Origin of the sequence: Flavobacterium sp. SORGH_AS_0622 (assembly GCF_030818825.1) — a bacterium.
In the GTDB taxonomy this organism is placed as follows: Bacteria; Bacteroidota; Bacteroidia; order Flavobacteriales; family Flavobacteriaceae; genus Flavobacterium.
Genome location: NZ_JAUTAX010000001.1, coordinates 1,268,773 through 1,384,115, shown reverse-complemented (window position 1 = coordinate 1,384,115; position 115,343 = coordinate 1,268,773). Strand labels below are relative to the sequence as shown.

Below are 115,343 nucleotides of genomic sequence, written 5' to 3'. Positions count from 1 at the left end.
TGGTGCGCCATCAAAGATCATATCGAGGATGTCAAAGAGAATTTGAAACCAATAAATTTAATTAGAAATACTGTTGAAGAAATTAACGAAACAGTTGGTTTTAAAAGTCACATGGCACAGTCTGCAATTAGTATTGGAATTGGATATCTGGCAAAAAGATTCATCGTCGGAAAAGGCGATTCAATGTTCAAAGGAGTATTGGGATCACTTGTACAGCTTATCGTAACCAATCTGGTTTCTAAACCACATCACGATCACGAATCAGACGAATTTTCAAGTGAAACTTCAGAAGAAGAATCATCACAATATGAACCATCCAGAGAGTAATTGTCAAACTTAAATTTTATATTATGGAAAAGTTAAGCGAAATAGTATTAAAAAATGGTGTATACGTTTACTCTAATCTATATAAATGTTTTGAATATACGAGAGTATTTCTAGGTATCTAACTTTCATCATACGCTTATTGGGGAAAGCGGTTGATGAAGATAAGACCTTCACTATATTTTTAGAGGTTCTGAGGTGCTAAGATTCTAAGTTAAAAGGTTTTTTATTTTCGATAAATCGAAATTTTGTAAAGTCTTTTTATAACAATAGGAATTTAAATCTCAACCTTAACAAAAGAGACTGTTTACATTAGTAAGCAGTCTCTTTTACTTTATAGAATGAGCCAACGAAAAAAGCGTTGACAATATTCAAAACAAAAAAATTGAAGTTTAATAAATTTTAAATTTATTAACTTCAAAATAAAAAAAGCCGAACAAAGTTCGGCTTAAATTTTATATATAAGTTCAAGAAAAAACCTCTGAACCTTTGTACCTCTGCAACTTTGAACCTGAAGAAAAAAAACCTCAGAACCTTAGCCCCTCAGAACCTCAGAACCTTCAAAAATTAAAATACCTCCGAAGCCTCTTTCAATTTCTCCATATTGTTAACCAATTGAAGCTCGGCAACAATTTTCTGAATATCACCATTCATGATGTTTCCTAAATCGTAAAGTGTCAAACCAACTCTGTGATCGGTTACACGACCTTGAGCATAGTTATAGGTACGAATTTTAGCAGAACGGTCACCAGAACTTACCTGAGAAGTACGTTTTGTAGCATCTTCAGCTTCTTTTTTCGCCAATTCCATTTCGTACAAACGAGAACGTAAAACCGTTAACGCTTTATCTTTATTTTTATGCTGCGATTTCTGATCCTGACATTGCGCCACCAATCCGGTTGGAATGTGCGTTAAACGTACAGCCGATTTCGTAGTATTTACCGATTGTCCTCCAGGTCCAGACGAACAGAAGAAATCTACACGAACATCGTTCATATCGATCTGTACATCAAACTCTTCTGCTTCTGGTAAAACCATAACAGTAGCCGCAGATGTATGCACACGACCCTGTGTTTCTGTCTGCGGTACACGCTGTACACGGTGAACACCGGCTTCAAACTTCAAAGTACCGTAAACATCCTCTCCCGAAACCTCAAAAATAACCTCTTTGAAACCTCCAGAAGTACCTTCGTTCATATCCACAACAGATGTTCTCCATCCTTGTGCTTCACAATATTTAGTATACATTCTAAACAAATCCCCAGCAAAAATACTCGCTTCGTCCCCACCCGTTCCGGCGCGGATCTCCACCATAACGTTTTTAGCATCTTCAGGATCTTTAGGAATAAGCATAAATTTGATTTCCTCCTCCAATTCTGGCAGACGTTCTTTTGCTTCATCCAATTGCATTTTGGCCATTTCCACCATTTCAGCATCGCTTCCGTCCGCAATAATTTCGTTTGCTTCCTCGATGTTTGCTAAAACTATGATGTACTCTTCTCTCTTTTCAACAAGCGCTTTAATACCCTTATATTCTTGGTTAAGCTGCTTATAACGTTTTTGATCAGAAATAACATCCGGCTGAATAATCAAATCCGAAATCTCATCAAAACGCTGCTTTACATATTGAAGTCTATCTAACATTTTCTTTTCCTTTATTTGGACTGCAAAATTACAAAATTTTTATCGAAAATTCTAGAATTGATTTTTTGTGTTTTTTGAGGGAGATTTTGATAATTTTTTGTTTCCTAAAATTGGGGGTTTATACGTGGTTATGGATTTAATTTTTATACGATTTTTGATTAAAAACTTCAGAATAAAAATAAAACAAGATTTACCACTATCAAATAATATTGTAAGTAAAATTTACGGTTTTCCGTAAGGTTAGTAATTATAAAAATTATATGTTTGAATCTTTATTTTATTTATTCTCAGATAGAATTTGAATAACTTTAATAAGTTAGAGATATGAATGAATTTTACAATCAATTTGAACTACATTATTACTTTTCAGATAATTCTCACGGTTTCGATGCAATTATTCGAAATGAATGTGAAAAGGAATTGCTATTGCTGTTTGAAGAAATAATTAATGATCTTGATATCAAAATAGCAATTGAAGCAAAGCCACCTCAAAATGGCGGTTTTATAGAAATATGGGAATTTATTGGTACAAATAAAGAGACAATTACATTGATTGTTTCTATCATTACCTTAATATTATCGAGAATACCTGTTCAAAATAGAAAACTTACTAAACTTCAAATCGAAAATCTTGAATTAGATAATCAACTTAAAAGAGAAGAATTAAAAAAATTAGGTATTAAAAACGTTGACAAAATCGATGAAAATCTACTAAAAAAAATTACTGATTTTTTAATTAAAAACTATAAGATATTTTGGCGACGTTCAAATTTCTTCAAAAAAATAACTCAATATAAAAGAATTAACAAAATAACAGTAAATAAACTTTTGAATTATCATCCTTCATCAGAAATCAAAACTTTAAGATTGGGTGATTTTGAACAATTCATCCTTTTTGATGAAAATATTCCTGACATTGTAGATCAAACTGAAATAATTGATCTAATCTCCTCAGCATTAAAACAAGGAAAATTTAAATGGAAAGGTTTTTTAAATAGCCAAATTATTGATTTTGAAATGCAAGATGAAAACTTTAAACAGCACGTATTTCATGGAGATATAAAGCATACAAATAAAGTGCGTCTAAAGGTAAAACTTAATTTTTCAAGAAAAATAGATGAAACAGGAAGAATTAAAATAACTAGATATTATGTTACTAATGTTTTAAATTATTACATTGACAATATTGAATATGAAGTGTAAAATATATTTATAGTAATAAGATAAGATTAATTATGGAAAAAGAAAAAAACTCAACAAATGAAGCTATAGATGTTTGCAACGATAAAATTAGCACTCATAGATTACAAGCAAGTAAATTTTTAGCAATTATAATTATTCTTTCCACGTTATTTATAGCCTCTGAAGCAGCAAAAATTTATTACGAAACGGCACAGTCAAAATATCTTACTGACCTTTATTCAAAATATTATTTTACCAATGAAAAACTCAAAGATATATATGGCTACAAAAATGAAAAAATGAGAACAAAACAAGATACATTAGATGAAATTAAAAAAATGGCATATTTAAAGCTTGATCAAACAAATGAATCGATTAAAGAATTAAAAGAAAAAATTGAATTATCAAAAAAGGGATTTGACAGCTATATAATTTACGGAATATTTATATTAATTTTTAGTATAGTAACGTCTTTTTACAGGTTTCATCAAAAAGAAATTTCAAAGCATGAACATTATCTAATTGGTTTTCATCGAATAAGAATTGCTGCCAATAATTCTAAAAACAAGTTTGAAACAGAGGTTCGTACAGAATTAACTAGAGATGCATTTTCATATGAAACGCATAAAGCTATATTTTCCAAAGAAAAGAAAATTGAAAGCCCAATACCTGGTCACCCAACTTCAGATATAAGTGTAATGTTAATAAATAAAATTTTTGAAGCTATTGAAATCAAAGCAAAAAAATCATAAGTCTACGAAGTGTTTTTATCAGATAGCGCGGATTTACAATGCATGCCTGCAAAAGTATGAAACTTTGTAATTCAAATACAAACCAGACAAATCTTTGTTAGCAAAGATTACAAATCTGCGCTAACAGATATTAGATGGAAGTTGTGGAGAATCAGAAAATAAGATTCCATTTAATTGCAAACTTTTTGTAATAAATATTAGAAACAATCGAGGGTCGAAATAAAAATTTACAATATGACTAAATACGATAGGAAAAGAAGAGAAGCTAATTTTTTAATAATAACAACTTTATTAATTCTTCTCTTAAAATATATTTTCGGTGGACAATTTCCAATAAGATATGGTGAAATTATTTATTTAATAGCTATTGCAGGATTGCTGTTTTTCTTATTTATTTTGACAAGAGGAAGATATAGCAATATGTCTACTTTTTTCATTCTTACATTTTTATTGATTGGGCTCCTTCCTTATTTTCATTATCTAAACTATTCTTATAATAAGGAAAACTATAGTTTCAATAATGAATATTTACACAAAAATATCCATAGCTACAAAGACGAACTTAAAAAATACAAAGATTCTGTCTTTATTTCAGAACTAAAATTCAAACTTTATAATAGAAAGCTTAACCTTTTACTTGAAAACAAGAAGCAGAAAATAAGTGATTACACTTTTGTTGTAAAATCAATTTCAGAAAAAGGAGCTGCCACACCTAACCAAGGACCTATTGGAAGACCAAATGATAGAGGGAATTTGGAAAAAGAAGTTGATATATTCAAAATCGATAAAAAAATCATCACTTTAAAATTAGGAACAGGAAATTTAATTGATGGAATAGATCAATATATAAAAGAAATCAATTTGTTGAATACCAAAATTCAAAATCCAAAACAATTTATACCCTATAATGACATATGGTTGGATTCAGTTACAGGTTTCGTTTTTGGTTTTATAAAACCTTTATCTAAGCTTTCACAGATAATTAGGTTACTGCAATTAATAAATGCTTATTTTTTGTTTCATATGATTTCTAGCTGGCTTAAAATATCTAAAAAATTAAATATATCAGAAATAGATAATAAAATCCCAGCTCCGTAAAGTTTCCTAGTAACCACTGCGCGAATGTCTCCGACTTCGCGACCGTTACAATATTCGTTTTTGTATTATCTAAGAAATATAATAAGCTAATAAAACAACTTTAAATCCAAATTCTATGAAAACAAACACTTTGATTTTATCCGTTTTAGTTTTAACTTTTGCAATTAGTTGTAAACAATCTTCAGAAGAAAAAACAATTTATACACTATCTACACAAAACAAAAGTGTAAGTGTAATTGATATTTCCGATAACCAGAACTCTTCAGAACTTGCCTCAAGAGAATGGGAGTTGCCACAAAAATTAAAAGAAGAATGGAAAAATGCTAAAGAAATAAAATATACCGACACTTTGCACTTTGAGCAAATAAAGGATATTCTTCTAGTTGATTATACTGTTATATCAAAAGATTCATCAAATTTTATTTTCAAAAAAGTAAAAGTTACTGCACCAAATGCAAGCCAAAACTATAGTTTTTCAAGTGAAATTTCTCAACAACATAATCATGGTAATAAATCCGCTTTTGATATGTTTATTACGGTTTCAATTTTTGCTACGTCAAAACCTAGAAACAATCAAGGAACGGAAATGTTTGGAAAGAGTTATGTTATTATAGCAAAAAATGGCGTTGTAAAACCATTGTAAATTGATAATAAATACTACAAATTCGCATCATCAAAGCAAAATCAAAATTAAGTAATAACAATTTTCTAAAAATGACAGATCCTAAACCTAAAAAGAAAAATTGGCTCAAAATTTTTATAGAGAACCTACTTGATTTTATTTTAATGGGAAAATAAAAAAATGCGCAAAAGTCTAAAAAACTCTTGCGCTTTTTATACCAATCAAACCCCAACCTTATAAACCTCATCCAACAACTCCATTTCTTCGTCTGGAAATAGCTGCAAAGCAATTTCAAGAAGAGTCATTACATTAATATCATTGTCTTTTGTAAAACTCGACAAAGTTTTTGCTTCTGGATTAAGCAAAATAATACTGGCTTTTAGCAAATCTGAAACCATTAGATTTAATTCGTTATAAGAAGATACTTTTAGCGGTATCGTAAACGAATTGTTTTCTTTAGGCTCTGGTTTTAGTTTGACGAAATATCTTCCTTTATTTATTAATTCTAATAATTCTTCGGCTCTTTCTTTGTTTTGCGCTTCCATGATTTTTAGTTGTTTTTTTTGTTTTTCTTTGAAACGAAATTAGAAAGAATAGATTATTATTACGTGATCGTAAACAATCGAGTGTATACAACCGATTATTTTATCAAAAATCTACAAACTTTTATAAATCTACAATCGTAGAAGAAATACCTTATATTTGTTTTTGTATATATTTTTTAGACTCAGCCAAATATCATTTTCACAACCTATAATTTCATGCAAACAAGACTACTATTTTTTACTTCAATTTTAATTTTAATCTATGGATGCAATGCCGATATAAATGACAAAGACAAAAGAAATGAAAATTGGGCATATTGGATTGATTCAAAAACAGGCAAAGCATCTTGGGTTCCGCTTAAAGATGTAACTACAGTTAAAGACGGCAACTATACTTCTTTCTATTCTTCGGGATCGATTTACGAAAAAGGAAAACTGAAGAATGGTAAAAATATAGATACAATTTATTGGTACGATCAAAATGAGAAACTGATACATCTTACATTCATTAAATCCAACGTTTATACTCAATACTACAAATACAACGGACCTTATATTTCTTATTTTCAGAATGGAAATGTTTTTGAAAAAGGAATAATAGAAAATCACAAATTCAAAGATGATTGGACAAGATATTATCTAAACGGTCAAATTGAGTGGTCTACAAATCTCAAAAACGGAACAGGCACAAAGCTTTGGTACTTTGAAGATGGGCAAATGTCTCACTCAACCGATTATGTCAATGGCAAAATAGATGGTCTAAACAAGAGTTGGCATAGTAATGGCCAAATTAAAGAAATCTCCAATTGGAAAAACGGAATCCAAAATGGCTTATACGAATCATTTTTTCCAGATGGTAAACCAGAATCAAAAACCAATTGGCTAAATAATAGAGTCGACGGAAAAAGTGAATGGTGGTATCAAAGTGGGCAGAAAAAAAATATAATCTTTTATAAATCCGATCTTATGGATGGTTATAACAAACAATGGTACCCTAACGGAAAATTGCATGTTGAAGGAAATTTTATCTTAGGAAAAAAAAACGGAAAAGTTGCTCGATATTATGAAAACGGCAATATTCAAGCTGAAGGATTTTTTAAAGACGACAAGGAAGATGGCATTTTTAAATGGTACGATAAAAATGGGCAAATTAAAAACAAAATTGTTTATGCCAATGGAATTGTTATTGATACACTTCAATAATATTAGGCTTTTTAAAAATAAATCTAATAATTTCCCACTACGGGTGCGAGCGTCCCGCTCGTGAACGCAATCAAAATCAATTGCTAAGTTTTATAGATTACTAACCAGTCAATAAAATTAAATGAAACTACTTCCCATTTTATTTTTTATTTTTCTTTTCAACTTTTCGTATTCGCAAGGCATTGACTTTAAAGCTGAAAAAGAAATTATCAAGCAAACGCTTAGTCAATATCTGGACACTAATCCAAATTCAATGGTTAGTTTTATTAAAGATGGAAAAGGTTACAAACTTGCTGCTTTTGGGCTCGAAATGGGAATTGCCATGGAGGAAGATTCACAAAAAAAAGAAGAAAAAAAAAGGATTTAGAGCATTTGAATTACTTTTCTGATTCTATTTCAAATGTTCTAAAAACAAAAAAAATTAAAGTGTTTGTTAGCGATACTTTATTTGCGTATAAGTATATACCTGCTGCGAACAACTTACAGAATGAAACCGATTGGAAACAAAACTATCAATACTTACTTGCTGATTTCAAGTACAATGAATTGGCAAGAATGGACACGATTATTGGTGAAGAATATATTGATCTGATTAAAAAGCAAGTGCATTATAAAGGTGAAAACAAAACATTTGCAAGAGGCGAGTTAGACCATTCTTATTATAAATATGAAAAAGAAAACCTTAGTTCTAAAGATCAATCCAGTATTCGAGGTTCCAAATTATATAGATTGGTTTTAAATGACAATAATACTAAAGGCTGCTATTTATTTTCTTTCTACTGCAGTCAAAATAGGATTTGCAGAAGTTTTATATTCATTAAAAAAGAAAACAATAAATGGGTGTATGTAGACGAATATCCCTCTTGGATTGTAGATGAATCATAAATACTTTAGGCTAGTGAAGTAGAAACTTTCTATATTTCGAAAAATACAACTACTTTACAAGTTCAAAAATAACCTTTGTACAATCTTAAAAATAAAACTAATCTCAAAAAAAACCAGAAAAAGGTTGCTTCAAACAACATTAAAAAATGTAGCTTTGAATGTTTGATTACTAAAAATTAAATCATGGAAAATTTCGACTGGACCTCTTTCACCAAAAAAATAGCCGTTAAAGCTAAAATCAGTGATATTTATAACGCCTGGACAAAGGCTGAGGAACTTGAAAAATGGTTTCTCGAAAAAGTGTCTTTTTTTGATAGTAATCAAGAGCTGATAAGTAAAGACCAAAACGTTTCTGAAGGCAATACCTATGAATGGCTTTGGTATTTATATGATGATGCAATGAAAGGAAAAATCACTGCTGCAAACGGAAAAGATCAACTGCAGTTTACATTTGAAGGAACTTGTCTTGTAGATGTAAAATTGAGCGAAAGCAATGGTTACACGATAGTAGAACTTCGTCATCATAATATTCCAACAGATGATTCTTCGAAACAATATATAAGATTGGGCTGTTCCAATGGCTGGCATTTTTATCTCATCAATCTTAAATCGGTTTACGAAGGTGGTTTGGATTTACGCAATAAAGATGAGAATTTGAATCCGATGATAAATAATTAAGCTGAATAATATTTCAAAATTGATTTTTGTGAATCGGAAAAATTATAAAAAAACATCCCAAAAAGAAATCTCTTTTTAGGATGCTGCTGACTTAAAACGTAAACGGATATTAAACCTCCTCTTCTACTTTTAAAATTTCTAATTTTAAATTGCCTTTTTTTGGCAGTCTTTGAAAACAAACATAAATCATAAAACTTAGTGCCTTCGCGCCTTTGGGGCAAACCAAAAAAAAGTCCTAACTTCGCTCTTCAATAAGAAAAGAAAGAATGAAGGTCTGTATTGCTGAGAAACCAAGTGTAGCACGAGAAATCGCATCCGTTTTGGGCGCCAATACCAAACACGACGGATATTATGAAGGAAACGGTTATGCCGTAACCTACACTTTTGGGCATTTATGTACCTTAAAAGAACCCAACGATTACAAACCACACTGGAAAAGCTGGGATTTAAACAATCTACCAATGCTTCCTGAAAAATTTGAAACCAAAGTGGTTCAGAATTCGGGAATCCAAAAGCAGTTTAAAATCATTAAAAGTCTTTTCGACAAAGCCGAATTGGTTATCAACTGCGGGGATGCCGGGCAGGAAGGAGAATTGATTCAGCGGTGGGTAATGAATGAAGCAAATTATAAAGGCGAAATAAAACGTCTTTGGATTTCGTCACTTACAACCGAAGCTATAAAAGAAGGTTTCGACAACTTAAAACCTTCTGAAAACTACGATAATTTATTTTATGCCGGATTCTCCAGAGCGATTGGCGACTGGCTTCTGGGAATGAATGCCACGCGTTTGTATACCGTAAAACACGGCGGTTACAAACAAGTTTTGTCTATCGGGCGCGTGCAAACGCCAACATTGGCAATGGTTGTGGAAAGATTTAAAGAAATCGAAAACTTCAAACCGCAGCCGTATTGGGAATTACAGACTTTATACAGAGAAACACTTTTCAGTTATGAAGAGGGTCGTTTTCTAAACAAAGAAGACGGTGAAGTTCTGGCTGAAAAAGTCAAAGAAAGTGATTTTGAAATTGTTTCTGTTGACAAAAAAAACGGAAACGAATATGCGCCAAAGTTATTTGACTTGACTGGTTTACAAGTTTACTGCAATCAGAAATTTGGATTTTCGGCAGAGGAAACGCTTAAAATTGCGCAGACTTTGTACGAGCAGAAAGCCATAACGTATCCGAGGGTTGATACGACTTTTCTTCCGGGCGACATTTATCCGAAAGTACCTGGTATTCTGCAAAAACTAACGCATTACGCACCTTTAACAGAACCGCTTTTAGGAAAGAAAATTAAAAAATCCCCAAAGGTTTTTAACGATAAAAAAGTAACCGATCACCACGCAATTATTCCAACTGGAATTGAAATTAATCTGCCGTATAATCAGCAGCAGGTTTATGATATTATCACCAAACGTTTTATTGCTGTTTTTTATGACGATTGTTTAGTTGCAAATACCACAGTTATCGGAAAAGCTGCGGATGTGACTTTTAAAGCCACTGGAAAAGAAATCTTGAAAAAAGGTTTCCGTGTGGTTTTTGAAGATCCGAATGCGAAAGAAAAAGAACCCGATTTACTGCCGAGTTTTGTTGTGGGCGAAAAAGGCCCGCACGAACCTTCTTTCCTTCAAAAAGAAACCAAACCGCCTAATCATTTTACCGAGGCAACTTTACTGCGTGCCATGGAAACCGCAGGAAAACAAGTCGATGACGAAGATTTACGCGAATTGATGAAAGAAAACGGAATCGGTCGTCCGTCAACGCGTGCGAATATTATCGAAACGCTTTTTAAACGTCAATACATTGTCCGCAATAAAAAACAAGTTTTACCGACTGTAACTGGAATCCAGTTGATTGACACAATTCAGAATGAATTGATCAAATCGGCTGAACTTACGGGTTCTTGGGAAAAACAGTTGAAAGATATTGAGAAAGGAACTTTTACAGCCTCAGCGTTTATAAAAAACATGAAACGCATGGTTGAAGCTTTGGTTTATGAAGTAAGAAGTGAAACAAAACATGCCAATATTTCTCATGCGGCAACGGTACAAAAACCAGTTGTAAAAGCAGAAAAAAAGAAAGCCGCAGGGATTTTAGCCGAAACCTGTCCGAAATGCCAAAAAGGAAATTTCATAAAAGGAAAATCGGCTTTTGGATGCAGCGAATATAAATCGGGCTGTGATTTTGTATTGCCGTATGTTTTTGCCGATAAAAAAATAACAGAAAGTCAGTATTTACGATTGATTCAGAAAGGTTCAACTGTAAATATAAAAGGCTTTAAAACCGAGGCTGGAACGGTTGAAGGTTTAATTCGTTTTGAAGAAAATTACAAACTGAAATTAGAACCTAAAAAAACAGCTCCAAAGACTGCAGCCACTCCAACATCGGATTCTCTAATATGTCCGAAATGTAAAAAAGGAACAATCTTAAAAGGAAAAACCGCTTACGGATGCGCAGCATACAAATCAGGCTGCGATTTTAAAGTAACTTTTGATGAAGTTCGAGCTAAACTAAAAGATCAAAAGCCTACGAAAGAGTTGGTTTATTCGATTTTAGAGGAAAGCGTTTAATTTTTTTTTAGCCACAGATTAAAAGGATTAAAACGATTTTTTTTTTGAACTGTGCTTTTTGCCGCGAATTACACTAATTTTCACTAATTTTTTTTTCACGCAGATTTAATCTGATAATAACAGATTTAATAATTCAAAAAATATGCTGGAGAAAAATCACTTTTAATCCTTTTAATCTGTGGCAAAGTAAACAATTCCAATTTTAAAAATAATTCGTGAAAATTAGTGTAATTCGTGGCAGCTTTAAAATCCGCTTTAATTATGCGGGAGAAAAATCATTTCAATCCTTTTAATCTGTGGCAAAGTAAACAATTCCAATTTCAAAAATAATTCGTGAAAATTAGTGTAATTCGTGGCAACAAAATTTTTCATACTTTAGTACAATCAAAACCTTATAAATTATGTTTCAGAAAATTACTCTTATTACACTTATAATAGCTTTTGTTTCCTGCCAGAAAAAAGAAACCGTTGAGAAAGACAAAATCAAAATAGCAGATTGGTTAATTGGAAATTGGGAAAACACAACTCCTGACGGTGTATTATCTGAAAATTGGCAAAAATTAAACGACAGTACTTTCAGCGCATCTTCTTATTTCATAAAAGGAAAAGATACTCTACATTTTGAAACTATTGTTTTAGCGCAATTAGGAGAAACTTTAACGTATAAAGCAACCGTAAAAGGACAACAATAACGATCAGCCTGTTTTCTTCCCTTCTACTTCAGAGTCAGAAAAACAATTGGTTTTCGAAAATCCGAAACACGATTATCCTCAAAAAATCACTTATACAAAAGGCCCAAATAATACTTTAACAGCTGAGATTTCTGGAAAATTGAATGGGAAGCCTAGTTCTGAGAAGTTTGTTATGACGAAGAAGTAATTTTACGCACTGACTTATTAGAATTTTAGAAGTAAAAACGTTTAAATCCAAAATATTAATTTGATTGATTAAAACAAAAATCATAATGTATCATGAAACTAAACAGCATTTTATTTCCATTAATAGTAGTTTTAGGAATTTTCTCTTCCTGCAAAAAAGAAACCAAAACAGAAGCTCCTATAAAAACCTACCCTAAACTTGCAAAAGCAGAATGGTTTATTGGAGAATGGGGAAATAAATCGGCTGAAGGTGAACTTACCGAACGCTGGAAAAAAGAAAATGATTCAGTTTATCTAGGCGAATCTTATTTTGTGGTGGGGCAAAACGACACTGTTTTTGCAGAGCATGTTCGTTTAGTAGAAGCGAATGGTAAACTGGCTTATATTGTAACGGTTCCTGGACAAAATAAGGAATTACCGGTAAGTTTCGAAATGACCTCAGCAACAGAAAATCAAATAACTTTTGAAAACCCTAAACATGATTTTCCTAATAAAATTATTTATAATCTCGTAGAAAAAGATTCATTAATTGCAGAAATTTCAGGGCTAAAAAACGGCAAACCCAATACCGAAAGATTCGTTATGAAGAAACGCTGAAAACTTAGAACCTCAGTACCTCAGTACCTTAGCACCTTAAAAAAACCTACTCATTCTCCCCAATTTTATTCACCATAAAAATCATCAAAATACCTAAAAGCGCCATAATCAAAAACGCCCATTTCATACTTAGATATTCAGAGATAAAACCAACCATTGGCGGAACCAATAAAAAACCAAGATAACCAATTGTAGATATAGAAGTTAAGGCAGAACCACTGCTTAATTTAGATGATCTTCCTGCAATACTAAATACTAACGGAACAACGCAGGAAACCCCAAATCCGATTAAAACGTAGCCAAAAATAGTTGGATATGCATACGGAAGGACAAAACAGATTCCGAAACCTATTGTAATTAATATACCGCTGTACATGAGGATTTTTTTAGTTCCAAATTTCATTACCCCATAATCACCAAATATACGTCCTAAGGTTACTGCAGATGCGAAAAATACAAATGCTGCACTGGTTAATTTTGGAGAAGCTTTTAAGATGTTTTCGAAGTAAATTCCGCTCCAATCGTACATCGTATTTTCGCAAGCCATGGAAACAAAACAAATTAAGGCGAATTTAATTAAGTTTTTTTCGGGCATAGAAAAGAACTTCTTTTTAACTGGTACGGGTTCATTATGAATACTCATTGGATAAAAACAAGCCGTCAGCGCCAGCATGAAAACACTCACTCCTAATAAATGATGCGATGGCGCAATTTTCTGTGTCACCATTACATATCCTAAACCAGCTCCAGAAAAAACGGCAATACTCCAAACCGCATGAAAACGAGTAATAATAGATTTTGGATATAATTTCTGTACTTCAAGCGATTGCGCATTAATCGATAAATTGAAGATATTACGCGAAGCTCCAAAAATCAAAAGCACTATAACCAGCTGCCATACAAATGCAACTAAACCTGGTAAAGACAATACAATATTGAACATGATAGCTCCTAAAAGCATAATGTAACGGCTGCTGTATTTATTTAAAAGTTTTCCTGTAAATGGCATCGTCAGCATTAAACCAATCGGAAAAGCAAATAAAACTGCTCCAAATTGTGCTTCAGATAAATGCAATTGTGCTTGTATGTGTGGAATTCTTGAGACCCAAGAAGAATATCCAAAACCAGAAAGAAAAAAGAAAACAGTATTAGCTATACGGTATCCTCTTGGTGTATTTTGAATTTTTTTGAAGAAAGATAAAATCATGAAGTCATTTTTCAGACTGCAAAATTAAGGCTTTTCAAACAAATTATTGGTTGTTTTAGCTTTAATAAATACATACAATTTTCAGCTTTTATTTTAAAAAAATTAAAGACTTTTCTTCGCTTTAAAACTTATTGCATTAAAAAACTAAAATGAACTTCAATATTATTTGTTAAAAAAACAATAATCTCTACATTTGCACTGTTTTTATTTATTCTAAATAAAATTTAATTACAAACCAATTTTAAAAACCAATGAAATATTTTAATCCGAAGACATCACGTTTTCTATTGGCAATTAGTTTTGTCTTTTCATTCTTTATCATGTCTGCCCAGCAAAATGGAAAAGTTAAAGGCACCATCACAACTTCAGATGGTGAACAGGCAGCGGGAGTCAATATCATCTTAAAAAACTCAAAATACTGGACCGTTTCTGATGAAAATGGAAACTTTGAATTCAACAGAGTAAAGCCAGGCAGCTATATTTTACAAGTGTCCTTAACAGGTTATGAAACTTCAGAAAGAGAAGTAATCGTTTCAGAAAGTGAAACCGCAACTGTGGATTTGCAGTTAAAAGTTTCAAATAAAGAACTTAAAGAAGTTGTGGTAAATAGTAAAAAAAGCATTTTATCTAAAAAAACAGATTATGTTGCCAGAATGCCATTGACAAATCTTGAGAACCCACAGGTTTACAGTGTTATTCAGAAAGAACTTTTACAGGAACAAATTGCTGTAGATATTAAAAGCGCAGTTCAAAATTCGCCTGGTGTTGTTTCTATCAGCTTTCCTTCTGGAGGCGTTGGGGTAATTTTTAGAGGTTTTTCTACAGGAGTTAATGCAAGAAACGGAATGGAAACAGCTTCCGGCCGTTCTTCTGTTGATCTTGGTAACGTAGAGCGTATCGAAATCATGAAAGGGCCTTCTGGAACTTTATTTGGTTCATCTGTTTCTTCATTTGGAGGGGTTGTAAATCTGGTTACAAAAAAACCGTTTGAAACTACAGCTGCCGAAGTATCTTACACAACAGGAAGTTTCAATTTAAACCGTCTTACAGCAGATGTGAATACGCCGCTAAATCAAGATAAAACAGTTCTATTCAGAATTAATCTTGCTGTAAATAGAGAGAAGAGTTTTCTGGATTATGGTTTTAACAATACTCTCCTTTTTGCACCGACTCTTACTTATAAAGCTTCTGACAAACTGACTTTTAACTTTGATGCAGAACTTTATAACGTTAACAATACAAGACGTACTTACAATACGTATGCTGCAACTTCTGGAATTACCAATCCGAACGATTTGAAAATCGATTATAAAAAATCGATGTTTCATGATGATAACGATGCGAAATCAACTGCAACCAAATTTTTCGCTCAGGCCGAATATGAAATATCAGAGAACTGGAAATCTACAACGGTTTTTTCATTTGTAGGAGAAGATGTGGAGCGCAGTTATCAGAGTTATGCTGTTTGGAGTTCTCCAACACAAACAGCAAGAAGAGTTGGTTTGTGGGGACCAATTTTTAATAACTATACCAACATTCAAGAAAATATCAACGGAAAATTTTCTACAGGAAGTATCAAACATAAATTCTTAACTGGTGTAAACTACCGCCTTTACAGCTCTAATTTCTCAGGTGGATCTACTTTTACGCTTGACAATATAGATGTAACAGCTCCTTTCTCACCAATTAGAAGAAAAGCAGTAGATGCAGGCCTTGTATTAACAACGTCACCAGTTGCAGATCAAAAAACTTTTAGTGTTTATGCCTGCGATGTAGTAAATTTTACAGACAAACTTTCTGTAATGTTGAGCTTACGTTTGGATAATTTTGAACGTGCGAAAGTAGGAACTGTAGAGGGTTACAGCCAGACTGCTCTTTCTCCAAAATTAGGATTAGTGTATGAAGTTGTAAAAGATCAAGTTTCTGTATTTGGAAATTATATGAACGGTTTCCAAAACATGCAGCCGGTCACCCAGCCAGATGCTACACAATTAGTTTTAGATCCGATTTATGCGGTTCAGTATGAAGGAGGAATTAAGGCTGATGCATTCAACAAAAAATTAAGCGGATCTGTAAGCTATTACAACATTACGATTGATAATGCTACAAGAACTGATGCTGCCGGTTTTACTGTACAAGATGGTAAGCAAGTTAGTAAAGGTGTAGATTTTGAATTAATGGCTACTCCATTTAATGGATTAAGTATTGTTTCGGGTTATGCTTACAATGATAACCGAATTGTAAAAGCTTCTGTTGCCGCAATTGAAGGAAATAAAGCAACATCTTCTCCAGAAAATGTAGTTAACTTTTGGACAACTTATACTTTTCAAAATAAATTAAAAGGTTTAGGACTTGGTGCGGGTGCTAACTATGTTGACAAAAATTATTTTACAGCCGAAAACACGTTTTATATGCCATCTTATACTGTTTACAATGCAACAGTATATTACGAAAAACCGTCATGGAGATTAGGTTTAAAGTTTAATAATTTAACCAATAAAAAATACTGGGATTTCTGGGGTTCATCGCAGGCACCAACCAGTATATTGGCAAATTTAACAGTCAAATTTTAAAAACCTGATATACTAAACCAGCGCCTCAATTTTTTGAATTGAGGCGCTTTTTAATTATAATCTTTTCAGAATATCTCATCTGGCATTTAAAAAAACTCATTCTTAAATTCATGGCTTAGCTTATCTGGTCTAATTGACCTAGAAAAATTCGTTTGAGTTTAAACAAGAATAATATTTACGACTAAAGATTATTTCAATGGGATTCTAGTTTTTTTATGATTTTTTATTTTTAATTATTCTAAATAAGAGTTATGTTTGTAAAAAATATCATTCTAATAATTTTAAACTTGATCTTATGAAATCAAATACTTTAAAAACATTAACCTTTTTATTCCTAATGTTATTCGCAGCACCACAAATATTTGCTCACGCACTTTGGATCGAAACTAAAGCAACTGGAACAAAAGGAAAAGCTCAGGAAATCTCTGTTTACTTTGGAGAATTCTCTGATAATGACATTACAAAAGCAGATAAATGGTTTTCGGATTTAAAGGATTTCACTTTGATAGTAATTTCACCTTCAAAAAAAGAAACTAAACTTACTTCTAAAGCTTTGGACAATAAATATCAAGCATTCTTTACACCAGACGAAGATGGAGTTTATACTATTGTAATGCAGCATACAGTAAAAGATGTTTATGGTACAATGAAGTTAGATTACAATTCAAGTGCAACTGTGGTAGTTGGAAACAAAGCTTCAGGAAACTATGCGACAGCAAACAAAAATCAAATTGGTTTATTTTCTGAAAATGCTGACGTTGCTAAAAAGAATGAAAAAGTAACTGGATTTGCTATCTATGATGGTGCCTCTGCAAAAGAAACAAAAATTAAAGTAATCGCTCCAAACGGATGGGAGAAAGAATTATGGACAAATGATAAAGGAGAATTCTCTTTTACACCTATCTGGTCTGGAAATTACATGGTAGAATATGCTCATACTGAAAAAGCTTCTGGAGATCATAATGGGAAAAAATACGACGAAATCTGGAAAATGGCTACTTACCAAATTACAGTAAAATAATTCTAGAAAAATTCATTCTTAGATTAATTTCAATTCAAGAAACCTTGCTTAACGGCGAGGTTTTTTTGTGTTTATAATTCGATTAATACAAAATTAAAACATCATTATAAAACTCTTAAGCTAATCTTAAGAAAAAAATAAGCAAAATTTAAGCAAGAAAATCACTTCTTAATTTCTTGTTAAAGATGCTGTCTCTTTATATTTGCACTCTATAATTTTTATTGAATCTAAATAAATACCATGAAATATAATTTACTGTTAGCACTAGGATTATTGAGTTTTGCCTCTTACGGTCAAGATTATTCAAGTAACGAAACGACTTCTTCAATAACTGATACTGTAAAAAATAAAAAAGGACAAATTTTAAATGAAGTTGTAGTTACTAAAAACAAGGAACCAAAACCTGTAACAGCAGTGCGCTCAGGATTAAAACCAATGGATAATCCGCAATCAATACAAGTTATAGGATCTGAAGTTATCGAACAGCAGCAAGCCATCAGATTAAGTGAGGTTTTAAAAAATGCTAATGGTGTCTACGTTGGTTCTGCGCGTGGAGGTGCACAAGAATCTTTTTTCTCTAGAGGTTATGACATGTCTGCCAACAATATGTTTAAAAACGGATTTCGCTATAATGCAGGTTCTATTCCAGATGTTTCTGGTTTAGACAAAGTAGAATTTCTTAAAGGAGGTTCTGCCCTATTATTTGGAAATGTAGCTCCTGGAGGAATCTTAAATCTGGTAACAAAAACGCCTCAATTTAAAAGTGGAGGAGAAATCTCAATGCAAATAGGAAGCTATGCATATTACAAACCAGCATTTGATTTTTATGGAGGTTTAACGAAATCAATCGCATTTAGAATTAATGGTTCTTACGAAAACTCAGAAAGCTTTAGAGATGTTGTAAAAAACGAACGTTTATATATTAATCCATCGTTGCTTTTTGTTATTAATCCAAAAACACAAATTACAGTTCAGGGAGATTATTTAAGTGCAGACTGGACTCCAGATTTTGGAACTGGAATTATTGGTACCAAAATTCTTGATTTACCTCGAAATGCTTTCTACGGATCGCTTTGGTCGAATGGTACAACTAAATCTGCCAGCGCTTCTGTATTATTAAATCATGATTTCAATAAAAACTGGAAGCTTAACTTCAACAGTTCTTTTCAGTCTTATGACAGGGCTTCAAAATCTACAGCGCAATTATCTACAATAAAAGATAACGGAGACTGGACAAGACCATTAGTTCAAAATGAAAATTTAGAACAAATTTTAGGAGATCAGTTAAGTCTTCAAGGGAACTTTAGTACTGGATCTGTAAAGCATCAAATATTTACAGGTGCAGACTGGGAAAACTCTTTTGCTACAGCTTATACTTTTGCGTTTAATCCTGCAAATTATGACACTATCAATCTTTTCAATTTTGATCCGTCAACGCAAAGAAATGATATACCTGACGCGAGAGCAACTCAAATTGCAAAAACAGAAACCAATCGTTTTGGTATTTACCTCCAAGATTTGATTTCAATTACTGAAAAATTTAAAGTATTAGCGGGTGTGCGCTGGTCATGGCAGGAAGCTGAAGTTACTACTTACAAAGAAACTGCGGTTTCAGGAGTACAGACAGTTCGTCCAGAAAATGCAGTCCCAACTGTTGGTGCAAAAAAATTAGATAATGCATTTTCTCCAAAATTTGGTTTGATATACCAGCCAAGAAAAGACGTTTCAATATTCGGAAGTTATTCAACTTCGTTTACTCCAAATACAGGAACAACAGCTGATTTAAAACCAATTGAACCATCTATTATTGACCAATTTGAAGCTGGTATTAAAACCGATTTCTTAAAGGGATTATTAAGCACAAATGTTACTGTTTATCAAATCGTAAACAGCAATCTAGCCCAAACAGCTGAATTTAAAGCTGATGGAAGTTTAAACACTGATACAAACGTAAAAGTTTTAAGCGGTGAAACTAAAAGTAAAGGAGTTGAAATTGATGTTACAGCAAGGCCCGTTGAAGGTTTAAGTATTATTGCCGGTTATAGCTATAACGATATGCGTTATTCTAAAACATCTGGTTTAAATGGAAGTTTTATAGAAGGCGATCGTTTGGTTAGAACTCCTGCCAATACGGCAAACTTAAGCTTTTTTTACACAGTACAAGATGGTTTCTTTAAAGGAGTATCTTTAGGAGCTGTTGGAAATTACATTGGCGACCGTTTAGGTGGATGGAATGACCAACACAGTACTGATACTACCAAATATCCTGATGGTATTTACCATAGAGAAATACCTTTAGAAGGGTATGTTACAATTGATGCTTCTGTGGGATATACTTGGAACAAGTTCTCTATTCTTTGCAAATTATCGAATATTACAAACGAATTAAATTATACCGTTCACGAAAATTACAGTGTCAATCCTATTGCGCCGCGTCAGATAATGACTAGTTTACGTTATAAATTCTAAAATTTTTGAATTAGATTTCTCTTTTTGAGTTTTCGAGAATTTAGACCTCATCTTACAAAAGGTGAGGTTTTTTATTTTGTTAAAAATGTGTCTTTATTTATAAGTACTTTTGTCATCAAATACCATTTAAATTTAAAATTCATATATGTCAGATTCCACCAAAAACCAATTAAAGAAAAGTTTAGGCCTTAGTTTTAACATTGCCGTATTAATTGGAGGAACAATCGGCGTTGGAATTTTACGAACTCCAGGGACAATCGCAGAAATGCTTAATAATTACTGGCTCATAATCGCTTCATGGCTTTTTGGCGGTTTTTATGTTTTGCTTGGCGCTAATTCTTACGCAGAACTGGCTACAATGTTACCAAAAGCCGGAGGATCTTATAATTATATTAAAAGAGCTTTTGGCGAATATGCAGGTTTTCTATCCGGCTGGTTTGATTATATAACAAATGTTATTCCGCCTGCATTTTATTGCATCGTAATCAGTGAATATCTTATCATTTTATTTCCAGCATTGGCTAGTTATTCAACAGTAATAGCGATTTCACTTTTGACTGCTTTTGTATTAATTCATTTAAGTGGCGTCAAAAACGGAAGTGTTATACAACAGATTACCAGTTTTTTAAAAGTGATTTGTTTTGTGGCTTTAGTCGTAGCTTGTTTCATGTATTCTGGTGTTGAAGTGCCAGCGATTCAAACAGACAGCAGCTTCTTTCAAATCGGATTAATCTTTGGATTTTTTAAATCATTACAACTTATTATCGGAACTTATAATGGCTGGAACAGCGCTTGTTTTTTTGCCGAAGAAAATGATGATCCAAGTAAAAATATTCCGAAGTCACTATATAGTGGAGTTTTACTCGTTATGGCAATTTATGTTTTGGTAAATGCTGCATTTTTCCACGTACTGCCAATCGAAACTTTAGCCAAATCAAATCTCGCGGCGGCCGATGTGGCTAAAATTCTTTTTGGAGAAAATGGCGCTGTAATCGTTACTGTAATTTCTATCTTTTCACTAATTAGTATTTTGAATGCTTTTATGATGATTCCGCCCCGAATTCTTTACGGATTAAGCCGTGACGGATTTTTTATCGAAAAAGGAACACAAATCAATAAAGGAGGAACTCCAATTGTTGCATTGTTAGTTTCATCTTTCGTAAGTTTATTTTTGATCTGCATCGGTTCTTTTGAAGTGCTGTTTTCATTTGCTGCTTTTATCTCGATTATCGTTTGGGGACTCGCCTACTTTTCTCTTTTAAAACTAAGAACATCAGAGCCCAATTTGCCAAGACCTTACCGCTCATTTTGGTATCCGTGGACAACGATAATTGCTATTGTAGCTTCTATTGCTTTGTTAGTGGGATTCATTTACAGTGATCCTAAAAGTTTTATAATTATTATCGGAATTACGATTATTTCTTATCCTTTATTTTTGGTTTTGAGAAAAACTAAAAAGGGTTAATTTGAAATTTTCAAACGTCCCGAAGGGACGATACGATTATGAATTTATTTTTTTTTACCGATGAAATGTTCCCACGGAACATATATTGAATCCTTAGATATTCCGATGAAACAGTAGTACTTTAGTCTTCTTTCTGCCAATTATTACTCTGTTCTATCGGAACATTTCGTCGGTAGAAAAAGGTTAAACAAAACGTATTTACGTTCCGTAGGAACGTCTGATTATTTTAATTATTTATATTTAAACCTTTTAAGAAGTTGTAACTTTTTTTTTAAATTTACCCAAAAAATAAAAAAGTGGGACATTACCTACAAGCATTCATCTGCACAAAAACTGATTCAGAAAATTTTGCTAAAAGTTTTAAAAATGCTATTAGTATTTCTCTTGGTCAAGGAATTGCTCTTATTCCAATGACAGAGGAATTATTTGATGAAATTAATAATTCTCAAACCTCATGTTTTATCAAAAATTTTAAATTTATCAACGAAAACATAGAAGAAATTATCCTAAAAATAATTGAAAATAAAAAGCTCGCTTACGTTGAATCAGAATATTTTGGTAGTACTGGAAGCCAAAAAGCAATTATTTGGAACCAAAAGAATAGAGAACAAGTTTTAGTATTGGGAAAAGACAATATTAATAATGTTCTTAAATATTTTGGTGTGATAGCCGATGAAGGAATAGATGAATTCCAAACATTAGGTTTTCATAATAATAGAAGTACACAGAAATGGATAGAAAATACCTTAAAACAAAACCCGACAGGTTTTTGAAATCTGTCGGGTCCCTCAATAAAATATACTGTTATCTCCTTGCTTTAAAATATTCTTCTAAACTTTCACATCCCGATAAATCTGAAGTGAATTCAGGAAATTGTTTTTTAACTCGTTTTGAACTAGAATATTCATTCTTTTCAGCATAATCCATCATTCGCAAACAAAGTGCCTTGAATTTATCTGTTTTGGCATTTTGATAAGCTAATTTATAATTTGCGATAGCTTTACTTCTACTTCTATATTCAATGTCATCAATATAGGATTCATTATTGTATTTTTCCCAATATGATCTACTCGAATAACGGCGCATCATCCAAGAATTCCCATAATCTGTCATATTGTAATAGCAGTTTGCAATTAAAAAATAGTAATAATCCCGATCTTTTGTTTTTGGATTATTTGCCAAATTGGTATATTTAATCAAATGCTCAGTTATAGAAAGTTTGGTTACAAAATATTTTTCTTGATGCTGAATGAAGTTTTTTGTATGCTTAAAATCATAAAAAGGATTTTGATCAAAAAGATAATACTCATCATATCTTCCTCTTTCCCAACCATTATAATTATCCTGCCAGTATTTTTCAGGTAATTCTTTGAAAGTGGTTAAAGCCTTATTTAATTGATCTTCCCGAATATATTTTGTTCCCAATAAATCTTTGAGATAATCTTTATCACGAAAAAGCTTAGCATAGATTTTCTTTTCAAAATCAGTTGTATTGTTCTCTTCTATTTTATTTACTATTTTTTGAAGATCATTTGCCGAATAAACAAAATCTAAATAATCAAAATAGGTATAAAATTCTTCTAGATTTCCAGAAGTTTTAATTCTGTTAGAGCGCCATTCCACATTATCATAATGATAACGATAATTATCTTGTTCATTACTAATCAGAGATATTAAAGCTAATCCATCTTCAATATTCCCTCTAAATTCTAATTCGCGCCCTAAAGCAAAAATAAAACGCTCATCATCTTTATATTTTAAAATAATATCTTCTATTTGAGGTTTTATAACAGCATTTCCATTTTCCTGATTAGCTGTAATGCAGAGTGCCTTTATTTTTTCAATTTCTTCTGTTATTTTCTCTTTTGGATATTCTTTTTCAAAAGATTCAATGTGCCTTAAACAAGAAGAATAATCCTTAGATATAAACTGCAAATTAATCTGAATCGCTTTCCAAACTAAGGGATTTTGAGTTTTATTGATTTCAACCGAATTTATGAAATCCAAAACTTCTTTTGCATACAATCTGTCTTTTTCAGAACGTTTTCTTAAAGTTTCAGTTGTTATTTTATCACCCTCATTGATCCACCAAGATGATCCAAATTCAGTGGAAGGCGAATAATTAGAGTAATATGGAGTATAAACCCAATCTTCAATCTTATTAGCTTCTCGTAAAAGCAGAAAATCCAGAATTTCAGATTTTGGATTATTTATATAAATCTTTTTTAAATAATTAAGGTTTTTATCTACTTTCTGTACAGAAGCATAGGCATATATATTTGCTATTTCTTCTTTGCTTTTGGCATATTTTAAAGCTTCCTTAACTTCAAAATCAAAAAAATAATAACTTGCATATCTTTTCTCAGCAGAATTTGCCATCAAATTAACTACATCAATTATTTTTCCTGGATCTGAATTTCTCATTGTATAAAAAAACAGGCTCCAATAATAGAGATAATCTTTTTGTTTATTTCTGAAATTTGATTCAAATACGGATTCTAACTTCTCGCTTCTTAGTGAATAATAGGCAAGCCGAATTGCTAAAAAAGCATACTTACGCTTAAAATATTGGTTTTGTTCTTTTTGTATAATGTGAATTATTTTATCTAATAACGCACTTCCATCATGATCCAAAAATTCATTTCGTTCCCAAACGTCTTCTTCATAAGGATTTATTTCGCTGTTTTTAGCTATTTTTAAATAAGCAATAGCCTCTTTTTTATTGTTTTCATATAAATACCTGATAAATTCGTTATTACTTTTTGGATTAATATCTGTAAATGATAAATTGAAATTAAAATCCTCTATTTCATTTATTGAAACTTTTTTATTGGTATAATTATACCAATCTATAATATTAGCATCAATTGCTTTATTACTATTTTTTTCATCGTAATTATATCCCAAAATATTAGCATTATAATAAAATGCTCCGAATCCGGAAAATTTAAAATACTCTGGTTTAAGAATAGAATACCGAATGTCCTCGCCATACGGAGAATAACCGCAAGCAAAGCTCTTGAAAAAGCTACTTACTAAAAGAGCTGTAAAAACTAGAAATTTCTGCATTGCTGTATTTTTTAAAAGTACTTTCGCCTAAATCAAATAATGAAATTGTGGTGTTTTTACCCAGCTCAACATTATTTTTTATAATTGAAATTGCCTCCATTATTTTTTTTGAATCTACTTCTTCACATTTTATCTGGTCACCAATTCTAAAATAATTCTTATCACTATAAGAAGTATCTTTTGTTACTTCATACCACATTGGCTTAACTTCTTTGGTAAATGTTTTCATATCGGCAGAATTTATATTCAGCAAGCCAGAAAAACGATCATTTTGATACCATTGTGTCCAATAAAAAACAGGTAATGCTACATCCAAATGTAATGGATAACTTCTTCTTTTATTTAAATATGACTTTAATTCATCCAGATCTAAAATGGAATTTTTTGTTTTGTTTTCTAATGGTTTTATTAAGTTGTAACACATAAGCATTGCTTTATCTACTGGTGGAACTCCCATAATATCTGGATATTTATAAGGATAAAGACGAAGTGTACAACTTATTTGTTTTTTTGAGAGTTCTTTAATCTTTTTCAGCAAATAAAAATACTTGTCTTTAGTTGATTTTGTCCAATCGCAATCAATTTGAATTTCATCATATTCAAAAATTACCTTTTCTTGACTATTGTAATATGATTCCTTATGATATTTATCAATTAGAAAAACAATATTATCTGCAAGCTTATCAAGCGATCTTTCATCATTATATTGAAATATCTCATTTCTTATAAAAACAGTCGGCACAATATTTAGAGAATCCAGATTACGAAACATATATTCATTTGGTGAATTTTTTTGATAAGGAAAATTACCCATTGACTCATTATAATCGACTTCAAATAATTTATAGTATATTTTTTTTACCTTTAATTTATTGATCCCTTTAACAGATTCATCATCAAAATACGAACTACTTTTCCAGTAGTAAAAGGCCCTTTCAACATTTTCAATCTTATTTTCTTTATTCGAACAAGACCAAAATACGATTGAAATAAAAAGAAGTAAAATACTGTTTTTCATTATAAATGAGAATAAAATTAAAGAGATAAGTTGTACTTAAAATTATAGATTTTTAATATACTTATATTTAAAAATCATAAACTATTTATCAAACGAAAAAGTAATACATTTATTACAAATAAAAAACCCGACAAATTTTAAAAATTTATCGGGTTTTTATTTGTATACCTAACAGGTTTTAGAAACCTGTAAGGATAGCCATTTCTTATTTCAAGCCAGCAATACTTTGCTCGATTGTAGCAATTTTTGCTAAAGCATCTGCTTCTTTTTGTTTTTCGTTAGCTAAAACTTTCTCTGGCGCTCCGGCAACAAATTTTTCGTTGGATAATTTTGCCTGAACCGATTTTAAGAAACCTTGCGTATAAACCAACTCTGCAGTTAGTTTTGCAATTTCTGCTTCAACATCAATATTTCCTGAAATCGGGATGAAATATTCGTTTGATTTTACACGGAAAGATAATGCCCCGTCAACTTTTGCAGTAACATATTCGAAAGCAGAAACGTTTCCTAATTTCGTCACAATTGAATCAAAATGCGTTGTCAGGTTCTCGCTGTTAATTGCTTTTAATTCGATTGCATCTTTAAACGGAATATTTTTATCTTTTCTGATCGTTCTAATTCCAGAAATTACTTCTGTAATATTATCAAAATCAGTAATTAAATCTGCATTGAATGGTTTTAATTCTGGCCAAGTCGAAACAATTAAAGCTTCTTCTGGAGTTCTATCTGCAATAAACTGCCAAATTTCCTCTGTTAAGAAAGGCATAAATGGGTGAAGCAATTTCAAGTTGCTTTCTAACATTTCGATTGCTTTATCAAACGTTGCTTTATCAATTGGCTGTTGATACGCCGGTTTGATCATCTCTAAAAACCAAGAACAGAAATCATCCCAAACCAATTTATAAATCGCCATAAGAGAATCTGAAATTCTGTATTTCTCAAAATTATCCTCGATATCAACTAAAGTCTGTTGTAACTTCGCTTCGTACCATTCGATTGCTACTTTTGATGATTCAGGCTGAGCGATAGTTTCTGAAACTTCCCATCCTTTAATCAATTTGAAGGCATTCCAAATTTTGTTTGAGAATGCTTTTCCTTGATTACATAATTCTTCATCAAACATAATGTCGTTTCCTGCAGAAGCGCTTAAAAGCAATCCTACACGAACACCGTCAGCTCCGAATTTATCGATCAAGTCTAAAGGATCAGGAGAATTTCCTAATGATTTAGACATTTTACGACGTTGTTTATCACGAACTAAACCAGTCAAATATACATTTGTAAATGGTTTTTCGCCTGCATATTCATAACCTGCAATGATCATTCTCGCAACCCAGAAAAATAAAATATCCGGACCTGTAACCAAGTCATTTGTTGGATAGTAATATTTAAAATCTTCACTTTCCGGATCCATAATTCCACCGAAAACTGACATCGGCCATAACCAAGAGGAGAACCAAGTATCTAAGGCATCAACATCTTGTTTTAAGTCAGATGTTGTAAGTGAGTTGTTAGATGTTTTTTCTTTAGCTAATGCTAAAGCATCTTCGATATTTTCAGCCACTACAAAATCTTCTTTTCCGTCTCCGTAATAATAAGCCGGGATTTGTTGTCCCCACCATAATTGACGAGAAATGTTCCAATCGCGTATGTTGTTTAACCAATGCGCGTATGTGTTTTCAAAACGTTTTGGGTGCAATTTAATATCACCATCAACTAAAACAGATTTAATTGCCGGTTTTACCAAATCTTCCATTTTCAAAAACCATTGGTCTGATAATCTTGGTTCGATTACCGCTTTTGTTCTTTCAGAAGTTCCTACTTTATTCAAGTGGATTTCTGTTTTTGCTAAAGCTCCAATTTCTTCTAATTCTTTTGCAATTTCAGTACGAACCACAAAACGGTCTTTTCCTTGATAATGCAATCCGAAACTATTTAATGTCGCATCTTCATTAAAAATATCAACGATTTCTAGATTGTGTTTTTCACCCAGCGTTTTATCGTTCATATCATGAGCAGGCGTTACTTTTAAACATCCTGTTCCGAATTCTACATCTACATATTCGTCTTCAATAATTGGAATTACTCTGCCACAAATTGGAACGATTGCTTTTTTACCTTTTAAATGTGTAAAACGCTCATCGTTCGGGTTGATGCAAATTGCAGTATCTCCGAAGATAGTCTCTGGACGTGTTGTTGCAATCGTCAAGAAATCTTCTGAACCTTCAATTTTATATTTTAAGAAAAATAATTTTCCTTGTTGTTCTTCGTAAATAACTTCTTCGTCTGACAAAGTTGTTTTAGCTTCTGGATCCCAGTTAACCATTCGATAACCTCTATAAATTAATCCTTTGTTGTATAAATCAACAAACGATTTAATTACAGATGCAGACATATCTGGATCCATAGTAAATTTAGTACGTTCCCAATCGCATGAGGCACCTAATTTTTTAAGCTGCTCCAAAATTGTTCCGCCGTATTTATCTGTCCATTCCCAAGCATGTTTTAGGAATTCTTCACGCGTTAAATCATTTTTATTGATTCCTTCTGCTTTTAATTTAGCCACAACTTTTGCTTCAGTTGCAATAGATGCGTGATCCGTTCCTGGAACCCAGCAGGCATTGAAACCTTTAAGTCTTGCTCTACGAATTAATACATCCTGAATTGTATTGTTCAGCATATGTCCCATGTGAAGGACTCCAGTGACGTTTGGCGGCGGAATTACAATTGTATAAGGTGTTCTATGATCTGGTTCTGAATGAAAATAATTGTTTTTCATCCAGTAATCATACCATTTGTTCTCGATCGTCTTAGCGTCAAATTGTGCTGGAATTGTCATTTATTAGGTTGTTTATTCGTTTAACTGTTTAATCGTTTATTTGGCTAACTGTTTAATTGTTAATTGGTCTTCGGATCAATTATTAATCCTCATTCGATTAAACGAATTAACGATTAAACAATTAAACACCAAAATTGGTTCAATTTTTGTAATTATAACTGAGAGCAAAAGTAAATAATTAAGTACACTATAAAAAGAGAAATAATAATTTGTGTGTTAATTAAAAGAATGTATATTTACTTACAATTAAAAACTAATTTCATATGAAAAATGCAGCCACTTTTATTGCAGTTTTATTGTTTAGTGCAATAAGTTATGCACAAAACGGCCCAAAAATTGAATTTGCAGCCCCTGACAATACAATTGATTATGGAAAAATTTCTAAAGGTGATAATGGGCTTCGCTCTTTTGAATTTACAAATACAGGAGATGCTCCTTTATTAATTACTGGTGCAGAATCAACAGTAAGTTCAATTATAGTAACAAAACCTTCGGCAGCAATTATGCCGGGTAAAAAAGGAAAAATCGATGTAAAATACAACATGGCTTCTGGACCAATTCGTAAAACAATTACTGTTGAAACTAATGCAGTAAATTATCCTGACGGAAGGGTCGCCCTTAAAATTAAAGGTGAAGTTCAATAAAATTTAAATCTAATAAATAATAAAGCCGTTTCTTTAATAAGGAACGGCTTTTTTTATTATAAATCTTGTCATTTCGACGAAGGAGAAATCAAAAAATTGTGTAATTACTTTGATATTATTTTTTCTCAGCACATTCTGCACTATCAAATTTATATTTTACGCGTTCAAAATCGATTGGTTTGTCTTTTACTAAATAGGTAACACCCATTGTGGTCTGCATTGTTCCGTTTCCTAAAATAAGTTGTTTGTCACGTTTTAAAAGTGCCATTGGATTTTTGAAAATTTTGTCCTTAGTGGCTGCTTCTTTAAAAGTATAATCTATAAACAAAGTATCTCCGTGAAATTCTCCTGCAACCTCACCAGTTCTTACTGTTACAGGCGCAACTTTCATTATCATGTTACCCGATACTTTTCCGTTTTTTAAATTATTTAATTTTAAATCGACTGTATCCTTTTCGTATATCGCTCTATAACATTCAGTACTTACAATCTTTTCTCCATCAGCTTTTGCTGCTTCGGCTTCTTTTTGTTTTTCTTCATTTTTACAACTTTGTAATCCAATACAGATTACAAGCATACAAGGCAAAATTAGGTTTTTCATATTTTAAATATTTTGTTTCGAGGTTATTCCATAAAATTAAATAAAAAAGAAATCAACAGAAAGTATTTTGCAAAAATTTCAGTAAAAAAACAAAACCCGACAGATTTAAAAAAACCTGTCGGGCTGTATGATTTCTTTATAAAATGCTTACAAATTCTTAATTACAAATTCAGACCTTCTGTTTAATTCGTGTTCTTCCTCAGAACAAGATTCGTCTGTTTTACATTTTACAATTGGCACAGATTCTCCGTAACCTTTTGCAGAAACTCTCTTGGCATCAATTCCAGATTGAATTATAAATTCTCGTGTAGAATTGGCTCTTTTTTGAGATAGATCTTCATTGAATTTGGCATTTCCGCGAGAGTCTGTATGTGATCCAATCTCGATTACCATTCCTGGATATTTCTTCATTAAATCGACAACTCGCCCTAAAACAACTTTTGATTCTTTACGAATGTACCACATATTGTAATCAAAATAAATCGGATCGGTTTTGATGATTAATCGGTCTTTATCGCGTACAACATCTTTTTCTGTCGCTAAAATTTCTTTTACTTTTTCCTGCTTTTTAACTTCTGCGGCGGCTATTGCAACTTCTTTGGCTTTTTTCTCTTTTTGTTTTAATTCTATTGTAGCAAGTTCAGCTTTTTTCTTGTTTTCTTCTTCGATAATGATTTCCTGTTTTCTCTTGTTTTCTGCAATTTGTTTTTCTTCCTGCTTAATGGCTTCTAAAGATTTTAATGCTAAAGATGCATCGCTTACAGCATCTCTAGTTTTTCCTAAAGTCAACGATTTAGACTCATTAGTATACTTCTCCTTAAAAGCCGAAACTTTATAAGAAGCTTCGCAGGCCACTGTAAAACTGAATTTTCCGTCGGCTGCAGTTGTTATTGTATTTAAAGTTTTATTCTCTGCATCTTGTAAAATTACCGTTGCATTTTCTAAAGCCAATTTCGTATCAACATCTGTAATTATTCCTGTGATAAATTGTTTACAATCTTCTACAATTAAATCTTTAATTTCTTTGAATTGATAAATATCGTCACTTCCCTTTCCTCCTTCTCTATTCGATGCAAAAAAGCCTTCTTTGGTATTGGAATCAATATTAAATGCAAAATCATCTAGATTTGAATTTAACGGCAAACCAATATTAACTGGTTTTGAATATTCATTTCCATTTATTTCAGAAACAAAAACATCTAAAGATCCGTAACCTAAATGTCCATCTGAAGAAAAATAAAGTTTATTGTCTGCAGATGCAAAAGGAAATTGTTCTCTTTTATCTGTATTTACTAATGGACCTAAATTCTTTGGATTATCGAATGCTCCTTTATTTACATTTACAGAATAAATATCAAACGAACCTAGAGAACCCGGCATATCAGAAGCAAAATACAATACTTTTTCGTCGGCACTTAAAGCTGGATGTTCAACAGAATAGTTCGGACTATTGAAAGGAAGCGATGTAATATTGGTCCATTTCCCGTTCACTAATTCAGCTTTAAAAATCTGAAGATTAGAGATTTTTTTGTCGTCTTTCTTTTTCTTTCCGTTTTTAGAATTGTTTCGGGTAAAATACATTGTTTTACCATCTTTGGTAAAAACAGCATTTGATTCGTGCATTCCTGTTTTTAATTCTTTAGCAAAATAGTGTACAATAGAATCCGACGCATTAATATTTTTTAACGGAATGGTAACTAAATTCAAATAGGTTTCATTGTCCCATTTGTATTTTTTATCAAACCAGCCCGGCTTTAATTTGACTCCTGCAAAAACAAGATTCTCTTTATATTTTACGGCTCCAAATTCAGAGTTGGGAGTATTTATGGGCAAGTTTTTAATCTCGAAACGCTTTCCTATTGCGGTAACATTTTCTAATGTTTTAAGCTCTTTTTCGAAATTAATAATGTCTTCTGCATTAGTAGATTTAGAATAATATTCTTTTAAGGCTGCATTGGCATCATCAGCACTATTGGTTGCTTTTAGAGTTTGCGCATATCTAAAATAATAAGCTCTATCTAAATTATTACCATAATTATTAATTAGTAGACGATAATAGCGCTGTGCTTTTACCAAGTCGTTGGTATAGAAATAAGAATCGGCTAGATTTTTTATTACTTCTTGCGAAGGTTTTTCGTCAGCTAATTTTTGGTATAAAACAATTGCTTCGCTGTAATACGTTTTATCAAAAAATCGTTTTGCACGAGCTAATTCCTGATCTTGGGCATTTATAAACTGTATTGAAAATACGAATATAATAACGAGTAGTTTTTTCATATTTTTCATTTTAAAAGAATCTTGGTGATTTATCAAATCCTTTTCCTAGTAAATCTAAATCGAATAACAGCATAATTTCGTGCGTTCCTGAATTAAACTGACCGAAGTTTGTAAGTGTATAATCGTAAGCATAACCCACTCTTAGTGTTGGTGTAACATTTATATTGAACAGTGCACTTACCGAATCGTCAATTCTATAAGCTGCACCAAATTCAAACTTTTCGTTGTACAAAACATTTGCTGTAACATCTAAAGTTATTGGTGAACCTTTTACAAATTTGGACATAAATGCCGGTTTTAATTTCAACACATCATTGAGCTGAAAAACATAACCTGCCGTTAAAAAAGTGTGTATTTCTTCAGAACCAAAAGCATTTACTCCTGATTTTTCTTCGATATATTTAGATTTTAGCAAATTAGGAACAGATAATCCAACATACAAATTGTCTCTAAAATAGTAAGCTCCAACTCCAATATTGGGTTTAGTGGCATTTATGTTTTCTGAAAAAGCAAAATCAGTTTGCGGGTCTGTGAAACGAAAACCGTTAAAATTACTTTGCATAGATGAAAATCCAGCTTTTAAACCTAGTGAAAGTTTATTTTGTCCGCCTAATTTTAAGACATATGCAAAATCAGCGTAGACATTATTTTCTTTTTTGGCACCATCTCCAATATCATCTGAGATGAATGAGATTCCTGCTTCTATTTTATCTGTAATAGCAGTGTGTCCGAAAAATGTAAAAGTTTTTGGAGCTCCAACTGCACCAACCCATTGTGTTCTATATAGTCCGCCAAAATTCATCATTGCGGGAACTCCTGTTGCATACGCTGGATTTATCACACTCATATTATACATATAATGTGTATATTCTGGATCCTGCTGTGCAGAAACTGATAAGTAGAAAAGGAAATTTATAAAGAGTAGTATTTTTTTCATTTGAAAATTATATTAGAAATATAAAAAGAGATTTATCGATTTAAATAAAGACGGCCTTGCTGCGGCGGTTTATTATCTTTATTAAAATGAAGCACATAAAAATAAACTCCGTTGGGTGCAACTCCGCCAGCGATACCGCTCTTTTCATAGTTCATTCCGTCCCAGGCTGGTTTATTTTTATCTCCTTTATACATTCCGTTTCCGTATCTATTATAAATTTCAAGTGTGTAATTTGGGTATAAGAATTCAATATCTTTTATCACAAATGAGTCGTTTGTGCCATCTCCATTTGGAGAAAATCCATCGGGAACAAAAAAGTCATTTGGGACATTATTGCATTCTGTTAATGTGACTGTGACTTCAATATATTCTGAAGAGAAACAGTCTGTACTTGGAAAATTAAATCCATAATATCTGCCTTGTTCAATCAGATGAGTTGTACTAGATAATAAATTTCCATTATTCGGAGCATCATACCAAACCACACTTGAAGGAACATTGGTATTATTGGATAAATCTGAAATCGTTGGATTATTTAATCCGCAGAAGTTTTGCCCATCTGAATTTAATACTGGAGCAGGTGAATCGTTTATGGTAACTACAACCGTGGCAGCTTCTGAAGTACATCCCGCGGGCGAAGTTTCTCTTACATAATAATTACCAGATTCTAAAATCAAAGTACCTGCCAATGGCGTGGTTGATGTTGCTGAATTGTACCATTTATATTGATTTCCGTTGGGAACTAAATTAGCAACCGCAGCTTCATCAACTTTACAAAAAGATTGAGGATTTACTGTTGGCGGAACTGGTATTGGGTTGATAATAAAACTGTCTAAAACATTAGTTAAGTTAATATCACAACCAGTAATATCGTTCTTTAAATTTGTTAATGAAATAATTGTTGAACCTGTATTTAAAAGTAAACCTGCAGGAATCTGAAATTCTGCTTTTCCGTTAACAGCCGTCAAAGTAATTGTTTCTGAAGCAATATTATCTCCAAGAAGCATATAATTAATTGTAATATTAGTTAGATTTCCTAATCCCGAAATTGTTGCTGAAACGGGATCATTTAAACAATGATCGCTTACTGCTACACTAACTGTCGCAGCATTTGGAAGCGGATTTATAATTAAATTCCCTCTTACATTTGCTGTATTGGTACAAGTAGTAACGGTATTGGTGATATTAGTTATTACTATAGATGAAGCGCCGCTGTTTCTATTTAAGTTTCCTGGAATTACAAAATTTGCTTCTCCCCCAGATACTGTTATATTCCGTGTCTGCCCTAATGCAAAATTATCTCCTGTAACATTGTATACAATATTATAATTGCCATCTGGCAGTAAAGCTGCATTTTTTAAATAAGCCAAAGCATCTTTATTTTGGCATGTTGGATCAAGCGTCAACACTGCACCATCTAAGCGTGGAATTGGATGAACTTCAAGAACATCAGATAAATTATTGACAATATTTACACAGGCTCTTTTACTTGTAGTTGCTACAATATTGGTAATAGTCAGCGTAAATTTACCTACTTGTCTAAAGTAAGAAGACGAAACTGGAAAATTAAGAACTCCATTCACAAAACTAGAAGTAATCGTTTGACTTCCTCCGTTTGGTCCAGATACATTAAAAGTTAGTTCGTATTGTCCGTTTGGAATAGGCTGAGCCCCTTGTGTCAATGTTGCAGAGTAAACCGCTGTTGGAATTTCTGGTTCACATATATCTTTAACGACATCAACTTTTGCTCCTGTAAAATCAAGTCTTTTTTCTATCGTTACCTTAACAGCTGCAGTTTTATCTGGGCAAACTTTATTATTTGGAGTAGCATAAACGGTATAGTTAAACTGATATTCTCCTGGTCCGCGTGCATTGTATAAATCCTCTAAATTCACATTATGATCTGTTGGAGAAGTAATTCCAGGACCGCTCCATTCACCGCCACCGTCTTGACCAGAAAGTCTAGTATTTAAATCTAAGTCTGTATAATTTGAAATCTCCGAATCAGCACAAATTAATAAGTCGCTCGGAGTTCCTTCTTTTGGTGCTCTAACAACAGTTATAATTACTGTAGAAGAAGGCGAATCTGTCGAACAAGCAAGCACAGGCGGAACGGTATAAGTATATTGATAAGCTCCTTTTTTATCAGTTATCGGGATAGATGATTCTGGTAAAGGCTGTCCGCTGCTGTCTGTCCAAACTCCATTAGTGTGCGGAGCCATAACGGTACCATTGAAAGCGGTAAAGAGATTAAAAAAATTTTCGTCGCTACACACGGTTGCATAAGGAGCTGGTACACCAGCATACGCGCCAATTCTTATCGTGATCTTAGCGGTTCTGTTGGTACATCCTGCTGTAACTGGGGCAGTATAAGTGTATACATAAGTACCTCCACTGCTTATAACTTGAGCATTCAGCGTTCCATTTACTGCGTCTAATCCTCGAGGGTTAGTATTTGCAGTCCATGTCCCTCCTGGCACTGGAGTTCCTCCTAATAAAGAAAACAAAGAAATATTTTGATTTACTGGATCTGCAATAGTAGTACATAAATCTAATTGTGCATCAGATCCTGCACATTGTGCAGCAACTTTTGTGGGTAAAACCAATAAACAAGTAAAAACAAATAGTATTTGTAAGAAATTAAAGTAGTTTTTGGCCATAGATTAAATTTTTGTTAAACATAATAAAATATCTAGGCAAAAATCTAATTTTAACAAACATTTTTTCACAAAAAATAAAAATTTCTTTAAAATAATTTTATAAAAACCAATTTTACTTAACGTTAAGTTATTCTTTGTCAATTTTAAAGTTCATCTTCTAATTTGAATCTGAATTTGAGTACTACACTATTTCTTTCTATTTCTAAATTTATCCAAATATCATCTTCAGATTTTAAAAGATTGTTTATCTGCTGTAAACTGTATCTGTATGGCTGCGTATTATTTATGCTTATTATGATATCACCTTTGCGTAAACCACATTTTTCTGCAGCTGAGTTCTTGCGCACATTCACTATTTCATAAACCGGCTTAAGGGCAAATTTGTATTTAAAATTGTTATTATTCTTGTCTTTTTCCTGTAATTCATCAATGGTCGAGGCCACTTGTACAGTTTCAAGATGAACGGTCTCCTGTACCCACTGCAAGCCGTTATGCTGAACCGTAATCCCACTTTTATTATAAGTAAACGGTTCGTTAAATTTGCTGTTTTTCTTTAAGTATAACTTTTTCTCTTTATAATCCAGAACAACCGTAAAACGCTTCAGAACCTCTCCTCCAACAGAACCAATACGTCCTGGAACCATCTTCACATTTCGGATGGAAACTGAATCGGGAAATGAAACAATTGGTTTTTTAAAATCAAATTCATCAATCGAAAATTTATCGATTTTAGCGCGATGTCCTTCAATATCACCGCTGAAGCCTTTTCCTAAGAAATCGGGAAAATTTTTGTCTGGAAGCCTGATTGTATTATTCTCAAAAATCCAGAAAGCATCACTATTTCCAATATCAATTAAAAGCTTTGCCGGAATTTCAACATTATTTACAGTAGCTGTAGTTAGAATATAAGGTTTTGATCTTTCTATAGTTATCGGGATTTGTTTGAATTTCTTATCCAATTTGTCCTGAAATTTATTATTTCTGGTATAAACTATAATTTTCTTTTTTTGATAATTAATTTCAACTACATTATTTCGGAAGAATTTATGACCAATGATTCCGTTAACAGGGATTCCGATATGAGAAGATAAATTGAAACTTTGATCCAAAATAATAAAAACCATATGGTCGTCTGATCTTAAACCATGTGTTTCTAAAATATTTTTTGTTGATTTTAAACCCTCAATTTCTTCTTCACTTCCAAGACCCCTAAGTTTTATTTTTTCGACATTATTAAAGCTTACTTCCTGCTTGTCTTCCATACTGAACAAAATAGTTTCTTCTACACCCGAATCCAATAGAAAATTTAGTTCTACTCCGTTTACTTTAATGGGAATAAAAATAAGATTATTAATCAATTTAAAAGGGACTGTAGCCTTTGCTGCATTGTTTTGTAATAAAAAATCGCCTTGTCCGAAAAGCAAAAAAGGTAAGAATAACCCAAAAAACAATACTATATATTTTTTCATTGGCAATATTTTATTATAAAATTAGTAAATATATTTATTATTGTTACATTTTTGCAAGTACCCTTATTGTTTACGTTAAATTCGAAAAAAAAATGCAAATTTGCACTTCAATAATTTATACTCATGCCTACAATTTCACACAAGGGAAGAAACATGCCCGAATCTCCGATACGTAAGCTTGCTCCTTTTGCAGATCTAGCAAAGAAAAAAGGACACAAGGTGTATCACTTAAACATTGGTCAACCGGATATCAAGACACCGGAAGTGGCCATCGAGGCGGTAAAAAATATTGATTTAACTCTTATAGAATACAGTCCGTCTGCCGGATATGAAAGCTATAGAAAAAAATTAGCAGAATTTTACCAGCGCCAAAATGTAAACGTTAACACAGAAGACATCATTGTAACTACTGGTGGTTCTGAAGCCTTACTATTTGCACTGGCCACAATAACAGATCCTGGAGATGAAATTATTATCCCAGAACCTTTTTATGCTAATTATCACGCATTTGCATCGTCTACGAGCGCAACTGTAGTACCACTTGTTTCTACTATTGAAACTGCATTTGCTTTACCAAGTATAGACGAAGTTGAAAAATTAATAACACCCAAAACAAAAGCCATTCTGATTTGCAACCCTGGAAATCCGACTGGATATTTATATTCTGAAGCTGAAATTAAGCAATTGGCTGGTTTGATTAAAAAACACGACTTGTACTTAATTGCTGATGAAGTGTATCGTGAATTTTTATACGACGGAGATGATGTACATTTTTCTGTAATGAATTTAGAAGATGTACAGCAAAACGTAATTATGGTCGATTCTGTTTCTAAACGTTACAGTATGTGCGGGGCAAGAATTGGCTGTTTGGTTACTAAAAACAAAGATGTTTTAGCAACTGTAATGAAATTTGCTCAGGCACGTTTGAGTCCGCCTACAATTGAACAGATTGCCTGCGAAGCTGCTATTGATACGCCTCAAAGTTATTTTGATGAAGTAATTGCTGAATATAAAGAACGCCGCAACACGCTAATTGCCGAATTAAATAAAATTGAAGGAGTTATTGTAACAAAACCAAAAGGTGCTTTTTATTGTATTGCTGAGCTTCCAATAAAAGATTCTGATGACTTTGCACAATGGCTTTTAGAAAGCTATAATTTAAACGGCGAAACTGTAATGATTGCTCCTGCCAAAGGTTTTTATTCAACTCCTGGCATGGGATTAAATCAAGTGAGAATTGCGTATGTATTGAATAAGCAAGATTTAATTACTGCAGTAAATATTTTAAAAGAGGCTTTATTGGTTTATAATAAGCGGTAATAGTTCTAATAACAATTTTAAAATCTGTTTTAGCATTACGTTAAAACAGATTTTTTTGTTAAGTATATGAAATTTCATAAAACAAATTGTTCAATTTTTTTTGAGCAAATAAAATTTATGTTAAATTAGCTACAAAAAAATCAGACTGTGTGTATTAAGAAAATAATTTTCTTTGTTACTTTTTTACTTTTTCCTTTGAAATATAGTGCTCAGTATTGCTCAGCATCAAATTTTTATTGCAATACGATTTTATATAATAAATTTAAAATTAAAAGTATAGATCATTACAGATTAGAAATTGATCATGCGATTTCACTACTAATAAAGAAAAAGGATATTATTGATCAAGAACTTAATAGAAAAGAAAGAGTAGAAATTCTTGCTATAGCTTTTCCTGAAATTATCCGATACAACTCTTTTTCTGATTACATTGAAACCTCCTCAAATAGAATCTTATATATTAATAAAGGAAAAAAGGTCTCAGACTTTTCAATTGGTTATTTTCAAATGAAACCATCTTTTATTGAAGATCTAGAAAATTATGTTATTCATAATACAAATTTAGAAGATTGCAATATGATTCTAATTAAAAAGAAAACAGAAAAAGAAATTCGAAAAGAAAGAATAGATAGACTTGAAAGCTTTCAATGGCAAATAAGATATCTCAAAGTATTTTGGCATGTGGCTGAATTAAAGTTTAAAAATTTAAACTTTAAAAACAAACAGGAAAAAATTAGATTTTTTGCCACTGCGTATAATTATGGATTTACAAAACCTGAAAACGAAATAGAAAATTATCAAGCTATAAAAGCATTCCCGTATGGCGAAAGAATTAACACTATAAAATTTAAATTTGCTGACTTTTCACTTGATTTTATAAATACATATTCTTCATTTTTTAACTAGATAACTAACCAAAACGTGAAAATTAACAAATTATTTCTTTTTTTATTGCTTTTATTTACAACATACTCCTGTCAGGTAGAGGAAATTGGTCAGCAACCAAGAGAAATAAATTCCATAGAAACATCATTAAAAATTAACTCCGCTTTTCTAACTCACAAACTCAGTGATAAAAAAATGAAACCAATTTGGAAATCTGCCATCACATTTGAAAACATTGATGCTGTAGAGGTTAATTTTACTATAGATAAAAAATACTATAAACCATTATCAAAAAATGGTGAAATTGCTGGACGACAACGCTTACTTCTGACCTTAGAAAAAGGAGTAATAAAAGAAACAATTATTGAGTATAGACCATCTAATAATTTCACAGGAGATATTAAAGATATCAATAGTGGTAATTTTAAAAAACAACATTTTGAGGGCGAAATAGCGTTAAAAAGTCCAAAGAGTGACTATTCTATTGTATGGATCGTCAATAGAGAAATAATTGAAAAGAAATTAATTGAAACTAAAAATAAAACAATTAAAAAAACTAGTAAATCAGCTGGATATGAATCTTGTCAATGGAATACTGTAACTTACTGGCTTTGTGTAGGTTCAGGAGTAGAAGAATCGTGCTTTAACACTACTGAAGATTTATATCAATGCGAATGGATTGAGGATCAACCAACAAATCCTGATACTCCTCCAACAACTGACCCTTATGATTGCTCTTTAGGTAATTGGCCATGGTGTGGCGGAAATGACGATCCTGGTAGCGATGGCGGAGGGCCTAACACTACCAATATTGAAGACAAAATTAATGGAACTAACCTTGATCCCTGTTCAAAAGACATCTTAGATAAATTAAAAAATGCAACAGTTTGTGATATAAAAAAAATAATTGAAAGACTTGACAACCATAATTCTAAATATAATCTCGATATGAAATCGGAAATTGCTCCAAGTGGAAAACCAGCACAAACAATTAAGAATTCAGTTAATAATTACACAACTTATATTAGCACTAATTACGAAGACAAGACTAAATTATTTATTGCGGCATCGATGCTTCATGAAACAGTTCATGCATATTTTATGAGCCTTTTCGATGATTACTACAATTCAAGTACACCAAATCCAAATGCCTATAATGACTTTTCATATCTATTTAATTATTATGTGACATTAAATCGGCCTACCTCTATAGATCCAGCGGATATTCATCATCAGCAAATGGCAACAGATTATGTAGATGCTATTGCCCGTGCTTTACAAGAATTTCAGACAGGTATTGTTGTTCCTGAAACTTCAAATCCTCAACAAATTTATACTGACCTAGCATGGGGAGGTTTAAGCGAAACTCCCGTTTTTTTAGCAAGTTTTCCAAACGCCAATGATCGTCAAAGAATTCTAAACAGATATGAAGCCGAACAAAGAAACCTCACTATCGGAGAGGGAAGCCCTAACACTCAATCACCTATAAGTCAACCATGTAATTAATTCGATATGAAAAAGTTTTTTTTTATTTTATTAACTATTTTATTTCTTTCTTGTTCAACAAAAAAACAACAAACTACAAAGCCTTTTATCGAAAATAATTTAACCGAAATAAGAAGCAATATCGTTAATGATTTTTTAGATTTTGAATTAAAAACGGATCGTTATACAGCATATAAAAATTATGATTATATAATAATTAAAGAAGCTTTAAAAAAACGAAAATCTATTCTTGCATATGAATTCTCCTATAATGAATTTTATAAAAGAGAAAGAAACCGAAATTATTGGATATTAGATAGTATTCAAATTCAAAATATAAAATCTGATTTAGCGAACGAAGAAATTTACATTTGGAAAGGAAGTGATTTTAAAAAAATAAAAGTTAATCTACTTAACTACGAGGAATTAAAAGCAATAATTAAACTTAACGATTATTCCAAGATAGAAAAAAAATTAATTATTTATTTATCTACTCCATTAATCATTGACAAAGATAATGCATTAATAAGTTTTGAAATAGGAAATGGCAGTTTGGGTTTTAATTCTATAACTCATTTTACAGTTCTAATGAAAAACAAAAATGAAAAATGGGTAAAAGATGCTTATTTTGAAGATGGTGTTTTTAATTAAGTTCTTTCTTTCAAAAGTTTTAAAATTGATTAACCTTCAAAAAGACAATAACCCTTTCGTTATTGTCTTTTGTGTTTTAAATTAGAACATTATAACTGTTAATTTAGATTATATCCAAAAAGGAACAATTAAATCGTAAAAACCATAGAAAAGGTTTCCTATTTATTAATTATCTTTACCGCCTTAAAAAGATATACCCATTATAATAGTAGTTTTTAATGATAAATAACGAAGATTTTTTAGACGAAATAGGTGACAGTCATTTCAGCAGTAATGCCAAAAACCCTTTAAGAGAAGATGCTTTTGACTTAACTGATGAGGAAAAAATAGAAAAAATAAAAAAAGATGTCGAAAACATTCTACAAACTCTTGGAATGGATTTGACAGACGACAGCATTAAAGGAACTCCAAATCGAGTTGCAAAGATGTTTGTAAAAGAGATTTTTGGAGGTCTTAATCCTGCAAAACAGCCAAAAGCTTCTACTTTTGACAACAATTACAAATACGGTGAAATGTTAGTAGAAAAAAACATTACTGTTTATTCTACCTGCGAACACCATTTACTTCCAATTATCGGACGCGCTCACGTGGCTTACATCTCAAGCGGAAGAGTTATTGGTCTCTCTAAAATGAATCGTATTGTTGAATATTATGCTAAAAGACCTCAGGTTCAAGAGCGTTTAACAATGCAGATTGTTCAAGAACTTCAAAAAGCTTTAGGAACAGAAGATGTTGCCTGCGTTATCGATGCAAAACATCTTTGTGTAAATTCACGCGGAATCAAAGATATCGAAAGCAGTACTGTAACTTCTGAATTCGGAGGAAAATTCAAAGACCCTCAAACGAAGAGAGAATTTTTAGATTATATAAAACTAGACACTCAGTTCTAATTTTATACAATAATTCTATTATATTTATGGTCTAGCCCTGATAGAAGCGGCATCCTTTTGTGGTGGGGTTCACCACAAAAGATATAGCGAATAGCAGGATTAGCTACTAAAAAACATCAATAAACAATTATGCCGTTATACAATACACAACCGCTGAAAATATACAATTCGCTTTCTGGCGAAAAAGAAGATTTCAAACCAATCCATGAAGGAAACGTTGGAATGTATGTTTGTGGTCCTACGGTATATAGCAATGTTCACCTAGGTAACGTGAGAACTTTTATGTCTTTCGACGTAATCTTCAGATATTTTCTGCATTTAGATTATAAAGTTCGCTACGTTAGAAACATTACCGATGTTGGGCATATCGTAGATGATGTCGATGAAGGTGAAGATAAAATTGCAAAAAAAGCCCGTTTAGAACAATTAGAACCAATGGAGGTTGTACAGCGCTATACTGTAGATTTCCATAACATTCTAAAAGCTTTTAACTTTTTACCGCCAAGTATTGAGCCTACAGCGACGGGACATATTATTGAACAGATTGAAATCATCAAAAAAATTATTGATAAAGGTATTGGTTATGTTGCCAACGGATCGGTATATTTTGATGTTGTAAAATACAATGAAACCAATAATTACGGCATTCTAAGCGGTAGAAATATCGATGATATGCTGGCAAACACGAGAGATCTCGACGGACAATCTGACAAAAGAAATCCACAGGATTTTGCACTTTGGAAGAAAGCAGAACCAGAACATATCATGAGGTGGCCTTCGCCTTGGAGTGATGGTTTTCCAGGCTGGCATCTTGAATGTACTGCTATGAGTACTAAATATCTTGGAAATCATTTTGATATTCACGGAGGTGGAATGGATTTAAAATTTCCTCACCACGAATGTGAAATTGCCCAAAATGAAGCTTGTACTGGCCAATCTCCTGTAAATTACTGGATGCATGCTAATATGCTGACTTTAAACGGAAAGAAAATGGCTAAATCGACTGGAAATAATATTTTACCAGGCGAAATTCTTAGCGGAGAAAATAACATTCTAAGCAAACCATTTTCTGCTTCTGTAACTCGTTTTTTCATGCTTCAGGCACATTACAGAAGTATTTTAGATTTTTCTGATGATGCGATTGTTGCTGCAGAAAAAGGATATAAAAGATTGATGGAAGCAGTAGATGCTTTACCAAATATTACTGCAGGAAACACAAGTTCTATAGATTTTGCAGCATGGAAACAGCTTTGCTATGACGCAATGAATGACGATTTCAATACACCAATTTTAATCGCTCAGTTGTTTGAGGCCGTTCGTTATATCAACTTATTAAAAGACGGTAAAGAAACTATTTCTGCAAATGATTTAGCAGATTTTACAACCGCTGTAAATGCTTTTGTATTTGATGTTCTAGGACTTAGCGATGAGAAAAGTGCTGAAGGAGACAATGATAAATTAGAAGGAGTAGTTAATATGCTTATCGGAATGAGAAATCAGGCGAGAGCAGATAAAAACTTTGCCCTTTCTGACCAGATTAGAGATCAATTAATTGCTTTAGGAATACAACTAAAAGACGGAAAAGAAGGAACGTCATTTAGCATTCAATAAAGAAATTAAAACTTTGGATGTAACAAAATTCTTTTAAAGACAACAAATAGAAGTCTGGAAAAACTAGACAATAAGTATTGATAAAATGTTATCCAAAATTCTAATATATCCATTTGTACTCTTGGTTCGTTTTTATCAAACGGCAATTTCTCCGTTTACACCGGCGTCCTGCAGATTTGAGCCTACTTGTTCGACTTATATGATCCAAGCTTTGCAGACTCATGGATTATTCTACGGCGGATTTTTAGGAGTAAAACGTATTTTAAGCTGTCATCCTTGGGGAAGAAGCGGTTACGATCCTGTACCAGAAAAGAAATGCAGTCATAAACATTAACCTTTTATAAAACGGTACTTTACATTAAATATTTATTTTTACAATATATAAAACATTTTACATGACACACGCCTTAAATTTTGTTTGGAATCCCTCAGAAGGAATCAATTTAGGATTTTTTATGATTCGCTATTACAGCTTAATGTTTGTAATTGCTTTTCTTTTAGGATGGTTCTTAATGAAAAAGATTTTCGAAAGAGAAAACGAATCACTAGAAAAATTAGATTCATTATTTGTTTGGACTGTTCTTGCAACTTTAATTGGTGCGCGTTTAGGACATGTTTTCTTTTACGATTGGGAATATTTCAGAAACCATTTACTAGAGATCTTCCTTCCTTTTAGATTCGAACCAAAATTCGAATTCACAGGTTTCCAAGGATTAGCGAGTCATGGTGCAGCAATTGCAATTATTGTTGCTATGTATTATTATAGTAAAAAGATTCTAAAACGTCCTTTATTATGGATTTTAGACCGTATAGTAATTCCTGTTGCCAGTGGAGCTATTTTTGTTCGTTTAGGTAATTTCTTCAACTCAGAAATTATTGGTAACGAAACTACATCTGCATTTGGAATCCGTTTTTTACATGATAAATTCAGCAAAAATGAAGCTGTACAAAAAACTGGAATTGCCGATCCTGTAGAAGCCTACAATGCAATTGCTACAAATCCAAAATTTGCTGATTTATTAGCTCAGGTTCCAGCAAGACATCCTGCACAATTATACGAAGGGTTCTCTTATATTTTTGTCTTTGCAATTTTGTACTTCTTATACTGGAAAACAAATACTAGACTGAAATCTGGTTATTTATTCGGATTATTTTTAGTTCTTTTATTTGTTGTTCGATTTGTTGTTGAATTTGTAAAACAAAGCCAAGGCGGTATAGAAGAAGATCTAGGTTATTTTTCAACAGGACAATGGCTGAGTATCCCATTCATAATCATTGGACTTTTCTTTGTTATTAGAGCACAAAGAAATCCACTTGCAGAATCATAATAATAATTTTTATATTATACAAAACGCCCAATATCTGAGATATTGGGCGTTTATTTTTTATAATTGATTGAAATACCAAACTCAACATTCTTTGTATTATAGCCCGCATTTGAGCTTCCTAAACCTGCATTTGATACATGTCGCAAACTCGGACGAATATCAATCTGAAATTGATCATAAGCAGCCGTAAAACCAACAGCCAAAACATCTGCAAAAGCAAAACCTTTAGACATACGCTCAGTTTCTGTATCTGTTATCATTGGTCCAATACTTCCTAAAACATAACAAGAGAATATTTTTCCTATTGGTTTTCTCACCATAAAGCCCAAATTAAGAACATATTCGTGAACGTTTTTCAATTGCATATACTCCACTCTTTTCTCTTCAAAATTTGGCGTCTCCGGCTTTACGAAGTATAAATTCAATAATTGATGTTTTCCGAAATTTATTTCTGGCTGTACTAAAATATCATATTCAAAATTTCGAGTTTTCTTCAGTCTATAATACAACTGCGCCTTATAAAAATGATTGGTAAAAGTATAATCAGTATTATTGAATTCGCTTCCGAAACCATAACTCATTCCTATTCTAAAGTCACTGCTTTTCTGCTGAGCATTGATATTCAGTACTGCAAACAGAAGAACTACCGTGAATATTCTTTTTCTACTCATAAATAGGATTTGGATCTGAGATACAAACATAAAAAAAAGATCCAGTTTTCACTGGATCTTTCTTATTTTAAAAACAAAGTTTAATTACGCTTTGTTGTGTTTGTCTTCGATTGTATGCTTCTCATCTTTAGAAATTGTATCAACCAATACTGGAGTAGCAATAAATAATGAAGAATAAGTACCTACAATAATACCAATTAACATAGCAAAGATAAATCCTCTAATTGATTCTCCACCAAAAATAAACATTGTTAATAATACAATGATCATCATTAATGAAGTATTCAACGTTCTTGATAATGTAGTATTAATAGAAGCGTTTACGATATCTTCGAAACTACCTTTACGGTTTCCAATGATAAACTCTCTCACCCTGTCAAATACAATTACAGTATCATTCATAGAATAACCGATTACAGTTAAAATCGCAGCGATAAAGTGCTGATCCATTTCCATGTGGAATGGCATGAATTTGTAGCATAAAGAGTAAATTCCTAATACGAAGATCACGTCATGCGCAACAGCTGCAATCGCACCTAATGAATACTGCCATTTACGGAAAGAAACCATTAAGTATAAGAAAATAACTGCCATCGCACCAAGAACTGCCCAGTATGAGTTAGTTTTAATATCCTCAGAGATAGAAGCTCCAACTTTAGAAGCTTGTAATACACCTACTCTTTTTCCATCAAATGAATTGATGAATTTATCGTAAGTAGTATTTGGGAAATATTTCTGTAAAGAAGCATATAATTTTTGGTTCACTTCTTCATCAATAGCAACACCATCTTCTTTAATTTTATATTTAGTAGTGATTTTCAATTGATCATCATCACCTAAAATTTTAGCCTCAACCGGAGTTCCAAAAGCAGCAGATAGTTCATCTGAAACTGCAGTAGCATCTACAGGTTTTTCAAATTTAACTTGGAAAGTTCTACCTCCAACAAAATCAACACCTTCATCTAATCCGTTCACGAAGAAGATAGAAATTAAACTTACTACAACTACAATTGAAGAGAAGATGTAAGTGAATTTTTTAATCTTGATAAAGTCAAAATGGAAATTAGTAAACCAGTTTTTAGTAATATTTGTAGAGAAAGTTAAATCTCCTTTTCCTGCAATATTTCTATCAATAAAGATTCTAGCAATAAAGATTGATGTAAACAATGAAGTTACAATACCAATTAATAATGTTAAAGCGAAACCTTTAATAGGACCTGTTCCAAAAATGAATAAGATAGCTCCAGTTAAAACGTGAGTAACGTTAGCATCAATAATAGAACGCATTGCACCGTGCCATCCGTAAGAAGCTGCAACTGCTTCAGAAAGTGATTTTCCTTCACGTAATTCCTCTTTTGCTCTTTCGTATATAATAATGTTAGCATCTACCGCTGTACCTAATGTTAACACGATACCTGCAATACCTGGTAATGTCAATACAAAACCAAAACTTGCCATAATTCCGAATAAGAAAAGTAAGTTTAATAATAAAGCAAGGTTTGCATACCATCCAGCTTTACCATAATAGAATACCATCCAAACGCAAACTAATAAGAATCCTAATATAGAAGAAATTGTACCTGCATCAATAGCTGCCTGTCCTAAAGATGGACCAACAACAGTTGATTGAATAATATCTGCAGAAGCTGGTAATTTACCTGCGTTTAATACGTTAGCTAAATCTTTAGTTTCAGCAACATCAAATGAACCTGTAATTTCAGATCTTCCTCCAGCAATAGGACCACTTGTTACACCTGGAGCAGAATATACGATATCATCTAAAACAATAGCGATATAACTTTTTTGAGCGAATGCTCTACCTGTTAACTCTTCCCAAACTTTAGCACCTTGACTGTTCATCTGCATAGAAACTGCAGGTTTACCCATCTGGTCAAAAGTATCTTTTGCATCAGTAACAACACCACCGCTCATTGCTGGGTTATTGTCTCTGTTTCCTTTTAAAGCATATAATTCAACAACTTCAATATCTTTAGCACTTGCTAAATCTTTTGCTTTTTGATCTTTTATAGTAGTTGGTTTACTCCAAACAAATTTTGCATAATGTTGGTCAGCAGCCAATAAAACTCTAATTTCTGGTCTTTTAAAATAAGCATTGATAGTAGCAGTATCTTTTGGTGCGAAGTAACCTAAAACTGGTCCACCACCTTGACCTACAATTTTATCAAATAAAGGATTATTTCCTTTTTTAGTATCAGCAGAATCTTTAGCATCTGTTAATAAAGCATTCAATGAATCTTTAGCAACAGTTTTAGTTTCAGTTTTCTTAACTTCAGTTTTCTTCAAAGCTTCGTTAGCTGCAACTAAGAAATTACCAATTTCTTCAACTTTATAAGTTTCCCAGAACTCTAATTGAGCTTTTCCACCTAATAATTTTTTAATTCTATCAACATCTTTAGCACCTGGAAGCTCTACTAAGATTCTTCCTGTTTCTCCTAATTTTTGGATGTTTGGCTGTGTTACACCAAATTTGTCAATACGCTCTCTTAATACTTTAAAAGCACTTTCTACAGACTCATCAACTTTTCTTTTGATAACTTTTTGAACCTGTGCGTCAGACATTTGAAAATCTACACCACCTTCTCCTTGAAGACTTCTGTTAGCAAAAATATCTGGAGAAGCTAATTTTACGCTTCCTTTTGAGTTTGCATCAAAAGCTTCAAAAAACTTATTTAAATATGTTTTGTTACCTTCTAAATTTGCAGATGCATCAGCTAATGATTTATTAAAAACTGGATTTTTAGAATTATTAGCTAAACCTTTTAAAACATCTTTAATAGAAATTTGAAGAATAACGTTGATTCCTCCTTCTAAGTCAAGACCTTTATTAAGCTGCTTGTTTTTCACTTCGTTATAAGTGAAATCAGTAAAACCAAGATTTAATACTTTCTCTTTACCAATAGAATCTAAATATTTCAGCTCCTTATCAGGATTATCTCCTGCAAAAGCTTTAGCTTCACTTTTGACACCATTTGCCACAAAAGTGAATGATAGTTGGTAAATACTCACCAATGCAAATAGAATTGCGAAAAATTTAATAAGTCCTTTATTCTGCATTATTACTAAAAATTAATTATGTTTTATTTTTGTTTTTGTTTTAAAGTCCCATAAAATAAGCCCTGACATGATTTTTTAAAACAAAAATACGAGATCACGAATTACCAATTTTTTTTTAAACCGAGCAAATATATAATTAACGAAAATATTAACCAATTTATTTATTAATTAATCTCAAAAAAAAAGCTGCAAAAGTGCAGCCTTTTCTCTTTTTTGCCGTTTTTATTATACTAAAATCGTTTTTAGAGCATCATTCATGCTTCGAACTGCATCTGCACTTTTAGCAAATAATGCTTTTTCCTGATCGTTTAGGTTAATATCTAAAATTTCTTCTACTCCGTTTTTACCAATTATACATGGCACGCCTATACATATATCGTTTTGACCATATTCTCCTTCTACGAAAACAGAACATGCAATCATTTTCTTTTGATCGTTCAAAATACTATCTACTAAATAGGCTACAGAAGCTCCTGGCGCGTACCAAGCAGATGTTCCCAATAAACCTGTAAGAGTTGCACCTCCTACCATAGTGTCTGCTGCTACTTTTTGCAATACTTCTTCTGAAAGAAATTCTGATACTGGAATTCCATTATAAGATGCCAAACGAGTTAGCGGAATCATAGTTGTATCACCATGCCCTCCAATTACCATTGCTGAAATATCATTTGCAGGTTTATCTAAAGCTAATGAAAGATATGTTCTAAAACGAGAACTATCCAAAGCCCCGCCCATTCCTATAATTCTATTTTTTGGAAGACCAGTCGCTTTTAGAGCCAAATACGTCATAGTATCCATCGGATTCGAAACTACAACAATTATTGTATCTGGAGAATATTTTAATACATTTTCAGCAACTGTTTTAACAATTCCTGCATTTATACCAATTAATTCTTCTCTTGTCATTCCTGGTTTTCTTGGAATTCCTGATGTAATAACTACAACATCACTTCCAGCAGTTTTAGAATAATCGTTGGTAACGCCAGATACTTTAGTATTAAAACCAGTATTTGTCGCGCATTGTGTAATATCCAATGCTTTACCTTCGGCAAAACCTTCTTTAATATCCAACAATACTACTTCGCTGGCAATTCCTCTATAAGAAATAACATCAGCACATGTAGCTCCAACATTTCCTGCTCCTACAATGGTAACTTTCATATTTTATACTTTATCGGTTATTAATTATTTGTCTATCCCTAAAAAAGACAATTCGTTTAATTGTCTAGTAAATTTAAACAATTAAACGAATTGAAATTATTAATTTTTTATTTTATGCGTCGATATTTGCGTAAACTGCATTTTTCTCGATAAATTCTCTACGAGGCGGTACTTCGTCACCCATTAACATAGAGAAAACTCTATCTGCTTCTGCTAAACTATCAATGGTTACCTGACGTAATGTTCTGAAGTTTGGATCCATTGTAGTTTCCCATAATTGCTCCGCATTCATCTCTCCAAGACCTTTATAACGTTGAATAGCGGCGCTTCCACCCATTCTCTCGTTAGCTTGATCACGCTGCACATCATTCCAAGCATATTCTTTTTTGTTTCCTTTCTTAACTAAATACAAAGGAGGCGCTGCAATGTAAACGTGGCCTTCTTCGATTAGCTCTTTCATGAAACGGAAGAAGAACGTTAATATTAAGGTAGAAATGTGACTACCATCGACATCGGCATCACACATGATGATTACTTTGTGGTAGCGTAATTTTTCAATATTAAGAGCTTTACTATCTTCTGCAGTTCCTACAGTTACCCCTAAAGCAGTAAATATATTTCTGATCTCTTCGTTTTCGAATACTTTATGATGCATCGCTTTTTCAACGTTCAAAATCTTACCACGTAATGGCAGAATTGCTTGAAAGTTACGATCACGTCCTTGTTTTGCTGTTCCACCAGCCGAATCTCCCTCGACTAAGTAAACCTCACATCTTGCAGGATCCTGCTCAGAACAATCTGATAATTTTCCTGGAAGTCCACCGCCGCCCATAACGGTTTTACGCTGCACCATTTCACGAGCTTTTTTCGCTGCGTGACGTGCCTGAGCCGCTAAAATTACTTTTTGGATGATTACACGAGCATCATTTGGATTTTCCTCCAAATAATTCTCAAGCATTTCTCCAACAGCTTGTGAAACTGGAGAAACTACTTCTCTGTTTCCAAGTTTAGTTTTAGTTTGTCCTTCGAATTGTGGTTCTGCAACTTTTACCGAAATAATAGCTGTTAGTCCTTCACGGAAGTCATCTCCTGCAATTTCGAATTTCAATTTATCCAACATTCCAGATGCATCTGCGTATTTTTTAAGCGTTCTTGTCAAACCACTTCTAAAACCTTGTAAATGCGTTCCTCCTTCGTGTGTATTAATATTATTTACGTAAGAAAAAATATTCTCTGTATAACTTGTATTGTAAATCAAGGCAACCTCAACTGGAATTTCACCTTTATCGTGATCCATGCTGATTACGTGAGAGATAATTGGCTCACGGTTTCCATCTAAATAACGAATATATTCTTTAAGACCTTCGTCTGAATGGAATACTTCACTTTTAAATTCACCTTTTTCGTCAACTTCTCTTTTATCTGTAAATGTAATTGTGATTCCTTTATTCAAGAAGGAAAGCTCACGCATACGTGCTGAAAGCGTATCGTATGAAAATTCAGTAGTCTGAGTAAAAATAGTGTTATCTGGATAAAAAGTCTGGCGTGTACCTCTCTTATCTGTTTCTCCAATTTGTTTTACAGGATACAAAGACTTTCCTCTTTCATACTCCTGCTCATAAATCTTACCATCTCTAAATACAGTAGATTTCATGTGAACTGAAAGGGCATTTACAACCGAAACCCCTACCCCGTGTAAACCTCCAGAAACTTTATATGAATCTTTGTCGAATTTACCACCAGCTCCAATTTTTGTCATTACAACTTCAAGTGCCGAAACACCTTCTTTTTTATGTAAATCAACTGGAATACCACGTCCATTATCTTCAACTGTAATCGAACCATCTTCGTTTATTGCAACACCAATGGTATCACAATGCCCCCCCATGGCCTCATCAATAGAGTTATCAACAACCTCATAAACTAAATGATGCAGTCCTCGAACTCCTACATCTCCAATATACATCGATGGACGCATTCTTACGTGCTCCATTCCTTCTAATGCCTGAATACTATCTGCTGAATAATTGTTCTTCTTGATTTCTTCGCTCATATAATTTATTCTAATAAATGTATTTACTGTCTAACACGCAAATATATAAAAACGCAGGCTATATACCCATTAAAATACGACTTAAAGCACTTAAGTTATTAACACAATTGTCTGAAAAACCTAAAAATAACTTCAAAAATGAATTTAAATTCAAATTTTCTTTAATTCCAAATTCCAAAAATGGAAATAACGTAAAAAAGGCTCTTTTTTAAATTCCAATCTCTTAAATCCCAAATTCCAAAAATTATAAAGAATTATAGAAATATCAATTTTTAAAATTCCAAATTCCAAAACTGAAAAGATATATGGCAAAAAAAAAAAAAAACCGAAACTACAATTGAATGTATTTCGGTTTTGTTTTTGATCCAAAATTGGAATTTGGAATTTATTTTATTTGAGTTTTAAAAGTTTGGAATTTAATTCCTAAACAGCAACTCCAGATTTTACGCTCTCAAAGTTTCCTTGTAAGTGTGCAGCATTTGCTCTTCCACTTGGATCAAGGTTTTCCTGCCATTTTGGAATCCATTTACGCACTGTTTGCGCGGCACTTACCTGCGGATAGAATTTATGGAAAATTGATCGATATAAATACGCTTCTTTTGTCGTTGGTGAATTGTATGGAAATTCTGCGCTTGCACCAGCCAATTGTTCATCTGTAACTTGTGAAGCACAATATTCAATTAATTCATCAACCCAATTATACCCAACTCCATCTGAAAATTGTTCTTTCTGGCGCCATAAAACATCTGCCGGCAAATAAGGATCTTCGGGAGTATCAAAGGCTTTTCTTAAAATGTATTTTTCAACTCCATCATAAGTTTTAGGCTGTTTTTCTTCTGTTTTAATACGGATATTAACATCTAAGAATTCTGTATCTAAAAACGGAAATCTCACTTCTAGTCCGTGTGCCATTGTCGCTTTATCTGCACGAAGTAAATCTGCCGTAAACAACTTCTGAACTCTTTCTATTGTCTCATCCTGGAATTCTTCCGCTGATGGTGCATTTCTAAAATACAAATGTCCTCCAAAAACCTCATCTGCTCCTTCTCCTGATAAAATTACTTTAACACCTTGATCGGCAATTGCTTTAGACAATAGATACATCGGAACACCAGATCTTACACAAATAATATCATAAGTTTCGATATGATAGATTACTTTTTCTAAAATTTGAACACCTTCTTCTACAGAAAAATGAACTTCATGATGTTCTGTTCCTAAAAATTCTGCTGCTTTTCTCGCTGCAATATTATCTGGTGAATCTGCATCTAATCCGATTGAAAATGAATGCAGTTTTTCTGCGTTTCCTTTTAATAAACGAGAAGTTATAGCAGATGTCAAAGAAGAGTCTAATCCTCCTGAAAGTATAACTCCAACAGGAACATTAGCCAGCAAACGTTTGCTTGTTGCGTTTATTAAACTTTGGCGGATTGAATCTAAATCTAAAGAATGATCTGCTTTTTTATGATCTTCATATTCTGGATGGTAATATTTTACAAAACCAGTTTTTGCTGTATAATAATGTCCTGGAGGAAAAGTAGAAAATGATTTGCATTGATCTGCAATTGATTTCATTTCTGAAGAAAAATAAATTCGTCCTCTTTCATCTAAACCATAATATAAAGGCTTAACTCCAATTGGGTCACGACCTGCAATATATTTATCGCCATCAATTACCACAAAAGCAAAATCACCATCAAGTTTGTTACAAAAATCATAACCAAACTCTTCATAAAGATGTACAATAACCTCAGAATCTGATTCTGTTCTAAAAGTATGATCTTTTAAAACCGTTTCCTTCAGTTCTTTATAATTATAAATCTCTCCATCATGAACCATCCAAGCTTTTTGAGTTCCTTGAATAGGCTGTTTTCCGGAATTAAGATCAATAATAGACAGACTTTCATGACAAAGTATACTGCCATTTTCCATAATATGAATATCACTTTCATCAGGACCGCGATGCGACATTCTCTCTGAAAGTTCTTTTACAAGCTTAGGGTCTTTTCCTTTACCAATAACGGCCAATAATCCAGACATATTATTCTATTTTTTATTTTTATTCTTATGTACCCAACTCTAAAGTAAGCTGTACATTAAAAAATCATTAAAATTTCTGTTGAAAGCAAAACTAAATATTATTTTTTGCTTTCCTACATTTTCTATATTAAAATTTCGGGGATTTAACTTTATTCGGGGAATGTCAAATATAAAAAAAGTAAGTTAAATAAATGCCAAAAACTTTTTCCAAAGAACTGAAATAGAGAATTTAACAATTTTAGACAAGAAAGACGTCCTAATAAGGACGTCTTTCTGCAATATATATACTAATTCTAAAAATTAAACTCGTTTTTTAAGCTTTAACATAAGCATCATCGTGAACACTTGCTACCGCTCTACCAGAAGGATCATTCATGTTTTTGAAAGCTTCATCCCACTCCAAAGCAATTTTTGTACTACAAGCCACACTTGCTTCCTGAGGCACACATAAAGCCGCTGCATCACTTGGAAAGTGCTCTGTAAAAATCGAACGATAGTAATATTCTTCTTTTGAAGTTGGTGTCTGCAATGGAAATTTGAATCTAGCGTTTGCCAATTGTTCGTCTGAAACTTCTCTTGCTACCACTTCTTTCAAAGTATCGATCCAGCTGTATCCTACTCCATCAGAAAATTGTTCTTTTTGTCTCCAAGCTACACTTTCTGGAAGCATATCTTCAAAAGCTTTACGAACTACCCATTTTTCCATCGGATGTTCTTTGTTGATCATTTTATCTTGTGGATTGATGCGCATTGCAACATCCATAAATTCTTTGTCTAAGAAAGGAACACGTCCTTCGATTCCCCACGCTGCCAAACTTTTGTTTGCACGTAAACAATCGTACATATGAAGTTTTCCTAATTTACGAACGTTTTCTTCGTGAAATTCTCTAGCATTTGGTGCTTTATGGAAATATAAATATCCTCCAAACAACTCATCTGCACCTTCACCAGAAAGAACCATTTTGATTCCCATTGATTTGATAACTCTCGCCATTAACCACATTGGAGTCGAAGCTCTAACTGTAGTTACATCATACGTTTCTAAGTTGTAAATTACATCACGAACAGCATCCAAACCTTCTTGAATAGTGAATTTAATTTCATGGTGAATCGTTCCGATATGATCTGCCACTTTTCTTGCTGCAGCTAAATCTGGCGAACCTTCTAAACCTACTGAGAAAGAGTGCAATTGCGGATACCAAGCATCTGTTGTATCATCTGATTCAATACGTTTTTGCGCAAATTTTTTGGCTACAGCCGAAGTAATAGAAGAATCTAAACCTCCTGAAAGTAAAACTCCGTAAGGTACATCACTCATTAATTGTCTGTGAACCGCAGCTTCTAACGCTTTTTTGATTTCTGGAATGCTTGTTTCGTTGTCTTTTACAGCATCATATTCTGTCCAGTCTCTTTTATACCATTGTACAAATTCACCGTCTTTGCTTGATAAATAGTGTCCTGGAGGGAATAATTCAATTTTGGTACAATATCCTTCTAAGGCTTTCAATTCTGAAGCTACATAGAAAGTTCCGTGTTGATCCCATCCAATGTATAATGGAATAATTCCCATATGGTCGCGAGCAACAAAATACTCATCTTTATCAACATCGTAAATAGCAAATCCGAAGATTCCGTTTAATTCGTCAACGAAGCTTACGCCTTTTTCTTTATATAAAGCTAAAATAACTTCGCAGTCACTTTCAGTTTGAAAGTTATATTTTCCTTCAAATTGTTTGCGCAGGTCTCTGTGATTGTAAATTTCACCATTTGCAGCCAAAACCAATTTTTTATCTTCTGTAAATAAAGGTTGTTTTCCTGAAGCTGGATCTACAATTGCCAAACGCTCGTGAGAAAGAATCGCTTTATCATTGCTGTAAATACCGCTCCAGTCTGGTCCGCGGTGACGAATGATTTTAGACATTTCTAATACTTGAGGTCTTAACGCTTCGGCTTTTTGTTTTAGATCAAAGGCACATACAATTCCACACATAATTCTATATTTTTATTTTTAAATTTTATTTTGATAGGGCAAAGATGCGGTATTGGTTACAATTGAAAAACACAAATAGTCATTTCAATTACAAATTTCAATCATATTTGTATTTTTACATACAAAATGTAAAATTTAGAAGTAAAAATTAGCTCCAAACTTGAAAATTTTAATTTGGAACAAAAAAAAGGTTTAAAACTGAAAGTTTGATGTAATTCTTTGAATTAAATTATGAGATTTTAAAGAAACCTTAAAATATCTTCAATAACTAATTTAAATTATGTTTTAAGATTATCATATAGTTAGTAATTCACATTCGTTTGTCATTCCAAAGAATGAGGAATGACAAGATTAAGGAGAATACTTTTTGGTTAATTCAACTTTGTCAAAGTTTAAAACTTTGACAAAGTTCTTCGTAAACTTAAAACAGATTATTCAACGCTTTCAATTGTATAATGGGTTTTATTAATCTCAAACTGAAATCCAACTTTATTTCCCATTAAATGATTTCCAAGCGGAGACTGCGGCGAAAGCGCAATAACATTAATTCCGTCAATTGTTATTTTAGGAAGTGCAACACTCACGTACAAATAGATTCCGTTTGCTTTTACTAAACTTCCTAAAATTATATTTTCAGTAGTTTTAAGCGGATCTATTTTGTCTAAAATTGCTTTTTGTTCAATCGCCTCTTTTAGTTTAGTAGTCAGCTTTTCTTGTTCAATATGCATCATCGACAAAGCAGTTTCGTGTTTATCTCCCGCAGAACCTTTGGCATCGTTTTTAGAATCTTCGGTTAAGTTCGTAATCATGTCTCTAAAAACATCCATTCGGTCTTGAACCATTTGTGTATAATGGGAATATATTTTTTCTTTAAAAGTCATTTTTTTGAGGTACTGTGGTTCTAAGGTACAAAGATGCAAAGGTTTTTCCTTTATTAAAAAAAACAGCCACGAATTCACGAATCTACTCCAAAAAATTCATGAGTTCATGGCTGAAAAAAAAGGCACTTTTATATTATATATAATTTTTGTGCCTTGGTGTCTTTGTGGTTATGCTTTAAAAATCAAATTTATAATTTGCACCTCCTAAAACTTGGAATCCTTGTACAGGATAATTTAACCATTTTTCGTAAGCTTGATTTCCGATATTGTTTAGTTTTAGGAAAAATGTTAAACGCTCGTTGAACTTATAACCTAAATGAGCATTTGCATCAAAATAACTTTTTAAAGTAATTGGCTCAGCATTTACTCCTAAAGAGGTATTCGTCTGCATATCTTTTCTTTCTCCTACGTAAAATACATTTAATCCTGCATACCATTGCTTAGTAATATTAACGTCTAAAGTTGAACTTAATTTCATTGTTGGTAAATTCCATGCTTCAACTGCGTTATCTGTATTATAACTATTGAATGTTCCATTGATTCCGAAAGTAACATTCTGCGAAAAATCAGCTTTTAATTCTCCGTAAAAACGGAAAGTTCTAATATCTTCATAAACTACCCCAAATGAATTTCCAAAAGCATAATCTTCATTTGTAATTACTTCTGTGTAATCATTTGCTTTAAATAATGCTTTATCTTTTTCATTCATATAAGAACCTGTCAAGTTATAATTGACATTATTTGCCAGCTTTCCTTTCAAACCTGCAAAAACATTGTATTGTGTGCTAGACGGACGCATGTTTAAAGTTGGAGACAAAAATGGATTTTCATTCACAAAATCGGCGTAAGAATTCTGAGTTAAACCTCCATTTACTCCCGTGTAGAAAATCATTAGATCACCAACCAATTTATAAGAAGCATTTACTTTTGGATAAATGTAGAATTTGTTGCCGCTGTTTTCAGAATCTGCGCTGTAGAAAACTCCAGCTCCTAATTCTAATGTCCAATCATTTTCATTAATTACAAAACTCGGTTCAATTCCAACATTTGTAAAACTGTATTTTAAAGCTTCTGTATTATCTTGTAAATAATTATTTTTAAAAGAACCGCTTACATGATCTACAATCACATTTGTTTTGATTGCCTGATCCATTAAATCAACAGTAAACGTAGGTTTCACAAAAAATCTATTTTCTGATGAAGAATAGCTGTCTGAAAAATGAGTGAATTTTGCGGCAAGATTGCTAAAAATACTTTCTGTAAATTCAGCATTTCCTCCCAACCAAATTGTATTATAAGAATGATCTGGATTTATACTATTCACTAAATCATAACGCTGATCTGGAATTGTAGAACCAAAATCTGACGGAAGTCCGTACCAATTGTAGATCTGATTTTGATAGCCTAAATCAACATTCCACGAATTATCTCTATTGTTTTGGCCGTAACCAACATTAATTGCGGTATCGTAAAATTCATCGTTTAACTCTACATCTTTTATTCCGCCCTGCGAAGAATGATGACGGAACATTCCTGCCAGATAATCATTATTCCCTAAATCCTGATTTACGAATAATTCTGCGTTTAAAGTACTGTAATTTCCAAGTCCTAAAGTGGCATAATTATTAAACAATCTTTCTTTTTTAGCTTTTTCAACACCTTCTGCTTTTCCTTTAGACGGCGTAAAAGTCGAAGCAACAGGAACAGATAAAATACTATATTTAATAACTTCTTTCGGCTGATTACCGCTGTCGTCAAGCGAAGGAGTTTCTTTTACTTTAAAAGCATCAGAAATAGTCGGCGAATAAGGTTTTACTACGTTTACAGTCTCCGTTCCGATACTTTCATTTTTCTTCTGCGCAATCGAAAACTGAGCTGTAAATAACACTAACAAAATGATTATTTTATGTCGGCAGTTTAATTTCATATTTCTTTCTTTTTTAGAGAAAAGAATATAGAAGAAAGAACATAGACTTCTCTTCTTTTTCTAATTTCCTCTATATACTGTTTTTATTTCTTGATTTTATAAATCTATCTTCTTTACTCTTTATTCTATTATCTTAGAGCTAAGCTTCCCACTCTCCTTTAGCAATAAATTGAGCTTTTCCGCCAATGTTTATATCGAACTGATCGTCAATTAATTTCCCTTTAAAATAAATTTGAGACGGACGCCCTATATAATCTCCTTGATAATTAATCAATTCAAATTCAGGTTTATGATACTTTAATAGAAAAGCCTGAAGACAAGTACTTGCACTTCCAGTTGCTGCATCTTCCACCAATTGGTTATGTTCAATACATAGCATTCTGCTAAACAATTTTGAACCTTCTAAATAATAAAAATACAGGGCTCTATGTGTTGTTTTACAGTTCTTTTTAAGCCAATCATCTGTTTTATCTTTATCTAAAACTAAATTTTCAAGGGCTCTTTTACTGCTTAATCCAACCATAACAAAGGCACTTCCAGTTGTTACTTCCTGAATTGGAAATTGATTTTCAAAATCGCTTACTTGTAAATTACTGAAAAGTGTAAAATCTTCTTTTGAAAAAATATCCCAAAATTTTGGCTGAGCTGCTTTTAACCAAATCAAATCTTCTGTTTGGTGAATTGGAATTTCCCCAATGGGAACTTTAAGTTTGATTTCGTTTGGTGAATTTTCAAATACTTTATTTATCAAAACCCATGAAGTTCCAATAATTGGATGTCCTGCAAACTGCATTTCATTAGCCGGAGTAAAAATTTTAATCTCAGCTTTATTGTTTTCTCTGTCCAATTTGGTTACAAATGTGCTTTCTGCGAAATTAATTTCGCGCGCAATTTGCTGCATTTGTTCAGAACTTAGATTCTCTGCATCCATAAAAACTGCCAGCTGATTTCCAGCATATTTTTTATCGGCAAAAACATCAACTATATAAAAGGGTAAACTCATAACTTGTAAAATGTGTTTTGTGAGATGTAAAATGTAAAGACATTTATCGTTTCACTTCTAACTTATTTATTAATCGACGAATTTGTTTTAGATTCTTCTAATTTTATCGCGCTCAATTCTTTTTTCGCTTCTTCAACTACATCTGGATAATCGGTAAAATTGTTGATTACGTTATCTAAAATGTAAGTTGCTTGATAACTGTCTTTTAATCCGTAGAAGTTTTTCGCCATCAACACCAAACCTTTTGCGCCATAATATTTATAAGCAGAATAGCTTTTTGCTAATTTTTGAACGGCAGTGTTTGAGGCATCAAATTTTCCTTCTTTTGTTTTAAAATAAGCATCGTAATACAACGCTTCTGCCGCTAATTCTCCTTTAGAAGTTGTCGCTAATTTTGCATAAGCTGTTTTTGCTTTATCCTCATTTCCAGTTTGTATTGCTGCTCTGGCAACTATAATTTGTGCATCTGCTTTTACACCTGCATCTGCTTTTGGATTTTCTAATACTTTCTCTGCAGAAATAACCGAATTATCATAATCTTTTTTATCATAATAACACTTCATTAAATTCGCTTGTGCAAAGTTTTTATTCTGAGGGAAATCTGCTTCACTTTCTAAACGCACTAAAACTGGAATTGCTTTATCGCAGTCTTTGGCTTTTAAATAAATTTGAGCTAATCTGTTTAATGCCTGTTCTGTAAATTCATTTCTCGGCTGATCAATTACAAATTGATAATTCGCAATAGATTTAGTTTCAGAACCTTCTGTGTAGTACAATTGTGCCAAATAGAAGTTAGCTTCAAGCGCATGCATTCCGTTCGGGAATTTACTCACATAACCAGCAAAACCAGTTATTGCATTTTTAGCATTGTTTTGACTGTATTGTTTGAAAGCAGCATCGTATGTATCGTTGTCTAAGTCAGCATCTGTCACGGCAACAAAATCAAGAGTGCGGACCCAAGTTGCGTATTCATCTACTTTTCCTGAATCAACATAAATTAATCTTGCTGTAGAAACTGCTTCTAAAGCCTCTGGAGTTTTTGGAAATTCTGCAGCAACTTTTTTGAACTTTGTTAAAGCCTGCTCATCACGATCAGAATTATAATAAATTAAACCTTGTTTTAAAATTGCTTTTGAAGTAAATGATCCGTTTTTAAATTCAGAAATCAATTGATCGTAAGCTTTTAAAGCCTGGTCGTTTTTCTTTTCTGCAACATACGTATTTCCTAATTCGTACAAAGCATCGTCACGGTAAGATGATTTGTTGTACATCTTAACAAAATTGTTCAGTTCATCAATTTTTTTCGCATTATTTGACATGAATCCGTAAGAAAGTGCTTTTTGAAATTGAGCATAATCCGCATCCACACCTTTTGCTGCAATTGCTTTTCCATAAGCTTCATTTGCTGCACTGTATTTTGAAGTCACAAAACGGCAGTCTCCCAAACGTAAGTAAGAATCGTTTAAACGAACTTTATCTGAAGGAGAATTATCAATTTGCGCTTGAAAAGAATTAGCCGCCTGATCGTATTCTTTTAGTTTAAAATACGTATAACCAATATTATAATTGATGTTTTTATATTCATCTGTAGATTTTGCCACTGCCATTCCTGCAAACTGTTTGTAGGTTAACAATGCATTTTGCATATCATCATTAAGATATTCTGTTTCTGCTTTCCAGAAAGTAGCACGGGCTGTAAATTCTGGAGTTTTTTGCTCACTTACAGCACTTTTAAACATTTTACCCGCTTCTTGATAATTAGACTCATTATACAACTCTAATCCGCGGTAAAATAATACTTTTTGGTACGCAGCTTTGTTTTCAGCCGTTCTATTTTTATCTAATAAAGTCAGCGCTTCTTTGTAGTTTTTAGAAGAAATATAAGAATCAACCAATAATTTCTCTACTTCTGAGCGGCTTGAATTGTTTGGATATTTTTTCAAGAAATCAAGCAAAATTCCAGGAACAGCCTGATAAGCATTTCCGATATCATAACTCAATTTAGCATAATTTAAAGCCGCATCTTCTTGAATCTGCGCATTGAAATCCATTTCTGAAGCGTTTTTAAAAGCGTTTAAAGCTTCCTGTTTTTTACCTATATTTAAATAACTTAAACCTAAATGGTAATAGGCGTTTTGTGCGACGAAATCTCTTCCTTCAATAATTTTATTGAATTGAGAAATTGCTTTTTCGTAGTTTTTCTGCTCGTAATATGCGTAACCTAACTGATAAAAATCGGTATTATTCCACTTCCCTTTTTTACCTTCATATTTTTCTAAAAACGGAATCGCTTTGTCGTATTGTTTTAAATTGAAATAACTTTCTCCAATAATTTTATTCAATTCTGATTGTTCTAAAGCATTCGATTTAGCCATTGCAGTCTGCCCTAAATCAATTGCTTTTTGGAAATTTCCAAGTTTGAAATTCATATCAGCTTGATAATAGGAAAGCTTTTCTTTGTATTTTTCTTCGCCAGAAACTTCGTCAAAATAATTTAGTAGCTTCTTTATAATCGTCACCTTCATAAGCCATAAATCCTAAATAATATTTGGCTTGAGAACCGTATTCTTTAGAATTCACTACTTTATTAAAATAATTGGTGGCTTCTTTTTTCTTTTTTGCATTAAAATAGCTGTAACCTTTCATGAAATTAAACTTATCAGACTCGGTTTTACTCATGTAACTTTCGTCTACTTTGTCAAACCACTGCAGAGCTTTTGGATAATTTCCCTGATCGAAAAAATACTGCGCTGCTTCTATATAAGCCTGATTTTGTTTGGTGCTCGTTGGATAATCGCTGACAAATTTTTCTACTAAAGCATCAGCATTTGCCTGATTGGTTCTTATCGCACAATTAGCAATGTAAAACGCGCAGTCTGACTCCACTTCCTCGGTCGTCGCATTGCTCTTTACGTGTTGAAAAATAAGCTGTGCCGAAGCATATTGTTTGTCATTATATAAAGCCAGTGCTTTGTCAAAATCCTTTAAATCGTAGGTATATATAGCTGATTTTTGTGCCGAAACTGTGGTCGAAATAAGGATAATTTGGAATAAAAAGAACCAGGAAAGTTTACGCATTTTTGTAATATTTAGTATTCAAATGTATCATTTTATAACGTTTATAACGAAACGTTTTGAGGTTTTATTATGAACAAATTATTAAACGGCTGTGATTTTTTGCATTACAAAACTTCAAAATATTGGTTCTCAAACTTTCTAAAAAACAAATAAATCAAAACCGTCTAAGCAATATAAGCATTAAGAACTTTACTTGGCATTTATTAAAATGAACTTATGGCACTAATGGTTTAATTTTTTAAACTTTTTCTTAAGAAATGATTGAAATTTATTTTGAATACAAGCGTTATCTTATTACTTTTACGATTCAAATCAATTTATTATGTCACAAACCGTACTATCTCTTAAAGAAGTCACTATATATCAAGAAGGAAGAAAAATTATCTCTCATATTAATTTAGACGTTAACCACGGTGAATTTATCTACATCATCGGAAAAACTGGCTCTGGAAAAAGTAGTTTCTTAAAAACTTTATACGCTGATTTACCATTAGTTGAAGGAGAAGGACATATCGTTGAATTTGATTTGGCAGGGATAAAAGAAAACGACATTCCGTTCTTGAGACGTAAAATCGGAATTGTTTTCCAAGATTTTAAATTGCTTCCAGATCGTTCAATCAAAGACAATATGCTTTTTGTTTTAAGAGCAACCGGCTGGCACGAAAAAGATGCAATGCTGCACAAAATTGATGAAGTTTTGGATAAAGTTGGCATGAAAGATTTCGTGAACAAAATGCCGCATCAGCTTTCTGGAGGAGAACAACAGCGTGTTGCAATTGCAAGAGCACTTCTTAATGATCCAGAATTTATTTTGGCCGATGAGCCAACAGGAAATCTTGATCCGCAGACAAGTTCTGAAGTTTTAGAAGTATTAAAAGCAATTAATGCAACTGGAAAAACCATCATTATGGCAACACACGATTATGCTTTATTGATGAAATTCCCTTCTAAAACACTAAAATGTGAAGATGAAAGAATCTTCGAAGTGGTGCAAAGAAGCGTGTAATGCTTTCGATTTTAATTCCGGTTTACAATTACAACATTTTTACTCTCGTAGAAACGCTGTACAAACAAACTTTGGAATGTAATATTCCTTTTGAAATTATTTGTTTAGACGACGCTTCGCAAGATTTTATAATTGAAAACCAAAGAATTAATCAATTTAATAACAGCTCTTTTTCTATTTTAGAAAAAAATATTGGCCGTAGTGCCATTCGAAATTTATTAGCACAAAAAGCAGTTTATGAAAATTTGCTTTTTTTGGATGCTGATACATTTCCTGTTCATAATCAATTCATTTCTAATTATATTGAAGCAATAAAAAAGAATGAAAAAGTTGTTTTTGGAGGGATTTTATACGAAAATAAAAAACCTGCAAAAGAGCTGCTTTTACGATGGATATATGGCAGAAAAAGAGAAGCTTTAAGCTTAGCTGACAGAATTCAGAATCCGTCTGATTCTGCATTGGTTTCTAATTTATTAATCAAAAAAGAAATAGTTGTTCGTTTTCCTTTTGATGAAAATCTGACAAAATACGGTTATGAAGATTTACTTTTTTTCTCCGTTTTAAAATCCAATCTTATTGCGATTACACATATTGACAATCCTGTTTTTCATTTAAATCTAGAAACTTCTGCCCTATTTTTAAGTAAAACAAAAACGGCATTACAAAATCTGGTATTTTTAGATGTTTCTAATAAAATTTCAAAAAAGGAAAGTAAAATTATTGCATCATTTGAATTTTTAAACAGATTAAAACTAATCTCTGTTTTTAATTTTGTTTTTAGAAAATTGGAAACCAAAATTGAGCGAAATCTAGTTTCAGAGAAACCTTCACTTTTTCTGTTTGACATCTATAAATTAGGCTGTTATTGCTTTTTAAAATCAAAATAAATGGCTTTTTTTTCTATCATAATTCCGCTTTACAACAAAGAAGATTTTATCGAAAACACGATACAAAGTGTCTTGAATCAAACTTTTCAGGATTTTGAAATTATTGTTGTAAATGACGGATCAACAGATAAAAGCGAAGAAAAATTATTGCAGTTTAATGATACTAAAATTAATTATTACAGCAAAAAAAACGAAGGTGCTTCTGCCGCAAGAAATTACGGAATCGAAAAAGCAGCTACCGATTTTATAACTTTTCTAGATGCAGACGATTATTGGTATCCGACGTTTTTAGAGACGATGTTTAATCTCATTTCCAAGGTTCCAGACCAAAAAGTATTTTCTGCTGCAATTGAATTTGATACTTCAAAAAAAATAATTCCAGTACAATATTCAATTTCAAAATCTAATGACGAATTTGAAATTGTAAACTACTTTCAAGCCAGTTTAAAGGAAACTGTCCTTTGTACTTCCTGCGCTGTTTTCCATAAAACTGTTTTCTCTGAAGCTGGAAATTTTGATACCAAAAATTAAAAGTGGTCAAGACACCGATTTATGGATTAGAATTGGTCTTATTTATCCTGTAGTTTTTTCTTGGAAAATATTAGCCCGATACGTTTACGATCCTGAAAGTCTTTCGAAAAATAAGAAACTGATTCACGAAAAAATGGATTTTTCGAAATATGAGAAAATAGAAAACGCCAATTTAGATTTGAAAAAATTTCTCGATTTGAATCGGTTTTCATTGGCTGTAAAAAGTAAAATCGCTGGAGAAAAAGCACTTTTTACTAATTATTCTCAACCAATTGACCTGAAGAATTTAGGTTTGAAGAAACAAATTTTATTACGCCTGCCTGCTTTTGCTCTGATCTTTTTGATTAAAACAAAAACAGTACTTGCAAATTTAGGCTTAGGCTCCTCCGTTTTTAAATAGTTTGAATTTTTTAAATTCCCGAATGTAATCTTCTTCATTAAATTCATTGGAAGACAAAACCAAACAGACACTTCCTGAAGAGAAATTTTCGATTTCCCTCCATATACCCGGCACGATAAGCAAACCGACATTTGGTTTATTCAACGTCACTGTTTTCTTGCTCTTACCATCTTTTAAAATCACGTCAAAACTGCCGCTTAATGCAATTAAAAATTGCTGTTGATCGATATGTGCATGCCCGCCTCTTTTGCTTCCGCTTGGCACATCATATAAATAATACACTCTTTTGGAAGCAAACGGAATTGTATCTCCTTCAATGACCGAAAGATTCCCTCTTCTGTCCTGAATTTTAGGAATTTCGATTAATTGAATATCTGAAATAGTGGTCATTTGTGATTGGTTAGAAGATTTTTCCATTGTTCAGATATATTTTTCAAAGATAAATGTTTGACGCTTTCTACAGCGTTCTTTTTGCAAAAATGATACAATTCGTTATCATCTGCAAGCCGATTGATAGCTTCGGCCAAAGCTTCAATATTATGGTTCTCAACCAACAGACCATTAAATTCATTCTGAATAATTTCTCGTGGTCCAGAATTACAATCTACAGCCACAACAGGCGTTCCCAACGCTAATGATTCTATTATGGAAAGTGGGAATCCTTCGTAATGACTTGTCAGAATGGTAAATTTAGCTTTACGAACTTCTTCAAATGGATTTTGTTTGAACGGAAATATTTTAACGTAATTACTTAAATCTAAACTTTCAATTTTTTGTTTTATAAAATCCAAATCATTTCCAGAACCTAAAAGATGTAATTCATATCCTTTCAAAAAAATTTGAGACTTAGAAAAAGCTTCCAGCATCAATGTAAAATTTTTAACTTTTTCATCAAATCGTCCAAAAAACAAAATCACTTTTTGAGTTTCTAAAGTCTCTTTTTTTAATTCTTCTTCGGCAATAAAAAAAGGATTGTAAATTGTAATGGTGTTTTTAAACTTATAAAGCTGATTTATTTTTTCTTCGATTGCTTTTGAGACACAAATTAAAGCCTCAGTATTTTCATAAATTATTCTCGACCAAAATACCGACGAAGGAAAATAATTTTTAAAATTATAACTATGCACAACGTAATAGATTTTTGTGTTTCGATAAATTAATCTCGTAATTAATTCTCTCAGCAATACATTTCTAGTTCTGCTGTCTATGACAATTTCTATATTATTTTTGGTCAAATAGCGGCGTAGTAAAATTCCTTTTTTTAATTTTCTGAGGAAAGAAAAAGAGCCTAAGCTTTCTTTTTCTAAATTGAATAAAGTTCCTGTATATGAATAATCTACAACATCATTTACAACAAAAGAATGGACTTCAAACCCAGATTCTGCTAACATAAAAGTCAGCAAAGCTGCGAAACGTTCTGCTCCTCCTTTTCCTAAAGAATTTGAAACAATTGCAACTTTCTTTTTATTCATGTTTTTAACCAAAAAAGTAAATATATTTGTCAAATATACACATAAATGAAAGTTTTACTGGTAGGCGAATACAGTCATTTGCACAATTCTTTGAAGGATGGTTTGCAAAAATTAGGACATGATGTTTTTATTATTGGTCAGAGCGACGGTTTTAAAAACTTCCCAGTCGACTTTCCTATTCAGAAAAAATGGGATTCTGGTTTTCTAAAAAAAGTAAAAATTGCAGTGTATAAACTTTCTGGATTCGATATTACCTCTTATTTAACGTATCGACAGTTTCTAAAATTCGAAAAACAATGTTCAGGTTTTGATGTCGTGCAGTTAATCAACGAAAACAGTTTTCACTGCACGTATCATTTCGAGAAGAAGATCATTTCGAGCCTTTTAAAAAACAATAAGAAATTGTTTTTACTGAGTTGTGGCTACGACTATTTAAATGTGAAATATTGCTTCGAAAATCCTGATTTTAAATCTGTAATTCCGCTTTATCAAAATCATAAAATTGATAAAAAATCATTTGCTAATGTTTTGAAATTCCGAAGAAAAGCTTTTTTCAAACTGCATCAATTTATTTACAAAAACTGCAGCGGCATTATTGCTTCGGATCTAGATTATCATCTTCCATTAATAGCAAACGATAAATATTTAGGGATGATTCCAAATCCAATTAATATTGACAAACTTCAATTTGAATCGTTAAATATTTCTAAAAAAATTATCATTTTCCATGGCATCAACAATGATAATTATTTAAAAAAGGGAAATGATTATTTTGAAAAAACTCTGGAAATAATTGAGAAAAAATACGGTTCAAAAGTTGAAATAATCACTGTTAGAAGTGTTCCTTATTCTCAATATATCGATTTGTATAATAGATCACATATTTTATTGGATCAAATTTATGGATACGATCAGGGCTACAATGCACTTGAAGCAATGGCAAAAGGAAAAGTCGTTTTTACCAACGCCGAAACTGAATTTACGGAATATTACAATCTTACTGAAAAAGTATGTATAAACGCTATTCCAAATGTAGATTACCTAGTAAATGAATTGTCTTTTTTAATTGAAAATCCTGAAGAAATTACGGCAATAGGAAAACGCGCCAGGACTTTTATAGAAGAACATCATAATTATATGAATATTGCACAAAAATACGTGCAGAAATGGAACGAAAATTAAAACAAACTTTTTCTAAAATAGATCGCAAGGACTATCAAATAACTCAAATTTTGAAAAGCGTAAGCTATTACAACTCCTTCTATTTGAAATATTTGAATATAATAAACACTAGCCGTATACAGAATAAATAAAGAAAATAATTCTGTAAGTATAAAAGCCAAAGTCAATTTTTTGGCAAAAAACTGGTAGCCTAATATCAGTGAACAAACTTTAAAAATATCTCCGAGAAACTGCCAAAAAAACAAATCTGTTACAGGTAAAAATTCTTTACTAAAAAGCAGTTTAACCACAAAAAATCTAGCCAAATAAAGCACAATTAAACCCAAAACAAAAACAGGCAGAATGAACTTATAAAACTCCCAAAAAACACTTTTTGTTTCCTGATTAGTGGATGCTTTTGATAGTTTCGGCAAAAAATAAACGGTTAGAATAGTACTGATAAATAAAAGATAATAAGACGAAATTCTTGTTATGGTTTCCCAATATCCAGCTTGTTCAATTCCTAAATCATGAATAATATGATTTCTAATTGCTAAGAACACAAAAGGCCCTAGGACCGAAGAAACCAAAGCCATTAAGGAATACGAGGAAAGATTTTTTATGATTTTAAAGTCAAATAAGTCTAGTTTTATAATTTGAAAAAAGTTAATTTCTTTTTGAACTAGATAAAAAGTAACGAAAAACAAAAGCGCGGGCGCAATCACAATAGCCATTAAAGCTCCAATCGTTTGGTATTGTAAAATCAAAAAGAGAGAAACCGCTAAACCAATTATGTTTCCGATGATATTAATCCAGATTACTTTTTGAAATTTCCCTAAACCATTAATTAATGCAACAAAAAAAATTGAAACGGCATAAAAAGGCAAAGCCAAAGCCAGAACTTTAAAAACTGGTAAATATTCGGTGTTATTTCCAAAAATTCTGGTATTCCAATATTGGGCTGTAAAAAACAAAACAAAACCTAGAAGAATGGCTATGAATGAGAGGCTTATAAAAACAGTTGTAATTATTTTTTGAAGTTCAACTTTATTTTTCTCATTTTCGGCGGTGTATTTTACGATGCCATTTTGAAATCCTAAAGTGGAAATATTTTCTAATGAAGTTAAAAAATTACGAAGATTTCCAACTAACGCCATTCCGCTTGGTCCGACAAAAACGGCAAGTATTTTTGATGTAATTAATCCAATTCCGATTTTTAAAACAACGCTGAAACTGTTTAAAGAAGTTATCTTAAACAAACTGGTTTGACCTATTTTTTTATAGAAATTCAAACTTAATATTGATTTAAAATTTCAATTATAAAATCAACTTCAGATTCTATTAAAACAGGACTCATTGGCAAGCTTAAAACCTCATTATGAATCTTTTCTGTTACAGGTAATGATAAATTATTCCATCCTGAAGTTTCGGAAGAAAAAGCCTTCTGTTTGTGTGGCGGAATGGGATAATGAATTAATGTCTGAATATTATTTTGGGTTAAATAATCTTGTAAATTGTTTCTATTTTCTGTCCGAATAACAAATAAATGAAAAACATGATTGTTTGAAAAATCCCAAAACGGCAATTCTATTTTATCATTTTTTATTTCAGACAAATAGCGTTTTGCAATCTTTCTTCTTTTCTCATTATCAGCATCTAAATTGGGCAATTTCAGATTTAAAAATCCAGCTTGAAGTTCATCTAATCTCGAATTTACACCAATATATTCGTTTTGATATTTTTTCTCAGAACCATAATTTCGAAGTGAAAAAAGCACTTTGGCCAGTTCAGCATCATTTGTCGTAATCGCTCCGCCATCGCCTAAACAACCTAAATTTTTTCCTGGATAAAAACTATAAGCGATTGCTGATTTTAGTCCCGAAGCCTCGGGATAGATTTTAGATTTTAGATTATTTTCTGCTCCGTGAGATTGTGCGGCATCTTCTACAACAATAAGATTATGTTTTTCTGCAATTTCATTTATTTTATCCATTTCCGATAGCTGCCCGTATAAGTGAACAGCTAAAATGGCTTTTGTTTTTGAGGTGATTTTTTCCTCAATTAAATCTGGATTTATATTGTAAGTTTCTAATCTCGGCTCCACCAAAACTGGAACTAAATCGGCTTGTAAAATTGCTAAAATACTCGCTATATATGTATTTGCCGGAACGATAACTTCGTCACCTTTTTGAAATTTTCCGAGTTCGATATACCCTTTAAATATAAGAATTAAAGCATCCAAGCCATTTCCGACTCCAATACAATATTTTGATTGGCAATATTCGGCGAAAGCCTTTTCAAACGCTTCCACTTCTTTTCCTAAAATATACCAGCCGTTATGTAAAACCGTTTTCAGTTTTTCCTGAAAAGCAGTTTCAAAAGGTTCGTTGATTTTTTTTAGATCTAAAAATGGTATCACTTTATTTCAATTTTATAAAAATCCTGATTGTAAACAGAACAGCCTAATTCTTCTTTTTGGTTTAAAAGTCCATTATTGTAGCCCGCTTCATTATCATCTCCTACAATTCCCATGTCAAAAAAGTGCTTTCCTTTTCGTTTGTATTTGTGCAACAAATTAATGAATAAAAAATCAAGAGCTCGAAATTCTTCTCCCGTCTTTGAAGTTGCACCATACTGTGATTTAACGACATTTTTGGTCTCAAAAATCGTTATTCCGGCAATTATTTCATCATTTTTATATGCAGAAAATTGTTTTATATTTTGAGGAAATTTAGATTTTAAAAGTGTAATTTCTTCTTTAGAATGAACAGGTTTTGTATCGAATTTTTCCAATAATCTTGGTTCTAAAACTTTTTCCCAAAACGAATCGAAATTCTCTTCTTCTACGATATCTAAATCAAGGTTTTCAATTCTTCTAAAGTGCTTTAATTTACTTTTCGAAATCTTTAAAGGCACAGATAAATTAACTGCCAGATTCATTTCCTTTCGTTCTAAAACAGCGCCTCTTTTGATTAGAAAAAACTCGATTTCTTTATTTCCTTCCGAAAAATAAAAATCTGGAATCGGTTTATAATAAAAGGTTTGTATTTTATTTTCTTTCAAAAAAAGTAAAATTTCGTCTAAAATCAATGATACTTTTTCTGCCTTCAATTTAGATAAATAGACCAAACCACCATAAGTAAGTCCTTGATGAGAATAAACGGCATTTTCTCGTTTATTGGCTGGAAGAATGGCACGTAGTTTTTCTTCTTCAAAAATTAAAAGAGAGAAGTCTTCAAAACGATCATTATGGTATTCCATAAAGTCACGATGAAATAGAAACGTAGCATTTTTGGCCTGAGCAACAAAATCGTTCCAAATGGCAAAATCATTTTGATTGTATTTTTTTACGGTATATTTTGTCATCAATTATTTATGATCAAATGCTTTTAAATGCCATTTGTATTTTACTGCCAGCAGTCTAATTACAATAATTACAAGTGAAGTAACTAAATATAAAACATCGACGTTTAAATTTAGTGCTCTTAAACCAAAGAATACGAATCCGCCAAAAATACAGATTGTAGCATATATTTCTTCTCTAAAAACGTTCGGAATTTCGTTGCATAGAATATCTCTAATTACCCCTCCAAAACACGCGGTCATTGTTCCTAAAGCAATACAAATTCCGGGATGAAGTCCAATCACAATTCCTTTTTCGAGACCAATTAAAGTAAAAACTCCCAAACCAATTGTATCAAACAAAAATAATGAAGTTCTGAGTTTATCGAATTTTTTTCTAAAAATAATGGCTAGAAAAAATCCTAAAATAATCACGTAAACATACTGCATATCGCGCATCCAGCCTACTGGAGTTCGTCCAATAAGGACATCTCGGAGCGTTCCTCCTCCTACCGCGGTGACAAATGCAATGATAAAAACCCCAAACGGATCTAGTTTTTTATGCATCGCGGTTAAAGCGCCAGACATAGCAAACGCCATTGTCCCAATAATATCTAGTAAGTGAAACATTTTTTCTTAAGCTACAAAGATTTAAAGGTACAAAGGTGCAGAGATTTTTATAATTGTTTCTATTTTTTTAGTACTATTTTTATTTCAGGATTTATTCTCTTGATTGCTTCTAAAAATCTGCTTTTATCCTTTGGAGAAATTAAAAGCGTATCATATTTATTATATAAAATTTCTAATCTGTTAAAAGAAAGTGCAGGCGAGCTTATAATATTAAAAGTCTCCGATATTGTTTTTATCTCCTTAACTTCAATTAAAAAATTAAAGAAATAGCCGCATTTTATTTTCAGTTTATCGCCTTCAATACTATACATCGTTGTTGAAAATGAATAGATGACATAACTAATTACAAAAATTATGAAAATAAAACCAAACCAATTTTGATCATACGCTAATCGTATTAGAATCAGCGTAAATAATATGCTTACCAGAATTACAAACCATAAATCAATTTTAGATTTGAATTTTTCCATTTATTATTCTATTATTTTTTAACGTAAATAGGACTTCTTTTTAGCAAATAAGTTACAGAATCCATCCAGCTGTCTTTTACTGCTAAGAGCGGTTTACGAGTTTGAGAATAAATTTTGGTCGTATTTCTATACATGTCAAAATAAACAGTATAGTAATAATAAACCTGTGTGTTTGCTGTAGTTGTAGAAATATCGTTTGTTTTTATTTTTTTGTTATTGTCGCTTACTTTTGCATTTCCGCTATTATAAGTAGTGGCTGTAGTACCAGAATTTATAGTATAAGAAACTTTTGCAGCAACAATATTATCAACTCCTAATATTTTCTCAAGATCTTCAATTGGAGTCTCATCAATATTATTATGATCTATTCCAGCTTTATGAAGCAAACTATTTGTGGTTCTTAAATCTTGAACTGTTAACGGAAAAATATTTGATGATTTGTCCAGCAGTTTATTGTAAAGATCGTTTTGAGCAAATTTAGCCATGTCTCCTGAGCTTTCCTGCGTATCTGAATTCACGTAAGGAACTGGCAGCACAGCAATTGTATTGGGCTTCATTTCTGATGCTGTAATTGTTGACGAACCTGAAGACGGCGAACTATTTCCAGAACTTACATCAAAAGTTTGTGATCTTCCGCTGGCAAAATCAATTCTTGCAATCTGCGAAATGTCAAGTGAAATTACTAATGTTTCGCCTGGAAGTGAATATTCTACGGTTTTATCAGACATTTTTGAAATCGTACATTCAATAATCTGATAATCTCTTTTTATTATTTTATCCAATTTTTTTCCGCCTTGAGCGAAACTAAAAACAACGGCAAATAACATTAATATAATGAGGAGTGGCTTTTTACTTTTCATGTTCAGAGTTTTTAATTAAAAATATCATAACTAAATAATCAGTTAAATATAAAAAATTAAAATCTAAAGATTCAAAATAATTCTAATTCCTTAAAGAAAATTTTTACATATGCTGTGTGTAGAAATTGTAGTCTTTTAAAATTACTCGGATAAAATCGCTGTTATTTCCAGATTGATTTTTAATTCCGGTTACGCTTTCGATTTTGGCTACCAATTTATAAATGATTTCATGATCATTTTTGGCTTCGGCTTTTTGGTATGTTTCCTTGATGATTCGCATATCATTGTCTGAAAGTTTTATCACTAAAGGATAAGTGGGAACATACGAATCTCCTATTTCTTCTAAAATTGTGTGGCTAATATTAATTTTATTTTTCAACGTAATAACAGCTGTTCCTGCTGCCATATCTCCCAGACGCTGAGATTTTTGACTGGTAACTACCGCAATCATTCCTGGTAAACCAAAAAGACTGAAAAAATCTATTACTCTAAAAAACCATCTCACTAAATAATCGCCAAAACCAGCTTGATAACCGTCAATTTTTACCACTTTAATTTTTACTAATTTTTTTCCAAGCGATTGTCCTTCAAAAATACTTTCAAGAACTAAGGAGTAAACTATAATTGGTGAATACAAGATTAAATATACTGCGCCGCGAGACCAGCTGTCTAAACTAGCCATCAATCGATCTAACTGAAGCCAGTCAAATAGAACTACTGAAATTGCCGTCGAATAACAGATTATAATGAACAAATCAATGAAAAAAGCACCTAATCTTTCGCCTACAGAAGCAGCAATAAAATTTATTTTGACATTTTGTGTCGTATTAATAGATAATTCTGACATATTTTATATTTTAGCCAACAATGAGAGAAATCGCCTTTATAAAACAAAACAAAGAAAAATGGCTCGAATTTGAGCTGGCAATTTTTGGTAAAGCTAAAAAAAATCCTGATGAATTAGCTAATTTATACATTCAAATGATGAATGATTTGTCGTACGCTCAAACGTATTACCCTAAAAGTAAAACGGTTGTCTACTTGAATCATCTTGCCTCTCAAATTTATCAGAAGATTTACAAAACCAAACGAACAGACAGAAATCAGATTATTGATTTTTTTAAAATTGATGTTCCGCTTTTGGTCTACGAGTACAAAAGGTATTTGCTTTATGCATTTGCTTTATTTTTTGTGACGGTTTCTATTGGAGTACTTTCTGCCCGTTACGATCAAGATTTTGTTCGTTTAATTTTAGGAGACGAATATGTCAATATGACGCTGGAAAACATCAAAAAAGGCAATCCAATGGCCGTCTACAGTTCTGGAAGCAATTGGGGAAGTTTTATTGGCATTACTGTCAACAATCTTTTTGTTGGTGCTCGATGCTATTTTTATGGAATTTTTGCTGGTATCGGAACTTTTAATATTTTCCTTCAAAACTGTATTATGCTGGGTTCATTTCAGTATTTCTTTTACGAGCAAGGCGTTTTCTGGAAAAGCGTTCGAGGAATTTGGATTCATGGTTCTATGGAAATTTTTGCTATTGTGATAGAAACAACTGCTGGATTTATTTTAGGTGCCTCAATCCTATTTCCTAAAACCTTTTCCAGAATAAATTCATTTAAGATTGGATTTAAAAACAGTTTTAAAATATTTTTAAGTACTTTTCCATTCACGATAAGTGCTGGATTTTTAGAAGGTTTCATTACCAGATATTCTATCGATATGCCCAATTGGTTAAGCATTTTTATTATTCTGGTTACACTTGCGATTATCTCATTCTATTACTTGATTTATCCTTTTATTGTGCACAAAAAAATACATTCTTTAACCGCCAAAAATCTTTAAGACCAAGTAATGACAAGATTATTATTTATTTTATCTTTTCTTTTTTGCTGCGGCGTTTCTAAGGCTCAGGATTCAATTGTTATACCACAGGATCCACCAAAAATTGCTGGAATTAAATATACTGAAAAGGACATTCAAATTGATTCGAATTCTGTCGAAGCGAAACATTTTGAGAAAAATTTCAAAAAAAAATACACTGATCCAGAATTTATCTACGAATATAAAGCGCCGGAAAAAAGCTGGTGGGATCATTTTATGCATTGGCTGGCTGGAGTATTTGCAAGTCTTTTCAATTTCAAAAGCGTTAAAACCTCACTGACTTTTGTTGGTATTTTATTTCGGATTTTAGCCGTTTTAATAGTTATTGTATTGATTTACTTGATAGCAAGGAGTCTGACAAAACAAGATGGGAGATGGATTTTTGGAAAAAATGCCAATAAGAAAGCGATCTTTTATTCTGATGCCGAAAAAAATATCCATCTTTTAGATTTCGAAAAATTAATAAAAGAGAGTATCGAAGCTGGCGAAAGAAGAATTGCTGTACGATATTATTATCTGTGGCTTTTAAAAGTAATGGCTCAGCATAATTATATTGAATGGGATATCGAAAAAACAAATTCAGATTACTTATACGAGTTACAGCAGCCTGCTCATAAAGAAGAGTTTACCTATCTTTCTTATTTGTATAATTACATTTGGTACGGCGAATTTGAAATTGATGATGCAATATTCCAAAAAACTGAAAACAGATTTAAAAAAGCTTTAAAAACCTTCGGCAATGGATAAAAATATGAAAATCTACATTGCGATTCTGGTTTTAATATTAGGCATCGTATTATTAACAGACAAGGGACAGCAAAAACCAATTGACTGGACTCCTACTTATTCTGTCAATGATAAAATTCCGTTTGGATTATACATTTTTGACCATGAAGTTAACGGCTTTTTTAAGAAACAAAAAATCCAAAAAATTTCAACAGAAACGCCTTATGAGTATCTAGATTCTCAATATGATGAAAATGAAAATGTAGAGAATTATAAAATTAAAGGTACTTTCATCAATATTTCTGAAGCCAATAATATTGACGATCAATCTATAAAAGAGATTTTATATTTTGTTTCGCATGGAAATAAGGCTTTTTTAAGCATGAGAGCATTTCCAAAATTATTACTGGATTCTTTAAAAGTAGAATTAAAAACAGATTTTATGCCATCTGAAAATGTTTCAATCTGGATGGCCAATAAAAAAGTCAGCACAAAAAAATATACTTTTAATACTGGTTTAAGCGATTACTTTTCTAAAATAGATACTCTAACTACAAAAGTTTTGGGCTATCAAAACAGCAATAAAAATAAAAGACAAATTAATTTTATTGAAGTTCCTTATAAAAATGGATATGTCTATTTGCATACGCAGCCGGTAGCGTTTACAAATTATAACCTGCTGAAAAAAGACCATTATCAATATGCCGAAAATGTTTTGTCGTACTTTACAAAAGGAGATATATTTTGGTACAATAAAAGTCTTAACGATAAGCGAATTTCAAATTCTCCGATGCGCTATATTTTATCGCAGCCAGCTTTAAAATGGGCATGGTATTTAGCTTTACTTGGTATTTTGATTTTTATGATCTTTAATGCAAAACGTAAGCAGCGTATTGTGCCAATTATAAAACCATTGCAGAATTTAACGGTTGATTTTACCAAAACCATTGGGAATTTATATTATCAGGAAGGAGATCACACTAATATTATTGATAAAAAGATTATTTATTTCCTAGAGAAAATCAGAACCGATTATTTGATTGATACGTCAAAATTAGACGATGATTTTATCAAAAAATTGCATTATAAAACAGGCAAAGACGAAAAAGACATTCAAGAACTTATCGACTTAATAAACAATCACAGAAAGAGTTATCACGGAAGTCTGGAAGAAGATTTAATCCGAATAAATACAGCAATAGAAAAGATTTTACATTAATATTTTAGCCACATATTAAAAGATTAACAGAGATTAGTCAAAATCATTTTAATCCTTTAATCTGTGGCAAAAAACAAATAAAAAAAACACCAAAATTATGGACGATATCAATACATCAAACGAAATCACAAATGAAAATGTGAATTTTGAAACCAGAATTAATTTAGGACCTCTTTTAGAGCACGTAAATACAATCAAAAAAGAGATTGAAACTGTAATTGTCGGGCAGCATAAAATGGTGGACCAGCTTTTGGTTGCAATTTTGTCAAACGGACATGTTCTTTTGGAAGGTGTTCCTGGAGTTGCGAAAACTATCACAGCCAAATTATTATCAAAAACATTAAACATTGGTTTCAGCAGAATTCAATTTACGCCAGATTTAATGCCTTCTGATATTTTAGGAACTTCAATTTTTAATCTAAAAACTTCAGAATTTGAATTCAAAAAAGGACCAATTTTCTCTAATTTAATTTTAATTGATGAGATAAATCGTGCTCCTGCCAAAACACAAGCGGCGCTTTTTGAAGTTATGGAAGAACGTCAAATTACAATCGACGGATCTGGTTATCAATTAGAAACGCCGTTTTTGGTAATTGCAACCCAAAACCCAATCGAGCAAGAAGGAACTTATCGTCTTCCAGAAGCGCAATTAGACCGTTTTCTTTTCAAAATCACTATCGATTATCCAAAATTAAATGAAGAGATTTTGATCATTCAAAGAGAACATTCTTTACAAGATCATGGAAAACTAGATGCGATAAAAACAATTCTTTCTTCTGATGAAATCAAAGAATATCAAGGTTTGGTCAAGCAAATTAGAGTCGAGCAAAATTTATTAGAATACATTGCAAGAATCGTGGTTAATACGCGCGAAAATGCCTTTTTATATTTAGGAGCTTCTCCTCGTGCTTCGATCGCTATTTTGAATGCTGCTAAAGGTTTTGCCGCCATCCGAGGACGTGATTTTGTTACGCCAGAAGATATTAAAGAAGCTGCGATTCCTGTTTTACAGCATCGTGTTATTGTAACGCCAGAACGTGAAATGGAAGGTATTACAAGCTCAGAAATTATTAAACAAATTATCGAAACTGTAGAAATCCCAAGATAATTGTTAATTATAAATTGTTAATGGTTAATGGTTAATGGTTAATGTTGGGACAAACTTGAAACTTGAAACCTGAAACCTGAAACTTGAAACATCGAACAAATGAAGTTCATAAAAAGTCTATATCTGAATAATTTCTTCTTCTATGTGCTTTTAGGCATAATAGGATTGTTTGTTTGTGCTTTTATTTTTCCGAATCTTTATAATGCGGTTTGGCTTATTGTTTTAGGTTTGGTGACTTTTTTAGGTCTTGATATCCTGATTTTATATTTGGCAAGAACTGGACTTGAAGCAGAAAGAATTACGCCGGAAAAATTATCTAATGGAGATTTAAATCCTATTCGAATCAACTTAAAAAATCATTACAATTTTACTGTTTCGGTTAAGATAATTGATGAAATTCCGTTTCAGTTTCAAGTTCGTGATTTCAAGATTGTAAAATCGATCAAAGCATCAACGCAAAAAGAAATTAGCTACGAGCTTCGCCCGACAGAACGAGGCGAATATCATTTTGGAGCTTTAAATGTCTATGTTTCTTCGCCTTTAAAACTAATTGCTAGAAGATTTGCTTTTGACAAAGACCAAATGGTTCCGACGTACCCATCTTATATTCAGTTAAGAAAGTACGATTTAATCGCTTTTTCTAATAATCTTTTTCAATACGGAATTAAAAAAATCCGCCGAATTGGACACACAATGGAATTTGAACAGATTAAAGAATATGTGCAAGGCGATGATTTAAGAACATTAAACTGGAAAGCTACTGCCAAAAGAAATTCTTTGATGGTCAATCAGTTTCAAGACGAAAAATCACAAACTGTTTATATGGCAATTGACAAAGGCCGTGTCATGCAAATGCCTTTTGACGGATTAAGTTTATTAGATTATGCGATAAATTCGGCTTTAGTTTTATCAAATGTCATTCTGAAAAAACAAGATAAGGCAGGACTTTTTTCATTTTCTAAAAAAGTAGAAAACAGAGTTTTTGCTGAAAGAAGAGGTTCTCAAATGCAGAAAATCCTAGAAACTTTATACAATGTAAAAACCGATTTTTTCGAAAGCGATTACAGCCGATTATATGTTGATATTAAGAAAAATATCAATCAAAGAAGTTTAATTATTCTGTATACCAATTTTGAAACAATGGACGGATTGAATCGTCAGTTACCTTATTTAAAAGGAATTGCTAAAAGTCATTTATTGGTTGTTGTTTTCTTTCAAAATACAGAACTGAATTCGATCATCAATAAAAAAACAGCTACGATTCAGGAAGTTTATGACAAAGTGATTGCAGAAAAATTTATGTTCGAAAAACGATTAATCGTAAACGAACTTAAAAAATACGGAATCCATTCGGTTTTGACACAGCCTGAGAATCTTACGCTTGACGCCATTAATAAATATTTGGAAATTAAGTCGAGAGGGATTTTGTAGATTTCTCTTCTATTAATTTAAAGTTACCTTACGTTATCCCGTAAAAATTAATTGATTAAATTACTTAGTTTTGAAAAAAATCAAAAAGATTCAATGTAATTTCAATTAATAAAAAATGAAAAAAATCATCCCAATTCTGTTCATTTTATTAAGCTTTAAATCTCTGGCACAAAAAACAGAAAACATAATCATCATTACTACAGATGGTTTTAGATGGCAGGAAGTTTTTAAAGGACTTGACCCTGCGATTGCCAATGACAAAAAATTCAATCAGGGAGACAGCGCCTATATTTATAAAAAATATGCTAATGCCGATATCAAAGAAGCACGTAAAAAACTAATGCCTTTTTTCTGGTCAGAAATAGTTACAAAAGGTCAGATTTATGGAAATCGAGATTTAGGAAACAAAGTTGATGTTGCCAATCCGTATTGGTTTAGTTATCCTGGCTACAGCGAAATTATGACCGGAAACGTTGACCTGAAAGTGAATTCAAACGGCTACAAAGCCAATCCTAATGTAAATGTATTAGAGTTCTTGAACCAGCAGTCGAAACTAAAAGGAAAAGTTGCAGCTTTTGGTGCTTGGGATGCTTTCGATAGAATTCTGAATGAAGAAAGAAGCGGGTTTCCTGTCATTTCTGCCTTTGATAAAGTTGGCGGTAATAAACCTACATCGGCTCAAAAATTACTAAATGAAATGCGTGACAACTCCTATAAGCCTTTCCATCAGGATGAATGTCTCGATGTTTTTACGCATTATCAGGCAATGGATGAACTTAAAACGAAAAAGCCAAAAGTATTGTACATCGCGTATGGCGAAACCGATGAATGGGCACATCATGCACAATATCGTTCGTATTTAGACGCTGCAAACCAAGTCGATAAATGGATCGAGGAAATTTGGAATTTTGTTCAAAATGACCCGCAGTACAAAAACAAAACTACTTTATTTATAACGGTTGACCACGGCCGAGGCGACAAAGTAAAAGCACAATGGACAGACCATGGTTCAGACGTTCCTGGTGCATCTGAAATTTGGTTTGCTGCAATGGGACCTGAAATTGCTCCAAAAGGCGAAATTAAAACCGACTCTCAAGTGTATCAAAAACAATTTGCTCAGACTTTAGCAAAAATTATGGGATACGATTTTAAAACGTCCCATCCTGTAGAAAAAGAAATTTCAGAATTATTCTAACGAAACCAAAAACCCAAAATAATTAACCATTTTAAACCAATTCAATGAAAAAAACATTACTAGTCGTTTTGTTATGGACGATCTCTATTTTCAAAATGGCTGCACAACAGCCGGACACGCTCACAGCTTATTACGACAAAATTGAAAAATCCTTCAATTACGAATCGGGAAAAATTACACTTCCTGAAGGCGACGGAACTTTAAATGTTCCTAAAGGTTTCAAGTTTTTAAATGCAGAGCAAACCCAAAATGTTCTAAGTAATTTATGGGGAAATCCAGAGGATAAATCCATTCTGGGTTCATTAGTTCCTGACGGAAAAGGTGTCACACACATGGACAGCTGGATGTTTGTAATCAGCTATCAAGGTGATGGTTATGTAAAAGATGATGATGCCGATGATATTGATTATGATGATCTTTTTAAAACTATGAAAGAAGATGTTGCAACTGCAAATGTAGAGCGAAAAAACGCTGGTTATCCTGAAGTTCAATTAATTGGATGGGCTTCTAAACCTTTTTACGACAACAAGTTAAAAGTACTTCACTGGGCAAAAGAATTGCAGTTTGGCGTTGATAAAAACCACACTTTATAACTACGATTTAAGAGTTCTGGGAAGAAAAGGAATGTACAATATTTCGGCTGTTGCTGGTGTAAATCAGTTAGAAGAAGTAAAAGCAAGTATTCCTGGAATTATCAAAAGTGTTGAGTTTAATGATGGAAACAAATATTTAGATTTTGATGCCGATACAGACACAGTCGCTGCTTGGACAATTGGCGGTTTAGTTGCTGGAAAAGTATTAGCAAAAGTTGGATTTTTCGCCATTTTAGCAAAATTCGGAAAGTTCATCGTAATCGGAATTATTGCCGCTTTTGCAGCCGTAAAGAAATTTCTTTTTGGTAGCAAAGACCAAGTTGTTGCTAGACCTGCAGAAGAAGAAACTGCACTTTTAGAAGAAAATAATTCTACAGAAGAATAGTTTTTTGCCGCGAATTTCACGAATTTACACGAATTCATTTTTGCATTACTGCGAGAAAAAATTAGTGGAAATTCGTGAAATTCGCGGCAAACTTTTTTATAAGACTTACAAGGTTTTAAAAACCTTGCAGGAAGAAAAAAACTCTGTACCTTTGCCCCTCTGCAACTTTGAGCCTTTAAAAAAATGAAACAAATCACTTCAATTCAAAATCCGTTTATAAAATCTTTGGTTTTACTTCAAGAAAAATCCAAAGCCAGAAAACAAACCGGAACATTTTTGATTGAAGGTTTACGAGAAATTTCATTAGCAATAAAAGGCGGTTACGAAATTGAAACGGTATTATTTTTACCAGATTTAGTTTCTGAAACCGAAATCAACAAACTGATCAAGAATCCGTTTCAAATTATCGAAATCAATAAAGAAGTTTATCAAAAACTGGCTTATCGCGATACCACCGAAGGAATTTTAGCTGTAGCTAAAACCAAATCGCTGCAATTATCCGATTTAAAATTATCGGAAAACCCATTAATTCTAGTTGTTGAATCGCTGGAAAAACCAGGAAATATTGGAGCAGTTTTACGTACTGCAGACGCAGCTAATTTAGATGCTGTTTTAATTGCTAATCCAAAGAGCGATTTATACAATCCGAATATTGTGCGTTCAAGTGTGGGCTGTCTTTTTACCAATCAAATTGCAACAGGAACAACTTCTGAAATTATTGCTTTTTTAAAAGAAAAAAAGATTAATTTCTACAGCGCAACGCTACAAAATTCAACATCTTATCATACTCAAGATTTTACAACTCCAACCGCTTTGGTTGTGGGTACAGAAGCAACTGGTCTAACGCAGGAATGGCGAGATAATGCTACTCAAAATATTATTATTCCAATGCAGGGCGAAATTGACAGCATGAATGTTTCTGTCGCTGCCGCGATTTTAATTTTTGAAGCGAAGCGCCAGAGAGGATTCTGATTTTAGATTTTGGTCCCGAAGCCTCGGGATAGATTTTAGATTTTCTAAAAGTCGCGTCGCTCCTTTTTGGAATTTGGGATTTAAAAAATTTGGAATTTTACCCCTTCAAAAATCTACAATCTTTCCCGAGGCTTCGGGACTAAAATCTACAACCGCAAAACCTTGTGTATATAGAAACTAATTCTTATTTTTAGTACTTGAACTATGCCGTTATGACAGAAATAGATATTGAAAAAGAAAATAAAGCTATTGCGCAGGAATACAAGGAATTACTTCGAATAAGTTACCAAACTTTAAGCCCAGCTGATAAAAAATTAATTCGAAAAGCTTTTGATGTTGCCGTTGATGCCCACAAAGAGCAGAGACGCAAATCGGGAGAAGCGTATATCTTTCATCCTATTGCAGTTGCAAAAATTGTTGCCTCAGAGATTGGTCTGGGAGCGACCTCTATCGCCGCGGCCTTATTACACGATGTTGTAGAAGATACTCCAATTACAGTTGAAGATATTGAGCGATTATTTAATCCGAAAGTAGCACAATTGGTTGAAGGTCTTACTAAGATTTCGTTAGTTCAAAAAGACTTAAATGCTTCAATGCAGGCTGAGAATTTCAGAAAAATGATTCTGACATTGAATGATGATGTCCGCGTAATTTTGATCAAATTGGCCGATCGTCTTCATAATATGCAGACAATGGATTCGATGGCGGAATATAAACAAACCAAAATCGCATCTGAAACTTTATATATTTATGCTCCTTTAGCCCACCGTTTGGGACTTTATAACATAAAAACCAAACTTGAAGATTTAGGTTTAAAATATACCGAACCTGCAGTTTATAATGATATTGTCAGTAAAATTCGTGAAACCAAGGAAGAACAAGATGCTTACATCAAAGATATTTCTGATGTTTTAAAGAAATCTCTAGACAATGAAGGCATTGATTATATCATCAAAGGCCGACCAAAATCTATTTATTCTATCCGTAGAAAAATGCGTGCTCAAAATGTAAGCTTTGATGAAGTTTACGACAAATTTGCACTTAGAATCGTTTATAAATCGGATGCCCACGATGAAAAATTTGTGGCATGGAAAATCTATTCAATCGTAACCGATCATTACAGACCAAGCCCGAGCCGTTTGCGTGATTGGATTTCGTCACCAAAATCTACCGGTTACGAAGCACTTCACATTACAGTAATGGGTCCGAAAGGACGCTGGGTTGAAGTTCAGGTTCGAAGCGAACGTATGGACGAAATTGCTGAGAAAGGATATGCTGCACATTATAAATATAAAAATGGAGCAACAGAAGAAAGTGGCTTAGATGTTTGGCTGAATCTTTTGAGAGAAGCATTAGAAAACCCTGAAACCAATGCAGTAGATTTTGTTGAAGATTTCAAAATGAATTTATATTCAAAAGAAATTTTCATTTTTACGCCAAAAGGAGAAATCAAATCACTGCCTAAGGGAGCGACTTCTTTGGATTTTGCTTTTAGCATTCACTCTGAAATCGGAATTAAGACTCGAGGAACACGTGTAAACGGAAGATTAGTTCCTTTGAATTACGAACTTAAAAGTGGTGATCAGGTTGAAGTAATTACTTCTCCAAATCAGAAACCAACGGTAAACTGGCTGGAATACGTAACGACTTCTAGAGCAAAAAATAAGATCAAGAATGTTCTGAACGAGAACACTAAAAAGATCGCAGAAGAAGGAAAAGAATTGCTTGTTAGAAAACTGAAACATTTAAAAATTACTTTTAACGAACAGGTTACAAACGAGTTAGTTAACTTTTTTAAACTCAAAACGAGCTTAGATTTATTTTATAGAGTCGGAATCGGCGCGATTGAAAATCAGCAGTTAAAAGATTATGCCGCTCAGAAAAGCAATTCTTTTATCAATTTCTTTAAAAATAAAATCAAAAGAAATAAAGATACCACTGCAGCTGAGGATATTCATAAACCAGTTATCAGCAGCAATTACGACATGCTGGTTTTTGGAACTGAACATGACAAACTCGATTACAAACTTTCGCAATGCTGTAACCCTATTCCTGGTGACGATGTTTTTGGTTTTGTGACTATTAATGAAGGAATTAAAGTACATAAAAAAGATTGTCCAAACGCAATTGGAATGCAGTCTAATTATGCGTATCGAATCATGAGCGCCAAATGGATTGACTCTTCGCAAGAGGAATTCAAAGCGATTATCAATATTACGGGAATGGATGTTTTAGGACTTACCAACCAATTGACAAGAGTAATTTCGAACAATATGAGCGTAAATATCCAGAGTATTTCGCTGAGTACAGATGCAGGAATTTTTCACGGTCAGATTGCTGTAATTGTAAAAAATAACACCATTTTGAAGAAAATGATTAATGCAATTAAGAAAATTGACGGAGTTGATAAAGTTACCAGAGAATACAGAACCTAACTTTTTAACCTATCTATAAGGGTTTTATAACTAAACTTTAAACCCGAAACTTTTATTGATTAAAAATAAAAATTTATCTTTGCCGGATATGACACTCATTTCAACTGACAACACTAAAAATCAAGAAATTGTAAAAAACGTATTTACAATGTATCTTGAACAAAAAGGGCATCGCAAAACTCCTGAGCGTTATGCTATACTTCAGGAAATTTACGACAGCGAGGAACATTTTGACATAGAAAATCTTTATATCAAAATGAAAAACAAAAACTATCGTGTGAGTAGAGCTACTTTGTACAACACGATTGAGTTATTGTTAGACTGTGCTTTGGTTAGAAAACATCAATTTGGGCAAAATCAAGCTTACTACGAAAAATCATATTTCGACAAACAGCACGATCACATTATCATGACTGATTCTGGCGAAGTAATTGAATTTTGTGACCCAAGAATTCAAACCATCAAAAAAACAATCGAAGAAATATTTGATATCGAAATTACGAATCACTCACTTTATTTCTACGGAAACAAAAAAGAAAAACAATAATCCAGAAAGGAATTATTCAAAAAAAATAAAAAAAAGAAAAATTAACTACATAATCAGTAGGACAACTTAGATTGTCCCAACGCAAATTAAAACAGAATGACCGTAGATTTATTACTAGGATTACAATGGGGAGATGAAGGTAAAGGAAAAATTGTTGACGTTCTTACCTCAAATTATGATATTATTGCACGTTTTCAAGGAGGACCAAATGCAGGACATACATTAGAATTTGACGGAATTAAACACGTACTTAGAACAATTCCTTCTGGAATTTTTCATAAAAATTCAGTAAATATCATCGGAAATGGTGTTGTAATTGACCCAGTAGTTTTTCAAAAAGAAATTGAAGGTTTAGAAAAATTCAACCTTGACATCAAAAGTAAATTGATCATTTCTAGAAAAGCGCATTTAATTTTACCAACACACCGTTTGCTTGACGCTGCTTCTGAAGCATCAAAAGGAAAAGCAAAAATTGGTTCTACACTTAAAGGTATTGGACCAACTTACATGGACAAAACTGGTAGAAATGGTTTGCGTGTTGGAGATATCGAATTAGAAGACTTCAAAGAGCGTTACAGAGCATTAGCAGACAAACACGAAGCTATGATTGCTTTTTACGACGTTAATATTCAATATAATTTAGCTGAATTAGAAAAAGAATTCTTCGAAGCTATTGAAGAGCTTAAAAAATTAGATTTTATTGATAGTGAAGAATACATGCACCAAGCTCAAAAAGCTGGTAAATCTATTCTTTGCGAAGGTGCTCAGGGATCTTTATTAGATGTTGATTTCGGAACTTATCCTTTCGTAACTTCATCAAACACTACTGCTGCTGGAGCTTGTACTGGTCTAGGAATTGCTCCTAACAAAATCAAAGAGGTTTACGGAATTTTCAAAGCTTACGTTACACGTGTAGGAAGCGGACCTTTCCCAACTGAACTTTTTGACGAAGTTGGTGCTACAATGGCAAGAGTTGGTAACGAATTTGGATCTGTAACAGGAAGACAAAGACGTTGCGGATGGTTAGATTTAGTAGCATTAAAATATGCTGTACAAGTAAATGGAGTTACTCAGTTAATGATGATGAAAGGTGATGTACTTTCTGGTTTTGAAACTTTAAAAGTTTGTACTGAATACAACTACAAAGGACAAAATATCTCTCATTTCCCTTACAACATTGAACCAGAAAATGTTACTCCAATTTACAAAGAGTTTAAAGGATGGAAGCAAGATTTAACAGGACTTACAACTTACGATCAATTACCTGTTGAGCTAAAAGAATATATTGAGTTTATTGAGAAAGAAATCGAAGTGCCAATCAAAATTGTATCGGTTGGACCTGATAGAAAACAAACAATAACAAAATAATACATTTAAAAACGCTCTGATAATCAGGGCGTTTTTTTTGAATAATATTGATATGAGAAAAAATCCAGAAATTGAGATTACCGAAACCAAGTTATTATCAGATAACTGGTATGTATTAAATAAAGTTACTTTTAACTATAAAAAGGAAAACGAAAAAATAGAATCGCACATACGAGAAGTATATGACCGTGGGAATGGCGCTGGTATCTTATTATATAATTCTGCTAAAAAAACAGTTATACTAACCAGACAATTTCGTTTACCAACTTATCTTAACGGAAACAAAACTGGAATGATGATTGAGGTTTGCGCTGGACTTTTGGATAAAGATAATGCTGAACAAGCTATAATTCGTGAAACAGAAGAAGAAACAGGATATCGCTTAAAAAAAGTCCAAAAAGTGATCGAAACTTATATGTCACCTGGATCTGTAACTGAGATTTTATATCTTTTCGTTGGAGAATATGACGAAAGTATGAAAGTAAGTTCTGGAGGAGGATTAGATGCCGAACAGGAAAATATCGAAGTTTTAGAATATACTTTTGATGAAGCTTACAAAATGATTGAATCTGGAGAAATTACAGATGCTAAGACTATTTTGCTTTTACAACATGCTAAAATAAAAGGTTTGATTTAATTATAGGTTTCACTCAAATGTAAATCAAACAAACAATTCAAAAAATTATGTAACCCTTTTCAGCTATCACATTTATAACTTTACAATCATAAAAATACAACCTATGAAAAAGTTATATTACACAGCAAACGCGTTACTTATTTTGATATTGACTTTAGCAGTTTCCTGCAAAAAAAGCGACACAATCAATTTAACAGAAAATAACAAAACTACTAAAAAAGCAATTGAGTATAAAAAACCCAAATCTGCTATTACATATAAAGTTGAAAACAGTAAAGACTGGCTGAAAATTAATGAAGCTGACAGCAGTAAAATGGATATTGTATATGCACTAAACAGGACTGATAAAGCCAACTTTAAAAAACTAGATTCTGTTGTAATTCCTGGAGATTTTACTGGCGATTTAGTATATTATCTTCCATTTCCATTGCATGTTTCAGCTTTACAGGAAGTTTCCAAGATTATTCTTTTTTCATATCCGACACAAACTTTTGCCGCTTACGAAAATGGCGAGTTAGTTTACACAGGGCCAACAAATATGGGAAGAAAAAAAGATCCTACACCAACTGGACTATTTTTCACGAATTGGAAAGCAGAAAAAACTACCAGTACATTTAATGACGAATGGGATTTGAAATGGAATTTCAATATCGAAAATAAACTTGGAGTTGGTTTTCACCAATATGAACTGCCAGGTTATCCTGCCTCGCATTCTTGTTTAAGATTATTAGAGAAAGATGCTAAATACCTTTACAAATTTGCTGATGAATGGATTTTAAAAGACAAGGAAAATGTAAAAGTAAAAGGAACTCCAGTTGTAGTTTTTGGAAGCTATGATTTTGACGGACCAAAACCTTGGCTAAAATTAGCCACTGATCCCGAAGCTTTAAAAATATCAGAATCGGAAATTGAAACTCAGGTAAAACCATTTCTAAAAGAGATCCTAGAAAATCAAAATCTAAGAGAAGCCGAGCCAACAAAAACTATGTAAAATATATTTATTTAGTAAAAAAGTCAGCTGAAACGATTAAATATTGTTTCAGCTGACTTTTTTTATGCCTTTCAAAATTACAAAGTATTCGGCTAAAGCCTTTCCCCTATTTTTTCCAAAATCTCCAGCCAAAGCTGGAGCCTATTCAATTGATTATAGCCAATCGCACAAAACCTCAAACAAAATCATCAACCACGAACAAATCAACCTTTAATAATCAATAACCAATCATTATCCATTATCCATTATCCATTAACCATTAACCATTAACCACCAACCATTAACCACCAACCATCAACCACCAACCATCAACCACCAATAAAACCTCAGTCCCTCAGCACCCTTGTCTCTCTGCACCTATAAAAATAATAAATAAGCGATCGTTCATTTATTATTTATTTATATCTTTGCATCATAATTAATTTAGAATTATGAGGACAAGAGATATTAACAAAGAAGAAATTGTAAAACAGAAAGCAATAGAAATGATTGTTAAGCAAGGCGTTGAAGGTTTTGGAATGAACCGTTTAGCAAAAGAATGTGGGGTTTCTGTTGCTACGCTTTACATTTACTACTCAGATAAAGAAGATTTGATCCGGAAGATTGGAATTGAAATTGGCAGTAATCTTTTCAATAAAATGCTTAACGGGTTTTCTCCAGAAATGTCTTTTAAAGACGGATTGAGAAATCAATGGGAAAATCGGATTGACTTCCTGCTTAATTTTACTTTAGAAGCAACTTGTTTTGAACTCTTGAAACACTCTACTTACGGTGATGCAATTTTAGCAGAAATTACCGGCGAATTTAAACAAACTATGTCACAATTTATGCTTTCTTCAATTGAAAAAAAAGAACTTGTTCCTGTCACTTTTGAAGTTTTTTGGAGCATTGCTTACGGTTCACTTTATTCTCTTTTAGAACTTCATAGAGAGGGAAAATCGATGTCTGGAAAATCTTTTGTACTTAATGACGATCTAAAAAATGAAACTTTTAATTTGGTTTTAAAAGCACTGACACCTTAACATTATCAAAATGCAATTTTAAATTTCAATATCATATTAAATTCAATTTTAATAAAATGAAAACTTCAATTATAGAAAATAAAAAAATAGCCATTATTGGCGGCGGTCCTGTTGGACTTACAACTGCCCGAATTTTACAAATAAATGGTGCCGATGTTACGGTTTATGAAAGAGATATAAATGCTCAAGCTCGAACTTCGGGCGGAACGCTTGATATACATTCAAATTCTGGTCAGTTGGCAATTCAAAAAGCAGGCTTAATGGAGGAATTTCTTAAATATGCCCGACCGACTGGCGAAAAAATGGCCGATATGGACGGAAATATAACATCTGACGAAATGCCAGATGAAACAAATACTTTTTCACGCCCAGAAATTGACCGAAATGATCTCCGAAAAATAATGCTGGATAATCTTGAAGAAAATACAGTTGTCTGGAACAGTCAATTAATTAATATTGAAAAAACTGAAAATCAATATTTTTTAGAATTCAAAAATGGAAAAACTGCAGTCGCTGATTTCGTAATTGTGGCAAACGGAGGAAGATCGAATGCTAGAAAATTTGTAAGCGATCAAGAACCGCAGCTTTCTGGAACCTATATAATTCAGGGAGAAATATCAAATCCAGATCAAGAGTATCCTGAATTTAAACCTAAGTATGGTAACGGAAATGTGATGGCAATGGGTGATCATAAAATGTTTTACACCCATACCATGCGAGATGGATCAGTACATTTCGGGGTTTCTTTTAAAGCCGATGAAAACTGGATTCTGAACAACGGAATTGATTTTGAAGATGATCAAGCTGTAATTTCATTTTTAAACGAAAAGTTTAAAAACTGGGGAGACGATTATAAAAAATTCTTTACTGCTTCTAGTGAATTTTCAGGTTTACCTTTAAGATTGTTTTCACTAGAAGAACCTTGGAAACAACATTCTAACATTACTCTTGTCGGCGATGCAGCGCATTTAATGCCGCCGTTTGCAGGTGAAGGTGTAAACATGGGATTATTTGATGCTTATCATTTAACTAAAAACCTAACCGAAGGAAAATTCGAAACAATTGACGATGCAATTGCTGATTACGAGAAAAAGATGTTTGGTTATGCTCTAGAAGCACAGCGTATGACGAAGAAAATGGAAGATTTACTGCATTCTGATATTGTTGCACAAGATATTTTAGATAGCAGGTTTTAATAATTATGAAATTAATTTGAGTATTTTTCAATAATTTTGAAAGATTGAAACTATAATCAAAGATTAAAATGTCAAAACAATCGCTCGATATTTTTGGAGAATTCTTAGTTAAAAATTTAAGAGACAATGGAATTGAAAATGCAGAAACCCTTTTAAACAATAAATCTAAAGCGCCTTCAAATTTAAAAATACAAACTGAAATTAGTAAATTTAATGAATCACAAAAAGAGTTAATCAAAGAAATTATTATTAAAAGTATTGATACAGCAATTCATAATTTTCTTTTTTCATTACAAGAATTGGCTGATTTTGAAAACAATATTCAAATATCAGTAAATGGGGAAAACATCGTTGAACTTAGCGATGGAATTCATGGGGAATCTTATTCAGAAGATGGATGGAATGCTAAATTTAGTAAGTACAAATCAAAAGAATAAATTCAAAAATGACTTCTTCAGAAAATAATAGAACTTGCAAAAAAGGGCATCGCTATACCAAAACTAGTGACTGCCCTACTTGTCCTATTTGCGAAGCGCAGAGAAAACCAAAATCAGGACTTTTATCTGTTCTATCAGCTCCCGCTCGAAGAGCTTTAGAAAGTAAAAATATAAATACGGTCGAAGATTTATCTAAGTATAGTCAAGCAGAAATTTTATCTTGGCATGGAATTGGTCCAAGCAGCATTCCAAAATTATTAGAAGAATTAAAAAAGAATGGTATTAGTTTTAAAGATTAACAACTAAAAAAGGCGTAAGAACTAAATCTTACGCCTTTTGCTTTTATATAAAAAACTAAAAATTATCTAGAATAATTTGGAGCTTCTTTTGTAATAGTTACGTTATGTGGATGACTTTCAGTGATTCCGCTTGAAGTAATTCTAACGAAACGTCCAGATTCTTGTAAAGTTGGAATATCTTTTGAACCACAGTATCCCATTCCAGCACGAAGACCTCCAATAAATTGAAGCATACTTTCGTTTAATTCACCTTTATAAGGAACACGTCCAACAATTCCTTCTGGAACTAATTTTTTAACATCGTCTTCAACATCTTGGAAATAACGATCTTTAGAACCTGTCTGCATAGCTTCAACAGACCCCATTCCGCGGTAAGATTTGAATTTTCTTCCTTCGAAAATGATAGTTTCACCTGGAGATTCTTTTGTTCCTGCTAATAATGACCCTAACATTACACAGTCAGCACCGGCAGCAATTGCTTTAGGAATATCACCTGTATAACGAATTCCACCATCAGCAATAACTGGAACTCCAGTTCCTTTAATAGCTGCAGCAACTTCTAAAACTGCTGAGAATTGAGGAAAACCAACACCCGCAACAATACGTGTAGTACAGATAGAACCAGGACCGATTCCAACTTTCACACCGTCAGCACCGTTTTCTACTAAATATTTAGCAGCTTCTGGTGTTGCGATGTTTCCAACAATAACATCTATTTGAGGGAATTTTGATTTTACTTCTTTTAATGTGTTTACCACACCTTCTGTATGTCCGTGCGCTGTATCGATAATGATTGCATCTACACCTGCATTTACCAAAGCTTCAGCTCTTTGAACTGCATCTCCAGTAACTCCAATAGCAGCAGCAACTCTTAAACGACCAAATGAATCTTTGTTAGCGATTGGTTTTTGAGTCAGTTTTGTAATATCTCTAAACGTAATTAAACCAACTAATTCGTTTTTCTCGTTTACAACTGGTAATTTTTCGATTTTATGACCTTGTAATACCACTTCTGCCTGCTCTAATGAAGTTCCTTCAGAAACAGTTACTAAATTTTGGCTTGTCATAACCTCAGCGATTGGTCTTGCTCCATTTTTCTCGAAACGTAAGTCACGATTGGTAACAATTCCTTTAAGGATTTTGTTTTCGTCAACGATTGGAATACCACCGATTCCAAATTCTTTCATGGCATTTTTAGCGTCAGCGATTGTAGAGTTCATTGGTAATGTTACCGGATCGATAATCATTCCTGCTTCAGCACGCTTTACTTTTCGAACTTTTCCTGCCTGTTGTTCGATAGTCATATTTTTATGTAAAACACCTATTCCGCCTTCTTGCGCCATAGCAATTGCCATTGCACTTTCGGTAACAGTATCCATAGCAGCAGATACAATCGGAACGTTTAATGTAATGTTTCTTGAGAATTTTGATTTGATACTCACTTCGCGGGGAAGCACATTCGAGTAGTTAGGTACTAATAATACATCGTCGTAAGTTAAACCTTCGCCGATAATCTTGGAGTTGTGTGCTATCATGTTGCAATTTCTAGTTGAATTGCGTGCAAATATAGTGAATAAATTGGAAACTTGAATACTAACTTATTCATAAATTTAACTTTACAAGAATAGTTTTACAAATTTATGATTTCAAATTCCAATCTTTTGAAATCCCAAATTCCAAATCAAATTGTAATTTGGAATTTAGAAAATTGATTTTTTTTTTAATTAATCTTCTCGATCTTGGAATACAAAATTTATTCCGATCTGGAATGCCGCGCTTCTGGCTTTGGACAAATCTTTGTATTCGAGAATATTATTTACCAAAGCATAAAGATTGACCGAACCAATTGTTCCCGCCAGTCCTAATCCGATATTTTTGTTTGAAAATGTATCAAAAGTATAAGTCGCCTTTAGATCTAATTTTCTAAAAATATTTCTTCTATAAAAAGCAGTCAAAGCAACTAAAGGTTCACGTGGCGTTGTCATGGCAAAAAGCTGTGCTCCTACTGCATTTTTATAATATTTTTCGACTTGTCCTCTGCAATTACATTCGTCATCTGGACGCGCTTCTCCAAATGAATATTGAATTGAGGAATAAAATTTTGTAGGACGCCAAGTTGTATATTTGTTATAAAGTGTCTCTTCTGGTATGGCTTCTTTAAATTCATCAAAAACATTTTCTGGGTTATCAGTACCCATAAAATCGGGATTTACACCATTGTATTGATACGTTCCCTTGTAGGTTCGTGTTTCAATATCTTTTGTCTGCCTTATAAAACCTAGATCAACTATACTTGCTGTAAGCTGTAAATTTTCTTTAATATAATAGGTAATTCCAGCATCTAATCCGAGTCCTAAACTTCCGTTAAAGAAGGTATTATGCGCAATGTCTTTGGCTACATTTCCTTCGTATTCATCTTTTGTGAATTTAGAAATTCCAGAAGTTTTTAATTCCAAATTGGAAGAAATGATTTGATTGTATAAATTTGGAGTTCCAGCAGTTTGTCCTGTATAAATGTAACCTGAATTTTTTGTCGAAGTAGCATTTGCACCACTTGAATAGATTTTGGCTCGTCCTCCATAAACAAATTTGTCACTTACTTTTTTATGATATCCGACATGAAATACAGAAAGCACCTCAGCTTTAGCACTTATATCTCCCAGATTAAATGATTTTCCGATGTAATCTCTATTTCCGTTTAACGCCAATAAAGCCGGGTCTTTTGGAACGTACATAAAAAAATCAAATTCCTGATACAATCCGAACGAAACATACGAACGGCTTTCTCTGCCTCCAACTCTAAATCCACCAGAGAATATTTCTAACTGTTGATTGGTTACTACTTTATCATTACTAGACGATCTATTAATTACGTCTCGAACTTTTTGATTAAAATCTACTCCATTATCGGCAAATAAATCATACGCCGAAAAGCTGTTAGAACCTACATTGGCAGAAACTCCAGATAGAACTGGAAAACCAAAATAGTATTTATACGATACGTCGGCTCCAGGATTTACAAGAGACGATTGCGGAATAGAAGTGAAATTATACAACAGTTCTTTATTTTGACAAAAACAAGAAAGCTGAAAAACGATACAGAAAATCAGATATATTTTTCTCATTCGATCACTAAATAAGCTGTTGCACTTGATCTCAATTTTAAATTTCCTAAACTTTCATTATTTAATGGCGGCCCAGCGGCAATTATAACAACAAAACCGATTTTTGTGGTTTGCTTTAAAAGATTTAATCGCTCGTTTTCAAACACTTCTGTCGGATATTTTATAACATTCGTCGTTCCTTGATAAGCCGGAACGGTATAAGAGATAGTTTGTAATATTTGATTATCATCGTTCATCAACAGCAGATTCACAACAAAAGTTCGATCAATATTATTCTCAATTTCGAAATTAAATTCTGCTTTCTTCAAACGGTTGGTAAAAAAACTATCTTTAAAAACGTCAAAGCTTCTGGTATCAAAAGCAACATTAGTTCCGCCATCATCTATAAGCTGATTAGCAGGAATATCAAAATAAGCAAGGTTTGCTACAAGGACTGGTTCTAACTTCAAATCTTTTACCTGATCAAAATCCAAATCACTTGAACAGGAAAAAAATAAAAAAGCCAAAAGAATTATGCTTGAAATTTTACGCGAAGAATTCGATTTCATGACAAAAATTATATAATAATAAATGTAACGCTTAATGCTTACAATCATTATCTAAGGTAAGAAAAATAACTATTTTTTAATGAAACTTTCCGAACAATTTTGAAGCTTCATTATAAGCACTTTCAAAACTTAGAGCGTTTAAACCTGTAATTTTCTTATTAGCAGTAAAGTAAGAAATTAGTTTTTCTGTCGGCATATTTCCAGTTAATTTATCGGTTGCCATGGGACAGCCTCCAAAACCTTGTATTGCACCGTCAAAACGAGTACAGCCTGCTTTTGCGGCCGCGTCGATTTTCTCAAACCAGCTTTCTGGTGTTGTATGCAGGTGAGCACCAAATTCTATTTGAGGATATTTCGGGATTAAATGCGAAAACAAATACGTAATAACATCTGGCGTAGAACTCCCAACAGTATCTGAAAGTGATAGAATCTTTACTCCCATTCCTGCAAGTTTTTCTGTCCATTCACCTACAATTTCAACATTCCAAGGATCTCCGTAAGGATTTCCAAAACCCATTGAAAGATAGGTAACTACTTCTTTGTTTTTCTTAGAAGCAACTTCTAAAATTTCTTCCAGCGTAACCAAAGATTCTGTAATCGTTTTATGTGTATTACGCATCTGGAAATTCTCGGAAATAGAAAACGGAAATCCTAAATATTGAATCTGCTCATATTCTGATGCTTTAACCGCTCCTTGTGTATTGGCAATTATAGAAAGCAGTTTACTTGATGTTTGAGACAAATTAAGCTGGGCTAAAACCTCGGCAGTATCCTGCATCTGCGGAATAGCTTTTGGAGAAACAAAACTTCCAAAATCAATAGTATCAAAGCCTACTCTAAGCAAAGCTTGTATGTAGGATACTTTATTTTTGGTCGGAATAAAATCCCTAATGCCCTGCATGGCATCTCTAGGGCATTCAATAATTTTTATTTCTTTATTCAAAGCTTACTCATTTGTAAAAGGCTAAGTTAGTTTCTTTTTTAAATAAATAAAAGATAATTTTAGATAATACAGTTATTACCTAATATGGTAATAGAAATAATTATTACCGAAAACCGTAATAATTTAAAATATTACCAAAAAGCGTAATAATTAATTTTATTACTTATATTTGTAATACAAAGTTTATTATTTTTTAATTATATTTGATTATGACTAGCGTAATTACAGGCGATATAATTGGTTCAAGACAGCAAAAATCAGATCATTGGGTTGATGATTTAAAAAACATCTTAGCTCCATTTGGATCAACACCTAATAAATGGGAGGTTTACCGCGGAGATGAATTTCAAATAGAGGTTCAAAATCCAGAAGATGCTTTATTAGCTGCCATTTTGGTAAAAGCGCATTTACGAGCTATAAAATCAGATGCGAGAATGAGTATTGGTTTTGGAGATAAAACTCATAATGCCAAAAGAATATCCGAAAGTAATGGTTCTGCCTTTATACACTCTGGAGAACTTTTTGAGACTTTAAAAAAACAGAAAGTTACATTAGCGCTTCGAACGGGAGATAATAGTTTTGACGAAAAACTAAATTTAATGCTGCAGTTAGCCTTAACTTTTATGGACAGCTGGCTGGTACAATCGGCAGAATTTGTGGCTGCTGCTATAGAAAATCCTACTTTGTCTCAAGAAGAATTAGGGCAAAAACTAGGCATAAACCAAGCTGCGGTAAGCCGAAGACAAAAACGAGCTCAGTTTGATTTGGTTATGAATTTAGATCGTTATTTTAGAAAAGAAATAAAACAACTTACAGCCTCATGATTTTATTTATAAAACTGCTTTTAGCTCATTTACTCGGAGATTTTATCTGGCAGCCTAATTCTTGGGTAGCCGATAAAGAAATTAAAAAACATAAAAGTATTTACTTGTATGTTCATATTTTACTTCACGGAGTTTTGGCTGCCCTTGTGGCTGGAAAAGTCAGTTTTATACCTTACGCTGTTTTAATTGCCGTTACCCACGGTATCATCGATTTAATTAAACTGAATTTTCAAAAAGCAAAAACAAAGCGAACTTGGTTTGTTGCAGACCAAATTGCACACGTTATTATTTTAATTGCCGTTGTAATGCTTTACGAAAATAATGGCATTATCGACTTTTGGGTTATGAATGAATTCTGGATTTTAATCACCGGAATTTTATTGGTAACAAAACCGGCTTCTATTTTCATAAAAACCATTATTTCGATTTGGAGTCCCGAAAGTCAAAACAGCCATCAAGACAATTCCCTAGCCAGTGCAGGAAATTACATTGGTATATTAGAACGTTTATTTATACTTTGTTTTATCCTAACTGCTCATTTTGAAGCAATAGGGTTTTTATTGGCCGCAAAATCTATCTTTAGATTTGGAGATTTAAAAGAAGCCAAAGACCGCAAGCTTACCGAATACGTGATGATTGGCACTTTAATTAGTTTCGGAATCGCGATAATAGTCGGATTAATTCTTCAGGCGCTTCTTTTACAACTGCCCTAAAACTTTTTTATTGATTGCTTTAATCAGCGCTGGACCTTCATAAATAAAACCTGTATATAATTGCACTAAACTTGCTCCTGCATTTAGTTTTTCGATCGCATCATCTGCAGAATGAATTCCGCCTACTCCAATAATTGGGAATGCTTTATTGCTTTTTTCAGAAAGAAAACGAATTACTTCTGTTGAGCGTTTTGTCAATGGTTTTCCAGACAAACCTCCCATTTCTGACTGATTTGCAGATTGTAAACCATCTCTTGAAATTGTAGTATTGGTTGCAATTACTCCTGCAATCTGCGTAGTTTTCACAATATCTATAATATCTAACAACTGCTCATCTGTAAGATCTGGAGCAATTTTTAATAAAATTGGTTTTACTTTCTGCGTACTTGTTTTCTGCTTTTCAATGTTTCTGTTTTGCAAAGTCTGCAGCAAAGCAGTTAGAGGTTCTTTGTCTTGTAAAGCTCTTAAATTTGGTGTATTTGGCGAACTTACATTGACTACAAAATAATCTACATGATCAAACAAAGCGTCAAAACAAATGATATAATCGTCTACAGCATTTTCGTTTGGAGTCACTTTGTTTTTTCCAATATTTCCTCCAATTAAAACTCCAGAATTTTTCTTCAAACGTTCTACAGCTTCCAAAACACCGCCATTATTAAAACCCATTCGGTTAATAATTGCCTGATCTTCTTTTAAACGAAATAAACGTTTTTTGGGGTTTCCTTCCTGACCAACCGGCGTAACGGTTCCAATTTCAATAAAACCAAAACCAAAATCAGAAAGTTCTTTGTACAACTTTGCATCTTTATCAAATCCTGCTGCAAGTCCAACTGGATTTTTGAATTTAATTCCGAAAACTTCTCTTTCTAATCGAGAATCTTTTACTTCATAAATTGATCTTATAATTGACGAAACTCCTGGGATTTTTGAAATGAATTTAACAAATGAAAAAGTAAAGTAATGCACTTCTTCAGGATCAAACCAGAAAAGTATCGGACGAATTATCAATTTATACATGAGTGTGTTGTTGTTATTTTGGGTGCAAATTTAAATATTATAGTTTAAAAAGGTGCTTTTTTACAAAAACAAATAATTTCAATTTTGTTTCATTCTTCAAAAACATAATTAAAAACATAAAGTCAAAAATTCAATTTTTAAGGTTGCAAGTTATAATATGAAACAACTTCAGGCACTTAAACTACCTGCTTCAGATTTTTTATTAATTAATTTTGAAGCAATTAAGAATCTTTTATACAAATCAATCCAACTATATGTATAAAGAAAACCCAACAAATCGAAACCCTATCATTCTGTTATTAATTCTCATACTATTAATTGGTTTTAAAGGCTTTTCACAGCATGAAAAAGACACTACAAAACTGATGACTGTTCGTTATGGCAACAAGGGAATCGAATTACAAACACGAGATAATAAATTTCTATTTCAATTACAAAGCAGATTTCAGTTTCGTTTCTCTACTCCTTACGATGCAGATCCAGTTACTTACGATGATTATGCTCAAGATGCGCAAACGGTTTTTAAAATAAATCGTGCCAGATTAAAAGTCGGCGGCCACGCTTTTGAACCGTGGTTAAAATATTATTGGGAATACGAACTAAGCCAGTCCAATTTACTTGACTTTAGAATTATGATCGAAAAATGGGAGTGGCTGAGTTTTAAAGTCGGGCAATGGAAAACAGAATTTACCCGCGAACGTTTCATTAGCAGCGGCGAACAGCAAATGGCGGAGCGGTCTTTAATTAATCGTCCGTTTACAGTAGACAGACAATTGGGAGTCGAAGTTTACGGACATTTGAAAGGCAGCGGCATAGCTGACTTTAATTACTGGGCGGCTGCGCTGACAGGAACTGGACGAGGAAGTTCGGTAAATGATGACAGCCATTTAATGTATTTTGGAAGAGCGCAATGGAATTTCTTGGGTCGATTTTTGGATTTTGAAGGCTGTGATTTAGAATTTCACGAAAAACTTACACCAATTATTGCTTTTTCAGCCATAACAAATAGAAGTCCATACACTCGTTTTTCTCAAGCTGGCGGAGGTTCCTTAGAAGGATACGAAAATGGTTTGCCAGGTCAATATAGAGTTAATCAATGGAATGTAGAAACGGCTTTTATGTACCGTGGTTTTTCTTGGCAGAGCGAATGGCATACCAAAGAAATTATTGATAAATTAAACAATAATGAAACAACAACGCTAAAAGGATATTATGTTCAGGCTGGATATTTCTTTCATAATGTTTTCGATTGGTGGCCAAAACATTTGGAAATGGCAGGAAGACATGCTGCTTACAGACCAGATAATTCAATAAGACAAAATAGACAAGATGAGTCGACATTGGCTTTTAATTGGTTTTTTAAAGGCCATAAAAATAAACTAACTTCTGAAGTAAGTTATTTTAGTTTTCAGGACAAAACTTTACCACTTGAACAAGGCTGGCGTTTTAGAATACAATGGGATATTTCATTGTAAGAATATTCTATTTTTTAAATCAAAAATACTTGCCTAAATCTTAAATACAAATTCTTTTTTTTAATAACTTTATCTAACTTAAAATACTGAAAATGAAAAATATAAATAAAACAATACGAAAAGCAGTACTAACTTGTTTAGCTGGATCGTTTTTTTTGATTTCTATTGACAGCATGGCGCAGCGACGAGTTGGAGGAAATGGCGGAGGAGTTCATAGACCGAGTGGAGGAACTCAAACAAGGCCTGCGGCAACAAGACCCGCAAACCAATCCCGACCAGCTGTAAACAGACCTTCTACAAACAAACCAGCAGTAACTAGACCTGGATCTAATGGCTCGGGAACTAAAGTAACCAGACCTACAAATAGTTCGAACACTAGTATTAACAACAGAAACAATACAACAAACCGAAATTCTAACAACACCAGAAATTCAGGTAACATAAATACAAACATAAGCGGCAATACCAGAAATGTTGACCGAAGTAGAGATATAACGATAAATAATAACCGAAACACTGTCGTGAGAAGGAATACTGTTGTGTATGCACGTCCTCCGTATGTATATGGCGGTTATAGATATCATGCTTATAATCCATATTATTTTCATCCTTACAGACCTTATTACTATGGACCAACATGGCATCCTTGGGGATTTTTTGTAGCAACTTTAGCGGTTACAGCAATAGTAGTAAGCGTCGAAAGTTCACAATATCATTATGATCAGGGAGTTTGGTATGCACCTTCTAACGGAGGTTATACGGCTGTTCCGGCTCCAGTTGGAGGAACTGTTAATAATATTCCAAGCGGAGCACAAACTGTTAATACAGGAACAGTAAATAATTATTACTATGGAGGAACTTATTATGAAAAAGACGGCAATACTTATAAGGTTGTGCCTCCAACAGCAGGAACAATAGTTGATAATTTACCAGAAGGCGGCGAAGAAGTTACGATTGGAGATGTAAAATATGTAAAATTTGGAGAAACTTATTATCAACCCGTTCAAGTTGACGGCAAAGAAAAATATGAAGTAGTTCTTGTTGAAAAAGACAAATAATTTATTAATCCTATATAATTACTATAGTATTAATAATTATTTTTATAATTTTATCCCATCTATTTGACAACCAATTCAGATCAAAATCAATTACCATGAAAAATAAAACCTTTTGGATTTTTGCTGTCCTTACAATTTCTATTATTTCTCTTGCTTACGGTTATACCAAATTAATGGTGCCTAAAAAAGAAATAGCTGAAACTGCAGAATGTCATGAAATTCCAAATACTTCAGCACCCTCAGCATTTAAGCCAACTATCGAAAATAAAGATAAACCTGCTGGAAAAGCTCCAGAGGGTATGGTGTGGATTCCAGGCGGCGAATTCTCAATGGGAAGTAATGTAGAAGATGAAAGCTTATGCAGTATCAAAGGTGTAACGAAAGATGCAGCTCCTATTCACCGCGTATATGTTGATGGCTACTATATGGATGAAACCGAAGTAACCAATGAAGAATTCGAAAAATTTGTAAAAGCTACCGGCTATGTAACCGTTGCCGAACAAAAACCAACAAAAGAAGAATTTCCAACAGCAAGTGAAGAAGACTTAATAACAGGCTCTGTTGTCTTTACTCCTACTCCTTCTGCGGTTAATTTGAATAACTTTTTGCAATGGTGGCGTTACGAACCTGGTGCCGACTGGAGACATCCTGATGGTCCTCAAAGCACAATTAAAGGAAAAGAGAAATATCCTGTTGTACATGTGGTATATGAAGATGCAGCAGCTTATGCAAAGTGGGCTGGAAAAAGGCTTCCAACTGAAGCAGAATGGGAATTTGCAGCTCGAGGTGGTAAAACAGGAAATCTATATGCTTGGGGAAATGACTTAAAACCGAAAGGAAAATTTCAGGCTAATATATACCAAGGACATTTCCCTATCAAAGATGGCGATACTGGCGAAGACGGATTTAAAGGAATTGCCCCTACAGCTCAATATGCCCCTAATGCTTATGGTTTATACGATATGGCAGGAAATGTATGGGAATGGGTAAATGACTGGTATAGTGTTGACTATTACAAATCATTGGCCGATAGTGGCAAAACAGTAAAAAATCCGCAAGGACCTGATGCTTATAATGATCCAAATGATCCGACAGAAGTTAAACGAGTTCATAGAGGTGGTTCATTTTTATGTACCGACCAATATTGCACGCGATACATGGTTGGAACAAGAGGAAAAGGCGAAATTAGATCTGCGGCAAATCATGTGGGTTTTAGATGCGTCAAAAGCAAATAATCGTAAAAAAACAAATGAAAGGGATTCTGCACAGAATCCCTTTTTTTATTAATTCAGATATGGAAAGCTAAATTATGCAGGAGAAAAATTTTCTATATTTGCTAAAAAATCAAAGAAATGCAACATATCATAGATCGTTTTATTAGTTATATAACAATTGATACAGAATCAGATCCAAATTCGCAAACAACGCCAAGTACTGAAAAGCAGTGGAATTTAGCCAATAAATTAGTTGAAGAACTAAAAACAATCGGACTTGAAGATGTAAATATTGATGATAAAGCGTATATCATGGCAACGCTGCCAAGCAACGTAGATCACGAAGTTCCAACAATAGGTTTTGTTTCTCACTTTGATACTTCGCCAGATTTTAGCGGTGCCAATGTGAAGCCTCAAATTGTTGAAAATTACGACGGAAAAGATATTGTTTTGAATGCAGAAAAAAACATTGTTTTATCTCCAAATTATTTCAAAGATTTACTGCAATACAAAGGGCAAACCATTATTACAACCGACGGAACAACACTTCTTGGTGCCGATGACAAAGCGGGAATTACAGAAATTGTTTCGGCAATGGAATATCTAATTCAGCATCCAGAAATTAAACATGGAAAAATCAGAATTGGTTTTACTCCAGATGAAGAAATTGGACGTGGTGCGCATCATTTTGATGTAGAAAAATTTGGAGCGCAATGGGCTTATACGATGGACGGAAGTCAGATTGGCGAATTAGAATATGAAAATTTCAATGCAGCTGGAGCTAAAATTACTTTTAAAGGAAAAAGTGTTCATCCTGGTTATGCAAAAGGAAAAATGATTAATTCTATGCTTTTGGCAAATGAATTTATCAATGAACTTCCAAAAGGAGAAACCCCAGAAGAAACAAAAGGTTACGAAGGATTTTTTCACGTTCATCACATAAAAGGAAACATCGAAGAAACAGTTTTAGAATTGATTATACGTGATCATAATAAAAAGAAATTCGAAAAGCGAAAAGAGCTTATCGAAAAAATTGCCAAAAAATTCAATAAAAAATTTGCTAAGAAATTTGGTGAAGATATCGTAATTGCAGTCGTAAAAGATCAATATTACAATATGAAAGAAAAGGTTCTGCCAGTAAAACATATTGTTGATATCGCTGAAAAAGCGATGCGAGAATTAAACATCAAACCGATCATCAAACCAATCCGCGGCGGAACTGACGGTTCTCAATTATCTTTTATGGGATTACCTTGCCCAAATATTTTTGCGGGCGGACATAATTTCCACGGAAAATATGAATATGTTCCTGCCGAAAGCATTCAGAAAGCAACAGACGTAATCGTAAAAATTGCTGAGCTCACTGCAATTCCAGGAATTTTTGATGTAACTGAAAAACCTAAAAGAAAAAGATAAAGTGGAACCGAATTCTGATAAAAAGCACGTTTGGGATAAAGTCAATCAATGGGAAGAAGAACTTCTTTTTCTTAAATCAATTATTGACAAAACTGAACTGGTTGAAACCATAAAATGGGGAGGACCTATTTATGTTTATAACAAAAAAAATGTTATCGGAATTGGGGGTTTTAAAAACTATTTTGCAATCTGGTTTTTAAACGGTGTTTTTCTGAAAGATGAGAAAAAGAGGTTGATCAATGCTCAGGAAGACAAAACAAAATCAATGCGTCAATGGCGTTTTACTTCGAAGGATGAAATAAACGAAAAAGAAGTCTTAGAATACATTCACGAAGCGATTGAAAACGAAAAGCAAGGAAAAGTCATTAAACCTTCTAAAAAAGAAGCAATTGTTTCTGAACTTTTAGATCAAGAAATGACAAAAAATCCAGCTTTAAAAGAAGCATTTGCCAAGTTTTCGCCCTATAAAAAATATGAGTTTTTAGAATATATTGAAACAGCAAAACAGGAAAAAACAAAACTTTCGAGAATTGAAAAAGTGATTCCGATGATTTTGAATAATGTTGGATTGAATGATAAATACAGGTAAGTTAAATTTCAATATTTAAAATCCAAATTCCAAGTAATCAGAGACCTTTGTCAAAGTTTAAAACTTTGACAAAGGTTTTTTTATGCGCAAAAATGTCATTGCGAGGAACGAAGCAACCTCACTAACAAAAGATAATTTTTGAAATAGTAAATGAGATTGCTTCGTTCCTCGCAATGACATGCAGCTCGTTAATTTGAAAACAAAAAAAATCCCAAACTCCTTTTGGAATTTGGGATTTAAAATATTGTAATTTAAAATTATGCTTTCTTATTCAAAGCAGCACTCAATTCAAGAGAAATAGCTGAACGCTCTAATTTTAATTTTCCAGACATTGTTTCGATTACAACTGTAGTTTCTGCTAATTCTGCAATTTTACCGTGGAAACCGCTTTTAGTAACTATTCTGTCACCTACTTTTAGGCTGCTTTCAAATTCTTTTTCGTTTTTAGCTCTCTTTTGTTGTGGTCTAATCATGAAGAAATAGATTACCACAAACATCAATAGAAATGGCGCAAATTGAGTTAATTGTCCCATAATTTAAATTTGTTTTTGATTTATTATTAATATCTTTTTTAATCTCTGTGACTTCGCTCATAGAGACAAAGCCATTGGAATTTGGATTTTTCTTTTTGAAATTTCGTTGTTTTTACATCAACCCTCTTCCTACTTTTACCATCTTTTTATTGGCGGTAAGTTCCTTTACAAGGTTATCTAAAATTCCGTTGATAAAAATACTACTTTTTGGTGTAGAATACTCTTTTGCAATTTCTAAATATTCGTTAAGAGTTACTTTTACTGGAATTGAAGGGAATTTTAAAAATTCGCAAATTGCCATTTTTAAGATAATTGTATCAATTTCAGCAATACGATCACTGTCCCAGTTTGGCGTTTTATCTTCATATTCTTTTGCAAAAGCAGTTTCATTCAAAACAGTTCTTCTAAATAAATCTTTTGCAAAATCTTTATCTTCAACATCTTTGTACAATTTCGGAACTCTAAAATCGTCTGGATCTTCTGTTTTAATTGCTTTTAATTGTTTTACGATATGCGTATTTACAACTGGAATATCATCAACCCAAGTCAATTTATCATCTTCTAAATACTCGTATAATTTTTCGTTTGGAACAATAACATTTTCGAACAAATCAATAATAAATTGTCTGTCTTCTTCGAATGTATTTACATTATTGCTCATGTAGTTTTTGTACAAATCGCTGGCTTTTACATCATTTAAAAGTAAAATGATATAATCATCGTTTAATGACCAGTTATTGATTTTACGATTTTCTAGAGCGATACTAAGAGAATTACTTTCGGAAAGAAGTTGAAAAATTTTGTTCTTTACAAACTTTTCATTCGGATTACGTTCTGCGGCAGTTGCCAGGTGTTTTTTACTTGAAAGATGCAAATAGACAGCTTCTTTTTTGCAGATTTCTATCAATGAAGAAAGCATTATAAGATATAAGTCCTGAATATTATCAATACTATAAAAAAGAAATTTTTCTTCTTTTTCCATATTATCAGAACCGCTTTGGTGCATTGCATAAATGGATTGCATTACTTTAACGCGTATGTGTCTTCTATTTACCACCTTGTAAGAACATTTAAAAATTAGTCTGCAAAATTAGGAATTTCAATCCTGATATTAAAATTAATTCGTAAAAAAGTATTCAGTTTTAGTCGCGGTATTCAGTCGCGGTCGCAGTATTCAGCTAACTAATGAAGTCATCAAAAAAAATGAAAACTGCGACTGCGACTGAAAACTAAAAAAAATCCCAGTTTCCAGAAAAACCTGAAAACTGAGACTGAGACTGTAAACTAAAAAATTACTTCGCAGCGTTCTCGATTCTTCTTTGATCGATACGATTTTGAGCAATTGTAAGAGCCGCTTTATGAGTTGTCATATTATTTTGAGCAGCAAAATCAATAATTTCTAAAGTTGTATTATAGATATTTTCAGTTTTACTCATGATTTCAGCTTTGCCGTAATTTGCTAATTCAGCGTAAACATTGATAATTCCACCCGCGTTGATTAAGAAATCTGGAGCGTATAAAATACCTCTTTCCTGCAATCTCGCACCGTGAACATTCTCGTCTGCTAATTGATTGTTGGCTGCACCAGCAATAACTTTAGCTTTAATTTTGTTTACTGTATTATCATTAATAGTTGCTCCCATTGCACACGGCGCGTAAATATCAACATCTGCTGTATATAAATCTTCGCCGGTATAAATTGTTGCATTGTATTTTGAAGCAACTTGATATAATTTTTCTTCATTGATATCAGTAATCGTTACCTGAGCACCTTCTTTAGTCAAATACTCCACTAAAGTTTCACCCACGTGTCCAATTCCTTGAACCAAAACTTTTTTACCATCTAAAACATCAGTTCCAAACTGACTTTTAGCAGCAGCTTTCATTCCTAAATAAACTCCATAAGCAGTTACAGGAGAAGGATTTCCAGACCCGCCTCTTTCTTCAGAAATACCAGTCACATAAGGCGTTACATCTCTTACAGTATCCATGTCTTTTGTTTCCATCCCGACATCTTCTGCAGTAATATATCTTCCGCTTAATGAATGTACAAATTCACCAAACTTACGCATCAATTCAGGTGTTTTTTGAGTTTTAGCATCGCCAATAATAACTGCTTTACCTCCACCAATATTAAGCCCAGTAATGGCCGATTTAAAAGTCATACCTCTTGAAAGACGTAAAACATCATTTAAAGCTTCCCATTCTGTGTTATAATTCCACATTCTAGTTCCTCCCAAAGCTGGACCCATAACCGAATTATGAATACCAATAATTGCTTTTAAACCTGTATCTTTGTCATTGCAAAATACAATTTGTTCGTGATCGTCAAAAGATAATTGACCAAAAACAGGATCCATTTTTTGAAGTTCCTTTCCAGTTGCGAAAGTTGCATCCATAGCGCTAGTATTAATTAGGTTAAAATTATGAATTTGTCAAAAAGACTTCTCAAACATAATTAAAAAATACACATGTGCTAATTTTTTATCTTTAAAATAACAATTTTACAATATAATTGTTTTGATTAAATTGCAATTTATTATAATTTTAATTAGTAATAATTCACAATTTCAAATCAATTCTATATCATATTTCTTAAAAAAATGAAAGAATTAAGCTATTTAAACAAATATTTCATTAAGTATAAATACAGTTTTTCGCTGGGTATTTTAATCACCATAATCGCACAAATATTTTCGCTATTTACTCCAAAACTAATCAGTAAGTCTTTAAACGCTATTGAGAATTTTGACAAATTATCTCCGACTGACCAAAAATCAGAAGTCGTAATTGCAGCTTTCAGACAAGATCTGATTCATAACGTATTGCTAATCATAGCCACTACAATCGTAGCTGGATTTTTAACTTTTTTAATGCGCCAGACTTTAATTGTAATGTCACGTCATATTGAGTTTGATTTAAAAAATGAAGTTTTTAGACAATACGAAAATCTTTCTCAGACTTTTTACAAGCAAAACAGAACAGGAGATTTAATGAACCGAATAAGTGAAGACGTTTCTAAAGTCCGTATGTATGTCGGGCCGGCGGTTATGTATACTATTAATACATTTATTCGTTTCGCGATTGTTATACTATATATGTATAATGTTTCGCCGCTTCTTACCTTATATACTATATTACCGCTTCCTATACTTTCGTATTGTATTTTTAAATTAAGTTCAGAAATCAATAAGCGAAGCACTACTTTTCAGCAATACTTATCAAAAGTTTCGAGTTTTACTCAGGAAATCTTTTCTGGAATTCGTGTCATCAAAGCTTATTCGTTGGAAAACCAGCATCAAAACAATATGGTAGACCTTGCGGAAGAAAGCAAACGCAAAAGTTTAAGTTTAGCGAGAGTCCAGTCTTTATTTGGTCCTTTAATGATCGCCCTAATCGGAATCAGTAATTTAGTAGTAATCTATTTTGGAGGCGTAATGTACATCAACGGAACCATTCCGAATATTGGGACTATTGCCGAATTTATTTTATATGTAAATATGCTGACTTGGCCGGTTGCTTCTTTAGGATGGGTTTCGTCAATGGTGCAAGAGGCAGAAGCTTCTCAAAAACGCCTAAATGAATTTTTGAAAATCGAACCAGAAATTAAAAATAATAACGAAAATTCATCAGATATTCAAGGAACTATAACTTTCGATAATGTTTCTTTCACTTATCAAGACACAAATATTGAAGCTCTAAAAAATGTTTCATTTACGGTAAAAAAAGGAGAAACGCTGGCCATTTTAGGAAAAACAGGTTCTGGAAAATCGACTATTCTTTCCTTAATTTCAAGATTGTATGATGTAACAGAAGGTGAACTTAGGATTGATGCAAACGAAATCAGCACTTTAAATTTAAATGATTTAAGAAATAATATCGGAATTGTCCCTCAGGATGCTTTTCTGTTTTCGGATACTATTAAAAATAATATCAAATTCGGAAATCAAAATGCTACTGACGAAGAGGTATTCCAAGCCGCTAAAAATGCTGTTGTTCACGATAATATTATTGCATTTAACAAACAGTATGATACTATTTTAGGAGAAAGAGGAATCACACTTTCGGGCGGACAGAAACAGCGTGTTTCTATTGCGAGAGCTATTATTAAGAATCCTGCTATTTTACTTTTCGACGATTGTTTGTCTGCCGTTGATACCGAAACAGAAGAAATGATTTTGAACAATTTGTTTGAAATTTCTAAAGATAAAACAACCATAATTGTAAGCCATCGTGTATCATCTGCAAAGAATGCAGACAAAATTATTATACTGGAAGATGGTCGTATCATTCAACAAGGTTCTCATAATCAATTAATAAATCAGGAAGGATATTACGCATCGTTATATTTAAAACAACTTTCGGAAAAAGAATTACTTTAATTGTTGCGTAATAGATAATTTTTTATGATTTTTGAGTACTATTAATTCCAAAAATGATAGAACGTATTATGAGAGAAAATGACATGTTAGAAAAAGAAGAGATTTTTTCTAAAGTATTACGAGCAGGAAGAAGAACTTATTTCTTTGATGTGAGAGCTACCAAAGCTGATGATTACTATATCACTATTACCGAAAGCAAAAAATTTACTGAGGAAGATGGTTCATTTCATTTCAAGAAACACAAAATTTACTTATACAAAGAAGATTTTAGTGCTTTTGCCGAAATACTAGAAGAAATGACATCTTATGTTTTGAACCACAAAGGCGAAGAAGTAATTTCTGAAAGACATCAAAAAGATTTTAAGAAAGAATACAGTTCTGAAAAATCTGAAAGCCAAAGATCTAGCTTTACAGATATTGATTTTGACGATATTTAATTCAAAATAAACTTTTTATAAAGTACGAGTCCAATTTGTTCTGCATTTTGGACTTTTTTTATATATTTATTTCATTGTGAAATGTGATTTGTAAAATGTGAAATAAACAAACGAATTTTAAGATGCTTCTCTTTCACATTTAACATCTTACTTAAAACTTCTAACAAACTAAAATGAAAAAATTAATTATCCTTCTAACTTTCTTTCTATACGGAATTTCATTGTCTGCACAGAATGTAGAATATGAAACCAAAAATAACATTCAATATTACAGTTCAGCACTAAATAAATCTGATAAATACATTAATGAAAGATGTGTTTTGGATATTTATTATCCTAAAAACAAAACTGGATTCGCAACTATCGTATGGTTTCACGGCGGTGGACTGACAGGCGGAAATAAAGAAATTCCTGAAGCTTTAAAAAATAAAGGTTTTGCTATTATTGGTGTAAATTACAGATTGTCACCAAAAGCAAAAGCTGAAAAAGCGATCGAAGATGCGGCAGCAGCAGTTGCTTGGACTTTTAATAATATATCAAATTACGGCGGTGACAAATCTCAGATTTTCGTTTCTGGACATTCAGCCGGAGGTTACTTAGGAATGATGATTGGTCTGGACAAAAAATGGCTTCAAAAAGAAAATATAGATGCCGATAAAATCGCCGGACTTATTCCGTTCAGCGGACAATGTATTACTCATTTTGAAATTAGGAGAGAAAATGGAATTCCAGAAAAACAGCCAACTATTGACACTTTTGCACCTTTATACCACGTTCGTGCCGACGCTCCGCCAATGTTGCTAATTACCGGAGATCGTGAATTAGAAATGCTGGGACGTTATGAAGAAAACGCCTATATGGCAAGAATGATGAAACTGGTTGGACACAAACAAACAAAACTTTACGAACTTGACGGTTATGGCCACGGAATGACTGAACCTGGTTTTCCGCTTTTAGTTAATGAAGTAAACCGCATTATTAAAGAAACTAAAAAATAATCACTAAATAAATCCACGGCAATGGAGACACAACTTTTAATTATTCCAGGACTTGGAGATTCTGGAGAAAAACACTGGCAGACTTTTTGGCATAAAAAATTCGAAAACTCAATTCGTGTTGTACAAGACAATTGGGACGAACCGCTTCGAGAAGATTGGATTGCAAGATTAAACGAAAATATTTTAAAACTCGATAAACCTACAATATTAGTTGCACACAGTTTAGCAGTTTCACTGGTATTGCACTGGGCAGAAAAAAATAATAATCCAAATATAGTTGGAGCTTTTTTAGTCGCTCCTGCAGATGTAGATTCACCCGAACATACACCAGAATGTACAAGAAACTTTTCGCCAATTCCTCTATACAAACTTCCTTTTCCTTCTGTAGTTGTAGCCAGCGAAAATGATCCTTATGCTTCTTTCGAAAGAAACAAAATACTTTGCCGAAAAATGGGGAAGCGATTTCGTAAACGTTGGTCAGCAAGGCCACATCAACTCCGATTCTGATTTAAAATATTGGGAAGAAGGACAGTTGATTTTACAGCAATTAATTGAAAAAACGAGATAATAATTAGTCTCAGTCACAGCTTTCAGTCACAGTTACGAAACTGAAAACTGTGACTGTGACTGAAAACTACCCTATTCGCAATCCATTTTCGATCTTAAAATCGGGTGCTAATAAAATTACATCTCCCTCCTCGCCTACTGCACCAAGAACTAAGCATTCGCTCATAAATTTTCCGATTTGCTTTTTGGGGAAATTTACAACAGCAACAATCTGGCAATCTATTAAGTCTTCTTTCTGATATCTTTTAGTAATTTGTGCAGATGATTTTCTAATTCCGATTTCTGAACCAAAATCGATTGTTAATTGAAAAGCAGGTTTTCTTGCTTCGGGAAAATCATTTACTTCTATAATAGTTCCTACGCGCATATCGGTGCGTTCAAATTCATTCCAAGTTAAATCCATTATTAATTATTTAGCCTTACAAACCTATTAATTTTGTAATTAATCCTCCTAATTCTATAACCTTTTTCTTTTACTTACAATCTAATTTTACTTGAGGAAAATTATACACTCACGTAAAAAAACATATAACATGGAACATACTGAACCAAATGCATGCATGTCAATAAAAGATTTTGAATCTAATTTAAAACAGGTTCATACAGATAAATATATAGAAACAGCACAAAACGTCAGACTCTATGTGAAAGATTACGGTCAGGGAAAACCAGTAATTCTTATTCATGGCTGGCCTCTTTCTAATGAAATGTGGGAATATCAAATTGATCATTTAGTACAAAATAACTATCGCGTTATTGCTTATGACCGACGCGGATTTGGTAAATCATCTCAGCCTTGGGATGGTTATGACTATGATACTTTAAGCGATGACCTTAAAGAAATCATTGAACAATTGGAATTAGAAAACGTTACGCTGGTTGGATTCTCAATGGGAGGCGGCGAAGTTGTACGTTATTTCAGCCGTCACGGCGGAAAAGGCGTTATTAAAGCAGCTTTAATTTCATCTATTATTCCATTCCTTTTAAAAACTCACGATAACCCGGACGGGCATCCGAAAGAAAAAAGTGAAACTACTGCAGCAGCAATTAAAGAAGATCGTATTGGTTTTGTAGACAACTTCGGGAAAACATTCTTTGGAATCAATATCATCAACAAACCAATCAGTACACCATTGTTAGAATATTATAGAACATTATGTTCGCTTGCATCTCCTCGTGCAACCTTAAAATGTGCAGAATCTTTTTCGTTTACAGATTTTAGAGATGAACTTGATTTTGTAAAGGTTCCAACTTTGATTATTCATGGAAATGATGACAAAATTGTTCCAATAGACCTTACTTCAAGAAAAGCAGCAGAAGGAATTGCTAATAATACTTTTATCGAATACGAAGGCGCTCCTCACGGTCTGTTTTACACGGAAAAAGAAAAATTAAATGAAGATTTACTTCAGTTTTTAAATTCATAAAAAAATATAAAAAAGCATCCAAAGAAGCAAGCTGATAAAGCTAACTGCTTCTTTGGGTATTTTTTTATTCTTGTGCTCTTTTATTTACAGATATTTAAAACTATTTTTGGAATTCAAATATCTTGCAAAAATGGCACAAACTGCATCCGCAATGCTTCCTTTAGGAACTATTGCACCTGATTTTTATTTAAAGGACACTAATTCAAATGACATGCTTTCATTTGAAGATTTAAAAGGTTCTAAAGGTACTTTGGTTATGTTTATCTGCAACCATTGTCCGTTTGTGATTCATTCTATAAAAGAAGTTGTAATGATTGCTAATGATTACCGCGTGCAGGGAATCGGCATTGTTGCTATTTCCAGCAATGATACTGTAAAGTATCCGGAGGATTCTCCAGAATTGATGACGGAATTTGCTATAGAAAACAAAATTGATTTTCCTTATCTTTATGATGAGACTCAAGAAACCGCTAAAGCATACAATGCAGCCTGCACTCCCGACTTCTATTTATTTGACAACCAAGACAAATTATTTTACCGCGGACAGCTTGACGATTCTAGGCCGGGCAACGGAATTTCACTCAGCGGAAGTGACCTTAGAGGCGCTATAGATGCTTTAATTTACAACAGAAGTTTAAAGGAACCGCAAAAACCAAGTATTGGTTGCAGCATTAAATGGAAGTAAAACCTCACTAAATTCAAAAAGATTATCTATCTTTGCTGATCAATTTAATTATCCTTATGGGAAATAGAATACCATTTACAGCGCCTGCAAAGTTGTTTTCCTTTTCTGGAGAACCACTACCTGCTGTAATTATTTCGCATAATAAGGCCTTTATTAATTAGGCCTCCGTCTATTTCAATTTCTTCTTTCTGACGGAGGATTACATCAAACTTAAACATCTATTTATTTGACAAAATCAATTTTGTTCAGATATCTTTTTGTTTTTCAAATTAAACATTTAAAATTTTTCTCTTTCTCATGAACTGAGAAACAAACAGTTTTTAAACAATACAAAAGAAGAAAATCATTTCAAATAGTATAACAATAAATTCAATATAGATATGAAACCAACACCCACTTTCTGTAAATCAGATTATCAATTTTTAAGAGAATTGATTTTAAAAAGTAAAAATTCAACAAATACTAAAGAAGCCAATCAACTTTCGCAAGAATTAGATCGTGCTGTTATAAGCAAAGAAAGCGAACTTGACAGTACCGTTATCAGGATCAATTCTTTTGTAACGATTGAAGATGTAAAAGCCAATAAACAAATGAAAATTCAAATCGTTTTACCTTCTGCTGCAGATGTAAAGCAATCTAAGATCTCAATTCTAGCTCCTTTAAGTGTTGCTATTATTGGTTTTAAAGAAAATGACGAAGTAGATTGGGAATTACCGGCAGGTATAAAAACTTTAAAAGTAATTGCTGTAGATAATTCGGCTGTACATCATTCTTAACTTTTTAAACACCTCATTATGTGAAGGTGTTTTTTTATATCTAATTGAAAACAAAAAAACGATTCAATAAATCATTGAATCGTTTTTTTTTATTTTTTGAAATACGAATTACAATTGAGAATCAATAAAA

At 32.6% G+C, this 115,343-nt stretch carries 104 protein-coding genes and 1 pseudogene (2 of these 105 only partly in view); 65 read left to right on the top strand and 40 right to left on the bottom strand.

Annotated elements, in window-relative coordinates:
• On the top strand, positions 1-327 hold the 3' portion of the coding sequence (locus tag QE431_RS06015) for a hypothetical protein (RefSeq protein ID WP_057118999.1). Its footprint begins 72 nt before the window's first position; only the last 327 of its 399 coding nucleotides appear in the window; its start codon lies off the left edge, out of view; it ends in the stop codon at positions 325-327.
• Positions 328-891: 564 nt separating this feature from the next.
• Here QE431_RS06015 and prfA read toward each other — a convergent pair.
• Positions 892-1,968, bottom strand: a complete 1,077-nt coding sequence (gene prfA, locus QE431_RS06010; RefSeq protein ID WP_307293787.1) for a peptide chain release factor 1 — start codon at positions 1,966-1,968, stop codon at positions 892-894.
• Positions 1,969-2,292: 324 nt separating this feature from the next.
• On the opposite strand from prfA, the gene QE431_RS06005 reads away from it, so the two are divergent.
• The 4 genes from QE431_RS06005 to QE431_RS05990 all read left to right on the top strand — a co-directional run bounded on the left by QE431_RS06005 (position 2,293) and on the right by QE431_RS05990 (position 5,643).
• Positions 2,293-3,171: a hypothetical protein gene (locus tag QE431_RS06005; RefSeq protein WP_307293786.1), complete on the top strand. Its 879-nt coding sequence runs from the start codon at positions 2,293-2,295 to the stop codon at positions 3,169-3,171.
• A 32-nt stretch (positions 3,172-3,203) separates the two neighbouring features.
• Positions 3,204-3,902, top strand: a complete 699-nt coding sequence (locus QE431_RS06000) for a hypothetical protein (protein WP_307293783.1) — start codon at positions 3,204-3,206, stop codon at positions 3,900-3,902.
• A 234-nt stretch (positions 3,903-4,136) separates the two neighbouring features.
• Positions 4,137-5,000: a hypothetical protein gene (locus tag QE431_RS05995; protein WP_307293780.1), complete on the top strand. Its 864-nt coding sequence runs from the start codon at positions 4,137-4,139 to the stop codon at positions 4,998-5,000.
• A gap of 115 nt (positions 5,001-5,115) precedes the next feature.
• Positions 5,116-5,643 (top strand): hypothetical protein, encoded by a 528-nt coding sequence (locus QE431_RS05990; protein WP_307293778.1) that lies wholly within the window; start codon positions 5,116-5,118, stop codon positions 5,641-5,643.
• A 200-nt stretch (positions 5,644-5,843) separates the two neighbouring features.
• On the opposite strand, the gene QE431_RS05985 is transcribed toward QE431_RS05990, so the two are convergent.
• The gene (locus QE431_RS05985) at positions 5,844-6,167 is read right to left on the bottom strand and encodes a hypothetical protein (RefSeq protein ID WP_307293775.1); all 324 of its coding nucleotides are present in this window, start codon (positions 6,165-6,167) and stop codon (positions 5,844-5,846) included.
• A gap of 216 nt (positions 6,168-6,383) precedes the next feature.
• Here QE431_RS05985 and QE431_RS05980 point away from each other — a divergent pair, with 216 nt between their 5' ends.
• From QE431_RS05980 to QE431_RS05945, 8 genes are all read left to right on the top strand, one after another.
• Complete coding sequence (locus QE431_RS05980; RefSeq protein WP_307293773.1) at positions 6,384-7,370, top strand: toxin-antitoxin system YwqK family antitoxin; 987 nt, start codon at positions 6,384-6,386, stop codon at positions 7,368-7,370.
• Positions 7,371-7,491: 121 nt separating this feature from the next.
• A complete protein-coding gene (locus tag QE431_RS05975) occupies positions 7,492-7,737 on the top strand; it encodes a hypothetical protein (RefSeq protein ID WP_307293771.1) in 246 nt (81 codons plus the stop codon).
• 59 nt (positions 7,738-7,796) lie between these two features.
• Complete coding sequence (locus QE431_RS05970) at positions 7,797-8,255, top strand: hypothetical protein (protein WP_307293769.1); 459 nt, start codon at positions 7,797-7,799, stop codon at positions 8,253-8,255.
• Between the two features lie 183 nt (positions 8,256-8,438).
• Positions 8,439-8,933, top strand: coding sequence for an SRPBCC domain-containing protein (locus QE431_RS05965; protein ID WP_307293767.1), 495 nt, complete (start codon positions 8,439-8,441; stop codon positions 8,931-8,933).
• Positions 8,934-9,199: 266 nt separating this feature from the next.
• The gene (locus tag QE431_RS05960) at positions 9,200-11,503 is read left to right on the top strand and encodes a type IA DNA topoisomerase (RefSeq protein ID WP_281867845.1); all 2,304 of its coding nucleotides are present in this window, start codon (positions 9,200-9,202) and stop codon (positions 11,501-11,503) included.
• A 401-nt stretch (positions 11,504-11,904) separates the two neighbouring features.
• Entirely contained in the window at positions 11,905-12,195 is a 291-nt protein-coding gene (locus QE431_RS05955; protein WP_307293760.1) for a DUF6265 family protein, read from the top strand.
• 46 nt (positions 12,196-12,241) lie between these two features.
• Positions 12,242-12,382 (top strand): hypothetical protein, encoded by a 141-nt coding sequence (locus tag QE431_RS05950; protein WP_307293758.1) that lies wholly within the window; start codon positions 12,242-12,244, stop codon positions 12,380-12,382.
• A gap of 92 nt (positions 12,383-12,474) precedes the next feature.
• Positions 12,475-12,978: a DUF6265 family protein gene (locus tag QE431_RS05945; protein WP_134140743.1), complete on the top strand. Its 504-nt coding sequence runs from the start codon at positions 12,475-12,477 to the stop codon at positions 12,976-12,978.
• A gap of 46 nt (positions 12,979-13,024) precedes the next feature.
• Here QE431_RS05945 and QE431_RS05940 read toward each other — a convergent pair whose 3' ends face one another.
• Positions 13,025-14,185 (bottom strand): MFS transporter, encoded by a 1,161-nt coding sequence (locus tag QE431_RS05940; RefSeq protein ID WP_057119023.1) that lies wholly within the window; start codon positions 14,183-14,185, stop codon positions 13,025-13,027.
• A 251-nt stretch (positions 14,186-14,436) separates the two neighbouring features.
• Here QE431_RS05940 and QE431_RS05935 point away from each other — a divergent pair, with 251 nt between their 5' ends.
• The 5 genes from QE431_RS05935 (at position 14,437) to QE431_RS05915 (ending at position 22,486) form a co-directional block, all read left to right on the top strand.
• Positions 14,437-16,758, top strand: a complete 2,322-nt coding sequence (locus tag QE431_RS05935) for a TonB-dependent receptor (RefSeq protein WP_307293753.1) — start codon at positions 14,437-14,439, stop codon at positions 16,756-16,758.
• A 295-nt stretch (positions 16,759-17,053) separates the two neighbouring features.
• Entirely contained in the window at positions 17,054-17,779 is a 726-nt protein-coding gene (locus QE431_RS05930) for a DUF4198 domain-containing protein (protein ID WP_057119028.1), read from the top strand.
• 240 nt (positions 17,780-18,019) lie between these two features.
• Complete coding sequence (locus QE431_RS05925) at positions 18,020-20,248, top strand: TonB-dependent siderophore receptor (RefSeq protein ID WP_307293750.1); 2,229 nt, start codon at positions 18,020-18,022, stop codon at positions 20,246-20,248.
• Positions 20,249-20,393: 145 nt separating this feature from the next.
• Positions 20,394-21,713, top strand: a complete 1,320-nt coding sequence (locus QE431_RS05920) for an APC family permease (protein WP_307293747.1) — start codon at positions 20,394-20,396, stop codon at positions 21,711-21,713.
• Between the two features lie 296 nt (positions 21,714-22,009).
• Positions 22,010-22,486: a hypothetical protein gene (locus QE431_RS05915; protein ID WP_307293745.1), complete on the top strand. Its 477-nt coding sequence runs from the start codon at positions 22,010-22,012 to the stop codon at positions 22,484-22,486.
• A 31-nt stretch (positions 22,487-22,517) separates the two neighbouring features.
• On the opposite strand, the gene QE431_RS05910 is transcribed toward QE431_RS05915, so the two are convergent.
• The 3 genes from QE431_RS05910 to QE431_RS05900 all read right to left on the bottom strand — a co-directional run bounded on the left by QE431_RS05910 (position 22,518) and on the right by QE431_RS05900 (position 28,639).
• Positions 22,518-24,782, bottom strand: a complete 2,265-nt coding sequence (locus tag QE431_RS05910; protein ID WP_307293743.1) for a hypothetical protein — start codon at positions 24,780-24,782, stop codon at positions 22,518-22,520.
• Positions 24,742-25,800 (bottom strand): hypothetical protein, encoded by a 1,059-nt coding sequence (locus tag QE431_RS05905; protein ID WP_307293741.1) that lies wholly within the window; start codon positions 25,798-25,800, stop codon positions 24,742-24,744. The genes QE431_RS05910 and QE431_RS05905 overlap by 41 nt, the downstream gene beginning before the upstream one ends.
• A gap of 205 nt (positions 25,801-26,005) precedes the next feature.
• Positions 26,006-28,639: a valine--tRNA ligase gene (locus tag QE431_RS05900; RefSeq protein WP_307293738.1), complete on the bottom strand. Its 2,634-nt coding sequence runs from the start codon at positions 28,637-28,639 to the stop codon at positions 26,006-26,008.
• Positions 28,640-28,902: 263 nt separating this feature from the next.
• On the opposite strand from QE431_RS05900, the gene QE431_RS05895 reads away from it, so the two are divergent.
• Positions 28,903-29,283, top strand: coding sequence for a DUF1573 domain-containing protein (locus QE431_RS05895; protein WP_307293736.1), 381 nt, complete (start codon positions 28,903-28,905; stop codon positions 29,281-29,283).
• 115 nt (positions 29,284-29,398) lie between these two features.
• Here the strand turns inward: QE431_RS05895 and QE431_RS05890 are convergent, their stop codons facing one another.
• From QE431_RS05890 to QE431_RS05870, 5 genes are all read right to left on the bottom strand, one after another.
• Positions 29,399-29,884: a hypothetical protein gene (locus tag QE431_RS05890; RefSeq protein WP_057119044.1), complete on the bottom strand. Its 486-nt coding sequence runs from the start codon at positions 29,882-29,884 to the stop codon at positions 29,399-29,401.
• A 147-nt stretch (positions 29,885-30,031) separates the two neighbouring features.
• A complete protein-coding gene (locus QE431_RS05885; RefSeq protein WP_307293733.1) occupies positions 30,032-32,161 on the bottom strand; it encodes an OmpA family protein in 2,130 nt (709 codons plus the stop codon).
• Between the two features lie 10 nt (positions 32,162-32,171).
• Positions 32,172-33,098 carry a type IX secretion system membrane protein PorP/SprF gene (locus tag QE431_RS05880; protein ID WP_057119047.1) on the bottom strand — a complete coding sequence of 309 codons (927 nt, stop codon included), beginning with the start codon at positions 33,096-33,098 and terminating at the stop codon, positions 32,172-32,174.
• 32 nt (positions 33,099-33,130) lie between these two features.
• Positions 33,131-35,758, bottom strand: a complete 2,628-nt coding sequence (locus tag QE431_RS05875) for a gliding motility-associated C-terminal domain-containing protein (RefSeq protein WP_307293731.1) — start codon at positions 35,756-35,758, stop codon at positions 33,131-33,133.
• 143 nt (positions 35,759-35,901) lie between these two features.
• A complete protein-coding gene (locus tag QE431_RS05870) occupies positions 35,902-37,227 on the bottom strand; it encodes a PDZ domain-containing protein (protein ID WP_307293728.1) in 1,326 nt (441 codons plus the stop codon).
• 123 nt (positions 37,228-37,350) lie between these two features.
• Here QE431_RS05870 and QE431_RS05865 point away from each other — a divergent pair, with 123 nt between their 5' ends.
• The 8 genes from QE431_RS05865 (at position 37,351) to lgt (ending at position 45,397) form a co-directional block, all read left to right on the top strand.
• A complete protein-coding gene (locus QE431_RS05865) occupies positions 37,351-38,547 on the top strand; it encodes a pyridoxal phosphate-dependent aminotransferase (protein ID WP_307293727.1) in 1,197 nt (398 codons plus the stop codon).
• A 147-nt stretch (positions 38,548-38,694) separates the two neighbouring features.
• Positions 38,695-39,453, top strand: coding sequence for a hypothetical protein (locus QE431_RS05860; RefSeq protein ID WP_307293724.1), 759 nt, complete (start codon positions 38,695-38,697; stop codon positions 39,451-39,453).
• A 15-nt stretch (positions 39,454-39,468) separates the two neighbouring features.
• Positions 39,469-40,938: a hypothetical protein gene (locus QE431_RS05855; RefSeq protein ID WP_307293721.1), complete on the top strand. Its 1,470-nt coding sequence runs from the start codon at positions 39,469-39,471 to the stop codon at positions 40,936-40,938.
• Positions 40,939-40,944: 6 nt separating this feature from the next.
• On the top strand, positions 40,945-41,568 hold the full coding sequence (locus tag QE431_RS05850) for a hypothetical protein (protein ID WP_307293718.1): 624 nt from the start codon (positions 40,945-40,947) through the stop codon (positions 41,566-41,568).
• 218 nt (positions 41,569-41,786) lie between these two features.
• Positions 41,787-42,458, top strand: coding sequence for a GTP cyclohydrolase I FolE (folE, locus tag QE431_RS05845; RefSeq protein ID WP_057119052.1), 672 nt, complete (start codon positions 41,787-41,789; stop codon positions 42,456-42,458).
• 129 nt (positions 42,459-42,587) lie between these two features.
• Positions 42,588-44,069 (top strand): cysteine--tRNA ligase, encoded by a 1,482-nt coding sequence (gene cysS, locus QE431_RS05840; protein ID WP_307293712.1) that lies wholly within the window; start codon positions 42,588-42,590, stop codon positions 44,067-44,069.
• 85 nt (positions 44,070-44,154) lie between these two features.
• Positions 44,155-44,403, top strand: coding sequence for a membrane protein insertion efficiency factor YidD (yidD, locus tag QE431_RS05835; protein WP_113677999.1), 249 nt, complete (start codon positions 44,155-44,157; stop codon positions 44,401-44,403).
• A gap of 61 nt (positions 44,404-44,464) precedes the next feature.
• Positions 44,465-45,397 (top strand): prolipoprotein diacylglyceryl transferase, encoded by a 933-nt coding sequence (lgt, locus tag QE431_RS05830; RefSeq protein WP_281867834.1) that lies wholly within the window; start codon positions 44,465-44,467, stop codon positions 45,395-45,397.
• Positions 45,398-45,447: 50 nt separating this feature from the next.
• Here lgt and QE431_RS05825 read toward each other — a convergent pair whose 3' ends face one another.
• The 10 genes and pseudogenes from QE431_RS05825 to QE431_RS05780 form a co-directional block, all read right to left on the bottom strand.
• Entirely contained in the window at positions 45,448-46,068 is a 621-nt protein-coding gene (locus QE431_RS05825; RefSeq protein WP_307293707.1) for an acyloxyacyl hydrolase, read from the bottom strand.
• 84 nt (positions 46,069-46,152) lie between these two features.
• Positions 46,153-49,143 (bottom strand): protein translocase subunit SecDF, encoded by a 2,991-nt coding sequence (gene secDF, locus QE431_RS05820; RefSeq protein WP_281867832.1) that lies wholly within the window; start codon positions 49,141-49,143, stop codon positions 46,153-46,155.
• 225 nt (positions 49,144-49,368) lie between these two features.
• Positions 49,369-50,304, bottom strand: a complete 936-nt coding sequence (mdh, locus tag QE431_RS05815; RefSeq protein ID WP_057119067.1) for a malate dehydrogenase — start codon at positions 50,302-50,304, stop codon at positions 49,369-49,371.
• Positions 50,305-50,416: 112 nt separating this feature from the next.
• A complete protein-coding gene (gyrB, locus tag QE431_RS05810; RefSeq protein WP_057119070.1) occupies positions 50,417-52,357 on the bottom strand; it encodes a DNA topoisomerase (ATP-hydrolyzing) subunit B in 1,941 nt (646 codons plus the stop codon).
• A 423-nt stretch (positions 52,358-52,780) separates the two neighbouring features.
• Positions 52,781-54,397 (bottom strand): asparagine synthase B, encoded by a 1,617-nt coding sequence (asnB, locus tag QE431_RS05805; protein WP_307293699.1) that lies wholly within the window; start codon positions 54,395-54,397, stop codon positions 52,781-52,783.
• 313 nt (positions 54,398-54,710) lie between these two features.
• Positions 54,711-56,387 carry an asparagine synthase B gene (gene asnB, locus QE431_RS05800; RefSeq protein ID WP_134140716.1) on the bottom strand — a complete coding sequence of 559 codons (1,677 nt, stop codon included), beginning with the start codon at positions 56,385-56,387 and terminating at the stop codon, positions 54,711-54,713.
• A gap of 431 nt (positions 56,388-56,818) precedes the next feature.
• A complete protein-coding gene (locus QE431_RS05795) occupies positions 56,819-57,268 on the bottom strand; it encodes a hypothetical protein (RefSeq protein WP_307293694.1) in 450 nt (149 codons plus the stop codon).
• Between the two features lie 175 nt (positions 57,269-57,443).
• Positions 57,444-59,195 carry a TonB-dependent receptor gene (locus QE431_RS05790; protein ID WP_307293691.1) on the bottom strand — a complete coding sequence of 584 codons (1,752 nt, stop codon included), beginning with the start codon at positions 59,193-59,195 and terminating at the stop codon, positions 57,444-57,446.
• 139 nt (positions 59,196-59,334) lie between these two features.
• Positions 59,335-60,198, bottom strand: coding sequence for a PhzF family phenazine biosynthesis protein (locus QE431_RS05785; protein ID WP_134140714.1), 864 nt, complete (start codon positions 60,196-60,198; stop codon positions 59,335-59,337).
• 62 nt (positions 60,199-60,260) lie between these two features.
• Positions 60,261-63,276, bottom strand: a pseudogene (locus tag QE431_RS05780) (tetratricopeptide repeat protein).
• Between the two features lie 322 nt (positions 63,277-63,598).
• On the opposite strand from QE431_RS05780, the gene QE431_RS05775 reads away from it, so the two are divergent.
• The 4 genes from QE431_RS05775 to QE431_RS05760 are packed head-to-tail and all read left to right on the top strand — an operon-like array spanning position 63,599 to position 66,100.
• A complete protein-coding gene (locus QE431_RS05775; protein WP_057119081.1) occupies positions 63,599-64,282 on the top strand; it encodes a cell division ATP-binding protein FtsE in 684 nt (227 codons plus the stop codon).
• Entirely contained in the window at positions 64,282-65,169 is an 888-nt protein-coding gene (locus tag QE431_RS05770; protein ID WP_307293684.1) for a glycosyltransferase family 2 protein, read from the top strand. The genes QE431_RS05775 and QE431_RS05770 overlap by 1 nt, the downstream gene beginning before the upstream one ends.
• The gene (locus tag QE431_RS05765; RefSeq protein ID WP_307293682.1) at positions 65,170-65,700 is read left to right on the top strand and encodes a glycosyltransferase family 2 protein; all 531 of its coding nucleotides are present in this window, start codon (positions 65,170-65,172) and stop codon (positions 65,698-65,700) included. It begins immediately after the preceding gene.
• Positions 65,684-66,100, top strand: coding sequence for a hypothetical protein (locus QE431_RS05760; RefSeq protein ID WP_307293679.1), 417 nt, complete (start codon positions 65,684-65,686; stop codon positions 66,098-66,100). Before QE431_RS05765 ends, QE431_RS05760 begins: the two co-directional genes overlap by 17 nt.
• Here QE431_RS05760 and QE431_RS05755 read toward each other — a convergent pair.
• Positions 66,077-66,490 (bottom strand): FdtA/QdtA family cupin domain-containing protein, encoded by a 414-nt coding sequence (locus QE431_RS05755; RefSeq protein ID WP_307293677.1) that lies wholly within the window; start codon positions 66,488-66,490, stop codon positions 66,077-66,079. The genes QE431_RS05760 and QE431_RS05755 overlap by 24 nt on opposite strands.
• Positions 66,487-67,572, bottom strand: a complete 1,086-nt coding sequence (locus QE431_RS05750; protein WP_307293676.1) for a glycosyltransferase — start codon at positions 67,570-67,572, stop codon at positions 66,487-66,489. Before QE431_RS05750 ends, QE431_RS05755 begins: the two co-directional genes overlap by 4 nt.
• A gap of 45 nt (positions 67,573-67,617) precedes the next feature.
• Here QE431_RS05750 and QE431_RS05745 point away from each other — a divergent pair, with 45 nt between their 5' ends.
• Positions 67,618-68,754 (top strand): glycosyltransferase, encoded by a 1,137-nt coding sequence (locus tag QE431_RS05745; protein ID WP_307293674.1) that lies wholly within the window; start codon positions 67,618-67,620, stop codon positions 68,752-68,754.
• On the opposite strand, the gene QE431_RS05740 is transcribed toward QE431_RS05745, so the two are convergent.
• From QE431_RS05740 to QE431_RS05710, 7 genes are all read right to left on the bottom strand, one after another.
• Entirely contained in the window at positions 68,751-70,025 is a 1,275-nt protein-coding gene (locus QE431_RS05740) for an O-antigen translocase (protein WP_307293672.1), read from the bottom strand. The two genes, QE431_RS05745 and QE431_RS05740, sit on opposite strands and share 4 nt — an antisense overlap.
• 2 nt (positions 70,026-70,027) lie before the next feature.
• Positions 70,028-71,152: a DegT/DnrJ/EryC1/StrS aminotransferase family protein gene (locus tag QE431_RS05735; RefSeq protein WP_307293668.1), complete on the bottom strand. Its 1,125-nt coding sequence runs from the start codon at positions 71,150-71,152 to the stop codon at positions 70,028-70,030.
• Positions 71,149-72,099, bottom strand: coding sequence for a FemAB family protein (locus QE431_RS05730; protein ID WP_307293665.1), 951 nt, complete (start codon positions 72,097-72,099; stop codon positions 71,149-71,151). The genes QE431_RS05735 and QE431_RS05730 overlap by 4 nt, the downstream gene beginning before the upstream one ends.
• Positions 72,100-72,102: 3 nt before the next feature.
• Positions 72,103-72,705 (bottom strand): trimeric intracellular cation channel family protein, encoded by a 603-nt coding sequence (locus QE431_RS05725; protein ID WP_134140705.1) that lies wholly within the window; start codon positions 72,703-72,705, stop codon positions 72,103-72,105.
• Positions 72,706-72,764: 59 nt separating this feature from the next.
• Positions 72,765-73,016, bottom strand: a complete 252-nt coding sequence (locus tag QE431_RS05720) for a PH domain-containing protein (protein ID WP_307293662.1) — start codon at positions 73,014-73,016, stop codon at positions 72,765-72,767.
• Positions 73,017-73,186: 170 nt separating this feature from the next.
• Positions 73,187-74,035, bottom strand: coding sequence for a hypothetical protein (locus QE431_RS05715; RefSeq protein ID WP_057119101.1), 849 nt, complete (start codon positions 74,033-74,035; stop codon positions 73,187-73,189).
• Between the two features lie 103 nt (positions 74,036-74,138).
• Positions 74,139-74,882 carry an RDD family protein gene (locus QE431_RS05710; protein ID WP_307293657.1) on the bottom strand — a complete coding sequence of 248 codons (744 nt, stop codon included), beginning with the start codon at positions 74,880-74,882 and terminating at the stop codon, positions 74,139-74,141.
• Positions 74,883-74,902: 20 nt separating this feature from the next.
• On the opposite strand from QE431_RS05710, the gene QE431_RS05705 reads away from it, so the two are divergent.
• The 18 genes from QE431_RS05705 (at position 74,903) to QE431_RS05620 (ending at position 92,483) form a co-directional block, all read left to right on the top strand.
• Positions 74,903-75,883, top strand: a complete 981-nt coding sequence (locus tag QE431_RS05705) for a stage II sporulation protein M (protein ID WP_307293654.1) — start codon at positions 74,903-74,905, stop codon at positions 75,881-75,883.
• Positions 75,884-75,892: 9 nt separating this feature from the next.
• Positions 75,893-76,669, top strand: a complete 777-nt coding sequence (locus QE431_RS05700) for a DUF4129 domain-containing protein (RefSeq protein WP_057119108.1) — start codon at positions 75,893-75,895, stop codon at positions 76,667-76,669.
• Positions 76,662-77,867: a DUF4350 domain-containing protein gene (locus tag QE431_RS05695; RefSeq protein ID WP_307293648.1), complete on the top strand. Its 1,206-nt coding sequence runs from the start codon at positions 76,662-76,664 to the stop codon at positions 77,865-77,867. The genes QE431_RS05700 and QE431_RS05695 overlap by 8 nt, the downstream gene beginning before the upstream one ends.
• A gap of 97 nt (positions 77,868-77,964) precedes the next feature.
• Positions 77,965-78,975, top strand: coding sequence for a MoxR family ATPase (locus QE431_RS05690; RefSeq protein ID WP_134140697.1), 1,011 nt, complete (start codon positions 77,965-77,967; stop codon positions 78,973-78,975).
• Positions 78,976-79,074: 99 nt separating this feature from the next.
• On the top strand, positions 79,075-80,406 hold the full coding sequence (locus QE431_RS05685) for a DUF58 domain-containing protein (protein WP_307293643.1): 1,332 nt from the start codon (positions 79,075-79,077) through the stop codon (positions 80,404-80,406).
• 115 nt (positions 80,407-80,521) lie between these two features.
• Entirely contained in the window at positions 80,522-81,601 is a 1,080-nt protein-coding gene (locus QE431_RS05680; protein WP_307293640.1) for a phosphoglyceromutase, read from the top strand.
• 44 nt (positions 81,602-81,645) lie between these two features.
• Positions 81,646-82,194 carry a DUF2167 domain-containing protein gene (locus QE431_RS05675; protein ID WP_307293638.1) on the top strand — a complete coding sequence of 183 codons (549 nt, stop codon included), beginning with the start codon at positions 81,646-81,648 and terminating at the stop codon, positions 82,192-82,194.
• Positions 82,166-82,579, top strand: coding sequence for a DUF2167 domain-containing protein (locus tag QE431_RS05670; RefSeq protein WP_307293637.1), 414 nt, complete (start codon positions 82,166-82,168; stop codon positions 82,577-82,579). The genes QE431_RS05675 and QE431_RS05670 overlap by 29 nt, the downstream gene beginning before the upstream one ends.
• A gap of 183 nt (positions 82,580-82,762) precedes the next feature.
• Positions 82,763-83,551 (top strand): RNA methyltransferase, encoded by a 789-nt coding sequence (locus tag QE431_RS05665; protein WP_307293635.1) that lies wholly within the window; start codon positions 82,763-82,765, stop codon positions 83,549-83,551.
• Positions 83,552-83,763: 212 nt separating this feature from the next.
• Complete coding sequence (locus tag QE431_RS05660; RefSeq protein WP_113677967.1) at positions 83,764-85,986, top strand: bifunctional (p)ppGpp synthetase/guanosine-3',5'-bis(diphosphate) 3'-pyrophosphohydrolase; 2,223 nt, start codon at positions 83,764-83,766, stop codon at positions 85,984-85,986.
• Between the two features lie 88 nt (positions 85,987-86,074).
• The gene (locus tag QE431_RS05655; RefSeq protein WP_057119866.1) at positions 86,075-86,533 is read left to right on the top strand and encodes a Fur family transcriptional regulator; all 459 of its coding nucleotides are present in this window, start codon (positions 86,075-86,077) and stop codon (positions 86,531-86,533) included.
• 96 nt (positions 86,534-86,629) lie between these two features.
• A complete protein-coding gene (locus QE431_RS05650) occupies positions 86,630-87,901 on the top strand; it encodes an adenylosuccinate synthase (RefSeq protein ID WP_057119127.1) in 1,272 nt (423 codons plus the stop codon).
• A gap of 52 nt (positions 87,902-87,953) precedes the next feature.
• Positions 87,954-88,538, top strand: a complete 585-nt coding sequence (locus tag QE431_RS05645) for an NUDIX domain-containing protein (RefSeq protein ID WP_057119130.1) — start codon at positions 87,954-87,956, stop codon at positions 88,536-88,538.
• Positions 88,539-88,641: 103 nt separating this feature from the next.
• A complete protein-coding gene (locus QE431_RS05640) occupies positions 88,642-89,529 on the top strand; it encodes a L,D-transpeptidase (protein ID WP_307293626.1) in 888 nt (295 codons plus the stop codon).
• 431 nt (positions 89,530-89,960) lie between these two features.
• A complete protein-coding gene (locus QE431_RS05635) occupies positions 89,961-90,551 on the top strand; it encodes a TetR/AcrR family transcriptional regulator (RefSeq protein WP_057119134.1) in 591 nt (196 codons plus the stop codon).
• A 56-nt stretch (positions 90,552-90,607) separates the two neighbouring features.
• On the top strand, positions 90,608-91,747 hold the full coding sequence (locus tag QE431_RS05630; RefSeq protein WP_307293621.1) for an NAD(P)/FAD-dependent oxidoreductase: 1,140 nt from the start codon (positions 90,608-90,610) through the stop codon (positions 91,745-91,747).
• Between the two features lie 68 nt (positions 91,748-91,815).
• Positions 91,816-92,184 carry a DUF6547 family protein gene (locus tag QE431_RS05625; protein ID WP_057119139.1) on the top strand — a complete coding sequence of 123 codons (369 nt, stop codon included), beginning with the start codon at positions 91,816-91,818 and terminating at the stop codon, positions 92,182-92,184.
• Between the two features lie 8 nt (positions 92,185-92,192).
• Positions 92,193-92,483, top strand: a complete 291-nt coding sequence (locus QE431_RS05620; RefSeq protein ID WP_134140685.1) for an RNA polymerase alpha subunit C-terminal domain-containing protein — start codon at positions 92,193-92,195, stop codon at positions 92,481-92,483.
• 62 nt (positions 92,484-92,545) lie between these two features.
• Here the strand turns inward: QE431_RS05620 and guaB are convergent, their stop codons facing one another.
• The 4 genes from guaB to QE431_RS05600 form a co-directional block, all read right to left on the bottom strand.
• The gene (gene guaB, locus QE431_RS05615; RefSeq protein WP_057119143.1) at positions 92,546-94,018 is read right to left on the bottom strand and encodes an IMP dehydrogenase; all 1,473 of its coding nucleotides are present in this window, start codon (positions 94,016-94,018) and stop codon (positions 92,546-92,548) included.
• A gap of 189 nt (positions 94,019-94,207) precedes the next feature.
• A complete protein-coding gene (locus QE431_RS05610) occupies positions 94,208-95,608 on the bottom strand; it encodes a DUF5723 family protein (RefSeq protein WP_307293612.1) in 1,401 nt (466 codons plus the stop codon).
• Complete coding sequence (locus QE431_RS05605; RefSeq protein WP_307293610.1) at positions 95,605-96,156, bottom strand: hypothetical protein; 552 nt, start codon at positions 96,154-96,156, stop codon at positions 95,605-95,607. The genes QE431_RS05610 and QE431_RS05605 overlap by 4 nt, the downstream gene beginning before the upstream one ends.
• Positions 96,157-96,232: 76 nt before the next feature.
• On the bottom strand, positions 96,233-97,099 hold the full coding sequence (locus QE431_RS05600; RefSeq protein WP_307293607.1) for a hydroxymethylglutaryl-CoA lyase: 867 nt from the start codon (positions 97,097-97,099) through the stop codon (positions 96,233-96,235).
• A 209-nt stretch (positions 97,100-97,308) separates the two neighbouring features.
• Between QE431_RS05600 and QE431_RS05595 the strand changes: the two genes are divergently transcribed.
• Both QE431_RS05595 and QE431_RS05590 read left to right on the top strand, forming a co-directional pair.
• Positions 97,309-97,923: a hypothetical protein gene (locus tag QE431_RS05595; protein WP_307293604.1), complete on the top strand. Its 615-nt coding sequence runs from the start codon at positions 97,309-97,311 to the stop codon at positions 97,921-97,923.
• The gene (locus tag QE431_RS05590) at positions 97,920-98,636 is read left to right on the top strand and encodes a DUF3307 domain-containing protein (RefSeq protein ID WP_057119154.1); all 717 of its coding nucleotides are present in this window, start codon (positions 97,920-97,922) and stop codon (positions 98,634-98,636) included. Before QE431_RS05595 ends, QE431_RS05590 begins: the two co-directional genes overlap by 4 nt.
• On the opposite strand, the gene QE431_RS05585 is transcribed toward QE431_RS05590, so the two are convergent.
• Positions 98,622-99,656, bottom strand: a complete 1,035-nt coding sequence (locus QE431_RS05585; RefSeq protein WP_134140677.1) for a quinone-dependent dihydroorotate dehydrogenase — start codon at positions 99,654-99,656, stop codon at positions 98,622-98,624. The genes QE431_RS05590 and QE431_RS05585 overlap by 15 nt on opposite strands.
• A gap of 254 nt (positions 99,657-99,910) precedes the next feature.
• Here QE431_RS05585 and QE431_RS05580 point away from each other — a divergent pair, with 254 nt between their 5' ends.
• The 5 genes from QE431_RS05580 (at position 99,911) to QE431_RS05560 (ending at position 105,408) form a co-directional block, all read left to right on the top strand.
• Positions 99,911-101,131: an OprO/OprP family phosphate-selective porin gene (locus QE431_RS05580; protein ID WP_307293599.1), complete on the top strand. Its 1,221-nt coding sequence runs from the start codon at positions 99,911-99,913 to the stop codon at positions 101,129-101,131.
• A 92-nt stretch (positions 101,132-101,223) separates the two neighbouring features.
• On the top strand, positions 101,224-102,189 hold the full coding sequence (locus tag QE431_RS05575) for a DUF6515 family protein (protein WP_307293595.1): 966 nt from the start codon (positions 101,224-101,226) through the stop codon (positions 102,187-102,189).
• 95 nt (positions 102,190-102,284) lie between these two features.
• Positions 102,285-103,424: a formylglycine-generating enzyme family protein gene (locus QE431_RS05570; RefSeq protein ID WP_307293593.1), complete on the top strand. Its 1,140-nt coding sequence runs from the start codon at positions 102,285-102,287 to the stop codon at positions 103,422-103,424.
• A gap of 117 nt (positions 103,425-103,541) precedes the next feature.
• The gene (gene pepT, locus QE431_RS05565; RefSeq protein WP_307293590.1) at positions 103,542-104,819 is read left to right on the top strand and encodes a peptidase T; all 1,278 of its coding nucleotides are present in this window, start codon (positions 103,542-103,544) and stop codon (positions 104,817-104,819) included.
• Position 104,820: 1 nt separating this feature from the next.
• Positions 104,821-105,408, top strand: a complete 588-nt coding sequence (locus QE431_RS05560; RefSeq protein WP_307293587.1) for a YdeI family protein — start codon at positions 104,821-104,823, stop codon at positions 105,406-105,408.
• A gap of 257 nt (positions 105,409-105,665) precedes the next feature.
• On the opposite strand, the gene yajC is transcribed toward QE431_RS05560, so the two are convergent.
• From yajC to QE431_RS05545, 3 genes are all read right to left on the bottom strand, one after another.
• Positions 105,666-105,941, bottom strand: a complete 276-nt coding sequence (gene yajC / locus QE431_RS05555; RefSeq protein ID WP_057119167.1) for a preprotein translocase subunit YajC — start codon at positions 105,939-105,941, stop codon at positions 105,666-105,668.
• A 112-nt stretch (positions 105,942-106,053) separates the two neighbouring features.
• Complete coding sequence (gene nusB / locus QE431_RS05550) at positions 106,054-106,965, bottom strand: transcription antitermination factor NusB (protein WP_307293584.1); 912 nt, start codon at positions 106,963-106,965, stop codon at positions 106,054-106,056.
• A 268-nt stretch (positions 106,966-107,233) separates the two neighbouring features.
• Positions 107,234-108,340: a Glu/Leu/Phe/Val dehydrogenase gene (locus QE431_RS05545; RefSeq protein WP_057119169.1), complete on the bottom strand. Its 1,107-nt coding sequence runs from the start codon at positions 108,338-108,340 to the stop codon at positions 107,234-107,236.
• Positions 108,341-108,544: 204 nt separating this feature from the next.
• Between QE431_RS05545 and QE431_RS05540 the strand changes: the two genes are divergently transcribed.
• From QE431_RS05540 to QE431_RS22510, 5 genes are all read left to right on the top strand, one after another.
• Positions 108,545-110,323 carry an ABC transporter ATP-binding protein gene (locus tag QE431_RS05540; RefSeq protein WP_113677947.1) on the top strand — a complete coding sequence of 593 codons (1,779 nt, stop codon included), beginning with the start codon at positions 108,545-108,547 and terminating at the stop codon, positions 110,321-110,323.
• A gap of 68 nt (positions 110,324-110,391) precedes the next feature.
• Positions 110,392-110,760 carry a PUR family DNA/RNA-binding protein gene (locus tag QE431_RS05535; protein WP_057119174.1) on the top strand — a complete coding sequence of 123 codons (369 nt, stop codon included), beginning with the start codon at positions 110,392-110,394 and terminating at the stop codon, positions 110,758-110,760.
• A 173-nt stretch (positions 110,761-110,933) separates the two neighbouring features.
• Positions 110,934-111,758 carry an alpha/beta hydrolase gene (locus QE431_RS05530; RefSeq protein ID WP_307293578.1) on the top strand — a complete coding sequence of 275 codons (825 nt, stop codon included), beginning with the start codon at positions 110,934-110,936 and terminating at the stop codon, positions 111,756-111,758.
• A 21-nt stretch (positions 111,759-111,779) separates the two neighbouring features.
• Complete coding sequence (locus QE431_RS05525) at positions 111,780-112,265, top strand: RBBP9/YdeN family alpha/beta hydrolase (protein ID WP_373428845.1); 486 nt, start codon at positions 111,780-111,782, stop codon at positions 112,263-112,265.
• Entirely contained in the window at positions 112,249-112,326 is a 78-nt protein-coding gene (locus tag QE431_RS22510; RefSeq protein ID WP_373428952.1) for a hypothetical protein, read from the top strand. Before QE431_RS05525 ends, QE431_RS22510 begins: the two co-directional genes overlap by 17 nt.
• 66 nt (positions 112,327-112,392) lie before the next feature.
• Here QE431_RS22510 and QE431_RS05515 read toward each other — a convergent pair whose 3' ends face one another.
• Positions 112,393-112,728, bottom strand: a complete 336-nt coding sequence (locus QE431_RS05515; RefSeq protein WP_307293573.1) for a tRNA-binding protein — start codon at positions 112,726-112,728, stop codon at positions 112,393-112,395.
• A 130-nt stretch (positions 112,729-112,858) separates the two neighbouring features.
• Here QE431_RS05515 and QE431_RS05510 point away from each other — a divergent pair, with 130 nt between their 5' ends.
• From QE431_RS05510 to QE431_RS05500, 3 genes are all read left to right on the top strand, one after another.
• Positions 112,859-113,752, top strand: coding sequence for an alpha/beta fold hydrolase (locus QE431_RS05510; RefSeq protein WP_134140658.1), 894 nt, complete (start codon positions 112,859-112,861; stop codon positions 113,750-113,752).
• A 130-nt stretch (positions 113,753-113,882) separates the two neighbouring features.
• Positions 113,883-114,437, top strand: coding sequence for a thioredoxin family protein (locus QE431_RS05505; RefSeq protein WP_307293571.1), 555 nt, complete (start codon positions 113,883-113,885; stop codon positions 114,435-114,437).
• A 380-nt stretch (positions 114,438-114,817) separates the two neighbouring features.
• Positions 114,818-115,213 (top strand): GreA/GreB family elongation factor, encoded by a 396-nt coding sequence (locus tag QE431_RS05500; RefSeq protein WP_307293564.1) that lies wholly within the window; start codon positions 114,818-114,820, stop codon positions 115,211-115,213.
• Positions 115,214-115,321: 108 nt separating this feature from the next.
• Here the strand turns inward: QE431_RS05500 and QE431_RS05495 are convergent, their stop codons facing one another.
• Positions 115,322-115,343, bottom strand: the final stretch of a protein-coding gene (locus tag QE431_RS05495; RefSeq protein ID WP_057119869.1) for a c-type cytochrome. 302 nt of this gene lie beyond the right edge of the window; the window shows 22 of its 324 coding nt (coding positions 303-324); its start codon lies off the right edge, out of view; it ends in the stop codon at positions 115,322-115,324.

Excerpts from the sequence above, each read along its gene's own strand:
- prfA (WP_307293787.1), bottom strand. The coding sequence starts at position 1,968 with ATGTTAGATAGACTTCAATATGTAAAGCAGCGTTTTGATGAGATTTCG.
- QE431_RS06005 (WP_307293786.1), top strand. The coding sequence starts at position 2,293 with ATGAATGAATTTTACAATCAATTTGAACTACATTATTACTTTTCAGAT.
- QE431_RS06000 (WP_307293783.1), top strand. The coding sequence starts at position 3,204 with ATGGAAAAAGAAAAAAACTCAACAAATGAAGCTATAGATGTTTGCAAC.
- QE431_RS05995 (WP_307293780.1), top strand. The coding sequence starts at position 4,137 with ATGACTAAATACGATAGGAAAAGAAGAGAAGCTAATTTTTTAATAATA.
- QE431_RS05990 (WP_307293778.1), top strand. The coding sequence starts at position 5,116 with ATGAAAACAAACACTTTGATTTTATCCGTTTTAGTTTTAACTTTTGCA.
- QE431_RS05985 (WP_307293775.1), bottom strand. The coding sequence starts at position 6,167 with ATGGAAGCGCAAAACAAAGAAAGAGCCGAAGAATTATTAGAATTAATA.
- QE431_RS05980 (WP_307293773.1), top strand. The coding sequence starts at position 6,384 with ATGCAAACAAGACTACTATTTTTTACTTCAATTTTAATTTTAATCTAT.
- QE431_RS05975 (WP_307293771.1), top strand. The coding sequence starts at position 7,492 with ATGAAACTACTTCCCATTTTATTTTTTATTTTTCTTTTCAACTTTTCG.
- QE431_RS05965 (WP_307293767.1), top strand. The coding sequence starts at position 8,439 with ATGGAAAATTTCGACTGGACCTCTTTCACCAAAAAAATAGCCGTTAAA.
- QE431_RS05960 (WP_281867845.1), top strand. The coding sequence starts at position 9,200 with ATGAAGGTCTGTATTGCTGAGAAACCAAGTGTAGCACGAGAAATCGCA.
- QE431_RS05955 (WP_307293760.1), top strand. The coding sequence starts at position 11,905 with ATGTTTCAGAAAATTACTCTTATTACACTTATAATAGCTTTTGTTTCC.
- QE431_RS05945 (WP_134140743.1), top strand. The coding sequence starts at position 12,475 with ATGAAACTAAACAGCATTTTATTTCCATTAATAGTAGTTTTAGGAATT.
- QE431_RS05940 (WP_057119023.1), bottom strand. The coding sequence starts at position 14,185 with ATGATTTTATCTTTCTTCAAAAAAATTCAAAATACACCAAGAGGATAC.
- QE431_RS05935 (WP_307293753.1), top strand. The coding sequence starts at position 14,437 with ATGAAATATTTTAATCCGAAGACATCACGTTTTCTATTGGCAATTAGT.
- QE431_RS05930 (WP_057119028.1), top strand. The coding sequence starts at position 17,054 with ATGAAATCAAATACTTTAAAAACATTAACCTTTTTATTCCTAATGTTA.
- QE431_RS05925 (WP_307293750.1), top strand. The coding sequence starts at position 18,020 with ATGAAATATAATTTACTGTTAGCACTAGGATTATTGAGTTTTGCCTCT.
- QE431_RS05920 (WP_307293747.1), top strand. The coding sequence starts at position 20,394 with ATGTCAGATTCCACCAAAAACCAATTAAAGAAAAGTTTAGGCCTTAGT.
- QE431_RS05910 (WP_307293743.1), bottom strand. The coding sequence starts at position 24,782 with ATGCAGAAATTTCTAGTTTTTACAGCTCTTTTAGTAAGTAGCTTTTTC.
- QE431_RS05905 (WP_307293741.1), bottom strand. The coding sequence starts at position 25,800 with ATGAAAAACAGTATTTTACTTCTTTTTATTTCAATCGTATTTTGGTCT.
- QE431_RS05900 (WP_307293738.1), bottom strand. The coding sequence starts at position 28,639 with ATGACAATTCCAGCACAATTTGACGCTAAGACGATCGAGAACAAATGG.
- QE431_RS05895 (WP_307293736.1), top strand. The coding sequence starts at position 28,903 with ATGAAAAATGCAGCCACTTTTATTGCAGTTTTATTGTTTAGTGCAATA.
- QE431_RS05890 (WP_057119044.1), bottom strand. The coding sequence starts at position 29,884 with ATGAAAAACCTAATTTTGCCTTGTATGCTTGTAATCTGTATTGGATTA.
- QE431_RS05885 (WP_307293733.1), bottom strand. The coding sequence starts at position 32,161 with ATGAAAAAACTACTCGTTATTATATTCGTATTTTCAATACAGTTTATA.
- QE431_RS05880 (WP_057119047.1), bottom strand. The coding sequence starts at position 33,098 with ATGAAAAAAATACTACTCTTTATAAATTTCCTTTTCTACTTATCAGTT.
- QE431_RS05875 (WP_307293731.1), bottom strand. The coding sequence starts at position 35,758 with ATGGCCAAAAACTACTTTAATTTCTTACAAATACTATTTGTTTTTACT.
- QE431_RS05870 (WP_307293728.1), bottom strand. The coding sequence starts at position 37,227 with ATGAAAAAATATATAGTATTGTTTTTTGGGTTATTCTTACCTTTTTTG.
- QE431_RS05865 (WP_307293727.1), top strand. The coding sequence starts at position 37,351 with ATGCCTACAATTTCACACAAGGGAAGAAACATGCCCGAATCTCCGATA.
- QE431_RS05850 (WP_307293718.1), top strand. The coding sequence starts at position 40,945 with ATGAAAAAGTTTTTTTTTATTTTATTAACTATTTTATTTCTTTCTTGT.
- folE (WP_057119052.1), top strand. The coding sequence starts at position 41,787 with ATGATAAATAACGAAGATTTTTTAGACGAAATAGGTGACAGTCATTTC.
- cysS (WP_307293712.1), top strand. The coding sequence starts at position 42,588 with ATGCCGTTATACAATACACAACCGCTGAAAATATACAATTCGCTTTCT.
- yidD (WP_113677999.1), top strand. The coding sequence starts at position 44,155 with ATGTTATCCAAAATTCTAATATATCCATTTGTACTCTTGGTTCGTTTT.
- lgt (WP_281867834.1), top strand. The coding sequence starts at position 44,465 with ATGACACACGCCTTAAATTTTGTTTGGAATCCCTCAGAAGGAATCAAT.
- QE431_RS05825 (WP_307293707.1), bottom strand. The coding sequence starts at position 46,068 with ATGAGTAGAAAAAGAATATTCACGGTAGTTCTTCTGTTTGCAGTACTG.
- secDF (WP_281867832.1), bottom strand. The coding sequence starts at position 49,143 with ATGCAGAATAAAGGACTTATTAAATTTTTCGCAATTCTATTTGCATTG.
- mdh (WP_057119067.1), bottom strand. The coding sequence starts at position 50,304 with ATGAAAGTTACCATTGTAGGAGCAGGAAATGTTGGAGCTACATGTGCT.
- gyrB (WP_057119070.1), bottom strand. The coding sequence starts at position 52,357 with ATGAGCGAAGAAATCAAGAAGAACAATTATTCAGCAGATAGTATTCAG.
- asnB (WP_307293699.1), bottom strand. The coding sequence starts at position 54,397 with ATGTCTGGATTATTGGCCGTTATTGGTAAAGGAAAAGACCCTAAGCTT.
- asnB (WP_134140716.1), bottom strand. The coding sequence starts at position 56,387 with ATGTGTGGAATTGTATGTGCCTTTGATCTAAAACAAAAAGCCGAAGCG.
- QE431_RS05795 (WP_307293694.1), bottom strand. The coding sequence starts at position 57,268 with ATGACTTTTAAAGAAAAAATATATTCCCATTATACACAAATGGTTCAA.
- QE431_RS05790 (WP_307293691.1), bottom strand. The coding sequence starts at position 59,195 with ATGAAATTAAACTGCCGACATAAAATAATCATTTTGTTAGTGTTATTT.
- QE431_RS05785 (WP_134140714.1), bottom strand. The coding sequence starts at position 60,198 with ATGAGTTTACCCTTTTATATAGTTGATGTTTTTGCCGATAAAAAATAT.
- QE431_RS05775 (WP_057119081.1), top strand. The coding sequence starts at position 63,599 with ATGTCACAAACCGTACTATCTCTTAAAGAAGTCACTATATATCAAGAA.
- QE431_RS05770 (WP_307293684.1), top strand. The coding sequence starts at position 64,282 with ATGCTTTCGATTTTAATTCCGGTTTACAATTACAACATTTTTACTCTC.
- QE431_RS05765 (WP_307293682.1), top strand. The coding sequence starts at position 65,170 with ATGGCTTTTTTTTCTATCATAATTCCGCTTTACAACAAAGAAGATTTT.
- QE431_RS05755 (WP_307293677.1), bottom strand. The coding sequence starts at position 66,490 with ATGACCACTATTTCAGATATTCAATTAATCGAAATTCCTAAAATTCAG.
- QE431_RS05750 (WP_307293676.1), bottom strand. The coding sequence starts at position 67,572 with ATGAATAAAAAGAAAGTTGCAATTGTTTCAAATTCTTTAGGAAAAGGA.
- QE431_RS05745 (WP_307293674.1), top strand. The coding sequence starts at position 67,618 with ATGAAAGTTTTACTGGTAGGCGAATACAGTCATTTGCACAATTCTTTG.
- QE431_RS05730 (WP_307293665.1), bottom strand. The coding sequence starts at position 72,099 with ATGACAAAATATACCGTAAAAAAATACAATCAAAATGATTTTGCCATT.
- QE431_RS05725 (WP_134140705.1), bottom strand. The coding sequence starts at position 72,705 with ATGTTTCACTTACTAGATATTATTGGGACAATGGCGTTTGCTATGTCT.
- QE431_RS05720 (WP_307293662.1), bottom strand. The coding sequence starts at position 73,016 with ATGTATAGTATTGAAGGCGATAAACTGAAAATAAAATGCGGCTATTTC.
- QE431_RS05715 (WP_057119101.1), bottom strand. The coding sequence starts at position 74,035 with ATGAAAAGTAAAAAGCCACTCCTCATTATATTAATGTTATTTGCCGTT.
- QE431_RS05710 (WP_307293657.1), bottom strand. The coding sequence starts at position 74,882 with ATGTCAGAATTATCTATTAATACGACACAAAATGTCAAAATAAATTTT.
- QE431_RS05705 (WP_307293654.1), top strand. The coding sequence starts at position 74,903 with ATGAGAGAAATCGCCTTTATAAAACAAAACAAAGAAAAATGGCTCGAA.
- QE431_RS05700 (WP_057119108.1), top strand. The coding sequence starts at position 75,893 with ATGACAAGATTATTATTTATTTTATCTTTTCTTTTTTGCTGCGGCGTT.
- QE431_RS05695 (WP_307293648.1), top strand. The coding sequence starts at position 76,662 with ATGGATAAAAATATGAAAATCTACATTGCGATTCTGGTTTTAATATTA.
- QE431_RS05690 (WP_134140697.1), top strand. The coding sequence starts at position 77,965 with ATGGACGATATCAATACATCAAACGAAATCACAAATGAAAATGTGAAT.
- QE431_RS05685 (WP_307293643.1), top strand. The coding sequence starts at position 79,075 with ATGAAGTTCATAAAAAGTCTATATCTGAATAATTTCTTCTTCTATGTG.
- QE431_RS05680 (WP_307293640.1), top strand. The coding sequence starts at position 80,522 with ATGAAAAAAATCATCCCAATTCTGTTCATTTTATTAAGCTTTAAATCT.
- QE431_RS05675 (WP_307293638.1), top strand. The coding sequence starts at position 81,646 with ATGAAAAAAACATTACTAGTCGTTTTGTTATGGACGATCTCTATTTTC.
- QE431_RS05665 (WP_307293635.1), top strand. The coding sequence starts at position 82,763 with ATGAAACAAATCACTTCAATTCAAAATCCGTTTATAAAATCTTTGGTT.
- QE431_RS05660 (WP_113677967.1), top strand. The coding sequence starts at position 83,764 with ATGACAGAAATAGATATTGAAAAAGAAAATAAAGCTATTGCGCAGGAA.
- QE431_RS05655 (WP_057119866.1), top strand. The coding sequence starts at position 86,075 with ATGACACTCATTTCAACTGACAACACTAAAAATCAAGAAATTGTAAAA.
- QE431_RS05650 (WP_057119127.1), top strand. The coding sequence starts at position 86,630 with ATGACCGTAGATTTATTACTAGGATTACAATGGGGAGATGAAGGTAAA.
- QE431_RS05645 (WP_057119130.1), top strand. The coding sequence starts at position 87,954 with ATGAGAAAAAATCCAGAAATTGAGATTACCGAAACCAAGTTATTATCA.
- QE431_RS05640 (WP_307293626.1), top strand. The coding sequence starts at position 88,642 with ATGAAAAAGTTATATTACACAGCAAACGCGTTACTTATTTTGATATTG.
- QE431_RS05635 (WP_057119134.1), top strand. The coding sequence starts at position 89,961 with ATGAGGACAAGAGATATTAACAAAGAAGAAATTGTAAAACAGAAAGCA.
- QE431_RS05630 (WP_307293621.1), top strand. The coding sequence starts at position 90,608 with ATGAAAACTTCAATTATAGAAAATAAAAAAATAGCCATTATTGGCGGC.
- QE431_RS05625 (WP_057119139.1), top strand. The coding sequence starts at position 91,816 with ATGTCAAAACAATCGCTCGATATTTTTGGAGAATTCTTAGTTAAAAAT.
- QE431_RS05620 (WP_134140685.1), top strand. The coding sequence starts at position 92,193 with ATGACTTCTTCAGAAAATAATAGAACTTGCAAAAAAGGGCATCGCTAT.
- guaB (WP_057119143.1), bottom strand. The coding sequence starts at position 94,018 with ATGATAGCACACAACTCCAAGATTATCGGCGAAGGTTTAACTTACGAC.
- QE431_RS05610 (WP_307293612.1), bottom strand. The coding sequence starts at position 95,608 with ATGAGAAAAATATATCTGATTTTCTGTATCGTTTTTCAGCTTTCTTGT.
- QE431_RS05605 (WP_307293610.1), bottom strand. The coding sequence starts at position 96,156 with ATGAAATCGAATTCTTCGCGTAAAATTTCAAGCATAATTCTTTTGGCT.
- QE431_RS05595 (WP_307293604.1), top strand. The coding sequence starts at position 97,309 with ATGACTAGCGTAATTACAGGCGATATAATTGGTTCAAGACAGCAAAAA.
- QE431_RS05590 (WP_057119154.1), top strand. The coding sequence starts at position 97,920 with ATGATTTTATTTATAAAACTGCTTTTAGCTCATTTACTCGGAGATTTT.
- QE431_RS05585 (WP_134140677.1), bottom strand. The coding sequence starts at position 99,656 with ATGTATAAATTGATAATTCGTCCGATACTTTTCTGGTTTGATCCTGAA.
- QE431_RS05580 (WP_307293599.1), top strand. The coding sequence starts at position 99,911 with ATGTATAAAGAAAACCCAACAAATCGAAACCCTATCATTCTGTTATTA.
- QE431_RS05575 (WP_307293595.1), top strand. The coding sequence starts at position 101,224 with ATGAAAAATATAAATAAAACAATACGAAAAGCAGTACTAACTTGTTTA.
- QE431_RS05570 (WP_307293593.1), top strand. The coding sequence starts at position 102,285 with ATGAAAAATAAAACCTTTTGGATTTTTGCTGTCCTTACAATTTCTATT.
- pepT (WP_307293590.1), top strand. The coding sequence starts at position 103,542 with ATGCAACATATCATAGATCGTTTTATTAGTTATATAACAATTGATACA.
- yajC (WP_057119167.1), bottom strand. The coding sequence starts at position 105,941 with ATGGGACAATTAACTCAATTTGCGCCATTTCTATTGATGTTTGTGGTA.
- nusB (WP_307293584.1), bottom strand. The coding sequence starts at position 106,965 with ATGCAATCCATTTATGCAATGCACCAAAGCGGTTCTGATAATATGGAA.
- QE431_RS05545 (WP_057119169.1), bottom strand. The coding sequence starts at position 108,340 with ATGGATGCAACTTTCGCAACTGGAAAGGAACTTCAAAAAATGGATCCT.
- QE431_RS05540 (WP_113677947.1), top strand. The coding sequence starts at position 108,545 with ATGAAAGAATTAAGCTATTTAAACAAATATTTCATTAAGTATAAATAC.
- QE431_RS05535 (WP_057119174.1), top strand. The coding sequence starts at position 110,392 with ATGAGAGAAAATGACATGTTAGAAAAAGAAGAGATTTTTTCTAAAGTA.
- QE431_RS05530 (WP_307293578.1), top strand. The coding sequence starts at position 110,934 with ATGAAAAAATTAATTATCCTTCTAACTTTCTTTCTATACGGAATTTCA.
- QE431_RS05525 (WP_373428845.1), top strand. The coding sequence starts at position 111,780 with ATGGAGACACAACTTTTAATTATTCCAGGACTTGGAGATTCTGGAGAA.
- QE431_RS05515 (WP_307293573.1), bottom strand. The coding sequence starts at position 112,728 with ATGGATTTAACTTGGAATGAATTTGAACGCACCGATATGCGCGTAGGA.
- QE431_RS05510 (WP_134140658.1), top strand. The coding sequence starts at position 112,859 with ATGGAACATACTGAACCAAATGCATGCATGTCAATAAAAGATTTTGAA.
- QE431_RS05505 (WP_307293571.1), top strand. The coding sequence starts at position 113,883 with ATGGCACAAACTGCATCCGCAATGCTTCCTTTAGGAACTATTGCACCT.
- QE431_RS05500 (WP_307293564.1), top strand. The coding sequence starts at position 114,818 with ATGAAACCAACACCCACTTTCTGTAAATCAGATTATCAATTTTTAAGA.